General features: G+C 66.4%; 103 protein-coding genes, 2 tRNA genes and 1 CRISPR repeat array (2 of these 106 running past the window's edge). Of the genes, 53 read left to right on the top strand and 52 right to left on the bottom strand.

The window, feature by feature from the left end; all coding sequences use genetic code 11:
- The 12 genes from AC07YZ_RS04515 to polA form a co-directional block, all read right to left on the bottom strand.
- On the bottom strand, nt 1-416 hold the 5' end (the start) of the coding sequence (locus tag AC07YZ_RS04515) for a ZIP family metal transporter (protein WP_226492589.1). Its footprint begins 460 nt before the window's first position; 416 of the gene's 876 nt are visible here — the first part of the coding sequence; its start codon is at nt 414-416; its stop codon lies off the left edge, out of view.
- A 108-nt stretch (nt 417-524) separates the two neighbouring features.
- The gene (locus AC07YZ_RS04520) at nt 525-1424 is read right to left on the bottom strand and encodes a dienelactone hydrolase family protein (RefSeq protein WP_494793864.1); all 900 of its coding nucleotides are present in this window, start codon (nt 1422-1424) and stop codon (nt 525-527) included.
- A 162-nt stretch (nt 1425-1586) separates the two neighbouring features.
- A CRISPR array of direct repeats spans nt 1587-5807; the repeat unit is 36 nt; unit sequence GTTTCAATCCGCGCCCGTCATCACTGACGGGCGAGC.
- A gap of 215 nt (nt 5808-6022) precedes the next feature.
- On the bottom strand, nt 6023-6313 hold the full coding sequence (gene cas2, locus AC07YZ_RS04525) for a CRISPR-associated endonuclease Cas2 (RefSeq protein WP_494793865.1): 291 nt from the start codon (nt 6311-6313) through the stop codon (nt 6023-6025).
- Nucleotides 6314-6327: 14 nt separating this feature from the next.
- The gene (gene cas1c, locus AC07YZ_RS04530) at nt 6328-7374 is read right to left on the bottom strand and encodes a type I-C CRISPR-associated endonuclease Cas1c (protein ID WP_494793866.1); all 1047 of its coding nucleotides are present in this window, start codon (nt 7372-7374) and stop codon (nt 6328-6330) included.
- Nucleotides 7375-7383: 9 nt separating this feature from the next.
- Nucleotides 7384-8043, bottom strand: coding sequence for a CRISPR-associated protein Cas4 (cas4, locus tag AC07YZ_RS04535; protein WP_494793867.1), 660 nt, complete (start codon nt 8041-8043; stop codon nt 7384-7386).
- A complete protein-coding gene (gene cas7c / locus AC07YZ_RS04540; protein ID WP_494793868.1) occupies nt 8040-8987 on the bottom strand; it encodes a type I-C CRISPR-associated protein Cas7/Csd2 in 948 nt (315 codons plus the stop codon). Before cas7c ends, cas4 begins: the two co-directional genes overlap by 4 nt.
- A 23-nt stretch (nt 8988-9010) precedes the next feature.
- Nucleotides 9011-10819, bottom strand: coding sequence for a type I-C CRISPR-associated protein Cas8c/Csd1 (gene cas8c / locus AC07YZ_RS04545; RefSeq protein WP_494793869.1), 1809 nt, complete (start codon nt 10817-10819; stop codon nt 9011-9013).
- Nucleotides 10816-11502: a type I-C CRISPR-associated protein Cas5c gene (gene cas5c / locus AC07YZ_RS04550; RefSeq protein ID WP_494793870.1), complete on the bottom strand. Its 687-nt coding sequence runs from the start codon at nt 11500-11502 to the stop codon at nt 10816-10818. The genes cas8c and cas5c overlap by 4 nt, the downstream gene beginning before the upstream one ends.
- A 24-nt stretch (nt 11503-11526) precedes the next feature.
- Nucleotides 11527-13911: a CRISPR-associated endonuclease Cas3'' gene (locus tag AC07YZ_RS04555; RefSeq protein ID WP_494793871.1), complete on the bottom strand. Its 2385-nt coding sequence runs from the start codon at nt 13909-13911 to the stop codon at nt 11527-11529.
- A gap of 77 nt (nt 13912-13988) precedes the next feature.
- Nucleotides 13989-14984, bottom strand: coding sequence for a helix-turn-helix transcriptional regulator (locus AC07YZ_RS04560; RefSeq protein ID WP_494793872.1), 996 nt, complete (start codon nt 14982-14984; stop codon nt 13989-13991).
- 173 nt (nt 14985-15157) lie between these two features.
- Nucleotides 15158-16261 (bottom strand): PDDEXK nuclease domain-containing protein, encoded by a 1104-nt coding sequence (locus AC07YZ_RS04565; RefSeq protein ID WP_494793873.1) that lies wholly within the window; start codon nt 16259-16261, stop codon nt 15158-15160.
- A gap of 51 nt (nt 16262-16312) precedes the next feature.
- Nucleotides 16313-19144, bottom strand: a complete 2832-nt coding sequence (polA, locus tag AC07YZ_RS04570) for a DNA polymerase I (protein ID WP_494793874.1) — start codon at nt 19142-19144, stop codon at nt 16313-16315.
- Nucleotides 19145-19224: 80 nt separating this feature from the next.
- On the opposite strand from polA, the gene AC07YZ_RS04575 reads away from it, so the two are divergent.
- From AC07YZ_RS04575 to AC07YZ_RS04595, 5 genes are all read left to right on the top strand, one after another.
- Nucleotides 19225-19572, top strand: a complete 348-nt coding sequence (locus AC07YZ_RS04575; RefSeq protein WP_494793875.1) for a hypothetical protein — start codon at nt 19225-19227, stop codon at nt 19570-19572.
- 17 nt (nt 19573-19589) lie between these two features.
- Complete coding sequence (locus tag AC07YZ_RS04580; protein WP_494793876.1) at nt 19590-20600, top strand: homoserine kinase; 1011 nt, start codon at nt 19590-19592, stop codon at nt 20598-20600.
- Between the two features lie 17 nt (nt 20601-20617).
- The gene (locus AC07YZ_RS04585; RefSeq protein ID WP_494793877.1) at nt 20618-21433 is read left to right on the top strand and encodes a BPSS1780 family membrane protein; all 816 of its coding nucleotides are present in this window, start codon (nt 20618-20620) and stop codon (nt 21431-21433) included.
- The gene (locus tag AC07YZ_RS04590) at nt 21430-22179 is read left to right on the top strand and encodes a FecR family protein (RefSeq protein WP_494793878.1); all 750 of its coding nucleotides are present in this window, start codon (nt 21430-21432) and stop codon (nt 22177-22179) included. Before AC07YZ_RS04585 ends, AC07YZ_RS04590 begins: the two co-directional genes overlap by 4 nt.
- 175 nt (nt 22180-22354) lie before the next feature.
- Complete coding sequence (locus AC07YZ_RS04595) at nt 22355-24523, top strand: PhoX family protein (RefSeq protein WP_494793879.1); 2169 nt, start codon at nt 22355-22357, stop codon at nt 24521-24523.
- 30 nt (nt 24524-24553) lie between these two features.
- Here the strand turns inward: AC07YZ_RS04595 and AC07YZ_RS04600 are convergent, their stop codons facing one another.
- On the bottom strand, nt 24554-24691 hold the full coding sequence (locus tag AC07YZ_RS04600; protein ID WP_494793880.1) for a hypothetical protein: 138 nt from the start codon (nt 24689-24691) through the stop codon (nt 24554-24556).
- Nucleotides 24692-24704: 13 nt separating this feature from the next.
- Complete coding sequence (locus AC07YZ_RS04605) at nt 24705-24833, bottom strand: hypothetical protein (RefSeq protein WP_264181844.1); 129 nt, start codon at nt 24831-24833, stop codon at nt 24705-24707.
- A gap of 115 nt (nt 24834-24948) precedes the next feature.
- On the opposite strand from AC07YZ_RS04605, the gene AC07YZ_RS04610 reads away from it, so the two are divergent.
- From AC07YZ_RS04610 to AC07YZ_RS04620, 3 genes are all read left to right on the top strand, one after another.
- Nucleotides 24949-25983, top strand: coding sequence for a M14 family zinc carboxypeptidase (locus AC07YZ_RS04610; RefSeq protein WP_494794034.1), 1035 nt, complete (start codon nt 24949-24951; stop codon nt 25981-25983).
- Nucleotides 25980-26765: an alpha/beta fold hydrolase gene (locus AC07YZ_RS04615; protein ID WP_494793881.1), complete on the top strand. Its 786-nt coding sequence runs from the start codon at nt 25980-25982 to the stop codon at nt 26763-26765. The genes AC07YZ_RS04610 and AC07YZ_RS04615 overlap by 4 nt, the downstream gene beginning before the upstream one ends.
- A gap of 103 nt (nt 26766-26868) precedes the next feature.
- Complete coding sequence (locus AC07YZ_RS04620) at nt 26869-27150, top strand: hypothetical protein (RefSeq protein ID WP_226492579.1); 282 nt, start codon at nt 26869-26871, stop codon at nt 27148-27150.
- On the opposite strand, the gene AC07YZ_RS04625 is transcribed toward AC07YZ_RS04620, so the two are convergent.
- Together AC07YZ_RS04625 and AC07YZ_RS04630 are read right to left on the bottom strand one after the other, a co-directional pair.
- A complete protein-coding gene (locus AC07YZ_RS04625; RefSeq protein WP_494793882.1) occupies nt 27147-27530 on the bottom strand; it encodes a carboxymuconolactone decarboxylase family protein in 384 nt (127 codons plus the stop codon). The genes AC07YZ_RS04620 and AC07YZ_RS04625 overlap by 4 nt on opposite strands.
- Nucleotides 27466-27936: a MerR family transcriptional regulator gene (locus tag AC07YZ_RS04630; protein WP_494793883.1), complete on the bottom strand. Its 471-nt coding sequence runs from the start codon at nt 27934-27936 to the stop codon at nt 27466-27468. The genes AC07YZ_RS04625 and AC07YZ_RS04630 overlap by 65 nt, the downstream gene beginning before the upstream one ends.
- A 133-nt stretch (nt 27937-28069) precedes the next feature.
- Between AC07YZ_RS04630 and AC07YZ_RS04635 the strand changes: the two genes are divergently transcribed.
- Together AC07YZ_RS04635 and AC07YZ_RS04640 are read left to right on the top strand one after the other, a co-directional pair.
- Nucleotides 28070-30280, top strand: coding sequence for an esterase-like activity of phytase family protein (locus AC07YZ_RS04635; RefSeq protein ID WP_494793884.1), 2211 nt, complete (start codon nt 28070-28072; stop codon nt 30278-30280).
- 187 nt (nt 30281-30467) lie between these two features.
- Complete coding sequence (locus tag AC07YZ_RS04640; protein WP_494793885.1) at nt 30468-31448, top strand: porin; 981 nt, start codon at nt 30468-30470, stop codon at nt 31446-31448.
- A gap of 135 nt (nt 31449-31583) precedes the next feature.
- Here AC07YZ_RS04640 and AC07YZ_RS04645 read toward each other — a convergent pair whose 3' ends face one another.
- Complete coding sequence (locus AC07YZ_RS04645; protein ID WP_494793886.1) at nt 31584-34088, bottom strand: UvrD-helicase domain-containing protein; 2505 nt, start codon at nt 34086-34088, stop codon at nt 31584-31586.
- Between the two features lie 245 nt (nt 34089-34333).
- Here AC07YZ_RS04645 and AC07YZ_RS04650 point away from each other — a divergent pair, with 245 nt between their 5' ends.
- Nucleotides 34334-35302 carry a GMP reductase gene (locus AC07YZ_RS04650; RefSeq protein ID WP_494793887.1) on the top strand — a complete coding sequence of 323 codons (969 nt, stop codon included), beginning with the start codon at nt 34334-34336 and terminating at the stop codon, nt 35300-35302.
- Here AC07YZ_RS04650 and AC07YZ_RS04655 read toward each other — a convergent pair.
- Entirely contained in the window at nt 35295-36182 is an 888-nt protein-coding gene (locus AC07YZ_RS04655) for an alpha/beta hydrolase (protein ID WP_494793888.1), read from the bottom strand. The two genes, AC07YZ_RS04650 and AC07YZ_RS04655, sit on opposite strands and share 8 nt — an antisense overlap.
- Before the next feature lie 97 nt (nt 36183-36279).
- Here AC07YZ_RS04655 and AC07YZ_RS04660 point away from each other — a divergent pair, with 97 nt between their 5' ends.
- The 4 genes from AC07YZ_RS04660 (at nt 36280) to AC07YZ_RS04675 (ending at nt 38311) form a co-directional block, all read left to right on the top strand.
- On the top strand, nt 36280-36999 hold the full coding sequence (locus AC07YZ_RS04660) for a GntR family transcriptional regulator (RefSeq protein ID WP_494793889.1): 720 nt from the start codon (nt 36280-36282) through the stop codon (nt 36997-36999).
- A gap of 128 nt (nt 37000-37127) precedes the next feature.
- Entirely contained in the window at nt 37128-38030 is a 903-nt protein-coding gene (locus AC07YZ_RS04665; protein WP_494793890.1) for an NAD(P)-dependent oxidoreductase, read from the top strand.
- Nucleotides 38031-38152: 122 nt separating this feature from the next.
- Nucleotides 38153-38228, top strand: a tRNA-Ala gene (locus AC07YZ_RS04670).
- 7 nt (nt 38229-38235) lie between these two features.
- Nucleotides 38236-38311 (top strand) — tRNA-Lys (locus AC07YZ_RS04675).
- Nucleotides 38312-38381: 70 nt separating this feature from the next.
- On the opposite strand, the gene AC07YZ_RS04680 is transcribed toward AC07YZ_RS04675, so the two are convergent.
- The 3 genes from AC07YZ_RS04680 to AC07YZ_RS04690 all read right to left on the bottom strand — a co-directional run bounded on the left by AC07YZ_RS04680 (nt 38382) and on the right by AC07YZ_RS04690 (nt 41038).
- Complete coding sequence (locus tag AC07YZ_RS04680) at nt 38382-39041, bottom strand: hypothetical protein (RefSeq protein ID WP_494793891.1); 660 nt, start codon at nt 39039-39041, stop codon at nt 38382-38384.
- Nucleotides 39042-39211: 170 nt separating this feature from the next.
- The gene (locus tag AC07YZ_RS04685; protein WP_494793892.1) at nt 39212-40225 is read right to left on the bottom strand and encodes an MlaD family protein; all 1014 of its coding nucleotides are present in this window, start codon (nt 40223-40225) and stop codon (nt 39212-39214) included.
- Nucleotides 40226-40231: 6 nt separating this feature from the next.
- Nucleotides 40232-41038 (bottom strand): MlaE family ABC transporter permease, encoded by an 807-nt coding sequence (locus tag AC07YZ_RS04690; RefSeq protein ID WP_226492567.1) that lies wholly within the window; start codon nt 41036-41038, stop codon nt 40232-40234.
- A gap of 140 nt (nt 41039-41178) precedes the next feature.
- Here AC07YZ_RS04690 and AC07YZ_RS04695 point away from each other — a divergent pair, with 140 nt between their 5' ends.
- Nucleotides 41179-42750, top strand: coding sequence for an acyl-CoA synthetase (locus AC07YZ_RS04695; RefSeq protein WP_494793893.1), 1572 nt, complete (start codon nt 41179-41181; stop codon nt 42748-42750).
- 37 nt (nt 42751-42787) lie between these two features.
- Here the strand turns inward: AC07YZ_RS04695 and AC07YZ_RS04700 are convergent, their stop codons facing one another.
- Nucleotides 42788-43594: a siderophore-interacting protein gene (locus tag AC07YZ_RS04700; RefSeq protein WP_494793894.1), complete on the bottom strand. Its 807-nt coding sequence runs from the start codon at nt 43592-43594 to the stop codon at nt 42788-42790.
- Between the two features lie 119 nt (nt 43595-43713).
- On the opposite strand from AC07YZ_RS04700, the gene AC07YZ_RS04705 reads away from it, so the two are divergent.
- Entirely contained in the window at nt 43714-44163 is a 450-nt protein-coding gene (locus tag AC07YZ_RS04705; RefSeq protein WP_494793895.1) for a MarR family winged helix-turn-helix transcriptional regulator, read from the top strand.
- A 14-nt stretch (nt 44164-44177) separates the two neighbouring features.
- Here the strand turns inward: AC07YZ_RS04705 and queG are convergent, their stop codons facing one another.
- Nucleotides 44178-45284 carry a tRNA epoxyqueuosine(34) reductase QueG gene (gene queG, locus AC07YZ_RS04710; RefSeq protein ID WP_494793896.1) on the bottom strand — a complete coding sequence of 369 codons (1107 nt, stop codon included), beginning with the start codon at nt 45282-45284 and terminating at the stop codon, nt 44178-44180.
- Between queG and tsaE the strand changes: the two genes are divergently transcribed.
- A complete protein-coding gene (gene tsaE, locus AC07YZ_RS04715) occupies nt 45267-45845 on the top strand; it encodes a tRNA (adenosine(37)-N6)-threonylcarbamoyltransferase complex ATPase subunit type 1 TsaE (protein ID WP_494794035.1) in 579 nt (192 codons plus the stop codon). The two genes, queG and tsaE, sit on opposite strands and share 18 nt — an antisense overlap.
- Nucleotides 45846-45906: 61 nt before the next feature.
- Nucleotides 45907-47337, top strand: coding sequence for an N-acetylmuramoyl-L-alanine amidase (locus AC07YZ_RS04720; RefSeq protein ID WP_494793897.1), 1431 nt, complete (start codon nt 45907-45909; stop codon nt 47335-47337).
- 36 nt (nt 47338-47373) lie between these two features.
- Here AC07YZ_RS04720 and AC07YZ_RS04725 read toward each other — a convergent pair whose 3' ends face one another.
- Complete coding sequence (locus AC07YZ_RS04725) at nt 47374-48024, bottom strand: DedA family protein (RefSeq protein WP_226492561.1); 651 nt, start codon at nt 48022-48024, stop codon at nt 47374-47376.
- 184 nt (nt 48025-48208) lie between these two features.
- Here AC07YZ_RS04725 and mutL point away from each other — a divergent pair, with 184 nt between their 5' ends.
- Both mutL and AC07YZ_RS04735 read left to right on the top strand, forming a co-directional pair.
- Nucleotides 48209-50227: a DNA mismatch repair endonuclease MutL gene (mutL, locus tag AC07YZ_RS04730; protein WP_494793898.1), complete on the top strand. Its 2019-nt coding sequence runs from the start codon at nt 48209-48211 to the stop codon at nt 50225-50227.
- Nucleotides 50228-50246: 19 nt separating this feature from the next.
- On the top strand, nt 50247-50924 hold the full coding sequence (locus AC07YZ_RS04735; protein ID WP_226492559.1) for a GNAT family N-acetyltransferase: 678 nt from the start codon (nt 50247-50249) through the stop codon (nt 50922-50924).
- A 1-nt stretch (nt 50925) separates the two neighbouring features.
- Here the strand turns inward: AC07YZ_RS04735 and AC07YZ_RS04740 are convergent, their stop codons facing one another.
- The 3 genes from AC07YZ_RS04740 to AC07YZ_RS04750 are packed head-to-tail and all read right to left on the bottom strand — an operon-like array spanning nt 50926 to nt 54073.
- Nucleotides 50926-52059 (bottom strand): ABC transporter permease, encoded by a 1134-nt coding sequence (locus AC07YZ_RS04740; RefSeq protein WP_494793899.1) that lies wholly within the window; start codon nt 52057-52059, stop codon nt 50926-50928.
- A complete protein-coding gene (locus tag AC07YZ_RS04745) occupies nt 52056-53000 on the bottom strand; it encodes an ABC transporter ATP-binding protein (RefSeq protein ID WP_494793900.1) in 945 nt (314 codons plus the stop codon). Before AC07YZ_RS04745 ends, AC07YZ_RS04740 begins: the two co-directional genes overlap by 4 nt.
- Nucleotides 52997-54073 carry an HlyD family secretion protein gene (locus tag AC07YZ_RS04750; protein WP_494793901.1) on the bottom strand — a complete coding sequence of 359 codons (1077 nt, stop codon included), beginning with the start codon at nt 54071-54073 and terminating at the stop codon, nt 52997-52999. Before AC07YZ_RS04750 ends, AC07YZ_RS04745 begins: the two co-directional genes overlap by 4 nt.
- 98 nt (nt 54074-54171) lie before the next feature.
- Here AC07YZ_RS04750 and AC07YZ_RS04755 point away from each other — a divergent pair, with 98 nt between their 5' ends.
- The 12 genes from AC07YZ_RS04755 (at nt 54172) to AC07YZ_RS04810 (ending at nt 69023) form a co-directional block, all read left to right on the top strand.
- A complete protein-coding gene (locus AC07YZ_RS04755) occupies nt 54172-55014 on the top strand; it encodes an alpha/beta hydrolase (RefSeq protein ID WP_494793902.1) in 843 nt (280 codons plus the stop codon).
- A gap of 132 nt (nt 55015-55146) precedes the next feature.
- Nucleotides 55147-56505, top strand: a complete 1359-nt coding sequence (locus tag AC07YZ_RS04760) for a multidrug effflux MFS transporter (protein ID WP_494793903.1) — start codon at nt 55147-55149, stop codon at nt 56503-56505.
- Nucleotides 56502-57482, top strand: coding sequence for a tRNA (adenosine(37)-N6)-dimethylallyltransferase MiaA (miaA, locus tag AC07YZ_RS04765; protein WP_494793904.1), 981 nt, complete (start codon nt 56502-56504; stop codon nt 57480-57482). Before AC07YZ_RS04760 ends, miaA begins: the two co-directional genes overlap by 4 nt.
- Nucleotides 57483-57676: 194 nt before the next feature.
- Complete coding sequence (locus AC07YZ_RS04770) at nt 57677-58369, top strand: ABC transporter ATP-binding protein (RefSeq protein WP_226492552.1); 693 nt, start codon at nt 57677-57679, stop codon at nt 58367-58369.
- A 413-nt stretch (nt 58370-58782) separates the two neighbouring features.
- Complete coding sequence (locus AC07YZ_RS04775) at nt 58783-59691, top strand: carbohydrate porin (RefSeq protein ID WP_494793905.1); 909 nt, start codon at nt 58783-58785, stop codon at nt 59689-59691.
- A gap of 199 nt (nt 59692-59890) precedes the next feature.
- Nucleotides 59891-60943, top strand: a complete 1053-nt coding sequence (locus AC07YZ_RS04780) for a LacI family DNA-binding transcriptional regulator (RefSeq protein WP_226492550.1) — start codon at nt 59891-59893, stop codon at nt 60941-60943.
- Between the two features lie 231 nt (nt 60944-61174).
- The gene (locus AC07YZ_RS04785) at nt 61175-62176 is read left to right on the top strand and encodes an ABC transporter ATP-binding protein (RefSeq protein WP_494793906.1); all 1002 of its coding nucleotides are present in this window, start codon (nt 61175-61177) and stop codon (nt 62174-62176) included.
- Between the two features lie 74 nt (nt 62177-62250).
- Nucleotides 62251-63552: an ABC transporter substrate-binding protein gene (locus tag AC07YZ_RS04790; RefSeq protein ID WP_494793907.1), complete on the top strand. Its 1302-nt coding sequence runs from the start codon at nt 62251-62253 to the stop codon at nt 63550-63552.
- 141 nt (nt 63553-63693) lie between these two features.
- A complete protein-coding gene (locus AC07YZ_RS04795) occupies nt 63694-64698 on the top strand; it encodes a carbohydrate ABC transporter permease (RefSeq protein ID WP_226492547.1) in 1005 nt (334 codons plus the stop codon).
- Nucleotides 64695-65870: a carbohydrate ABC transporter permease gene (locus AC07YZ_RS04800; protein WP_494793908.1), complete on the top strand. Its 1176-nt coding sequence runs from the start codon at nt 64695-64697 to the stop codon at nt 65868-65870. Before AC07YZ_RS04795 ends, AC07YZ_RS04800 begins: the two co-directional genes overlap by 4 nt.
- 125 nt (nt 65871-65995) lie before the next feature.
- A complete protein-coding gene (locus AC07YZ_RS04805) occupies nt 65996-67351 on the top strand; it encodes a GH1 family beta-glucosidase (protein WP_494793909.1) in 1356 nt (451 codons plus the stop codon).
- A gap of 28 nt (nt 67352-67379) precedes the next feature.
- A complete protein-coding gene (locus AC07YZ_RS04810; protein WP_494793910.1) occupies nt 67380-69023 on the top strand; it encodes an alpha-glucosidase in 1644 nt (547 codons plus the stop codon).
- A gap of 130 nt (nt 69024-69153) precedes the next feature.
- Here AC07YZ_RS04810 and AC07YZ_RS04815 read toward each other — a convergent pair whose 3' ends face one another.
- The 5 genes from AC07YZ_RS04815 to AC07YZ_RS04835 all read right to left on the bottom strand — a co-directional run bounded on the left by AC07YZ_RS04815 (nt 69154) and on the right by AC07YZ_RS04835 (nt 73927).
- Entirely contained in the window at nt 69154-70311 is a 1158-nt protein-coding gene (locus AC07YZ_RS04815; RefSeq protein WP_494794036.1) for an ROK family transcriptional regulator, read from the bottom strand.
- A gap of 128 nt (nt 70312-70439) precedes the next feature.
- A complete protein-coding gene (locus AC07YZ_RS04820; RefSeq protein ID WP_226492543.1) occupies nt 70440-70892 on the bottom strand; it encodes an RbsD/FucU family protein in 453 nt (150 codons plus the stop codon).
- Between the two features lie 9 nt (nt 70893-70901).
- Entirely contained in the window at nt 70902-71708 is an 807-nt protein-coding gene (locus tag AC07YZ_RS04825; protein WP_494793911.1) for an ATP-binding cassette domain-containing protein, read from the bottom strand.
- Entirely contained in the window at nt 71708-72667 is a 960-nt protein-coding gene (locus AC07YZ_RS04830; protein ID WP_494793912.1) for an ABC transporter permease, read from the bottom strand. Before AC07YZ_RS04830 ends, AC07YZ_RS04825 begins: the two co-directional genes overlap by 1 nt.
- A gap of 258 nt (nt 72668-72925) precedes the next feature.
- A complete protein-coding gene (locus AC07YZ_RS04835; RefSeq protein ID WP_226492540.1) occupies nt 72926-73927 on the bottom strand; it encodes a sugar ABC transporter substrate-binding protein in 1002 nt (333 codons plus the stop codon).
- Nucleotides 73928-74071: 144 nt separating this feature from the next.
- On the opposite strand from AC07YZ_RS04835, the gene AC07YZ_RS04840 reads away from it, so the two are divergent.
- From AC07YZ_RS04840 to AC07YZ_RS04875, 8 genes are all read left to right on the top strand, one after another.
- Nucleotides 74072-75085, top strand: coding sequence for a PfkB family carbohydrate kinase (locus AC07YZ_RS04840; RefSeq protein ID WP_494793913.1), 1014 nt, complete (start codon nt 74072-74074; stop codon nt 75083-75085).
- A 111-nt stretch (nt 75086-75196) separates the two neighbouring features.
- Nucleotides 75197-76672 carry a glucose-6-phosphate dehydrogenase gene (zwf, locus tag AC07YZ_RS04845; RefSeq protein ID WP_226492538.1) on the top strand — a complete coding sequence of 492 codons (1476 nt, stop codon included), beginning with the start codon at nt 75197-75199 and terminating at the stop codon, nt 76670-76672.
- Complete coding sequence (gene pgl / locus AC07YZ_RS04850; protein ID WP_494793914.1) at nt 76672-77364, top strand: 6-phosphogluconolactonase; 693 nt, start codon at nt 76672-76674, stop codon at nt 77362-77364. The genes zwf and pgl overlap by 1 nt, the downstream gene beginning before the upstream one ends.
- Nucleotides 77365-77466: 102 nt before the next feature.
- Complete coding sequence (edd, locus tag AC07YZ_RS04855) at nt 77467-79290, top strand: phosphogluconate dehydratase (RefSeq protein ID WP_494793915.1); 1824 nt, start codon at nt 77467-77469, stop codon at nt 79288-79290.
- Nucleotides 79291-79408: 118 nt separating this feature from the next.
- Entirely contained in the window at nt 79409-80047 is a 639-nt protein-coding gene (locus AC07YZ_RS04860) for a bifunctional 4-hydroxy-2-oxoglutarate aldolase/2-dehydro-3-deoxy-phosphogluconate aldolase (RefSeq protein ID WP_494793916.1), read from the top strand.
- A gap of 119 nt (nt 80048-80166) precedes the next feature.
- Nucleotides 80167-81783: a glucose-6-phosphate isomerase gene (gene pgi / locus AC07YZ_RS04865; protein ID WP_494793917.1), complete on the top strand. Its 1617-nt coding sequence runs from the start codon at nt 80167-80169 to the stop codon at nt 81781-81783.
- Nucleotides 81780-82352, top strand: a complete 573-nt coding sequence (locus AC07YZ_RS04870; protein WP_494793918.1) for a DUF4262 domain-containing protein — start codon at nt 81780-81782, stop codon at nt 82350-82352. Before pgi ends, AC07YZ_RS04870 begins: the two co-directional genes overlap by 4 nt.
- A 4-nt stretch (nt 82353-82356) precedes the next feature.
- Nucleotides 82357-82725 (top strand): methylglyoxal synthase, encoded by a 369-nt coding sequence (locus tag AC07YZ_RS04875; protein ID WP_226492532.1) that lies wholly within the window; start codon nt 82357-82359, stop codon nt 82723-82725.
- Nucleotides 82726-82779: 54 nt separating this feature from the next.
- Here the strand turns inward: AC07YZ_RS04875 and AC07YZ_RS04880 are convergent, their stop codons facing one another.
- Genes AC07YZ_RS04880 through AC07YZ_RS04895 form a run of 4 tightly spaced genes read right to left on the bottom strand, consistent with a single transcriptional unit; the run spans nt 82780 to nt 84586 of the window.
- Complete coding sequence (locus AC07YZ_RS04880) at nt 82780-83208, bottom strand: ACT domain-containing protein (protein ID WP_494793919.1); 429 nt, start codon at nt 83206-83208, stop codon at nt 82780-82782.
- Nucleotides 83180-83569 carry a DUF1801 domain-containing protein gene (locus tag AC07YZ_RS04885; protein WP_494793920.1) on the bottom strand — a complete coding sequence of 130 codons (390 nt, stop codon included), beginning with the start codon at nt 83567-83569 and terminating at the stop codon, nt 83180-83182. The genes AC07YZ_RS04880 and AC07YZ_RS04885 overlap by 29 nt, the downstream gene beginning before the upstream one ends.
- Nucleotides 83570-83584: 15 nt before the next feature.
- Complete coding sequence (locus AC07YZ_RS04890) at nt 83585-84142, bottom strand: DUF4256 domain-containing protein (protein WP_494793921.1); 558 nt, start codon at nt 84140-84142, stop codon at nt 83585-83587.
- A 12-nt stretch (nt 84143-84154) separates the two neighbouring features.
- Entirely contained in the window at nt 84155-84586 is a 432-nt protein-coding gene (locus tag AC07YZ_RS04895; RefSeq protein WP_494793922.1) for a GNAT family N-acetyltransferase, read from the bottom strand.
- Between the two features lie 480 nt (nt 84587-85066).
- On the opposite strand from AC07YZ_RS04895, the gene AC07YZ_RS04900 reads away from it, so the two are divergent.
- Nucleotides 85067-88894 (top strand): hypothetical protein, encoded by a 3828-nt coding sequence (locus tag AC07YZ_RS04900; protein ID WP_494793923.1) that lies wholly within the window; start codon nt 85067-85069, stop codon nt 88892-88894.
- 106 nt (nt 88895-89000) lie between these two features.
- Here the strand turns inward: AC07YZ_RS04900 and AC07YZ_RS04905 are convergent, their stop codons facing one another.
- From AC07YZ_RS04905 to AC07YZ_RS04930, 6 genes are all read right to left on the bottom strand, one after another.
- Nucleotides 89001-89654, bottom strand: coding sequence for a VOC family protein (locus AC07YZ_RS04905; RefSeq protein WP_494793924.1), 654 nt, complete (start codon nt 89652-89654; stop codon nt 89001-89003).
- Nucleotides 89655-89669: 15 nt separating this feature from the next.
- The gene (locus AC07YZ_RS04910; protein WP_494793925.1) at nt 89670-90083 is read right to left on the bottom strand and encodes a nuclear transport factor 2 family protein; all 414 of its coding nucleotides are present in this window, start codon (nt 90081-90083) and stop codon (nt 89670-89672) included.
- Between the two features lie 44 nt (nt 90084-90127).
- Nucleotides 90128-90739, bottom strand: a complete 612-nt coding sequence (locus AC07YZ_RS04915; protein ID WP_494793926.1) for a nucleotidyltransferase family protein — start codon at nt 90737-90739, stop codon at nt 90128-90130.
- Nucleotides 90736-91524, bottom strand: coding sequence for a hypothetical protein (locus AC07YZ_RS04920; RefSeq protein WP_494793927.1), 789 nt, complete (start codon nt 91522-91524; stop codon nt 90736-90738). The genes AC07YZ_RS04915 and AC07YZ_RS04920 overlap by 4 nt, the downstream gene beginning before the upstream one ends.
- Nucleotides 91525-91546: 22 nt before the next feature.
- Nucleotides 91547-92905, bottom strand: coding sequence for an MATE family efflux transporter (locus AC07YZ_RS04925; RefSeq protein WP_494793928.1), 1359 nt, complete (start codon nt 92903-92905; stop codon nt 91547-91549).
- 278 nt (nt 92906-93183) lie between these two features.
- Nucleotides 93184-93777: a TetR/AcrR family transcriptional regulator gene (locus AC07YZ_RS04930; RefSeq protein ID WP_494793929.1), complete on the bottom strand. Its 594-nt coding sequence runs from the start codon at nt 93775-93777 to the stop codon at nt 93184-93186.
- A gap of 128 nt (nt 93778-93905) precedes the next feature.
- Here AC07YZ_RS04930 and AC07YZ_RS04935 point away from each other — a divergent pair, with 128 nt between their 5' ends.
- From AC07YZ_RS04935 to AC07YZ_RS04955, 5 genes are all read left to right on the top strand, one after another.
- Complete coding sequence (locus AC07YZ_RS04935; protein ID WP_494793930.1) at nt 93906-94568, top strand: TetR/AcrR family transcriptional regulator; 663 nt, start codon at nt 93906-93908, stop codon at nt 94566-94568.
- Nucleotides 94565-95542 (top strand): Bug family tripartite tricarboxylate transporter substrate binding protein, encoded by a 978-nt coding sequence (locus AC07YZ_RS04940; RefSeq protein WP_494793931.1) that lies wholly within the window; start codon nt 94565-94567, stop codon nt 95540-95542. Before AC07YZ_RS04935 ends, AC07YZ_RS04940 begins: the two co-directional genes overlap by 4 nt.
- Nucleotides 95543-95546: 4 nt before the next feature.
- Nucleotides 95547-97073, top strand: a complete 1527-nt coding sequence (locus AC07YZ_RS04945; protein ID WP_494793932.1) for an amidase — start codon at nt 95547-95549, stop codon at nt 97071-97073.
- 61 nt (nt 97074-97134) lie between these two features.
- Nucleotides 97135-98046: an RNA polymerase sigma factor gene (locus AC07YZ_RS04950; RefSeq protein ID WP_494793933.1), complete on the top strand. Its 912-nt coding sequence runs from the start codon at nt 97135-97137 to the stop codon at nt 98044-98046.
- A 25-nt stretch (nt 98047-98071) separates the two neighbouring features.
- Nucleotides 98072-98479: a nuclear transport factor 2 family protein gene (locus tag AC07YZ_RS04955; protein WP_226492514.1), complete on the top strand. Its 408-nt coding sequence runs from the start codon at nt 98072-98074 to the stop codon at nt 98477-98479.
- A gap of 5 nt (nt 98480-98484) precedes the next feature.
- Here the strand turns inward: AC07YZ_RS04955 and AC07YZ_RS04960 are convergent, their stop codons facing one another.
- The 3 genes from AC07YZ_RS04960 to AC07YZ_RS04970 are packed head-to-tail and all read right to left on the bottom strand — an operon-like array spanning nt 98485 to nt 100398.
- The gene (locus AC07YZ_RS04960) at nt 98485-99189 is read right to left on the bottom strand and encodes an SDR family oxidoreductase (RefSeq protein ID WP_494794037.1); all 705 of its coding nucleotides are present in this window, start codon (nt 99187-99189) and stop codon (nt 98485-98487) included.
- Nucleotides 99190-99191: 2 nt separating this feature from the next.
- Nucleotides 99192-100088, bottom strand: a complete 897-nt coding sequence (phhA, locus tag AC07YZ_RS04965) for a phenylalanine 4-monooxygenase (protein ID WP_494793934.1) — start codon at nt 100086-100088, stop codon at nt 99192-99194.
- 1 nt (nt 100089) lies between these two features.
- Entirely contained in the window at nt 100090-100398 is a 309-nt protein-coding gene (locus AC07YZ_RS04970; protein ID WP_226492512.1) for a 4a-hydroxytetrahydrobiopterin dehydratase, read from the bottom strand.
- 132 nt (nt 100399-100530) lie between these two features.
- On the opposite strand from AC07YZ_RS04970, the gene AC07YZ_RS04975 reads away from it, so the two are divergent.
- Entirely contained in the window at nt 100531-101028 is a 498-nt protein-coding gene (locus AC07YZ_RS04975) for an Lrp/AsnC family transcriptional regulator (RefSeq protein ID WP_226492511.1), read from the top strand.
- A gap of 31 nt (nt 101029-101059) precedes the next feature.
- On the opposite strand, the gene AC07YZ_RS04980 is transcribed toward AC07YZ_RS04975, so the two are convergent.
- From AC07YZ_RS04980 to AC07YZ_RS04990, 3 genes are read right to left on the bottom strand one after another with little or no spacing between them, the layout of a single operon-like run.
- Nucleotides 101060-102037 (bottom strand): Bug family tripartite tricarboxylate transporter substrate binding protein, encoded by a 978-nt coding sequence (locus tag AC07YZ_RS04980; protein ID WP_494793935.1) that lies wholly within the window; start codon nt 102035-102037, stop codon nt 101060-101062.
- Nucleotides 102038-102069: 32 nt separating this feature from the next.
- Nucleotides 102070-103242 (bottom strand): CaiB/BaiF CoA transferase family protein, encoded by a 1173-nt coding sequence (locus AC07YZ_RS04985; protein ID WP_494793936.1) that lies wholly within the window; start codon nt 103240-103242, stop codon nt 102070-102072.
- 41 nt (nt 103243-103283) lie between these two features.
- Nucleotides 103284-104228, bottom strand: coding sequence for a hydroxymethylglutaryl-CoA lyase (locus AC07YZ_RS04990; protein ID WP_494793937.1), 945 nt, complete (start codon nt 104226-104228; stop codon nt 103284-103286).
- A 135-nt stretch (nt 104229-104363) separates the two neighbouring features.
- Between AC07YZ_RS04990 and AC07YZ_RS04995 the strand changes: the two genes are divergently transcribed.
- Nucleotides 104364-105290: a LysR substrate-binding domain-containing protein gene (locus tag AC07YZ_RS04995; protein ID WP_494793938.1), complete on the top strand. Its 927-nt coding sequence runs from the start codon at nt 104364-104366 to the stop codon at nt 105288-105290.
- Between the two features lie 25 nt (nt 105291-105315).
- Here the strand turns inward: AC07YZ_RS04995 and AC07YZ_RS05000 are convergent, their stop codons facing one another.
- The 4 genes from AC07YZ_RS05000 to creB form a co-directional block, all read right to left on the bottom strand.
- Nucleotides 105316-106080: a metal-dependent hydrolase gene (locus AC07YZ_RS05000; protein ID WP_494793939.1), complete on the bottom strand. Its 765-nt coding sequence runs from the start codon at nt 106078-106080 to the stop codon at nt 105316-105318.
- Nucleotides 106081-106096: 16 nt separating this feature from the next.
- Complete coding sequence (gene creD, locus AC07YZ_RS05005) at nt 106097-107479, bottom strand: cell envelope integrity protein CreD (protein WP_494793940.1); 1383 nt, start codon at nt 107477-107479, stop codon at nt 106097-106099.
- 83 nt (nt 107480-107562) lie between these two features.
- Nucleotides 107563-109002, bottom strand: a complete 1440-nt coding sequence (gene creC, locus AC07YZ_RS05010) for a two-component system sensor histidine kinase CreC (RefSeq protein WP_494793941.1) — start codon at nt 109000-109002, stop codon at nt 107563-107565.
- Between the two features lie 80 nt (nt 109003-109082).
- Nucleotides 109083-109778: a two-component system response regulator CreB gene (creB, locus tag AC07YZ_RS05015; protein WP_494793942.1), complete on the bottom strand. Its 696-nt coding sequence runs from the start codon at nt 109776-109778 to the stop codon at nt 109083-109085.
- Between the two features lie 282 nt (nt 109779-110060).
- Between creB and AC07YZ_RS05020 the strand changes: the two genes are divergently transcribed.
- The 4 genes from AC07YZ_RS05020 to AC07YZ_RS05035 form a co-directional block, all read left to right on the top strand.
- Nucleotides 110061-111317: an ABC transporter substrate-binding protein gene (locus tag AC07YZ_RS05020; RefSeq protein ID WP_494794038.1), complete on the top strand. Its 1257-nt coding sequence runs from the start codon at nt 110061-110063 to the stop codon at nt 111315-111317.
- 188 nt (nt 111318-111505) lie between these two features.
- A complete protein-coding gene (locus AC07YZ_RS05025) occupies nt 111506-112366 on the top strand; it encodes a carbohydrate ABC transporter permease (RefSeq protein ID WP_494793943.1) in 861 nt (286 codons plus the stop codon).
- A 7-nt stretch (nt 112367-112373) separates the two neighbouring features.
- The gene (locus tag AC07YZ_RS05030; protein ID WP_226492504.1) at nt 112374-113204 is read left to right on the top strand and encodes a carbohydrate ABC transporter permease; all 831 of its coding nucleotides are present in this window, start codon (nt 112374-112376) and stop codon (nt 113202-113204) included.
- 20 nt (nt 113205-113224) lie between these two features.
- Nucleotides 113225-113498 carry the beginning of an ABC transporter ATP-binding protein gene (locus tag AC07YZ_RS05035; protein ID WP_494793944.1) on the top strand. The gene runs 761 nt beyond the window's last position, so 274 of the gene's 1035 nt are visible here — the first part of the coding sequence; it begins with the start codon at nt 113225-113227; its stop codon lies off the right edge, out of view.

Raw genomic sequence — 113498 nt, forward strand, 5'->3', positions numbered from 1 at the left:
TGGTGGTGATGCTGGCGGCCGGCGTGCGCCGCCGCACCGGCAGGAGAGTGGTCGTGGTCGTGGTCGTGGTCGTGCTGCGCATGGCCCGGCGCGGCGCCGTGCCCGGAACCCTCACCGAGGTCGTGGTGGTGCTCATGGTGGTGCTCGTGGCCGTGGTGCCAGAGTTCGGCCTTGTCGAGCAGGAAAAAGAACACCAGGCCCGCCAGCAGCGTGGCAAACAGCTCCTGGGCGCTGGCCTGGCTCTCGAACGCCTCGGGCAGCAGGTGCATGAAAGCGGTGGCCATGAGCGCGCCCGCGGCCAGACTGAGCATGTGCTGGGTGTAGCGCGCCAGCATGGAAAAGCCCAGAAAGGCCGCCAGCCAGACACTGCCCACACCCGCGGCCACGGTTCCGATCAGGATCGCTATCAGGATCATCTTGTTCTGCTCAGCTCACAAAAACGGTGCGCCGCGCGAGCCTGCGGGGCGCACCCATAGAAAAAGGGCCGCTGGTCAGCGGCCCTCGTCATCTTCTCACGCCGGGTTTCAGGCCACGCCGTGCTGCTTGAACCAGGCCGTGGCGCGCTTCCAGCCGTCTTCGGCCGGCTCCTTGCGGAAACTCGGCCGGTAGTCGGCGTGGAACGCGTGGGGCGCGTCCGGGTACACCACAAAAGTCGAGGCCTTGGCCGCCGCGTTCCCCGCTGCCAGTGCGGCCTTCATCTTATCAATCGTGTCAAGGGGAATGCCCGTGTCGGCCCCGCCGTACAGCCCCAGCACCGGGCCGTGCAGCCCAGCGGCCACGTCCACCGGGTGTTTCGGGCTCAGCTCGCTGGCCTGCCCCACCAGCCGGCCGTACCAGGCCACACCGGCCTTGACCTCCGGGTTGTGCGCCGCATAGAGCCAGACATGGCGCCCGCCCCAGCAGAAGCCGGTGACACCCAGTTTGCGGGTGTCGCCGCCGTTGGCCGCCGCCCATTTCACCGCCGCGTCCAGATCGCCCATCACCTGTGCGTCGGGCACCTTGGACACCACCTCGGCGATCAGCTTGTTGATCTCGCCGTAGCTCTGCGCGTCACCCTGGCGCACGAACAGCTCGGGCGCGATCGCCAGATACCCCGCCTGGGCAAAGCGCCGCGCCGTGTCGGCAATGTATTCGTGCACACCAAAAATCTCGGACAGCACCAGCACCACCGGCAAGCCCGTCTTGCCCGCGGGCGCCGCCCGGTAGGCCGGCATCTTGAAGCCGTTCACATCGATCGTCACCTCACCCGCCGTCAGGCCGTCGGCGGGCGTTTTCACCGCCGTCTGCGCCATGATGGGCAGGGCCGCAGCGGCGTAGCCCACGCCCAGGGCGGCCTTGAGGGCCGTGCGCCGCGTGGCGCCAAGTTCGGTGGACTGGCCCGGCAGCAAGGCCTGGAGGTCCTGGGTCTGGTTGTCGTTGAGCATCGCGCATCTCCTTGGGTTGTTGGGGAATGGGTCGGAGTCTGACATTGGGACGAAGTTCTTGCTCCGCCCAAGCACAAATCCCAATACCCGCGCGGAACCATTGCCTGCGGCAGGAATGCCGGGTCCGGCGAGCCAACAACTGGCGTGATCCTTGACAGTTCCGTTTCAATCCGCGCCTGTCATTGATGACGGATGAGCCCGGAAAACCTCACAAGTTCACGATCTCCGCCCATGTTTCAATCCGCACCCGTCATCACTGACGGGCGAGCCAGCAGCAAGTTGTCCACCGCCACGGCGGCACCGGGTTTCAATCCGCACCCGCCATCGCTGACGGGCGAGCAGGGTTCGCCTGGCACTACAAGCAATACGCGCGCGTTTCAATCCGCGCCCGTCATCACTGACGGGCGAGCCGGGTCTGCTCACTGCTGCCGACAAAGCGGACATCGTTTCAATCCGCGCCCGTCATCACTGACGGGCGAGCACCCCGCGCAACACATCCCGCTGACCGAGCACAAGTTTCAATCCGCGCCCGTCATCACTGACGGGCGAGCGATCGCGCTGGGAGATGCGGTGATGGTCTACGAAGTTTCAATCCGCGCCCGTCATCACTGACGGGCGAGCCGCCCACCTTCTTGGTGTCGGCCGCGACCTTGGGTTTCAATCCGCGCCCGTCATCACTGACGGGCGAGCCCCTGGTCGCGGGCGAGGTCACCTATGAGAGCTTGGTTTCAATCCGCGCCCGTCATCACTGACGGGCGAGCCGGCGAGGCCAGCGTCAAGGGATTGCTGGCCGATGTTTCAATCCGCGCCCGTCATCACTGACGGGCGAGCCCACCGCGAATTCAGCGGTGTCCAGGAACAGGGCGTTTCAATCCGCGCCCGTCATCACTGACGGGCGAGCTCGGCACCGGCGCCCACGGTCATGGCGCACGCGAGGTTTCAATCCGCGCCCGTCATCACTGACGGGCGAGCGGGCTTTTTTCATTGGTGTCGTCCTCTGGTGGGTCGTTTCAATCCGCGCCCGTCATCACTGACGGGCGAGCGCTGCGGCTGCTGCGCTTACTTCAGCACGCGGATGTTTCAATCCGCGCCCGTCATCACTGACGGGCGAGCACGACGGCGTGCCACTGGCGTACCGCACCGCGTCCGTTTCAATCCGCGCCCGTCATCACTGACGGGCGAGCGTCGGTATTCATGCGGCCTCTGGGGTGTTTGTCTCGTTTCAATCCGCGCCCGTCATCACTGACGGGCGAGCGCCGCTTCGTCGATCTGTGGCCAGGACAGATCCAGGTTTCAATCCGCGCCCGTCATCACTGACGGGCGAGCGCGCGTCTCAGCGGCGGTGTTCGACGACCCGCAGGGTTTCAATCCGCGCCCGTCATCACTGACGGGCGAGCAAGCCGGGCAACAACCCTACACATCGTGTCACCTGTTTCAATCCGCGCCCGTCATCACTGACGGGCGAGCCGTCGGCCCGGCGGTCGCCTTCGGAGCTGCTGTCGTTTCAATCCGCGCCCGTCATCACTGACGGGCGAGCGCGCTTGACGATCTGTTCCTGCTCGCCCACGTCGCGGTTTCAATCCGCGCCCGTCATCACTGACGGGCGAGCGTGGCTCAAGCACCTGCCCCTGCAGATCACCTTCGTTTCAATCCGCGCCCGTCATCACTGACGGGCGAGCTGTCGGCCATGCTCGGTGTCATCGCATTCGTGAGGTTTCAATCCGCGCCCGTCATCACTGACGGGCGAGCCGGGTTTCTTGGCATCGGGTGAGGTCACGGGATGGTTTCAATCCGCGCCCGTCATCACTGACGGGCGAGCCGCGATCCTGTTGCTCAAAGGCGTAGACCGCACGGTTTCAATCCGCGCCCGTCATCACTGACGGGCGAGCCTGCAGAGCGCGAGAAGCTACGCAGGCTGCGCGATGTTTCAATCCGCGCCCGTCATCACTGACGGGCGAGCCTCCAGCGGCTCATCTTGCAGGGCCTTGATCCAGGTTTCAATCCGCGCCCGTCATCACTGACGGGCGAGCAGCCCGCGCCCGTGGTGCCCACGCCGCTGGGACGGTTTCAATCCGCGCCCGTCATCACTGACGGGCGAGCTGGCTTAACGTGGATGGAGGCGGACTTGTAGTCCTTGTTTCAATCCGCGCCCGTCATCACTGACGGGCGAGCTTCGTCGCCCCACCAGCCGTCGCCGCAATCGACGATGTTTCAATCCGCGCCCGTCATCACTGACGGGCGAGCGCGCTTGACGACGAGGGTGATGGCGATGGTTGGCTGTTTCAATCCGCGCCCGTCATCACTGACGGGCGAGCGTGATGGTGTCGATTCGCATGGTTTTACCTTGATGTTTCAATCCGCGCCCGTCATCACTGACGGGCGAGCTCGATCAGCTCGACGCAAAGGTGATCGATAAGGACGTTTCAATCCGCGCCCGTCATCACTGACGGGCGAGCTCGGCAAAGGTTCGCTTGCTGCCGTCCTCATCCAGGTTTCAATCCGCGCCCGTCATCACTGACGGGCGAGCGGTCGAATGCCACCAGCTTGAACGCGCCGTCGGCGTTTCAATCCGCGCCCGTCATCACTGACGGGCGAGCGTACGCGATCATGCAGACCAACATCACCCAGGTGTTTCAATCCGCGCCCGTCATCACTGACGGGCGAGCCCAAGCAGGGCAAAGCCTGACAACACATCCCCGGGTTTCAATCCGCGCCCGTCATCACTGACGGGCGAGCAATCCTGGCCGATAACGGCTCCCCGTTGTCCGACCTGTTTCAATCCGCGCCCGTCATCACTGACGGGCGAGCGCGACGACCTGCGCCTGGGCGATTGGCTGTGCAGTGTTTCAATCCGCGCCCGTCATCACTGACGGGCGAGCGCCGTAGCCGCCGATACGAACGCGTTCCTGGGTGCGGTTTCAATCCGCGCCCGTCATCACTGACGGGCGAGCGCGTCACGTCAATGGAGCCGTCCTGCGCTTCGCGGTTTCAATCCGCGCCCGTCATCACTGACGGGCGAGCGGCGAGTTCAGCGGCTTCATGGGAACTGGCTCCAAGTTTCAATCCGCGCCCGTCATCACTGACGGGCGAGCCCTGCACCTCACTGACCTGCTCTTCCTCGTACAGCTCGTTTCAATCCGCGCCCGTCATCACTGACGGGCGAGCGGTGGTGGGCCAGAAGCACATGCTCAGGTCGGGGTTTCAATCCGCGCCCGTCATCACTGACGGGCGAGCCGCGGCCAGCGCCGCGGGCGAGTTCATCCGCGTGCTGTTTCAATCCGCGCCCGTCATCACTGACGGGCGAGCGGCCCCCGCCCGCAAGCCGCCCACGCCGGTGCTCGTTTCAATCCGCGCCCGTCATCACTGACGGGCGAGCCGCCGCGCCCCTGCTGCACTTCGTCTTTGCCGGCATGTTTCAATCCGCGCCCGTCATCACTGACGGGCGAGCCAGCGCGGCGCAGATCTCTGGCGGGGCTTACTGGCAGTTTCAATCCGCGCCCGTCATCACTGACGGGCGAGCCCCGTAACCGTCTTGCTGTGTGCCGCGCAGGGTGTCGTTTCAATCCGCGCCCGTCATCACTGACGGGCGAGCCCACCGTAACGCCAACCCTTGCAGCCTTGGTGCCCTGGTTTCAATCCGCGCCCGTCATCACTGACGGGCGAGCCTGGTGCAGCAGGTGGCGGCGGCCGGTTTCACCGCGGTTTCAATCCGCGCCCGTCATCACTGACGGGCGAGCCGTGCCGGAGAGCCAGAGGGCGGCGTTCTGCGGGCTGTTTCAATCCGCGCCCGTCATCACTGACGGGCGAGCCCATCGCGAGATGCCACTCCCCCCACTGCTTGAACAGGTTTCAATCCGCGCCCGTCATCACTGACGGGCGAGCCCGGCGGCGAGCTGGGTGAAGTCGACTGTGGCCAGGTTTCAATCCGCGCCCGTCATCACTGACGGGCGAGCCATAGAGCCACTGCACGTTGCGCTTGACCTCAGCAAGTTTCAATCCGCGCCCGTCATCACTGACGGGCGAGCCGCAGGGCGCTGCGGAGTTCGAGGCCGCGCTGAGCGTTTCAATCCGCGCCCGTCATCACTGACGGGCGAGCCGCCGGGCTGGGCTGCATGCGGTCAAGCATGTCCCGGTTTCAATCCGCGCCCGTCATCACTGACGGGCGAGCCGTCGGCGGCATCGAAGAGCTGACGCTGTCGATCGAAGTTTCAATCCGCGCCCGTCATCACTGACGGGCGAGCCGTTGGCGAGTGGGCTCGGCTTCGTCGGTGAGCCAGTTTCAATCCGCGCCCGTCATCACTGACGGGCGAGCCGGCGTGCGGCTTTGGTGCCTGCGCCGTCACGCCGGTTTCAATCCGCGCCCGTCATCACTGACGGGCGAGCCCCTTCGTTCCCAACGACTTGTTTTCTCACCACCATTCCCCCAAGTTGCGCGAACCTGGAAAAGAACGAACGGTTGGATGTGTTCCCTGCTGCGTGCAACGGATGAATTTCCATGCAAGTCAATGGATTGCGAAGGGCGCGAACCTTCAGAGGGCCGTTTCCGGCACTCTGGGTTCGCGTTGCAATCTTAAGCCCCGGTCGGCGCCGGAAGCACCTCACAAGACCAACGGACCATCAAAGTCCACGGCCTTGAACTGGCCATGCTCTCGCACCTCGGCGCCGCGCGTCTCTGGCAACCGATACAGACGAAGGCAGTCCTGCTCGGGATTGATTTCAGACAACAGCCGCCGCTCAAGCTCCTCAAAACCGGCAAGATCCACGCGGCATTCGAACACAGACTTCTGCACCCGCTGGCCGGTGCTCTCGCAGACCTTTGCAACCCGCCTCAGCCTGCGTCTGCCCGCTGTGGTTTCAGTATTCACGTCGTAGCAGACGATGATCAGCACGGCACCCTCCATCCCTACCGCACAAGAAACGGCAGGTACCCACAGACCTGTCCGTTTGCATCTGCCTCCGCGCGTATGGCACGCGCCATCAAACGCGCTTGCACCAGCGGCACCAAACCCAGTGGCAAGGCTTGCGCCAACACCGGATGCTGAACGCTTTCCTGCTTGCGCTCCTGAAACGCCACCACCACCGCTTTTCGCGCATCGATCGTCAGGGACACACCACCGCCTTCACGCGCCAGGAAGTCATCCGCACAAATCTGCCCACGGTTCACCAACGACAGCGCCAAGCGATCCGCGAAGGGCCTGAACTCTTCCATCAGATCCAGCGCCAACGCCGCCCGACCAGGACGCAGCACATGCAAGAACCCCACCTGCGGGTCCAACCCCACCGCCTCCAGTGCGCTGCGGCAATCGTTCATCCACATGGCGTACAAGAACGACAGCAGAGCGTTCATCCGGTCGCGCGGTGGTCGGCGTGTCCGCCCGTCCATAGAAAACTCCGCCCGCAAATCCGCCTTGACCAGCATCGGCTGCCGTTCGAAGTACTGTCTGGCGGCCTCCCCTTCCAGCCCACGAAGCACGTCAAGATCTTTCGCCCCCGGCAGTGCCCGCAGGGTGGCCGCCAGGTCCTGCGCTCCACGTGTCAGCGCGGCCGCATCACTTTCGGCCTTGGCGTCTCGGGCGCCCCGCTGCAGGACTTGGCGCGAATTGCGGACCTTGCCGGCCACGCAAGCACGCGCAAAGTCCAGCGTGAACGCCTCGTTCATCGACTGCGTGTGCTGAGCGCGGCGCAGCAACACATTGCCCGACGTAGCGCCCTCCAGCCGCGCTTTGAATCGCCCGTTCTCATCCAGCAAAACCAGGGCCACCGCCTCCTCGGCCAAGCGATGCATGAGCGGCAAAGACAAGCCCACTCGCCCGAAGCACACGACCGCCTGCAAATGATGCAAGGGCACCCGCAGCCGGGTTTCGTCCTCCACCTGCACGCGCAAGGTGTCGTTGTCCAGGCGCAGATAGCTGTCCTGCGTGTTGACGTAAAGGGTATTGAGCAGGTGCATGGTGTTTGACTATTCCTGTGTGCCCACGTCGGCGTCCGGGTCGTAAAGCGCCCGCGTGGCCCGTTGCAAGACGGTGGCCTGGCCAGCCTCGGGTTGGCACCTATCCCGAAGCGAACAACCACGGCAACGCTGCGTGGCCTGCGCGCCTGTCAATGGAGGAGGCAGTTTTTGCGACTGCAGCATGCCACGCACCGCATCGGCCACTTGCATCACCTGATCGCGCAGGTCTTGATGGATAGGCACCACGCGCCGACGTTTGGAACTGGCGTAATAGATCGCCCCTTCCGGCACGGCGCGACCGAACATCGCCTCCAGGCACAGCGCCTGAGCGGCCAACTGCAAGTCATCGCAAGCCGCAATGTCTGCGGCCTTGTGGCGGCTGCCGTGCTTGTATTCCACCGGGTAGGGTTGCCCTGCCCGGTCGAACTCCACCACATCGGCCTTGCCGATCAGGCCCAGGCCGTCGTGCCACAGCGGCAAGGCATGCTCAACCCGCACCCCCTTGGCCGTTTCCACACCCGGCTGGTCCACCCGCTTGTGGACCGCTTGCCCGCGCAGGGTGTGAACGTTGTCGTCAAAAGCCTGCTCCAGGTGGATCAGGCCGCACTGGCGCGGGCAGTACGCCCAGTGCTGGATGGCGGACAACGCAATGGCGTCGTCGTTGTTCAAACCTTGCGCAACAACGTGACACCAGAGGGCATGGCCGACTCGTCAACAGCAACGTCGTAGTCTGTGAAGCTGCGCGGAACATCGACCTTCTTCGTGGCCTTGATGCGCTCGAACAATGTGTGCGCATGCGCGTTGCCCAACTCGCTATCGTGCTTGAAAACGTAGAGCCCACGTGTGGACATCTCGCCGCGCGCCGCAGAGCGGTCGTGCTCGAACATGTTTTCCAGCGCCTGCCACAACAGTTCGAGATCGTCCTCGCCAAAGCCAGTTTGTTTGGCCAGGAATGAAGAGACAAATCCATGGGCCATGTAGAGCCCGTATGGCACCGTGTGCTTGCGGCCCATGGTGCGGTTGTCGCCCTGCTGCTTCTCGGCCTCGGCCTCGGTGGCCACGGCCATGCGGGTGATGGAATGCTCCAAAGCAACGATGGGGTCAATGGAGCGAGCAAAGGTCAGTTGCACCGGTCCGCGTACCTGCCCTGCGTTGGTCTTGGTGGACATCACCGCACCGAAGGTACGCACGTCGAAGAAGTTCTGGCACATCCACCTGCGAGCCAGATCCACGTCACCCTCGCTTCCCTTGCGTTTTTCCTTACCGCCCTTCTTGGCCTTCTTGTCTTCACCATCAGCGCCCTCCGCTGCATCCTCGGCTGGAGCATCCAGCTTGAGTGCCGAATAAGCCCGCTGGTGCTGCAGGTTCAAGATGGCCTTTTCCCGCACATAGATCTCGCACCGCTTCTCCCCGGCTTCAGGAGCCGTCTCCGTCTGATCGCGCGTGAGCGCAACAAAGTTGCGCACCTTGCGCTTGAGCGCCACGTCCGTCATCAGACCGTGGCCGGTTTCAGCGTCCAAGCGCGGCAGATTGCCTGCATCGGGGTCACCATTGGGATTGCCATCTTTCACATCGAACAGCAGCACGAAGTCGTAGCGATTGGTCAAGTTCATTTCAGTTTCCTCCTGGGGTGGTTTCAGTTTGTGGTTTCGATGGGGGAAGCGCTTTCGACCTGGGTCGAGTCACGCTTGGTAAAGAAGTCTTGGCGCTGGTGGTAGTAGCCGATGGCAAAACGCCCCTGGTCTTGCAGGTTCATGTGCACAGGGAAATCGGTAACGCCCGATAGGATTTCGGCCAACAGCTTTTCGAGGTTCACAACCCGCCCCTTGCTCGGCATCTTGGCAAGGTGGTGGTTTTTCAACCGCATTAACGTCGTGAAAACAGCCACGGGTGTACTGGAGGCAGCGCCGTAATAGCGCTCCCGAATGGTTGCATTCAAACCAGGACTGGCCTCTTCCTGGATTTTTTCCAGCGTGGCAAACAGGCGTCCCAAGCGGTACGCCGTCGATGGATTTTCAGTATCGAGCATGGGTTGAATCTCCCTGGGTTGTGAATCAGAAGTGGCGGTTGAGCGGTTGAGGCAGGCCTTGATGGCCGCCGCACGCATGTAGGTGATCTGCTGTTCTGCGCGGCAGCGTTGGACTGCGGCGTTGAGCCAGGTCGTGGGGTACGGCGCGCCGGTGAAGATGCTGCGAATCAGATCGCCGCCCAAGCTGGGTGGGATGTTGTCGGCCTTGCCTTGCAGGGCTACGGCGGCGAGTAGACGGAACAGGCTTGGGAACTCCGGGTCGTTCGGGCCGCGCACCAGAGAAAGGTCATCGAACCACGCTGCGATGCGCTCAGCGATGACATGCACAGGCGCCGCATGCCAGAACCGAATGGAGATGCGCGCCGCATTGGGTGCCAGCCCCAACACATAGAAAGCGTTCTCACCTCTAGCCCCTGAAAAGCCTCCGCTGTGGATCGCCTCAAGCACTGCTTTGACCTGGAGGGTGTGGGCGTCCGGGTTATCGCCGCCGCCGAGCAAAGCGGCCAACTCGTGCTCCAGGGTGTCCGATTTCTGAGCCCAGAAGACGGTGGAGGCATCGCCTACCTGAACACGTTGCACCGAGTCGCGCGCCAGCAAGGCATTGAGTGCCGTGGTGTAAGCAAAAGCCGCCGCCTGACTGACAGGAGCATTCGCGCCTTGGCTCTTGCCGTAGGAGTTGAACGCATCCAGATTGAACGAAACAATGTTGGCCCCCGATGTCTGTGCACCCCACACACCTTTGATGGCTGTGTGAAGTCGTTCCACAGGGGCGGTTTCGCCTGTAATCAAGCACATGGCATTCAAGCCGTCACCTTCTTCAGGTGCTTCACCGTCTGGTGTGTCAACGGCCAAATGAGGTGCAACGCCCGGTCTTTGACACACCAGCGCCGTGTCATCGATCAGCCGGAACGTCAACACAGGATTCGACGCAGCAATCTCGGCATGGGCCGCAAACCGCGCTACCTGCTCGGCCGGGTTCGTGTCGAGAAAGGCCAAAACACCACGCACCCCGGCATCGCTCTGGACAAGCTCGGGGAGTGTTGATATGCGGTCGCGAAATGCCTGCTGCATTTTTATCAGGCGAGACAGATACTCGGTCTGGCCTTGCTTCGCTTGGGCCGCCTCTAGCTTCTTTGCATCTGGTACGGCCAACACATATTCAGCGTTGTCCCACAGCAAGTTGGCAGCGATACCTGAAGCCCGTTTGACAGAAATTGGCACCAGATAGCTCGTGCCAATTTTCTTTTTCCCAGACACCTGGCGCGCGTCGATGATCGCGTGAAGCTGACCACTTTCGTCCACTTCGAGAATGAAGCCAATTTCCTTTTGCTCCAGTCCAAACGCTGGCAGTCGGCGGTCGGGATCAGCATCAGCCTGGCGACGAAGGTAATAGTCGTAGAGGGCTTGCAGGATCATCCTCGTACCTCCACGCGGCTCAGATCAAGAACGCCCTTTTTCACTTGCGCGCGGAAAAATCGGGGCTGGGGGGTGGGGCCAACGGCGAAATCCATGTCGTAAAGCATCCAGCCCAGATCGGGCGACCAGTCGTCCAGGGCACTCGGCTCTTCCGGCCCAACGCACCAGCCACCGCTGCCATCGCTCACCAAATCAACAGGCCGAAATGCAGCGGCAAATTCGCGGCACCCCAGATAGGGCTGATTCACGCACTGCCCCGCCTCTGCACGGCGGTTGAACATGGCGATGTACTTGTTGGGGTTGGCGCGAGCATCCTCGCCCAGCATTTCCATTTCGGCGTGCAGCCGGTAGGCCACATCGCGTAAAAGCAGACTGGCTCGCTGCTGGCGCTCATCTTCAATGTAGAGCGCCAGTTCACCATGCCCTTCGTTCATGGCGGCCAACGCGTTGCGAGAAGAAGCGACCGCACCCACCTCATTGCGCCGCACGCTGGTCCAGCGCACCGGCCGGAGCACTTCAATGCGGGTGATACGCCATCGGATAGAAGGCTTCCACAAAATAGCCTCGAACACCGCCCGCGCAGCGGACGGTGTGATCAGGTCGTAGGACACCCGCTCAACCTTCATTTCAGGCCGAGTGAAACAGGCGTAGTCGCCTCGCACTTCAAGGCAAAACGGTTTCATTCAAACTCCCTTTCCATCAATCAATTACGAACTGACATAGTTTGCAGGGTCGCCCGGTGCCGAATCGACCTTCGCGCCCATCACAGGGTCATAAAACCCATCCCAGCCCTCGCGCTGTACATACAGGCCAGGACAGGAAGCCACTTCCACGATGTCGCCCATGTCCACCAAGCGCCGTACCTGGTGCTGGTAGATCGTGACGCCGTAACGCTGCAACTTGCGCATCAACCAGCGGGCAGGCCCATCCCGCTCCAACACGCCGATCAACGCATTCACATCGTCGCGCGCGCTGGGACTGCAGTAGCGAACCAGCACCGTAGCGCCGTCCTCTTGATCGATGAGCTTGAACGCATCGGCAGCGGACCGAAACTGAACGGGGAGGCTCATCGCGTTCAGGTCGGGCTCCAGCTTGAGCAGGTCGCAAATCCGCGCTTTGTCTGTTGATGGTGCGTCGTGGTACAGGCGCTTGAAGTAAAGGTCTATGAGGGGCAACGCAAATGGATCCTCTGGAGAGCCTCTCCACACCGCCTTGCAGGTATCGCGCGCCAATGTGAGCAAACCTGGAGGCGCCTTCGTCGGCGGTACAAAGACGTGTACCGCCCCGGGCTCAGGCAATTTGCCTTCGCGGTTGCATCGTCCTGCCGCCTGCGCAATGGAGTCCAGCCCGGCCAAGGCCCGGTACACCACGGGAAAGTCCAGATCCACGCCGGCCTCTACCAGTTGGGTGGAGATCACATGAACGGGCGCCGCACCCCGCCCGGCAGCGAGCACATCGCGCCGCTCTTTCAGCGCACTTTTGATCTCGGCAATGGCGTCACTGCGGTGTTGTGCGCACATGAGTGCTGACAAATGCCAGCACCGCGCACCATCAGTGCGGTCCTTGATCAAACGGTACAACTCAGCTGCATCAGCGCGCCGACTGACGATGGTCAGCGCCGCATCGTGTTGAGCAATTTCGTCTGAGAGTTCTGGCCAACTGCGCGGGGTTTCCAGGCTTGGGGGCAGGTGCACACGAACACGCTCCAGCACGCGGTACAAGGCCGGCACATCGTCAATGATTTCTGTCACCGTACCGAGGGCGCGTCTCAAGCCCCGCTGCGGATCGACACTGGGCGGTGTGTTGAGGGCCGGCTGTGTGGCGGTACACAGCAGCACAGTCACACCAAAGTCCTGCACGAGGTAGCGCAATACATCCACCACGGGCTGCAAGAACTCAACCGGCAGCAGCTGCGCTTCGTCCAGCACGATCACGCTGTCGATCAGGCTGTGCAGCTTTCGACAACGCGAAGTCTTGCGGGCAAAAAGGCTCTCGAACAACTGGACGTTGGTGGTGACTATCAGCGGCGCGTCCCAGTTCTCGCAGGCCAAGCGCGAGCGCGTGGTCTCGTCTTCAGGGTTGGACTCCGCATTGCTGTGGTGCTCGATCACAGCATCCTCACCCAATGCCTTGAAGACCTGACGGAACACGTCGGCGGTCTGTTCAATGATGCTGGTGTAGGGAATGGCGTAGATGACCCGCTGCTTGCCGTGGTGCACCGCGTGCTCCAGCGCAAACGCCAGGCTCGACAGCGTTTTGCCACCACCGGTGGGTACCGTGAGGCTGAAGACGCCCGGCGGCAAACCGGCCTTGGATCGGCATTGCGTCAGTACTTCGGATCGGATTCGGTTGACCGCTGTTTTGGGTTCGCCAAAGGAACCCAGGTAGACGCTCAATTCACTCAACAGCGGACGAAGATCGCTTTCACCTTTGCGCGCCTCGGTCTTGCGACCGTCCATGTAAGCCTCGGTGTCCAGGAAGTCTGCGTCCACCAACGAGGAAAACACCATCCTCACCCACAAGGCGAAGCGACCAGGTGTCAGATTCTTATGCTCATTGGTGATGGCCAGGCCGTTGAGGTCGATGCCGGGCAGCGTTGCATGAAGAATGTCGTTGGCTTGCGGGCGCTCCAAGGCCTCAGACAATTCGCGCTGGGCGTCTTCACCCTCCAAACGGGCTGCAAGACCTGGCCCGTTGCCACCTTCCCAGTTGTCGAGTCCGGCGTGGTGGCCCGCGATCACATATTGGAGCAGCCGCCCGATGATCTTTCCTTGGGCGCCATGGTTCTGCTCAAGGTGCTGAACGGCCCAAAGTGCCCCAGCGGCCGAGTGGGTCTTGTCTCGGTCCGCGATGCGCTCAATGTGTGCATTCACGACACCCGCTTGTCGGATGTAGGCCTGAAAACCGGGCCTGCGCTTGCCCAGGTCGTGCCACAGGCCTGCCAGTCGAACCACGGCTTTGACCGAGTCGGGTGCGAAGCCCGCAGCCAGATTGCCCACGGACCGCAGATGTTCATCAAGCCCATGCGGGGCCTTCCCACTGCCGTCTGGTGGCGAGTGTGCCCAGTCCACGCTGGATGTTTCCGTGATCATGCGCGCCCCTATTTTTGGTGCTTTTTCAGCATTTTGTTACATGAGAGTGGGGATTCTGAACGCACCCCTGTCTCAATTCATGAGACTACCCCCCACCTCACCAAGCCTTCCCGCATTTTTTCCAACACCCGCTGCCGCAAACCCGCTGGCCCCAGCACGTCCACCTCAGGCGTGTGCCGCAAAACATCCATCACCAGTTCGCGATCATCGCTGTAGGGAATCTGCAGCACCCAGTGGCCTTGCGCGTCCCAGTGGCCTTTCTGCTCTGGGTGCCATTGCTCGGCAGCGACCCAACGGGCTCGCTCGGATGTGAACCGCAGGGTGGCCCATTGCACGTCCTTGCCGCTGAAGATGCCGTAGCCCTTGCCCAGGACTTCGTCCAATTCTTCGGTGGCAACGTCTGTGGCGGGCTCGGTCAGCAGCTCGGGCTGGCTGATGGCGTCCAGGCTGAAGCTGCGCAGCTCGTTGCGTTTGTGGCACCAGGCGTCGAGCAGCCAGTTGCTGCGGTAGTAGACAAGGCGTTGGGGCGACACGGTGCGTTCGCTGTGCTCGCCCGTTCCCCGCGCCTGGTATTGCATGGCGAGGCGGCGGCGCTGGCTGAGGGCTTGGCCCACGGTTTCAAAGCTCTGTGGGGGCATTTGGCGTTGCCCCAGGCCGATGACGCGGATGCGCTCGGTCAGTTGATGTTCGGCTGCGGTGTCCAGGCCTGATTGGCGCAGTATCTTCTTGAGCCGTTGTTCCAGGGGCTGCAGGTGGCGCCGCATCAGGTCACCGGGCTGAATCTCCCTTAGCAAATGGTCCAGCGTGAGCAGCGCCAGCACTTCTGAGGGCTTGAACCACAGGCCAGCCATTTCTTCTGGCGCATCTTCTGCATGGTCAGGTGCGCGCCACTGGTAGCACTGGCTGTCGCGGTCCCAATGGATGGGGTGGCCCAGTTCGTCGCGCAGCCATGCCAAGTCACGCATGAGCGTGGCGCGCGAGGCCCGGGTTTCTGAAATCAGTTCAGCGAGCGTGATGCGCCGGCGGGCGCGCAGCAGCTTCGTAACGTGGTGAAGCCGGTCCGTCTTGTTCATGCATCTTCCTCCCTGTGCGGTGGTGGCCTGATGGCCACTCTTTGTTGCCCGCGTTGATGTTGTGATCAGCTTCGCTCAGTGCGCCTTGTCCCGTTTCGGCACCGAGTTCATTGGAGTACCTTCGCCCTTCGGGCTGCGGTGCGCGCTTGCTTGGGAACGGCCCGGCGCTGCGCTCATGCCGCTCCAGCATCGGGCTGGTGCAGCACCACCTGGGCGTTTTCGATCAGTGCCCGGTCACGGGTCAGCTCGGCTTGCAGTTCGGCCACGGTGGGCAGCCAGGGCTGGTAACGGCTGGCAAAGATTTGTTCGCTGCCGGCCAGCAGCGAGTAGCGGGCCACGGCCTCATTACGCTCCGAACACAAGATGAGACCGATGGTGGGGTTGTCGCCCTCCTGGCGAATCTGCTGGTCGAACACGCGCACATACATGTCGAGCTGGCCCACGTCCTGGTGGCTGAGCTTGCCCACTTTGAGTTCGATGAGCACAAAGCATTTGAGGATGTAGTTGTAGAAGACGAGATCAACAAAGGCGTCTTCGTCTTCGATGCGCAGGTGGCGCTGGCGGGCGACGAAGGCGAAGCCTTTGCCGAGTTCCAGCAGGAACTTCTGCAGTTGGTCGAGCAGGCCTTGTTCCACGTCTTTTTCGTACCAGCTGGCCTGGGGTCGACCGTCGAGAAATTCGAGGATGTAGGGGTCGCGGATGAAGTCGCGCGGGTGGGGCGGTGCGTTCTGTTCGATCAGGGTCGCGGCTTCGCTTTTCACAGCTGCCTGGTCTTGGCTGGAGAGCAGGCGTTGGTAATACAGGGTGCTGATCTGGCGGTCCAGCGCGGCCACGCTCCAGGTCTGGCTGACGGCTTCGCGCGCGTACCACTGGCGGGCTGCGGGGTCGGCCACGCGCATGAGCAAGCGAAAGTGTGACCAGCCCAATTCGCTACATGGCGTGTAGCAAATCTCTTCCTGCGTGTAGGTCAGGAAGAACTGCCGGAAATTGCGCAAATTGGGGGCCGAGAATCCTCTGCCGAACTCCTGACCCAGCCTGTCCGCCAGCAGCTGCAGCGTATTGGCTCCGTAGGCGGCACGGTCTTCACCCCCTTGCTCGTGCTCCACGATCAGTTTGCCGACCTGCCAATAGGCCTGCACCATGGTCTGGTTGATGCTGCGTTTGGCTTGTCGGCGTGCCTGCTGGAGCACGTCTTGAATTTGGGCATACAGCGCGTCGGCCGAGTTGTCCACTGGAGCGGCCGCGCGAGGTGTCAAAGTGCTGCCGGGCTTTTTCATGGCAAGGTTCCGCGTTCAAACTTCAAATGACTAGCACAGGCGACAACCGGTTCAGTGCGCCTTGTCCCAGTTCGGCCCCACCCCCACCTCGGCCAGCAGCGGCACCTTGAGTTCGGCCACGCTGGCCATGAGGTTTGGAATCTCGGTACGCAGCCAGTCCACCTCACTCTCGGGCACTTCGAACACCAGTTCGTCGTGCACCTGCATGATCATCCGGGTAGCCCGTTGCTGTTTGTCCAGCGCCTTCTGCACCGCGACCATGGCCAGCTTGATCAGGTCGGCCGCCGTGCCTTGCATGGGCGCGTTGATGGCCTGACGTTCCAGCGCGGCTTGCTTCGCGCCCTTGGCGTTCTGGATGTCGGGCAGCACCAGCTTGCGGCCGAACACGGTTTCCACATAGCCCTGGGCCTTGGCCAAGGCGCGGGTCTCGTCCATGTATTGCTTGACGCCGGCAAAGCGCGCGAAGTAGCGGTCGATGTAGGTCTTGGCGGCCGCGTTCTCGATACCCAGTGCCTTGGCCAGACCAAAGGTCCCCATGCCGTAGATGAGGCCGAAGTTGATGACCTTGGCGTAGCGGCGCTGCTCGCTGCTGACCTGCTCGGGCTCCAGGCCAAACACCTCGGCGGCGGTGGCGCGGTGCACGTCCACGCCTTCGTGGAAGGCTTTGAGCAGGGCCGCGTCGCCGCTGATGTGGGCCATGATGCGGAGCTCAATCTGCGAGTAGTCGGCGCTGGCGATGACGCTGCCGGTGGGGGCCACGAAGGCTTCGCGCACGCGCCGGCCTTCGGGTGTGCGGATGGGGATGTTCTGCAGGTTGGGGTCGTTGCTGGAGAGGCGCCCGGTCACGGCCACGGCCTGCGCGTAGTGGGTGTGCACGCGGCCGGTGCGCGGCAGGGTGAGCAGGGTGAGCTTGTCGGTGTAGGTGCCCTTGAGTTTGGAGAGGCCGCGGTGCTCCAGGATCTTGGCGGGCAGCGGGTAGTCTTCGGCGAGCTTTTCCAAGACCTCTTCGTCGGTGCTGCGCGCGCCGGTGGCGGTTTTCTTGATGACGGGCAGGCCGAGCTTGTCGAAGAAGATTTCGCCGAGCTGTTTGGGGCTGCTCAGGTTGAAGGGCTGGCCGGCAATCTCGTAGGCCTCTTGCTCCAGGGCGTGGATGCGCTGGCCGAGTTCGTGGCTCTGTTTGGCGAGCGTGGGGGCGTCGATCAGCACGCCGTTGCGCTCGATGCGGTAGAGCGCTTCGCTGCTGGCGATCTCCAGCTCGTAGATGAAGCGCAGCTTGGCGTCGGCTTCGAGCTGGGGCCAGAGTGCACGGTGCACGTCCAGCGTCTGGTCAGAGTCTTCGCAAGAATATTCGGCGGCCTTGGCCACGTCGACCTGCGCAAACGGGATCTGGTGCGCGCCCTTGCCGCAGATGTCTTCGTAGTTGATGCCGCTGCGGCCCAGGTGGCGCTCGGCCAGGCTGGCCAGGCCGTGCGGCTTGTGCACTTCGAGCACGTAACTCTGCAGCATGGTGTCGTGCGCATAGCCCTGCACTTCGATGCCGTGGTTGGCAAACACGTGGCGGTCGTATTTGATGTGTTGGCCAAGCTTGTGTTTGGCGGGGTTTTCCAGCCAGGGCTTGAGTTTGGCCAGCACCTCGTCGAACGGGAGCTGTTCGGGCGCGTCGGGGCCGGCGTGTTTGAGCGGGATGTAGGCGGCTTCGCCCGGTTTCACGCTGAAGCTGATGCCGACGATTTCGGCGCGCATTTCGTCGAGCGAGGTGGTTTCGGTGTCCACAGCCACGAGCTCGGCGGCCTCGACCCTGGCGAGCCAGGTGTTGAAGAGCTCCCAGGTGAGGATGGTGTCGTAGGCAAGATGGCTGTTGGAAGGCGTGGCGGACGCTTCGCTGGCCTCGGTGGGTTCGGCTTCGCTGAAGAGGTCGTTGGTGGGCGCGCCCCTCACCCCGGCCCTCTCCCCAGAGGGGCGAGGGGGTGAAGACGGGGACTCGCCGCCGCCCAGCGCCTTGGCCAGGCCCTTGAAGCCGTAGGTTTCGTAGAAGGCCTTGAGAGGCTCGGTCTGCGGCTGGCCGATGCGGATGGCTTCGAGCGCGGGCAGGTTGGGCACCCAGCCGTTGAGGTCGCAATCGGTCTTGATGGTCAGCAGCTGGCGGCCGGTGGGCAGCCAGTCCAAAGCCTTGCGCAGCTTCTCACCCACAGCCCCCTTGATCTGGTCGGCCTGTGCCATCAGGGCGTCCACCGAGCCGTATTCCTGCAGCAGCTTCACGGCGGTCTTGGGACCCACGCCCTGCACGCCGGGCACGTTGTCGACCTGGTCGCCCACGAGCATCTGGTAGTCCAGCATCAGGCGGGCGGGCACGCCGAATTCGGCCTCCACGCCGGCCAGGTCGCGCACCTTGCCGCTCATGGTGTCGATGATGGTGATGCGTTCGTTCACCAGCTGGGCCAGGTCCTTGTCGCCGCTGGAGATGATCACGTTCATGCCCTGCTGCGCCGCTGTCACGGCCAGGGTGCCGATCACGTCGTCGGCTTCCACGCCCGGCACGTCCAGCACCGGCCAGCCTGTGAGGCGCACCACCTCGTGGATGGGGGCGATCTGGGAGCGCAAATCGTCCGGCATCGGGCTGCGCTGGGCCTTGTACTCGGGGTAGATGGCGTCGCGGAAGGTCGGGCCTTTGGCGTCGAACACGCAGGCACCGTACGCGGCGGGGTGGTCCTTGAGCAGCTTCTGCATCATGTTGATCAGGATGCGGATGGCACCGGTCTTCTGCACCGTGCCGTCGGGCAAGGTGGTGCTCATGGCATCGCCGCCAGCAAAGAACGCGCGGTAGAGGTAGCTGGAACCGTCGACCAGCAGCAGGGTGGGGGTGGGCGTTTTTTCGTCAGACATGGCGCGATTGTGGGGGAATCCGTGCGTCAACCCATGCCGACGGCGGGGGCCGGCGGGGCAATGCCTGCCTACAATGGGGCATGTGCCAACACCCTACCCCCCTCATCCGCCAGTCGCTGCTGGCGCTGGCCATCCTGGCGTGCCTGCCGGCGATGGCCCAGACACCCCCACCCACCACCGAGCCCGCCGCCGAGGCCCCGGCGCCGGCTTTCAGTGAGCGCATCGAGCGCATCACCCACGAAGACGACCACTCCCGCATCGACGAGTTGCGCGTGGGCGGCCAGACCCGCCACATCGCCGTGCAGCCCAAGAACGGCGCGCCCGCCTACGAAATCGTGCCCGCCCAGGGCGCCGCGGACCTGGGCGAAGGTGCCGGCAAGACCACGGGTGCGTCTGGCCGCAGCCGCTGGCGCATCCTGAACTTCTGATCGCCCGCCGCACCTTCATGGCCGTTTACACCGAAGTCGCGTTTGGCGAAGCCGCCGCCCTGCTGCACCGCCTGAGCCTGGGTGATCTCACCGAGCTGCGTGGCATCCAGGGGGGCATTGAAAACACCAACTATTTCGCCACCACGGTGCGCGACGGCGTGGCGCACGAGTACGTGCTGACCGTGTTCGAGCGCCTGAGTTTCGAGCAGTTGCCCTACTACCTGCACCTCATGAAGCACCTGGCGGGCCAGGGCATTCCGGTGCCCGAGCCCGCGGCTGACGAGCGCGGCGAAATTCTGCACAGCGTGCAGGGCAAACCCGCCGCCGTGGTGAACAAGCTGCGGGGCCACAGCGAGCTCGCACCCACCGAGGCGCATTGCCGCGCCGTGGGCGACATGCTCGCGCGCATGCACCTGGCCGGGCGCGGCTTCGGCATGAGCCAGCCCAACCTGCGCGGCCTGCCCTGGTGGAACGAGACGGTGCCGGTGGTGCTGCCGCACCTGAGCGAGAGCCAGAGCGTGCTGATCCGCACCGAGCTGGCCTACCAGAACCACGTGGCCGCGGGCTCGGCCTACACGGCCCTGCCGCGTGGCCCGGTGCACGCCGACCTGTTCCGCGACAACGTGATGTTCGACGACGGCGAGCTCACCGGCTTCTTCGACTTCTATTTCGCCGGCAACGACAGCTTCCTGTTCGATCTGGCGGTCTGCCTGAACGACTGGTGCATCCAGCATGCGGCGGACGAGCGCGATGGCCAGCACGACGCGGCGCGCGCCCGGGCCATGATCGCGGCCTACCAGGCGGTGCGGCCCCTGAGCATGGCCGAGCGCCAGCTCCTGCCAGCCATGCTGCGCGCGGGCGCCCTGCGCTTCTGGCTTTCGCGCCTGTGGGACTGGCACCTGCCCCGCGACGCGAGCATGCTGAAACCGCACGACCCGACCCATTTCGAGCGCGTGCTGCGCGAGCGGGTGCGCCACGCCCAGGCCCTGTCGGCCTCGCTGCTTGAAGACGCCTGCGTGGCCGCCTGACCCCACCCAACCCCTGCATGAAACTCCACCTCGTCCCCGCCCTCACCGGCATCACATGGGTGAAACTGGGGGTGAAAACCTTCTTTCGCCAGCCCCTGGCCCTCTCGGGCCTGTTTTTCATGTTCATGGCCGTGGTGTCGGTGGTTTCGCTGGTGCCGGTGATCGGCTCGGCCATTTCGCTGCTGCTGGTGCCCGCGGCCACGCTGGGGCTGATGGCGGCCAGCCGCGAAGCCCATGAGGGCCGCTTTCCCATGCCCACCACGCTGATCACCGCGTTTCGCTCGGGCCCGGTGCGCGCCCAGCACATGCTGGTGCTCGGCGCCATGTACGCCGGCGCGCTGATGCTGGTGCTGGGTGCGGCGGCCCTGCTGGGCGGGGCGGGCGGCGGCGCCGAGGTGGCGCTCAACGAGGCCGAGGTCACGCCCGAGATGGTCCGCTCGACCCTGTTCAGCGGCGGCCTGTGGCTGGCGATGGTGGTCTACGTGCCGGTGATGATGGCCTTCTGGCATGCGCCGGCGCTGGTGCACTGGCACGGCGTGAGCCCGGTCAAGAGCCTGTTCTTCAGCGCCGCCGCGTGCTGGGCCAACAAGGGCGCCATGCTGGTCTACGGCCTGAGCTGGGTGGGCGTGTTCATGCTGATGGGGCTGGTGATCAGCCTGCTGGGCGCCATGCTCGGCGGCACTCAGGCGATGAGCATCATCCTCTACCCCTCGGTGCTGTTCATGGCCTCGATGTTCCACGCCTCGATCTATTTCACCTTCCGCGACAGCTTCCTCGCGGACGACGACGAAGCCCTGGCCCCACCCAACCCCGCCACCGGAGACGACGCATGACCCACCCCCACAGCCTGTCTGGCCGCCTGGAATCCGAAGTGCTGTGGACGCAGCGGCGCGACACCCTCAAGGCCGCCGCCGCGTGGGTGGCCCTGGGCGGCCTGCCCGGGGCGATGGCCCAGCAGCGCAGCAACGTGGTGGAGTTCGTGGGCGACGTGCTGCTCAACGGCCGGCGCATGGTGCAACAGCAGACCATCCAGACCGGCGACGACATCGTCACCGGCCCGGCCTCGCGGCTGGTGTTCGTGATCGGCAACGCCGCGTTTCATGTGCGGCAGAACACGCGCATGTCGGTCCAACGCGGCAGCACGCTGAACACCGTGAGCCTGCTGCGCCTGCTCACCGGCGCGGTGGTCAGCGCGTTCGGGCGCGGCGCGCGCCGCTCCATCGTCATGCCCACGCTCACCGCGGGCATCCGAGGCACCGGGGTGTACGCCGAGGTCTTTCCCGACCAGCGCAGCTATTTCTGCAACTGCTACGGCACGGTGGAGATGAACGCCCGCGGCGAAAACGCGCTCTCGCAGGCGAGCTACCACCAGTCGTTCTGGGGCGAGGTCGAGCCGAAGAACGGCCGCTTCCTCACGCCCGCGAACGCCATCAACCACACCGACGAAGAAGTCGAGTTCCTGGCCCAGCTGGTGGGTCAGCAGACAGCCTGGCAGATCGAAGGCAAGAAGGGCGTGAAAGACGGCATGGGCTACATGGAACAGCGCCCGCCGCAGGACCACCCGGCCATGCCCAGGTAAAGGCAGACTCCGCCCGGGCTCGGCCCCGGGCTTGGCACAGGGCCGCGGTCGCCGGGCCACGGGTGCAGGAAACGCGCTGATCTGTGGCGCCGTCTTCAAACCGTCACACAGTCATCACACCTGTGTCACGCAAGCTCTCCAACATGGCGTTTTTCAACCACGCCCTGAGGCAAGCATGCGCGAACACACCCCACACAACAACACGCAAACGGACTTCAACGAAGAGGACTCCAACACCTCGTCCAACCCGCACTTCGAGCAGGTGCTCGACACCCGCCTGAGCCGCCGCAGCCTGTTCAAAGGCGCAGGCATGGCCGGTGTGGCTCTGGGTGCGACCGCCATGACCGGCTGCGCCACCACCGGCAGCAGCGCCACCTCGGTGGACCGCCTGGGCTTCAAGCCCGTGGCCAAGAGCCTGGCCGACGCGGTCATCGTGCCCGAGGGCTATACCGCCCAGGTCATCTACGCGCTGGGCGACCCGCTCACCGCCAGCACCCCCGCCTTCAAGAACGACGGCACCGACGCCGACTTCGAGCACCGCGCCGGCGACCACCACGACGGGATGGAGTGGTTCAGCCTGGACGCTTCGGGCAAGCCTTCGAACAGCTTCAACAGCCGTGGCCTCCTGGCCATGAACCACGAGGCCACCACCGACGAAAAGCTGTCGTCCTTCTTCATCCACGCCAACGGCGGCACCGCCACCCTGCCCCGCCCCGCCGCCGAGGTGGACAAGGAACTGGCCATCCACGGCCTGTCGTTCGTCGAAGTGCGGGCCGACGGCAAGCGCTGGGCCTACCAGCCGGGCTCGGCCTTCAACCGCCGTGTCACCACCATGACGCCGGGCGCCATCCACGGCCCGGCGCGCGGCAGCGAGCACCTGGTCACGAAATACAGCGCCGACGCCACCCAGTGCCGCGGCACGCTCAACAACTGCGGCACCGGCAAGACGCCCTGGGGCACCTTTGTTTCGGGTGAAGAAAACTGGTACGGCTACTTCTTCCGCGACGCGAAAGACGACGACGCCCGCAAGAAAGACAAGCAGGTCCAGGCGCTCAAGCGCTACGGCCGCAAGGCCGGTGAAGCCAGCCGCCACGGCTGGGAAACCGCCGGCAGCGATGACCGCTTCGTGCGCTGGAACAACAGTGCCCTGGCCGCCAGCGCCAAAGCCGACTACCGCAACGAGATGAACACCTTCGGATATGTGGTCGAGATGGACGCCTACGACACCCAGGCCCCCATGCGCAAGCGCACCGGCCTGGGCCGTTTCGCCCACGAGAGCGTGGCCTTCGCCAAGCCGGTGGCCGGCCAGCCGATCGTGGCCTACATGGGCGACGACGCACGCGGTGAATACATCTACAAGTTCGTGTCCGACGCCAAGTGGGATCCGAAGGACGCCAGCCCGGCCAACCGCCTGGCCGCCGGCGACAAGTACCTCGACAAGGGCACGCTGTTTGCCGCACGCTTCAAGGGCGACGGCAGCGGCGAGTGGCTGGAACTCTCGATGAACAACCCGGTGATCGCCGGCAGCTCCTACTTCGAGTTCAAGTCCGACGCCGACGTGGCCGTCTTCACCCGCCTGGCGGCCGACGCCGTGGGCGCGACCAAGATGGACCGCCCGGAATGGAACGGCGTGCACCCGCGCACCGGCGAGGTCTATTTCACCCTCACCAACAACAGCAACCGCAGCCCCGAAGGCACCAACGCGGTGAACCCGCGTTCCTACAAGGACATGAAGGGCAGCAAGGAGCAGAAGGGCAACGTGCACGGCCACATCGTGCGCCTGGCCGACGCCTCGTCCGCTGGCTCGGCCTTCAAGTGGGACATCTACGTGTTCGGCGCCGAGGCCGACGCGGACAAGTCCAGCGTGAACCTCTCCAGCCTGACCGACGAGAACGACATGTCCTCGCCCGACGGCCTGGTGTTCAGCCCGGCCACCGGCATCTGCTGGATCCAGACCGACGACGGCGCCTACACCGACAAGACCAACTGCATGATGCTCGCGGCCATCCCCGGCAAGGTGGGCGACGGCGGCGCGCGCACGGTCAAGCACGGCGACAAGGACGTCACCACCTACGTGGGCAAGACCCCCACGCCCACCACGCTGGCACGCTTCCTGGTCGGCCCCAAGGGCTGCGAGATCACCGGCTGGTGCGAAACGCCCGATGGCCGCGCGGTGTTCATCAACATCCAGCACCCGGGCGAAAGCACCAAGATGGCCGACGTGAACGACCCGGCCAAGTACCAGAGCCAGTGGCCCGCCAACGCCGGCTACGGCGCCGGCAAGCGCCCGCGCTCGGCCACCATCGCCATCACCAAGAACGACGGCGGCCTGATCGGCAGCTGATGTTTCCCCGAGGGGCCCGCCCCTCGCGCCTCAGGGCGCGGGGCCGGGCCCTTGTTCATAGGGCGAGCCCAGGCCCGCGCGCCAGGCCCGGTAGCGCGAACGGTGCAGCGCGAACAGCTCCACCAGCCCCCAGGCCACGCCGCAGGCGATCATGCAGAACGACAGCACGAAACGCTGTGCCTCAGTCTTCCGGGGTGACCACGCATTCATCACAGGAGAACCCTTCCATGCCGAACAGGCCGAAGGCGTGCCAGCCCTCGTCAAACAGTTGATCGAGCAGTCGCTGAAGACCGAGCAGTTTCCAGACCATGAAAAACCCCTCGTCAAGCCAGGATGCCTGTCAAGATAAGCCGTCCGTGTGACCGTTTCGCGTCAGCGCGCGGCACGCCCTGAACACCCATGTGAAAACCACCTCTTTCAACACCATGCCCCACGGCGCTCTGCCCGAACTGATCGCGCTGGAGAAGATCGTCGGGCAGGGCGCGCCCCATCTGCAGGCGCGGGTGGTGTGCGAGGTGTCGGTGGCAGCGGGCCACCGTTTTCCCGTCTACGCCATCGGCCTGGGCACCACCGACCCGCAGGCCCCCGCGGTCGGGTTCTTTGGCGGCGTGCACGGCCTCGAACGGATCGGCGCGCAGGTGGTGATCGCGTTTCTGCAGAACGTCGTCATGCGGCTGCGCTGGGACCAGACCCTGCACCGGCAGCTGGAGCAGGTCCGGCTGGTCTTCATGCCCATCGTCAACCCCGGCGGGATGTGGTCGGCCACGCGGGCCAACCCGCGCGGCGTGGACCTGATGCGCAACGCCCCGGTGGAAGCGCGGGAGAAGGTGCCCTACCTGCTCGGGGGGCAGCGCCTGAGCGCAGGCCTGCCCTGGTACCGCGGGCGGCCCGGTGAGCCGATGGAAGCGGAGAGCCAGGCGCTGTGCGACGTGGTTCAACACGAGCTGCTGGCCCGCCCGTTCAGCATCGCGCTGGACTGCCACTCGGGCTTCGGCGTGAGCGACCGCCTGTGGTTCCCCTTTGCCCACACGCGCGAGCCGATTCCGCACCTGGCGGAGCTGCACGCGCTCAAGGACATTTTTCTGCAAGCACACAGCCACCACCGCTACATCATCGAACCCCAGAGCGCGCAGTACCTGGCCCACGGCGACCTCTGGGACCACCTCTACCTGCAGGCCCGCGCCGAGCACCCGGAACACACCTTTCTGCCGCTCACGCTGGAAATGGGCTCGTGGTTGTGGATCAAGAAGAACCCGCGCCAGCTGTTTTCGCGCAAGGGCATCTTCAACCCCCTGATCGACCACCGCCAGCAGCGCGTGCTGCGCCGCCACCTCTCGCTGCTGGACTTCCTCACGCGGGCGGCCTGCAGCCATGCGCACTGGACCCCGGGCGCGGACACCCGCGATCAACGCCACGCCGAAGCCCTGGCGCATTGGTACGGCGCACGGCACACCCCATGACCACCTGGATCTTCCTGCGCGGCCTCACGCGCGAAGCGGCGCATTGGGGCGGTTTCCCGGCCGTGTTCCAGCGGGCCATGCCCGCGGCCCGCATCCTCACCCCGGACCTGCCCGGCAACGGCCAGCGCCACCGCGAAGCCAGTCCGGCCTCGGTCGCGGGCATGGTGGCCGCGTGCCGCGCGGAAGTCGCCCGCCAAGGCATCGCCACACCGGTCCACCTGCTGGCCATGTCGCTGGGCGCCATGGTGGCGATCGAATGGGCACGCGTGGCGCCGGCCGAGGTGGCCGCCTGCGTGTTGATCAACACCAGCGTGCGCCCCTTCAGCCCGTTCTACCAGCGCCTGCGGTCCCACAACCACACCACCCTGCTGCGCCTGGCGCTCGCCCCCGGTTCACCCCAAGACGCCGAACAGGCGATCCTGCGCATGACCAGCAACCACGTGCAAGCCCATGACCCAGTGATCCGGGACTGGGCGGCCGCGCGCGCGCAGCGCCCGGTGTCCGCGGCCAATGCCCTGCGCCAGCTGGTGGCGGCCGCGCGCTTCACCGCGCCCGCGGTGGCCCCCATCCCGCAAGTGCTGCTGCTGGCCAGCCAGCACGACCGCCTGGTGGACAGCCGCTGCTCGCAGGCGCTGGCCAACGCCTGGCATTGCCCGCTGGCGATGCACCCGACCGCAGGGCACGACCTGCCACTGGACGACCCTGGCTGGGTGGCCGATCAGGTCCGGCGGTGGACGGGAAATGCGCAGCAGTGTCATGAACAGGTCATCGTTTCGTCATGAAATCCCGGACCCCGGCCGCTATGCTCTTTGCATGGTGGCTGGCGCGAGGCTTTGCGTCATGCACACATTCGTTTCACAAACCGTTGAGAGAGAGCGAGGTCCCATGATTGCCCTGAAAAAAGCCCGCAAGCTGATCGAGAACCACGCCGGCAAGCCGAAGGCGGAGATCCTGTCCCGGCTGGTGCTGGCGCTGGAGTCGGAAGTGCCGTTCCAGCTGTCGGACCTGTACCGGCTGGACTACGACGAATTCCATCTCGCCATGGAGATCATGGCCGAGTGGCGCCTGGACCGTTACTACACCAGCAAGGCCGTCCTGCTGGACCTGTCGATGCAGGTCAGCCAACAAAAGGCACAGACCCCGGAAGCGATACCCCAGGCCGCCTAAGCCCCTGCGGAAAACACCTCCTTGGCGGCCGCGAGTCCGTTCAAGGCCGCCGGGAACCCTGCATAGACCGCCATCTGCATGATGGTTTCGACAACTTCCGTGCGGGTCACCCCCACGTTGAGCGCACCTTGGATATGCACTTTGAGCTGCGGGGTCGCATTCCCCAATGCGGTCAGCGCAGCGACGACCGCAATTTCCCGGCTCTTCAGGTCGAGGCCCGGTCGGGAGTAGATGTCTCCAAAAGGAAATTCGATCAGGTAGCGGGCAAAGTCGGGAGCGATGCCGTCGAGGCTTTCCAGCACACGGTCACCGGCCTCACCGTCGATTTCCCGCAGCTTTTCGAGTCCGCGTTCGTAGCGGTTTTGGGTGTTCATCAACATCGTCAACACGTCCTTCATCAGAGAGTGAACCCGACGCCAGGGACTTCTCGAACGAGCGGTAGTGCTCGATCTTTGCTTGCAAAGCTTGCGCAGATTGACGCATCGCCTCGATGCCTGAAAGAACATCGGTCAAGTGTGCTTCCAGCATCCGGCGGCGATCCGGCACCGTCGAGTCCCCAACGCCACGTAGTTTTGCGAACGCCTGCATCTTGCCGATGGGCATCTTCGTCGTCCGCAACCGCAGCAGGAATTCGATCCAGGCCATATCCGTAGCCGCGTAGCGTCGTTGCCCACCGGCGGCACGGGCGACAGGCGCAATCAAGCCGATACGCTCGTAATACCGCAGGGTGTGGGCCGTCAGGCCCGTTCGCTTGGCTGCTTCGTCAATGCTCAGAGGGGATTCCATGGGGTGATCCTAGAAGTTGGAGTGCACTCCAAGTCAACCACTTTATCGCCATGGCTTGTGACGTCTTCGGGTCACGGCCATGACACATGTAAAACCTAGGCTGACGAGGTTCTTTCCTCGCTCACCACTTTCCATGAACACCCTTCGCCTCTACACCCTGACCGCGGCGCTGGCCGCTTCCTTCGCCTTCACCTCATTGGCCCAGGCAGCGCCGGCGGCTCCGTCGGCCGGTCGCTTTGCCATGGTCCACCACCTGCCGGTGGACGGCGTGGCCGAGATCGTGGCCGCCACGCCCGACGGCATGACCCTGGTCTACACCAGCGCCGATGCGGGCGTGCTCGGCCTGATCGACATCACGAAACCCGAACAGCCGGTGCTGTTGCCGCGCGTGAACGTGCGGCTGATGGGCGTGGGTGAACCGACCTCGGTGGCGATCTCGCCCGACGGCCGCTTCGCCGTGGTCGCGGTGCGCCTGGGTGACGACGTGGCCAACGCCCGGCGCGGCCTGGTGCGCGTGTACGACATCCGCCAGCCCGCCGCCGTGAAACACGTGAAGGACATCGCCGTGGGCATCGGCCCCGATTCGCTGGCGCTCACCGGCCAGGGCCGCACGCTGCGCGCCGTGGTGGCGATCGAAGACGAAGAAACCGATGCCGAGGGCGACGCCACGCTGGACGGTCAGCGCCCCGGCCGCATCGACGTGGTCGGTCTGCAGGACCTGTATGGCGGAGAGAGCAGCGGCGTGCAGTCGATCGAACTCGTGCAGGCGCTGCAGGCCACGACCGGCGCTGTCTACCCGAACGACCCGCAGCCCGAGTTCGTGTCCATCGACGCGCGCACCCAACAAGCGGTGGTGTCCTTGCAGGAGAACAACGCGGTTGCCCTCATCGATCTGAGCCATCCGACACGTGCGCGCCTGGAGCGCATGTTCTCCACCGGCACCGTGACCCGCAACGGCAACGCCGACCTGAAGAAGGACAAGGAAGTCGCCTTCAAGGACAGCTTCACCGCGCGCCGTGAGGCCGACGCGGTGACCTGGGTGGCGCCGGGTGTGTTCGCCACGGCCAACGAAGGCGACGGCAAGAAAGACAAGAACGGCGTGCTGCCTGGCGCACGCGGCTTCACGCTCATGAACACCCGCGGCGAGGTGGTCTACGAAACCGGTGAACGCACCGAGCTGCATGCCCTCGTGCGCGGCCACTACCCCGATGGGCGCTCGGCGTCCAAGGGCGTGGAAGTGGAAGCTGTGGCGGCCGGCCGATTCGGCAGCAAGCCCTACCTGCTGGTGGGTTCGGAGCGCGGCGCCTTTGTCGAGGTCTACCGCGTGGACGATCTCAAGCAGCCGCAGTTCGTGCAACTGCTGCCCACCGGCATGTCGCCCGAGGGCCTGACCACGGTGACGCAGCGCCGCGACGGCCAGCAGCTGTTCGTGACGGCCAACGAAGGGGACGGCTCGCTCAACATCTACCGCTTCAACAGCCAGGCCAGCGAACCCCAACTGGAAGCCCGGGACGCGGGCATGCCCTGGGGCGCGCTCTCGGGCCTGAGCACCGACGGCACACACCTCTACGCCGTGCCCGACAACGCCTTCGGCCAGTCGCGCATTTTCCGCATCGACCCGACGGATGCGGCGCAGGGGCGTTTGACCCTGGACCAGGTGACCCTGCTCACCGAGGCCGACGGCAACGCACTGAAGGTCGACCCCGAAGGCATCGCCAAGGTGGCCGACGGCTTCTGGATCGCCTCGGAGGGCAAGACCGTCGCCGACAACGAGCTCATCAAGGTGAACATGGCCGGCGTGGTGCAGCAACGCATGAAGCTGCCCGCCAGCGTGCAGGCCAAGTTCGCCAGCCCCAAGACCAGCACCGGCTACGAGGGCGTGACCGCCAGCGCCGACGGCCAGACGCTCTACATGGCCGTGCAACGCGGCTTCGACCTCACCAAACCCCAGGCCGCCATCGTCAAGCTGCACCTGCCCACCAACACTTGGACCACGGCGCTCTACCCGCTGGAGCAGCACAGCAAGAACGCGAAGAAATACTGGACGGGCCTGTCCGAAATCCAGCTCACGGAAGACGGCCGCCTGCTGCTGCTCGAACGCGACAAGGGCGGTGGCGAAGGCCAGGCCATCCACGCCGAGGTCAAACGCATCTACAGCGTGAAAGCCGCCGACGTGACCGAAGGCGCCACCCTCACCAAGACCCTGGTGCGCGACCTGCGCAAGGACTTCAGCTACCTGCAGGAAAAGGCCGAAGGCATGGTGGTTTTCAACGGCGATCTGTGGGTCGTCAACGACAACGACGGCGCGGGCTGGACGCGCTGGGTCAACGCCGGCAAGCCCTGAAACATGCTTGTTGCCGCATTGCAACAACGAAAACAAATCCGGCGGGTGTCACAGAGCTTTTGTGGTCGTTTGGTGAAATAGATGCACATGCGAATGTGCAAAGAAAGGAAATTTCTGTATCAAGACACAAGCATGCGGCAATAATATTGGTGGCTATTCTCATTCTCACCCCTTAAAGGATATTTTCATGAAAAAGAGCCTCATCGCTCTGGCCGTGCTGGCCGCTTCGGGCGCCGCCATGGCGCAGTCGTCCGTCACCGTCTACGGTCGCGTGGACCTGTCGGTCGGCAACATCAAGGAACTGGGCGCCGGTAGCGAGACCAAGATGTTCAACGGCGGCAGCGGTGGCTTGACCACGCCCCGCCTGGGCTTTCGCGGCGTCGAAGACCTCGGTGGCGGCCTGAAGGCCCACTTCAAGCTCGAACAGCGCATCGACGCCGAAACCGGCGCCCTGCAAAGCCCGTCCTTCAAGGGCGAGTCCAGCATGGGTCTGATGGGTGGCTTCGGCAAGCTGACCCTGGGTCGCACCTACAGCGTGTACGACGATGCACGCGCCCTGTCCAACAGCAACTCGGTGTTCGACTCGGCGTTCACGCCGTCGGGCAACGGCGTGTTCAAGTCGGGTGGTGACTACTCGAGCCGCTTCAACAACCAGATGCGCTACGACATGCCCAGCATGGGTGGCGTCTACGGTGGCCTGTCCTACGCCTTCGAACAGAACGCTGGCGCAGACGACACCATGACCGCCGTCCTGGTCGGTTACAAGAATGGCCCGATGAACTTCGCCCTGGGTCACCAGAACGAAAAAGGCAAGTCGGACAAGTACCTGCAACTGGCCGCCGCCTACGACCTGGGCGTGGCCAAGCTGTCCGCCGGCTACAACACCCGCAGCGGCACCGACGCCACGGGCGACGACGATGAGCTGAGCGTGGGTGTGGACGTGCCCGTTGGCGCCATCAACCTGTCGGCCGGTTTCGCCACCAGCAAGACCAAGGTTGGCGGCTTCACCTCGTCCAAGGCCTCGGGCTTTGGCCTGGGTGCCACCTACACGCTGTCCAAGCGCTCGAAGCTGTACGCCGGCTACCGCACCCATGAGGTGGAAAACGGCGCTGGCGTGAAGACCGCCGACACGCGACTCTTCGCCGTGGGCGTGCGCCACGACTTCTGATGTGACCGAAACGGCGTGCCTCGCGCACGCCGTGGATGCTCCCCGGTTGCGCGGAGACACCCGTCAATCAGAGACCGCGTGATTTTTTACAGCCGCGACGGCTTGGCCCGTCGCGGCTTTTTTTGTGCGCGAAGCTCAGTCGTCCACCGGCGTGAGCTTGGCCACCGACAGCGCCAGCCACTTCACGCCGTGCCGCGAGAAATTCACCTGGGCCCGCGCTTCGGCGCCCGCGCCTTCCAGCGCCAGCACCTTGCCTTCGCCAAACTTGTTGTGGAACACCTTCATGCCGGCCCTGATGTCGGTGCCGCGGTCGGGCTCGGGGTTGCTCTTGCCCCCCAGGCCTTTGGGGTCGCTGCCCGAGGCCCAGCCGGGTGACCACGCGGGCTGCAGCACGGGTGCGCCGGCACCGCGCGTGCCGTAACCACCGCGACCGCCCTGCCAACCACCACCGCCCGATCCCGCGCCAGCACCGCTCCAGGCCGGCTGCTGCGGCGTGAGCCACTTCAGGCAGCTCTCGGGAAGCTCTTCAAAGAAGCGGCTCTTGAGGTTGTAACGCGTCTGGCCGTGCAACATGCGCGTCTGCGAATGGCTGAGGTACAGGCGCTTGCGCGCGCGCGTGATCGCCACGTACATCAGGCGACGTTCTTCTTCCAGCCCGTCGCGGTCGCTCATGGAGTTCTCGTGCGGGAACAGCCCCTCTTCCATGCCGGTGATGAACACACAGTCGAACTCCAGGCCCTTGGCCGCGTGCACCGTCATGAGCTGCACCGCGTCCTGCCCGGCCTGGGCCTGGTTGTCGCCGGATTCGAGCGCGGCGTGTGTGAGGAAGGCCGCGAGCGGGCTCATGGTTTCGCCGGTGTCGGCGTCGGGGGCGGGAAGACCCTCACCTCCTCCCTCTCCCGCCAGCGGGAGAGGGGGCGATTCACTCCCTCTCCCGCTAGCGGGAGAGGGTTGGGGTGAGGGCTCCCCCGGCTCCAGCCCCTGGCTCACCGGGCTCTGCGTCAGTGGCCGCCCCTGCGCATCCACCGTGCGCGCCACCGCGTCGCGGCCAAAGCCCTCGATGCCGACAAAGCTCTTGGCGGCGCTCACCAGTTCCTCCAGGTTTTCCACCCGGTCCTGCCCTTCGCGCTCGGCGCGGTAGTGCTCCACCAGGCCGCTGTGGTCCAGCACCAGCTCGATGATCTCGGACAGCGTCATGCCCACCGAGCGCTCGCGCAGCACATCGAGCTTGGCCACGAAGCCGCCGATGGCCGCGCCGGCCCGGCCCGTCACGGCGCTCACCGCGTCGTGCAGAGAACAGCCGCTGGTGCGCGCCACGTCTTGCAGCTGCTCGATGCTGCGCGCCCCGATGCCGCGCGGCGGGAAGTTCACCACGCGCAGGAAGCTGGTGTCGTCGTTCGCGTTTTCCAGCAGGCGCAGGTAGGCCAGCGCGTGCTTGATTTCGGCGCGCTCGAAGAAGCGCAGCCCGCCGTACACGCGGTAGGGCATGCCGGCGTTGAACAGCGCGGTTTCCACCACGCGGCTCTGCGCGTTGCTGCGGTAGAGCACGGCCATTTCGCTCTTGGGCACGTCCTCGCGCGCGAGCTGCTTCATCTCGTCCACGATCCACTGCGCCTCGGCGAAATCGCTGGTGGCCTCGAACACGCGCACCGGCTCGCCCGCGCCCGCGTCGGTGCGCAGGTTCTTGCCCAGGCGGTTGCTGTTGTGGCTGATGAGCTGGTTGGCTGAGTCCAGGATGTTGCTGACGCTGCGGTAGTTCTGCTCCAGCTTGATCTGGTGCTGCACCCGGAACTCACGCACGAAGTCGGCCATGTTGCCCACGCGCGCGCCACGGAAGGCGTAGATGCTCTGGTCGTCGTCGCCGACCGCGAACACCGCGTTGCCCGAAGGCGTGAGGCCTTCGAGCGGTGGCGTGCTGAACATCTTGATCCAGGCGTACTGCAGGCGGTTGGTGTCCTGGAACTCGTCGATCAGGATGTGGCGGAAACGGCGCTGGTAGTGTTCGCGCACCGGGTCGTTGTCGCGCAGCACTTCGTAGCTGCGCAGCATCAGCTCGCCAAAATCCACCACGCCTTCGCGCTGGCACTGCTCTTCGTACAGCGCGTACAGCCCCACCTTCTTGCGCGTCTCTTCGTCGCGCGCGACCACGTCCATCGGCCGCTGGCCGTCTTCCTTGCAGCCGCTGATGAAGTACTGCAGCTGTTTCGGTGGATAACGCTCGTCGTCCACGTTGAACTGCTTGCACAGCCGCTTGATGGCCGAGAGCTGGTCTTGCGTGTCGAGGATCTGGAAGGTCTGCGGCAGGTTCGCCAGCTTGTGGTGCGCGCGCAGGAAGCGGTTGCACAGGCCGTGGAAAGTGCCGATCCACATGCCGCGCACGTTGATGGGCAGCATGCTGGAGAGCCGCGTCATCATCTCCTTGGCGGCCTTGTTGGTGAAGGTCACGGCCAGCACACCGCCGGGCGTCACCTGGCCGGTCTGCAGCAGCCAGGCGATGCGCGTGGTGAGCACGCGCGTCTTGCCCGAGCCGGCGCCGGCGAGGATGAGCGCATGCTCGGCCGGCAAGGTGACGGCCGCACCCTGTTCGGCATTGAGGCCCGTGAGCAGCGGGGAGGAGGCAACGGGTTCTTCAAACAGCATGGTTCGATTGTAGGAAGCCACGGCGCCGCGCCGGGTCCATACGTCCGGCCGTATGACCTCTATAAGCCCCCGGCCCGGCCGGCACCCTGTTCGACCCGCACGGGAACGCCTAGAATCAATCACCGGGCCCAAGATTCTTGCGCCCGGTTTCTTTTTGGCCGGATGGCTTCCCGCCGAACCGAAAGCCGGACCCAAGCCAAGCGCTCTCCCTGTTCATCCACAACAGTTTTCTGGAGCCTGGTTTTATGGAGATATTCGACTACGACAACATCCTGCTGCTGCCGCGCAAGTGCCGCGTGGACAGCCGTTCGGAGTGCGACGCCGGCGTGGAGCTGGGCGGGCTCCGGTTCCGCCTGCCGGTGGTGCCGGCCAACATGAAGACGGTGGTGGACGAGAGCATCAGCCTCTGGATGGCGCAGAACGGCTACTTCTACGTGATGCACCGCTTCGATCTGGACAACGTGCGGTTCGTGCGCGACATGCGCACCGCGGGCGTCTACGCCTCGATCTCGCTGGGTGTGAAGGCCGCCGACCGCGCGACCGTGGACACGCTGGCCGCCGAGGGGCTGGTGCCGGAGTACATCACCATCGACATCGCGCACGGCCACGCCGACAGCGTGCGTGACATGATCCGCCACATCAAGGACAAGCTGCCCGCCAGCTTCGTGATCGCCGGCAACGTGGCCACGCCCGAGGCGGTGATCGACCTGGAAAACTGGGGCGCGGACGCCACCAAGGTGGGCGTGGGCCCGGGCAAGGTCTGCATCACCAAGCTCAAGACCGGTTTTGGCACCGGCGGCTGGCAGCTCAGCGCGCTCAAGTGGTGCTCTCGCGTGGCCACCAAACCCATCATCGCCGACGGCGGCATCCGCAGCCACGGCGACATCGCCAAGAGCGTGCGCTTCGGGGCCTCCATGGTCATGATCGGCTCGCTGTTCGCCGGGCACGAAGAGTCGCCCGGAAAAACGGTCGAGGTCGACGGCGAGCTCTACAAGGAGTACTACGGCTCGGCCAGCGACTTCAACAAGGGCGAGTACCGGCACGTCGAAGGCAAGCGCATCCTGGAGCCGATCAAGGGCAAGCTGGCCGACACGCTGATTGAGATGGAACAGGACGTGCAGAGCTCGATCAGCTATTCGGGTGGCACCAAGCTGATGGACATCCGCAAGGTGAACTACGTGATCCTGGGCGGAGACAACGCCAATATCATGTAGCGCACAGCAGCTCCAGCGCCAGTTGGTTCAGCCGGTGCCCGGGCTGTACCAGCGCTTCGAGCACGCTGAAGTGGTTCAGCCCCGGCAGGGTTTCGCACACCGGCACCACGTCGTTGCCCCAGGCCTCCTGGATCATCCGGTTGTGGCGCAGGAACTCGCTGCTTTCGTCGCCGCCGGTCACGGTGTACAGCAGGCCCCGGCCTTCGCGCACGGGGGGTGCCGGCAGCAGCGCCGGACTGACTTTTTTCACCTGCGCCGGGGTCAGCCGCAGCGAGTCGCGCAGGAACGGGGTGTGGCGCAGCGGCTCCAGGTCGTACAGCCCCGAAATGGACAGCGCGTTTTTCACCAGCGCGTCGGGCAGGTCGGCCCCCACATCCCGCCAGCGGCAAGCCAGCAGCAGGGCCGCCAGTTGCCCGCCGGCCGAATGGCCCGCCACCGTGATGCGGTGCGGGTCACCGCCATGCACGGCGATGTTGCGGTACACCCAGGCCAGCAGGCCGACCATCTGCAGCGCGATGTCGGGTATGCCCACCGCCGGGCACAGCGCGTAGTTCGGCACCACCACGCAGGCGCCTTGCTTCACGAAAGCCGGGGCGAGAAACGAGTGGTCGGCCTTGTCCAGGCTGCGCCAGTACCCCCCGTGGATGAACACCAGCACCGGCGCGGGTGGCGCGTTGTGCGGGCGCGGCGCGGGAAACAGGTCGAGCGTCTCGCCAGCGCCGTGGCCGTAGGCCACATCCAGCATGCCGTCGAGCTGCTGGCGCGCCGCCTGCGATTCGCTGGCCCAGCGCTCGAAATGCCGGGCGTGTTCGGGCACCAGCGCCCGGTTGTTGTACTGGCTGTCGAGCCAGGCGGGATCGGGTTGGGCGGGTGCTTTCATGTTGGCGGATTGTGTCATGCAGGGGTGTGTTGTGACAGGGTCGCCCGTTTATGGTATTCTGAATACAGAGTACAGAATTCATCAAAAATACCATCCCATGACAGCCCAGCTGCTCCAGCTTGAAACCACCCCGGATCTGGCCGATCAGGTGTACCGCGCGCTGCTCGACGCCATCAGCGAAGGCTCGCTCGCGCCTGGGCAGCGCATCACCCAGGAAGAACTGGCCGAGCAATTGGCGGTGTCGCGCCAGCCGGTCATGCAGGCCCTGCGCCTGCTGAAAAAAGACGGTTTTGTGCAGGACGCGCCGGTCGCCAGCGGGCCGGGCGGCCGCAGCCGTGGTCTGCAGGTGGCCCCGCTGGATGCGCAGTGGATCGCCCATGTCTACGAAGTGCGCGGCGCGCTGGATGCGCTGGCGGTCCGGCTGGCGGCGGCCCGGCGCACCCGCATCGACCCCGCCCTGCTTGCGCAGGGGCGCGACGCGGTGCGCTCCGGCGACATCAAGGCCATGATCGACGCCGACCTGGCCTTTCACCGCGCGCTGTACCAGGCCTCGCAAAACCCGTTGATCGAACAGAGCGCCCTGCTGCACTGGCACCACATCCGCCGCGCCATGGGCGAGGCCCTGCAATCGTCGAGCCTGCGCGCATCGGTGTGGGACGAACACGAGGCCATGGCGCAGGCGGTGGCCTCCGGCGACGCCGAGCGCGCCGAAACCCTGATGCGCCAACACAGCGGTCAGGCCAGCACCCATCTGGAAGCACAGATGGACGCCCACACCGGCGCCGCCGTGGCACCCGACAACTCCGTGGTTCGATGAACCACTTGGTGCGGGTTCCGGGCCTGGCCTGGAACCCGCTTTTTTTGCCCTGACGGCGCTGCCGCACCGGCAGCGCCACCTACAATTTTTCCCGGGGGCCCGATGCCCCCGTTCACCCTTTTTCTTCCGTGACCCCAGACACCCCAACCCCCTCCCCTGTTCAGAACATCGCCGTGCTCGGCATCGGCATGATGGGCTGGCCCATCGCCCGCCGGCTGTGCGAGGCCGGTTACCAGGTGAGCGCCTGGAACCGCTCGCCCGCCAAGGCCGAACGCCTGCGGCCCTTTGGCGCCCAGGTCTGCGACACACCGGCGCAGGCCGTGGCGCAGGCCGATCTGGTGATCACCCTGCTCGAAGACGGCAAGGTGGTCGAAGACGTGCTGTTCCGGCAGGGCACCACAGATGGACTGCGCCCCGGCACGCTGGTGGTGGACATGTCGTCGATCCAGCCGCGCCAGGCGCGCGACCACGCGGCCCGGCTCGCCGCCATTGGTGTGCAGCATCTGGACGCACCGGTGTCCGGCGGTACGGTGGGCGCCGAACAGGCCACGCTGGCCATCATGGCGGGCGGCAAACCGGCGGACTTCGAGCGTGCCCGACCCGTCTTCGAGCACCTGGGACGCCCCACCCACGTGGGGCCGCACGGCTCGGGCCAGCTCGCCAAACTCGCCAACCAGATGATCGTGGGCATCACCATCGGCGCGGTGGCCGAAGCGCTGCTGCTGTGTGAGAAAGGCGGCGCCGACATGGCCAAGGTCCGGCAGGCCATCACCGGTGGTTTTGCCGACAGCCGCATCCTGCAGGTGCACGGCCAGCGCATGGTCGAACGCGATTTCGCCAAACGCGGCGCCATCTCGGTGCAACTGAAGGACATGCGCAACGCGATGACCACGGCGCGCGAGATCGGCTTTGAAGCCCCGATCACCGCGCTGTTCGAACAGCTGTTCGCCCAGGCCGCCGACCACGGTCTGGCCGACCTGGACCACTCGGCCCTGTTCGTGGAGCTCGCCAGCCGCAACGGCATGGCGTGATCGCTCGGCCGGCCAGCCGGCCAACGACGGTGGCGCCGTTCGCATCGCCTCAAAAATGGCGAGCCATGCCACCTTGCTCCGGCCGGAAGCCCCGCAAAGGGCTGCTACAATCTGCGGCTTCTGGGGACGTAGCTCAGCTGGGAGAGCGTCGCGTTCGCAATGCGAAGGTCGGGAGTTCGATCCTCCTCGTCTCCACCATCGCCCAGGGGGTATAGCTCAGTTGGTAGAGCAGCTGACTCTTAATCAGTAGGTCGTAGGTTCGAATCCTACTGCCCCCACCAACATGCAGGAAGCCGGACAGGTGTCACCATCTGCCCGGCTTTTTCATGGGCGGCGCTGGACGCGCCCGCGTCACTTCGCCGGCGCGGGCACCGTGGCGGCACCGGTCTCCAGCACCAGCTCGATGCGCCGCTGAATCCGCGCCGCCTCGTCCGCCGCACCACCGGCCTGTGCGCGCTGCTGCTGCACCTTCAGCCAGGCCAGCAAGGGCCTGCGCCAACCCTGTGCCGAGGCCGTGTCCACCGCCTGGGCGATCACGCCGGGTGTGGCCACGCCCCGTTTGAACAGCACACCGGCGGCCACCAGGCGCGACAAGGGTTCTTCGATTGAGGCCAGCGCAGCATCGGGCGCGTTGACCACCTGCGCCACCGCCTGATGGGCCGGGGGCAGCAGGCGCACGTCGGCCGCCGTGGCACCGCCCGCCAGGTAACGCGCATAGGCCTGTTCGGCCGGTGCGGCATCGGCGGCCAGCGCGTCAAACCCGGTGCAAGGCTCGAACTCGAGCGCCGCCACACGCGTGGCACAGCGCAACAGCTCGATGCGCGCCAGCAGGTCGGCCCGCCCCGTGCGCGCGAGCTCGCTGCGCGCACGCGCGAACTCCGCCGCTTCCACCCGGTTGTTGCCCCCGAGCCAGGCGTTGGCAGCACGCTCGCTGCTGCCCTTGGCATTCATCTGCCAGTCGGGCGCGGGCGGGTTGTTGCCGCAGGCCGCCAGCGCCAGCCCCAGGACCACAACGGCCCAGCGAGCGATCCGTTGCCATGGAGATGCGGCAAGGGCGCCATCCGGCGCGAAGTGCCCGAACCCGGGAACACCGTGGAACCGGCTCCGCCGGGCCACAGGTGTTGCCCCCTTGAGGGGGGATGCGGCTACGCGCAGCGAGCAAGCAACGGGGGTGTGCATCGTCATGGCAGCTTGATCTCCGTCTCGCGGGCAAACGGCCATTTCCGGTTGATGTCGTTCATCAGCGCGTCCACCTTGCGCAAACTGGCGTCCACCTCGCTGCGCAGCGCGCCCAGATCGGTCGTCGCCTCTTTGGTGTTGCTGGCAATGCCCTGGGCCTCCACCAGCAGGGCGTCCACCTTTGTCAGGCTGCCACGGGCATCGGTGAGCAGGCCGTTGAGCTGCTGCACGGTGGCGCGTGCGTCGTTGACCAGACCACCCTGCCCGCCGGGCCCGCCGCCCTGGCCAAAGACCTGCCGGTCGGCATTGGCCACCAGGCTGTCGAGCCGCTGGACCAAGGTATCGGAGCGCGCCAGCAGCGCGTTGGCGCGGTCGATGGCGAGCAGAAGCTTCTTGGCGTCGGCCTCGTTGCCCAGCAACACGCCCAGGGCGCCCTGCGGGCCCTTGAGCTGCTCGGTCACACTCTGCACGTTGGTCAGGCTCTGCGCCAGCGCCGCGTCGGACTGGGTCAACGCGGTCAGGTTGTCCAGCAGTTCGCGAACGGAGGCGGTGAGCTTGGGGATTTCGGCCGCCGCGTCGCCGCGCAGCACCTGGCGCACCGCACCGTCTTCCAGCGGGGGGTCTTCCAGCATGCCGCTGTAGGCCCGGATGCGGGTACCGCCCACCAGGCTGCGTTCCATGGTGAAGATGCTGGAGGTGCGCAGCCAGCGCGCGTCCTTGCTCGGCACATCGACAAGGAAGTGCACGTTGCCATCGTCGGCGAGTTCGATGCGCGAGATGCGGCCGATCGCGAAGCCCGCGAAGGTCATGTCCATGCCGACCACCACCCCCTCGGAGTCGTCGGACACCAGCACCAGCCGCTGCGTGCGCTCGAACATGCCGCGCGCGTACATCACATACAGCGCCGAGCCCACCACCAACGCCAGCATGAGCAACAACAGGATGACCGCCTTGAGCTCCAGGTTCTTCACCGGCGGCGGCTGGTCGGGGGGGGGAGGCGTGGGTGTCGGGTTCATGGGGTGTCAATAGTAGTTGCCGACCAGCGAGGCCACTTCGATGAGCACGACCACCGAGAGCAGCCGCGCGAACTCGGTGATGTCGCTGCGGTAGCCGTAGCCACCGTCACGATCGCGGGCGGCGCTGCCGGCCATGGGCACGACGGCCACGGCCAGGCTGAAGAAGAAGGTCTTGAGGCAGAAGATCAGCGTCACGGCGGGCGAGAACACGCTGCCCACACTGCGCGCGTACGCGGGCAGCGCCCAGTGGGAAAAGCCGTACACGTTCAGGTAGGTCAGCACGATGGCGATCACACAGCTCAGCGCGGCCAGCAGCAACACCGAAAACAGGCTGGCCAGGGCGCGCGGCAGCAGCTCGGTGCGCAGCAACTCCTGGTGATCGCGCACCACGCCTTCGCGCAGCTGGCGCGACAGGGTGCGCCGCACGGCCTGCGCGCCGGGCATGGCGTAGCGCACCGCCACGAACATCGCGGCGTACAGGGGAATGAGTTCGAGCACCAGGGTGCGCACCAGCACCTCCAGCGCGTACTGCGACAGGCCATAGCTGTAGGCGGTGGCCACCACGATGCGGATCAGCACCAGGCTGATGAGCGCCGAGAGCACCAGAAACCAGGTCAGCAGTGGCGCGGTGGCGAGGTAGATATTGCGCAGCACGGCCAGGCGCTGCGCCCCGGCCTGATAGCTCGACGGCAGGAGCGCGAGCACCATGATCTGCGCCCCCAGCAACAGCACATGCCACCAGGTCAGCACCGAAGCGACCAGTTGCCGACCCCAGCGGTACAAGGCGTTTTGCGTGGATGAGGCGGGATTCATGGCTGGGATGATAGTCCCCGCACCTGTGCGACAGGCAGCGCTGGGGGTGGTGTAAACGCCCATGGCAAAAAGCGTTCACTGGTTTTCAATCGGGCATCTTGCCCCGCTTGGCGGGCCTCGCTGTAACAGGAGTTTTCCGCATGTCGTCCCTTGCCTTGCCCATCGCCCCGGTGGTTCGCCGCCAGACCATCGCCGACGCCCTGCACCGCACCGCCGCCCGCCTGCCCGGCAAGACCGCCGTCGTCTGCGGCAGCACGCAATGGACCTACGCCGAATTCGACGCCCTGGTCACCCGCCTGGCCGCCGGCCTGCACCGCATCGGCGTGGGCGAAGGCGACAAGGTCGCGGTGCTGGCGCGCAACTCGCACGGTTTTGCCGCGCTGCGTTTTGCGCTGGCGCGGCGCGGTGCCGTGCTGGTGCCCATCAACTTCATGCTCAAGGCCGAAGAGGTGGCCTTCATCCTGCGCCACGCGGGCGCCCGCACCCTGGCCACCGACAGCGGCCTGGCCGGCCTGGCGCGCGAGGCCTCGGCGCTGGAGACGCAGGTGCAACAGTTCATCTGGCTGCCCAGCGAAGACCCCACCGAGCCGGCCGCGGGCATGCACCGCTTCGACGAACTGGCCGCCTGCACCGACCCGCTGCCCGCCGTGGGCGTGCAGAGCCAGGACCTGGCGCAGATCGTCTACACCAGCGGCACCGAGTCCATGCCCAAAGGTGCCATGCTCACGCACGACGCGGTGCTGTGGCAGTACGTCAGCTGCGTCATCAACGCCGAGATCGCCGAGGCCGACCGCGCCCTGCACGCCCTGCCGCTGTACCACTGCGCGCAGCTGGACGTGTTCTTCGGCCCGGCCATCTACATCGGCAGCAGCAACGTCATCACCAGCAAGCCCACGCCCGACAACCTGCTCGCGCTGCTGGAGCAGCACCGGATCACCAGCTTCTTCGCACCGCCCACGGTATGGATCGCGCTGCTGCGCTCGCCCCTGTTCGACGCGGCCAAGCTCAAACACCTGGCCAAGGGTTACTACGGCGCGTCCATCATGCCGGTCGAAGTGTTGAAGGAACTGGCCACACGCCTGCCGGCCGTGCGGTTGTGGAACCTCTACGGTCAGACCGAGATCGCGCCGCTGGCCACCATGCTCGGCCCGGACGACCAGTTGCGCAAACCCGGCTCCTGCGGCAAGGCGGTGCTCAACGTGGAGACCCGCGTCGTCAACGACGCCATGCAGGACGTGGCCGTGGGCGAGGTCGGCGAGATCGTGCACCGCTCGCCCCACCTGATGCTCGGTTATTTCAACGACCCCGAGCGCACGGCGGCCAGCTTCGAGGGTGACTGGTTCCACAGCGGCGACCTCGCCATGATCGACAGCGAAGGCTTCATCACCGTCGTGGACCGCAAGAAGGACATGATCAAGACCGGCGGCGAAAACGTGGCCAGCCGCGAGGTGGAAGAGATGATCTACCGCCTGTCCGCGGTGAGCGAGGTGGCGGTGATCGGCCTGCCCGATCCGAAGTGGGTCGAGGCGGTGACGGCGGTGATCGTGGTCAAGGCCGGTCAGGCGCTGACCGAAGACGAGGTCGTGGCGCATTGCAACGCACACATGGCCAGCTTCAAATGCCCGAAGCGCGTCGTGTTCACCGAGAGCCTGCCGAAGAACCCAAGTGGCAAGTTGCTCAAACGCGAGCTGCGCCAACGCCACGCAGCCTGAGAACAACAAGCTGGACGGGCCGCTGTCGTCTCCAGAATCACAGGTTCTCGTGGTGGGCCGAGGCCCCGCGTTTCCAGTAGGCCGCGGCGCGCAGGCGCTCCTTGGCCAGCCCATGCTGCTCCACCAGCACGCGGCGTGTTGCGGCCATCTCGGTCGCTTCCCCGGCGGCCCAGGCATAGCCCTCGCCAGCGGGCAGGCGCAGCTCGCCCACCGCCGCGGCCAGTCCGCCATCGACACCCTCGGTGAGCCAGCGCAGCTGTAGGGCCGCCGAGGTTTGCAGCTCGCGGCGATCGGCGGGGTCGGCCGTCTCGGCGATCACGATGGCCCGACTGCCCGCCGGCAGTGCCTCCAGCCGCCGGGCGATGGCGGGCAAGGCGGTTTCGTCGCCCACCAGCAGGTGCCAGTCGAAACCCAACGGCACCACGAAAGAACCGCGCGGCCCCCCCACACCGGCCTGCTGGCCCACCCGCGCCTGCGCGGCCCACGAGGCGGCATGGCCTTCGCCATGCAAGGCGAATTCGATGTCGAGCACCCCCGCCAGCGGATCGAAGTGGCGGGGCGTGTAGTCGCGCATGACCGGACGCGCAACGTCCGGCGGCAGCACCGGGCCGTCGGGGCCGAGTTCGGGCAACACCAGCGGGCCATCCGGATCGGCGGGCAGCATGAGCTTGACGTGGTCGTCGAACGAGGCGCTGTGGAAATCGCGCAGATCGTCACCGGCAAAGCGCACGCGCACCAGGTGCGGGCTGAGCCTGCGGACCTGCTGCACCTGCGCACGGCGCACTTTCAGGGGATGGCGCAGGCGCTGAACGGCCAGGGAATGGGTGGTGTGGTCTGTGGTCATGAGGGTATGGAACAGGCTATGGCACCCGCCTCGCAAGGCCGAGAGGTCCTGGTGTACAGTCGATTCATTGGTTGATAGATACAACCATTCTGGATTAATTGGATGATACTGTCAACCATATGAACCCCGCCAAACCCTCTCCCGCAAAGTCCGAGGTACTGGAGCGCCTGCACAGTCTGGTGACCTTTTTTCACCGCCACATGCACGAGGCGGTGCGCGACGACGGCGACGGGCTGGCACTCATGGAAGCGCGCGCGCTGAACTTCCTGGCGCGCCACGAAGGCAGCAGCCAGCGCGAGCTGGTGCTCCACTCCGGGCGCGACAAGGCCCAGATCGCCCGCATCGTCAAGACGCTGCACGAACGCGGCCTGCTGGAAAGTGCACCCGACCCGCAAGATGGTCGCTGCCAGCGGCTGCGGCTCACCCCCGAGGGCCACACCATGCACCGCCGGATGCAGCAACACCGCATGCGGTTTGAACAGGCGCTCACGCGCGGCTTCGATGCCGCCGAACTCGCCGCCTTGCAGGCTCAGCTCGAACGCATGCAGGCCAACGTCGAAAAGCCCTGAGCGAGGGGGCGGCCTCAGAAGGCGTCGCCGCCGCTGGCCTGGCGCAGCGCCCAGGCCACGTGTTCGCGCACCAGCGCGCTGGCGTCCGCGGCCTTCGATTGCAGCGCGGCGCGCAGGGCCTGCCGGGTGCTGGCATCGGGGTCCGCCCGCAGCGCATTGCCCATCGCCACCGCGATGTTGCGCAACCAGCGCTCGTGCCCGATGCGCCGGATCGGGCTGCCTTCGGTGCGGCACAGGAACTCGTCTTCTGTCCAGGCAAACAGCTCGATCAGCGTCGCCCCACTCAGGCCCTCGCGTTCGTCGAAGTCGGGCAGCGGGCTGCGCTGCGCGAACTTGTTCCACGGACAGACCAACTGGCAGTCGTCGCAGCCGTAGATGCGGTTGCCCATCAGCGGGCGCAGGTCTTCGGGGATGGCGCCGGCGTGTTCGATCGTCAGGTAAGAAATGCAGCGGCGCGCGTCCAGCCGGTGCGGGCCGAGAATGGCCTGGGTCGGACACACCTCGATGCAGGCGCTGCAGCTGCCGCAGTGCGGGCTCACGGGCTCGCTCGGCGGCAGGGCAATGTCCAGATAGATCTCACCCAGGAAAAACATGGACCCCGCTTCGCGGCTGAGCACCAGCGTGTGTTTGCCACGCCAGCCCTGGCCGCTGCGGCCGGCCAGTTCGGCTTCGAGCACCGGGGCCGAGTCGGTGAACACGCGGTGGCCCAGCGGCCCCACGGCCTGGGCGATGCGCTCGGCCAGTTTCTGTAGACGGTTTCGCAACACCTTGTGGTAGTCCCGCCCCCGCGCGTAGACCGACACCACCGCTTCGCCGGGTCGCTGCAGCCGGGCCAGTTCCCGGCTCGGCCAGTCGTCGGGCGTGTCGCGCGGCAGGTAGTCCATGCGCGCAGTGACCACGCTCACCGTGCCCGGCACCAGCTCGGCCGGGCGTGCGCGCTTGAGGCCGTGGCTGGCCATGTAACCCATGTCGCCGTGAAACCCGGCGGCCAGCCAGGCCTTCAAACCGGACTCGGCCGCAGAAAGATCGACACCAGCGACCCCAATTTGGGAAAATGCGAGCTCCCGGCCCCAGGCCTGTATCTGTGAGACGAGTTGAGCAGCATCAAAACCGGACTTCATGTTGCACCCATTGTAGGAACGGGCGCGGATGCGGGCGCCCCGCGCTGGCACGGACACTGGGCCCATGAAGACGACACCCGGGCCTTTGCCCTGCGCCTGGCCGAGTGCCCCGCCATCGCCCACGCCACGCTCACCCTGCACGGCGACCTGGGCGCGGGCAAGACCACCTTCGTGCGCCACCTGCTGCGCGCCCTGGGCGTGAACGGGCGCATCAAGAGCCCGACCTACGCGGTGGTGGAACCGCACAGCAGCACCAGCTGCGCGTTCATGCCCGAGGGCGAGGTGCTGCACATCTGGCACTTCGATTTCTACCGCTTCAGCGATCCCCGCGAGTGGGAAGACGCGGGGTTTCGCGAACTTTTCGCCAGCCCCGGCCTCAAGCTCGTGGAATGGCCCGAGCGCGCGGCCGACACACTGCCCAGCATTGATGCCGACATCCACATCGAGCCAGAACCCATGAGCCCCGACACCCGCGCCGACGACGCGGACGACGCACGCCGCGTCACGTTCACCGCCTTCACCCCCGCGGGCCGCCATCTGCTGGCCGCGCTGCAGGCATGAGCGCCGCCCGGCCGCTCCGAAGGCGCTCAGCCCCGCAGTGCGCAGCACGGAGGGTCGTCCAGTGAGCACCGCGCCCGACCACCCCAACCGCCGCTGGCTGCTGCAGGCCGGTTCGCTGGTGTTGCTGCTGGGCACGCAGCACATCGCGCGCGGCGCCAGCGTGCTCGCGGTTCGCATCTGGCCCGCGGAAGACTACACGCGCGTGACCATCGAGTCCGACGGCGCGCTCAAGGCCCGCCAGACCACGGTGAGCCACCCGCCGCGCCTGTCGGTCGACATCGAAGGCATCGACCTGGTGGAGGGTCTGCGCGAGCTGGTCGGCAAGCTCAAGTCCGACGACCCCAACATCGCGGGCATTCGCGTCTCGCAGAGCGGTGCGAACCTCGTGCGCCTGACGGTCGATCTGAAACAGGCCATCAAACCCCAGGTGTTCCAGCTGGAACCGGTGGCGGCCTACCGGCACCGGCTGGTGCTCGACCTGTACCCGGTGGTCACCCGCGATCCCCTGGAAGAACTCATCAGCCAGCGCATGAAAGAGCTGGACGAGGCCAGCGCGCGCGCCGCCCAACTGCTGGGGCTGGGAATGGAACCCGACCCACCCACGGGCGGTGACGGTGACGGCTCCGCCGCCGATCCGCTGGGCGAGCTGATCGCGCAACACGAACGCGCGGCGGTCGATTCCCCCGTGACGGCCCGGCCACCGGCCACCGGTCCGCGGCCCAAGCCCGCGCCCTCCGAACGCGCCACGGCCAGCAAACCCGACGCCACCGAGCGCCTGATCATCGTGGCGCTCGACCCCGGCCACGGCGGCGAAGACCCTGGCGCCATCGGCCCTGGCGGCACGCGCGAAAAAGACGTGGTGCTGCGGGTCGCCCAGCGCCTGCGCGACCGCATCAACGCCACCCGCGTCAACGGCAACCCCATGCGCGCCTACCTCACCCGCGACGCCGACTTCTTCGTGCCGTTGCACGTGCGGGTGCAAAAGGCCCAGCGGGTCCAGGCCGACCTGTTCATCAGCATCCACGCCGACGCCTTCATGACGCCCCAGCCCCAGGGCGCGAGCGTGTTTGCGCTCAGCACCAAAGGCGCCAGCAGCGCCGCCGCGCGCTGGATGGCCAACAAGGAAAACGCCGCCGACCTGGTGGGCGGCATCAACGTCAAGGCCGCGGACGCCACGGTGCAGCGTGCCCTGCTCGACATGAGCACCACGGCGCAGATCAAGGACAGCCTCAAACTGGGCAGCGCCATGCTGGGCGAGGTGGGCCGGGTGGGCAAGTTGCACAAGCCCCATGTGGAACAGGCCGGGTTCGCGGTGCTCAAGGCGCCCAACATCCCCAGCGTGCTGGTGGAGACCGCCTTCATCAGCAACCCGCAGGAAGAGCAGCGCCTGCGCAGCGAGCGCTACCAGAGCGATCTGGCCGACGCCCTGCTCAAGGGCATCGTCAAATATTTCGGCGCCAATCCGCCGCTGGCGAAAACCCGGCAGATTTGAATGACCCACCCCTGCGCCGCCTGCGGCTCGGGTGGGCTATACCTCTGCCTTTTCAGCCCGGGCCGCACGCCAGCCACCAAAGATCGCGATCAGCCCCGGCACGAAGATCAGCGCCCAGATGATCTTGGACAGGTTGGCCTGCACCCAGGCCAGGTTGCCGAAGAAGTAACCGGCGGCGGTCAGGCCGATCACCCAGATTGAGCCGCCGACCACGTTGTAGGCGGTGAACTTGCTGCGCGTCATCTCGGCCACGCCCGCCACGAAGGGGGCGAAGGTGCGGATGAAGGGCATGAAGCGCGCCAGGATGATGGTCACGCCGCCGTAGCGCTCGTAGAACGCGTGTGCCTGGTTGAAGGCATTCTTGTTGAAGAAGCGCGAGTTCTCCCACTGGAACACCTTCGGGCCAAAGTAGCGCCCGATGCTGTAGTTGGTCTGGTCGCCCAGGATGGCCGCCGCCAGCATCAGGCCGGCGGCCAGCGGGTAGTCGATCAGGCCCGCGCCGCAGAGCGCGCCCACGATGAACAGCAGCGAGTCGCCCGGCAGAAAGGGCATGACCACCAGCCCCGTCTCCACGAAGATGATGAGAAACAGCAGCGCGTAGACCCAGGCGCCGTAGGCTTGCACGAAGGCCTGCAGGTGCTGGTCCACGTGCAGGATGAAGTCGATCAAGAACGTGACAAGTTCCATAAATGTGAGTGCGATGGTGGACGGATCGGCGCGAGGAGCCGGAAAGGAGAGGCCCCTGCCAGCCCACACCGTGGAACCGCCCTTCGACGGGCTCTGGACGGGCACGGGTGTGATCCCCCTCGGGGGAAGCCGCGCAACGGCGCAGGGGGAAACCCGCATTATCCCCGCGGCCTACAATTTGCCGGTGAACGCCGCCCACCCCCCCTCCACCCGCCGCCCAATCCTCGAACTGCCCGACGAACTGGTCAGCCAGATCGCGGCCGGCGAGGTGGTCGAACGCCCCGCCTCGGTGGTGCGCGAGCTGGTGGACAACGCGCTGGACGCGGGCGCCACCCAGATCACCGTGCGCCTGCAGGCCGGCGGCGTGCGGCTCATCAGCGTGGAAGACAACGGCTGGGGCATCCACCGCACCGAGCTGCCCACCGCGCTCAAGCGCCACGCCACCAGCAAGATCGCCAGCCTCTCCGACCTGGAATCCGTGGGCACCATGGGTTTCCGCGGCGAGGCGCTGGCCGCCATCTGCTCCATCGCCGAAGTCTCGGTGCTCACGCGGGTGGACAGTGGCGACGAACCGCACGGCTGGCTGCTCGACGGCCGCAGCGGCGAGCTGCAACCCACCGCGCGCAACCCCGGTACCACGGTAGAGGTGCGCGAGCTCTTTTTTGCCACGCCGGCGCGGCGCAAGTTCCTGAAGACCGACGCCACCGAGCTCGCCCACTGCATCGAGGCGGTGCGCCGCCACGCGCTGGCGCGGCCCGAAGTGGGTTTTGCGATCTGGCACGACGGCAAGCTGGTGGCGCAGTGGCGCGCCGTGGCGGCCGACCTTGCCGGTGGCGGCATGCTGGACGCGTTGCGCCAGCGCCTGGCCGACGTGCTGGGCGAAGACTTCATTCAACAGGCGGTGGCGGTCAACTGGCCGGCCGACGCCGTGCCCGGCGAAACGGCCCTGGCCGATGGCGTGCAGCGCCTTCGCGTCTGGGGCTTTGCCGGCGTGCCCGACGCGGCGCGCTCGCGCAGCGACTGGCAATACGCCTACGTGAACGGCCGTTTCGTGCGCGACAAGGTGATCGGCCACGCCGCGCGCAGCGCCTACGAAGACGTGCTGCACGGCCACCGCCAGCCGGTCTACGCTCTCTGCGTGAGCCTGGACCCGACGCGGGTGGACGTGAACGTGCACCCAACCAAGATCGAGGTGCGCTTCCGCGACAGCCGCGAGGTGCACCAGGCCGTGCGCCACGCGGTGGAGGCCGCGCTGGCCGCGCCGCGTTCGGCCGCGGCTGTGGCGGCGCAAACCACGCTCATGCCCGGCGAGACACCTTCCGATGCGGCTTCGACGATGCCGCCCGGTGCGGCCTGGAGCGCGCCCGAGCGCCTGCCATCCACCTGGGGCACGGCGCAAAACGCCTTGCTGTTCCAGCGCTACACACCGCCCGACACCATCGGCCAGCGGGTGAGCGATCTCGGGGCTTTGTGGGGCGGTGCTTCCGAAGGGGCAACGACCGCCTCGGCCCGAACGGAGGGATGGGCGACCTCCCCGGATGCCACGCTGGCCAACACGGCTTCCGTTCGGGCCGAGGCGGGCGTTGCCCTCGCGACAGCCCGCCCCCTGCCCGAAGGCGACTGGCCGCTGGGCCGCGCCATCGCGCAGCTGCAGGGCGTCTACATCCTGGCCGAAAACGCGCAAGGCCTGGTGGTGGTGGACATGCACGCCGCGCACGAGCGCATCGTCTACGAACGCCTCAAGCAGCAGATGGACAACGAGCAACTGGCCAGCCAGCCACTGCTGATCCCGGCCACCTTCGCCGCCACGCCCGAAGAAGTGGCCACCGCCGAAGACAGCGGCGTGGTGCTGGCCATGCTGGGGCTGGAAGTGGTGCCGTTTTCGCCAAAGACGCTCGCGGTGCGCGCCGTGCCCACCACGCTGGCCCAGGGCGACCCGGTGGAGCTCGCGCGCAGCGTGCTCGCCGAGCTGAGCCAGCACGACGCCTCCACCGTGGTGCAACGCGCGCGCAATCAGCTGCTGGCCACCATGGCCTGCCACGGCGCGGTGCGCGCCAACCGCCGCCTGACCATCGACGAAATGAACGCGCTCCTGCGCCAGATGGAAGTCACCGAGCGCTCCGACCAGTGCAACCACGGCCGCCCGACCTGGCGCCAGGTCGGCATGAAAGAGTTGGACGCGTTGTTCCTGCGCGGACGCTGACCCAGGGGAGTCGACCACCATGGTGCACCTGCTCGACAACATCTTCTGGCACAGCCTGACCGGCCCGCAGGCCTGCTGGGCCGTCGGCTCGGGCGGCGCGCGCCGATACGCTGCGGGCTTCTCACCCATCGTCGGCTTCGCCAACCCGGCGCAGCCCGATCTGGATGCCCTGGCGCCGCACTGCGGCCCCGACGAACATTTCTACTGCGACGGCTGGTCGGGCCCGGCGCCCGCGGGCTGGGTGGTGGAGGCCGAGGCCACCATGCACAAAATGATCTGGGCCGGCGAAACCCCGGTGCGGGACGAAGCCCCCGAGGCACGGCCCATCGGTCCGGAGCACCTGGACCAGGTGCTGGCCCTGGCCGAGCTCACCCGACCCGGGCCGTTCGGCCCGCGCACCATCGAGCTCGGCGAATACTTCGGCCTGTTCGACGGTGAGCGGCTCATGGCCATGGCCGGGGAACGTTGTCAGGCCGAAACGCTGCGCGAGGTCAGTGGTGTCTGCACCCACCCGGACTTTCAGGGCCGCGGACTGGCGCGGCGGCTGATGCTCAAACTGATCGCGCGCCAGCTCGCACGCGGAGAAACCCCGTTCCTGCACGTGATGAGCGCCAACACCGGCGCCCTGGGCCTGTACCAGCGCATGGGTTTTCGCACCCACCGCGAATCGGTGGTGCGCGTCATTGCGCTGGCCTGAGTCAGTCCAGGGTCTGGCGGTAGCGTTTGAGCGCCACGGCGCCGGCCACCGCCAGAAACAGCAGCATGGGCCAGAGATCGGCCCAGAGCTGCGGCGCCTGGTTACCCTTGAGCATGATGCCGCGCACGATGCGCAGGAAGTGCGTCAGCGGCAGGCCCTCGCCCAGCCATTGCGCCCAGACCGGCATGCCGCGGAACGGAAACATGAAACCCGAGAGCAGCATCGAGGGCAGAAAGAAAAAGAAGGTCATCTGCATCGCCTGCAGCTGGTTGCGCGCGATGGTCGAAAACGTGAAGCCCACCGCCAGATTCGCCACCATGAAGACGCCGATCATCGCCATGAGCAACGCGAAGCTGCCCACCATCGGCACCTCGAACAGCAGCCAGGCCGCGCCCAGGATCACGCACAGCTGCACATAGCCGATCACCACGTAGGGCAGGATCTTGCCCACCATCACCTCCAGCGGCCGCACCGGCGTGGCGAGCAGGTTTTCCATCGTGCCGCGCTCGCGTTCGCGCGTCATGGCCAGGCTGGTCAGCATCACCATGGTCATGGTGAGGATGGTGCCGATCAGACCGGGCACGATGTTGTAGCGCGACAGGCCTTCGGGGTTGTAGCGCCGGTGGATTCGCAGTTCAAACGGCGCCGCGCCCTTCTGCAACGACTGCAGCGGGCCGGTGAGATCGTGGCGCAGGGCCAGGTTCGTCATCTCACCGAGCGCGGCAATCGCGTTGCCCGAGGCCGAGGGGTCGGTGGCATCCACCGACACCAGCACCGCCGGGCGTTCGCCGCGCACCACGTCGCGCGAGAAGTCGGGCGGGATCACCACCATGAACTGCACCTCGCCCGCCGCCAGCAGGGCATCGGCCTCGGCTTCGCTGGTGCCCTGGTGCACCAGCTTGAAATAGCCGGTGTTCTGCAGCGAGGCCACCAGGCTGCGCGCCAGCGGGCCGGCGTCGGCCGCCACCACCGCCGTGGGCAGGCCCTTGGGGTCGGTGTTGATGGCGTAACCGAACAGCACCAGCTGCATCACCGGCACACCCACCGCCATGGCGAAGGTGAGCCGATCGCGCAGCATCTGCTGGAACTCCTTGATGAACACGGCCCAGGTGCGCGCGGGCGAAAACCATTTCATGTGCGCCCCGCCTGGCTGTGGCCGAAGTTGTCCTGCGCCTGGTCGATCAGGCTGATGAACACGTCTTCCAGATTGGCGCGTGTTTCGTGCAACACCAAGCCGCCCTCAGCCTGCAGGGCCCCGAGCGACTGCGCCAGCAGCGCGGCGTCGCGCCCGGCCACGTGCAACGTGGTGCCAAAGGCGACGACGTTCTGCACCCCGGGCAATCCGCGCAAGCGTTCGCTCAAGGCCGGGTCGGCAGCGCCTTCGAGCGCCCAGACGCTCAGGCCCGCCGCGTCGACGATCTCGCGCTCGCTGCCACGCGCGAGCACCTTGCCGTAGGCGATGTAGACCAGGTCGTGGCAGCGCGCGGCCTCGTCCATGTAGTGGGTGGACACCAGCACCGTGATGCCCTGCGCGGCCAGCTGGTGGATCTGGTCCCAGAAGTCGCGTCGGGCCTTGGGATCCACGCCGGCCGTGGGTTCGTCGAGCAGCAGCAGGCGCGGTTCGTGGATCAGGCAGGCGGCCAGCGCCAGGCGCTGTTTCCAGCCGCCCGAGAGCGTGCCGGCAAGCTGGCGCTGGCGGCCCTGCAGGCCCAGCCGCTCCAGCGCCAGGTCCACCGCCGCGCGGCGGGTGGGCAGCTCGAACAAACGGGTCACGAAGTCCAGGTTTTCGCGGATCGAGAGGTCGTCGTAGAGGCCGAACTTCTGCGTCATGTAGCCCACCTGGCGCTTGATGGCGGCGGCCTCGCGGCGGAAGTCCAGCCCCAGGCACAGGCCCTCGCCCGCGTCGGGGCGCAGCAGGCCGCAGAGCATGCGGATGGTGGTGGTCTTGCCGCTGCCGTTGGGCCCGAGGAAACCGCAGATGCGGCCCTGCCCCACCTGCAGAGTCACGTCGTCCACCACGGCGCGACCGCCGTAGCGCTTGGTCAGGCCACGCACGTCGATGGCGAGGGCGTTCACTGGGGCTCCTGCGCCAACCGGGTCACGTCCAGCGGCTGACCCGGGTGCAAGCGGTTGGCGTCGGTCGGGCGAGGCGCCGCTTCCACCAGAAACACCAGCCGGGCGCGCTGGGCGTTGGAGTAGATCACCGGCGGCGTGAATTCCGGGCCGCTGGCGATGCGGATGATGCGCGCCGGAATCGGCTCGCCACAACCGTCGCAGCGCAGGCCCACCCACTGGCCGGTGGCGAGCGCGCCGACCTCGGTCTCGGGCACGTAGAACCGGGCCTTCACACCGTCCAGCGGCAGCAGCGACAGCACCGGCTGCCCCGGCGCCACGGTTTCGCCGACCCTGAAAAAAACCTCGGCCACCAGGGCATCGGCGGGTGCGGGCTGCTGCTTCTGCGCCAGCCGCCAGTCGCTCTGGCGCAGCACCTGGCGTGCGGCTTCGGCCTGGGCCTGGGCGGCATTGGTTTCATCGCTGCGCGCCGGCAGGGCCGCCACGCGCAGGGCGGCCTGCAGCTCGGCGACCCGGGCGCTCGCCTGGTCGAGCGCGGCCTTGGCCGCGTCCAGACTGGCCTGCGACACAAAACCCTTGGCCACCAGATCGCGCTGGCGCGCCCAGGCGGTCTGCGCCAGCCCGGCCTGCGCCCGGGCATGCGCCAGCTGGGCACGGGTCACCGCCACTTCGTCGCTGCGCCGGCCTTTGGTGGTGTTGGCGGCCTGGGCCAGGGTGCCGGCCAGGCGCGCCTGGGCTTCGGCCTGCGCCGCCTGTTCGGCCTGCGCGTCGAGCGCGAACAAGGCGTCGCCCTGCCGGACCCGGTCCCCCGCCCGCACGGCCAGCGTATCGAGCCGCCCACCCAACGGGGACGACACATGCACATAGTCGCCTTCGACGTAGCCCGACCAGCCCGCGGGCGGCGCCTCGCCGCAGGCCAGCAGCCCAGCGACCACGGTCAGCACCGTGGCCAGACGGGTGGCGCGCCGTCCATCGGGCGGCGGTTGTAGCCCCGCGGCGATGGCGTGTCCATCCTCGAACACGGTGGCCACCGGGGTTTCTCGGCGGAAGGGATGGGTGAACACGCTGTCGGTCATGGGCGGGTCGTCCGGTGGGAGCCTGGCGGGGCGGGAGCTCCGCCGGCCGGGTTCATTCTGCCTTGAACTTTTCGCGGTGGGTCGCATCATTCCTTGCGATGAAACGTTTCCTGATCCTCCTGCTGGTCACGGTCGCTCTGCTCACCGGCTGCGCCACGCTCGACCAGCGGCAGCGGGCCTGGATCTTCCAGCCTTCCGACCTCAGCTGGTCGCGCGGCACCGAAGCCGCCGAGGGCATGGACGATGTCTGGATTCATTTCCCCTCGCAGGAAACCGGCCAGCCGGTGAAGCTGCACGGCCTGTGGCTGGCGCATGACAACTTCAGCACCCGGCCGGACGCCCCGGTGCTGCTCTACCTGCACGGGGCTCGGTTCAACGTGACCGGCTCGGCCTTCCGGGCGCGCCGCATGCAGGAGCTGGGGTTTTCGGTGCTCGCCATCGACTACCGCGGCTTCGGCAAGAGCTCGCCGGGGTTACCCTCGGAAACCACAGCCTACGAAGACGCGCGCGCCGCCTGGGACTGGCTGGGCCATCACCACCCGGACCGGCCGCGTTACATCTTCGGCCACTCGCTGGGCGGCGCCATCGCCATCGAGCTCGCGGCCCAGGTGAAAAACGAAGCGGGCACCCTGGTCGAAGGCAGTTTCACCTCGATCCCGGACGTGGTCAGCACCTTCAAGTGGGGCTGGCTGCCGGTGGGGCCGCTCATCACGCAACGCTTTGAAGCGGTCAAGCGCGTGCCCATCATCGGCTCGCCGCTGCTGGTGGTGCACGGCGGAGCCGACCGGCTGATCCAGCCCGTGCTGGGGCGACGCCTGTTTGAAGCGGCCACCGGTCGCAAGGCCTTCGTGCTGGTGGAGGGCGGCTCGCACCACAACACCAACTCGGTGGGCCAGCCGCAGTACCGGGCGGCGCTGAGCGAGCTGTTCGGCCTGAAATAGAACACCCCCCGCGCCGCTTCGCGTCACCCCCCAAGGGGCGGCACTGGCCGTCTGGCAGAGCCAGCCCGGCGGTGCCCTGGGTGGCGCTCCGGCGACCCGTCGGCCCGGTGCGCTTCTGCTACCCTCGACCGGATGTCCGCCAAGCCCTCCTCCATGTCGCCCGGCCTGATCGTGCTGGTGCTTGCGCTGCTGCTGGGTCTGCAGCCCATCACCACCGATCTGTACCTGCCCGCCTTGCCCGCGCTGACCGACGGCTTTGGCGCCTCGATGTCGCAGGCGCAGCTCACGCTGACCTCGCTGCTGCTCGCTTTCGGTCTGTCGCAACTGGTGTGGGGCCCGCTGTCGGACCGCTTCGGGCGCCGCCCCATCCTGCTGCTGGGCACAAGCCTTTTCGTGGTCGCGTCGATCGGCAGCACGTTTTCGCCGTCGATGGAACAGCTCATCGTCTGGCGCATCGTGCAGGGCATCGCCATGGGCGCGGGGGTCATGTGTGCGCGAGCCATCGTGCGCGACCTGTACGCCCCGGTCGAAGGCGCGCGGATGATGTCCAAGGGGCTGACCGGGCTGGGCGTGATCGCCTGCGGCAGCGCGCCACTGGGCGGCCTGCTGTCCGAGCAGTTCGGCTGGCGCGTGGCCCTGATGGCGCTGGCCGTGTTCGGCGCCATCACGTTGGCCCTGCTGGCGTGGCGCTTCGAGGAAACCCTGCGGCAGAAAAACCCGCGTGCGCTGGAGCCCGCCACCCTGCTGCGCACCTGGGGGCAGATCGCACGCCATCCCACCTTCTGGGCCTTTGCCCTGCTGGCCACCACCACCTACGGCGGGCTGTTCACCTTTCTGGCGGCGTCCTCATTCGTCTTCATCAAGGTGCTGGGCCTGAGCAAGACGGTCTACGGCCTGCTGATGTTCACCATGTCGCTGAGTTACATCGTGGGTACATTGGCCTGCCGCCGCCTGCTGCCGCGTTTCGGCGTGCGCCGCACGGTGGCGATCGCCGGGTTCTTCACGCTTACGGGTGGCACGCTCATGGGCGTGATCGGCCTGCTGGGGGTGCAGAGCCTGTGGGCCATCATCCTGCCGTTCTACCTGTTCATGTTGGGCCACGGCGTGCACCAGCCCTGCGGCCAGAGCGGTGCGGTGAGCCCGTTTCCGCAGGCGGCCGGCGCGGCTTCGGCGCTCAGCGGTTTTCTGATGATGGTGGCCGCCTTTTTCATGGGTGGCTGGCTGGGCAAGAGCCTGGCCGCCACCGGGGATGGTGCGGGCACGGTGCTGCCACTGACCAACGGCGTGTGGTTCTGGAGCGTGCTGGTGGCCACCACGGCTTGGACGCTGGTCCAGCGCCATGGTGAGGAAGCCCCCCCTGCGCCGCTTCGCGTCTTCCCCCCCCAGGGGGGGGACCACACCAGTGGCCCGGCAAAGCCGGTTCCACGGTGTGTGCTGGAAGCTGGCCAACAGCAGCCCGATTCGACTGAACCCTCTCGTGCCAACCCATGAGCGGACCACCATCGCTGGTCAGTTGCATCGCCATCGCCGGCCCAACGGCCAGTGGTAAGAGCGCGGCTTCGCTGGCCATCGCGCAGCGCTGGCCGGTGGAGATCATCAGCGTCGATTCGGCGCTGGTGTACCGCGGCATGGACATCGGCACCGCCAAGCCCACGCCGGCCGAGCTGGCCCAGGTGCCGCACCACCTGATCGACATCCGCGACCCGCTGGAGACCTACAGCGCGGCCGATTTCGTGGCCGATGCCACGCGGCTGATCGACGGCATCGCCGCGCGCGGCCGCACGCCGCTGCTGGTGGGCGGCACCATGCTGTATTTCAAGGCGCTCACGCAGGGCCTGGACGACATGCCCCGCGCCGACGCCGCGGTGCGCGCGCGCATCGAAGCCCGCGCCCACGCACTCGGCTGGCCCGCGCTGCACGCCGAACTGGCGCGGGTGGACCCGGTGACGGCCGCGCGCCTGTTCCCCAACGACTCGCAGCGCATCCAGCGTGCGCTCGAGGTGTTCGAAATCTCCGGCCAGCCCCTGTCGGCGCTGCAGACCGGTGGCACGGCGCACAGCAGCCCGCTGGCCCCCCACGCCCTGCTCTCGCTCGAACCCCTGGACCGCGCCTGGCTGCACGCGCGCATCGCGCAGCGCTTCGACGCCATGCTCGCCGCCGGCTTTCTGGACGAGGTGCGGCGGCTGCGCGCGCGCGGCGACCTGCACACCGGGCTGCCATCCATGCGCTGCGTGGGCTACCGCCAGGCCTGGGACGCGCTGGACGCGGCGGGTGATGCGCTGGACGACGCCGGCCTCGCCGAACTGCGCGACCGCGGCATCTTCGCCACCCGCCAGCTCGCCAAGCGCCAGCTCACCTGGCTGCGCTCCATGCCCGAGCGCCAGATCATCGCCTGCGATACGCCCGACGCCCTGGCGCGCGTGTTGCAATCGGTGCAGGGCCTGCTGGGGCCACCCACCCAAGCCTGAACCGCATCACACCATGCTGCGCCGCCTGATCAACCGCCTGCCGCCGGCCCTGCGCTGCCATTGCACGGTGGGCCATCTGGTCTGGCTGGTGGTGCTGGTGGTGGTGTTCCTGCTCTGGGGGCATGGGGCATGAGCGGCGCCCGGCCGTTCCGAAGGCGCTCAGCCCCGCAGTGCGCAGCACGGAGGGTAGTCCAGTGAGCTCGCACCGCAGCCCGGAGGGCGAAGGTCCTCCAGCGAACCCGGCGAGCCTGCTGGTGCAGAACCTGCACAAACGCTACGGCGACACCCCGGTGTTCAGCCACGTCAACCTGCGCGTGGAGCCGGGCGAATTCATTGCCATCGTGGGCGAGTCGGGCGTGGGCAAGTCCAGCCTGCTCAACTGCCTGGCCGCGCTGGACGACTGGAGCGAAGGCACGATCACACACAACGGTGTCGATCTCGGCACGCTCAGCGAAACCCAGCGCGCCCACTGGCGGCGCGAACACCTGGGCTTCGTGTTCCAGGCCTTTCACGTGCTGCCGCACTTGGACGTGGCGCAAAACGTGGGCCTGCCCCTGCTGCTGCTCAAGCGCCCCGACCCGGCACGCGTGGCGCAGATGCTCGAAGCGGTGGGCCTGGGCGGCCTGGGTGAGCGCCTGCCGGCCCAGCTCTCGGGCGGCCAGTTGCAGCGCGTGGCGATCGCCCGCGCGCTGGTGCACCGCCCCAGCCTGCTGCTGGCGGACGAACCCACCGGCAACCTGGACCCGGGCACCGCCACGCAGGTCATGGCCGTGCTGCAGCAACAAGCCGCGGAAAGCGGCGCGGCACTGGTCCTCGTGACGCACTCGGAAGCCGCGGCGGCGCGGGCGCAGCGCGTGCTGCGGCTGACGGCCTCGGGCTGTCGCTGACGCCGCGGCCCGGGTGAGCGCCGGGCGCCGACCGCGCCCACCCGACCACGGCAGACCGCCCGCCCCCGCAGCCGCGCCATGGCCCCGGCGAGGCGGCAAGACCCCTCGTTCAGCGGCGCATCACCCCCTCGAAAACGCTTACCACAAGCCGCCAAGCAGTGGTATTTCCATACCGGAAAACCCCTCCCTAACTCAATGCAAACCTTTGCAATATTCGGGCTTTCCATACCTGTGGTAGCAGGACAAATTTGTTGGTTACGTTACGGTTACGTACCGGGTTTCGAGGGTTTACACCAAATGCAACCGTTTGCCCGAATGATCGAATACGGCCACCTTTTCCGACTGTTGCGTTTTGTTTCACATGCGCCAACGACAGGAAAAGGCCTTCATCCATAAAACCCCCGGAGCAACACATGTCTCACGTTTTCAAACTGGCTGCCCTGGCCGCCCTCTGTGCCACCGCCGCTGCCGCCCACGCTGACGTCGGTTTCGACGCCAACCTGGAACTCGACACCACCTACACCAACGCGGTCGACGCACCCGCCACCAACGCCCGTGAGAGCGACCTGTCCATGGGTGGCCGGGTCGAGGTCAATGTCGGCGCCAAAGCCACCAACGGCGACGCCTTCGTGCAGGCCCGCGCCTCTCTGCTGCTGAAGAAAGACGGCGACACCGGCACCGACGACATGTGGGTCAAGTTCGGCAACGCCGGCATGGACATCAAGATGGGCCGCTTCGAAGCCATGGACCTGTTCCCTCTGGGCAAGGACGTCGTGGTTGAAAACAGTGGCTACGGCGGCTACCACGCCAACAAGCTGCGCGGCCGTTTTGGCAGCGACACCGCGCACGGCGCGCTGGGCGTCAACGCCGGCCCCGCCCGCATTGAAGTGGGCCTGGTCTACAGCAAGGACACCGACGCGGTTCGCGGCGTGCGTCCCGCGGTGAGCTACACCACGGGCCCCATCACCCTGCGCGCCGGCGTGGAGTCGGTCAAGGTCGTCGGCGGCGGCGACAGCACCAACGGTGTCGGCCTGTCCATGGGCTACGCGCTGGACAAGGACAGCAGCCTGAACCTGAACTTCGCCAAGATGGAAGACGACAAGTCCTTCGGCGTCAACGCCACCTTCGGCCCGGCCGGCGTGGGCATGATCATGGACAAGGGTGCCAACTCGGCCAAGAACACCACCTTCTACGCAGCCTATTCCCTGCCGCTGTTCGGCGTCAAGGGCGCCACCATCACCCCGGCCGTCAGCTTCGCCAAGGGCGGCACCGGCACCGACAACCAGTTCGCTGCCCGCGTGCGCATCAACTACGCGTTCTGATCCACGCGTTTCGCGGGCGAGGGGCCAGGCCCAGCCCGCACCGTTTTCTTCAAGGCAATCAGTTTCGCCCGGCGCTTCCAAGCCCGGGCGTTTTTTTTGGGACGAACGCGGTACCGGGGTATCCGCTGCGCGACCGATGCACGGCCTAATGGGGTGAAATAATGAAACGATGTCACGCACCCCTCCATCCCTTCCCCCGATGCCCCCCACCACCGACACCACCCCCGCTGCCCTCACACCGCCAGACAAAGGGCGCCGACGCGTGCAGATGATCGACATCGCGCGCATGGCGGGTGTTTCCACCTCCACCGTCTCGCGCGCACTCAGCGGCAGCTCGCTCATTCCCGAGGCCACGCGCAACCGCATCACCGAACTGGCACGTTCGCTCCACTACCGCGTCAACGTGGGCGCGGCCAATCTGCGCAAGGGCGACGTGCAGACCATCGGTGTCGTGCTGCTGAGCGACAGCACGCAGATGATCTCGGACCCTTTCGTGCTGGGCATCCTGGGCTCGTTGACCGACACGGTGAACGACCTCGGCATGAATCTTCTGCTGACCCGCCTGCAGGAAAACCGCGAGGACCAGATGCGCTCGATGGTGGAGTCGGGCCAGGTCAACGGCCTGGTGGTGATCGGCCAGCTCTCCCTGCACGACCACCTCAATGAGCTGGTGCAGCAGGGCATCCCCATGGCGGTGTGGGGCGCCAGCCTGGGAGACGCCCTGTACCCAGTGGTGGGCGGCGACAACCTGCGGGGAGGCTACCTCGCCACGCGCCACCTGATCGAGAAGGGCTGCCGCCGCATCGCCTTCTTCGGCGACACCAACCACCCGGAGGCAAGCCTGCGCTTTCAAGGCTACGAGCGGGCCCTGCAAGAGGCCGGCCTCGAAGCCGATCCCCGCCTACGGCAGCACTACCTGTTTGGCGACGCGCGCATCCGGGAAACCATCGAAGGCTGGCTCAACCAGCATCTGGACTTTGACGCGATCTTTGCCTGCAGCGACGTGACGGCCATATCGCTCATGGGTGCCTTGCGCGAGCGTGGCATTCCGGTCCCCGGGCAGGTGCGCGTGGTCGGTTACGATGACATCCTGCTGTCCATGCACGTCCACCCCACGCTCACCACGGTGCGCCAGCCCATCGAACAGGCCGGCCGGGCACTGGTCGCGCTGCTGTTCGAGTCCATCGCCGGCGCCCCCCGCCGCAACATCGTCCTGCCCACCGAGCTGATCGTCCGCGACAGCAGCCTTTAGCAGGGTCTGACCGGGCCTGCACCCGGTTTTCCAGAAGAATGCGGCAACGGGGCGCGCGAGGCGTTGACCCTTACCTTGCGCCGACCTCATGCGACCGCCCGAGCGACCGCACCAATATTCTTCTAAGGGTAATTACCAGCATGCAATCGTTTGCATTGGTGCTTTAATTCATTCTCTCCAGAGGCCACATTCACCACCAACCATCAGGTTCCCGCGACCCATCACACGTCCATGAGCCAATCCAATCTGCGCTTGCGCAACATCCAGAAAAGCTACGGGAAGGTCCAGGTCATTCACGGCGTGGATCTGGACATCGAGCCAGGCGAATTCGTGGTGTTCGTCGGCCCTTCGGGCTGCGGCAAGACCACGCTGCTGCGCATGATCGCGGGCCTCGAAGACATCACCGGGGGCACCCTCTCCATCGCCGGTCAGACCGTGAACGATCTGCCGCCCAGCGAGCGTGGCGTAGCCATGGTGTTCCAGAGCTACGCGCTCTACCCGCACAAGACGGTCTACGACAACATGGCCTTTGGCCTGAAGATCGCCAAGGTGCCCAAGTCCGAAATCGACCGCCGGGTCCGTGAGGCCTCGGAGATTCTGCAGATCACCGAGTACCTGGAGCGGCTGCCCAAGGCCCTGTCGGGCGGGCAGCGCCAGCGCGTGGCGATCGGCCGCGCCATCGTGCGCGATCCCAAGGTGTTCCTGTTCGACGAGCCGCTGTCCAACCTGGACGCGGCCCTGCGCACCAAGATGCGCGTGGAGCTGGCCACCCTGCACCGTCGCCTGGGCGCGACCATGGTCTACGTCACTCACGATCAGATCGAGGCCATGACGCTGGCCGACAAGATCGTGGTGCTCAACAAGGGCCGCATCGAACAGGTGGGCGCGCCGCTGGAGCTCTACCACCGCCCCGCCACGCGCTTCGTGGCCAGTTTCATCGGCTCGCCCCAGATGAACTTCATGGAAGGCGCATACGCGCAGCAGTTCGGCGCCCAGACCGTGGGCGTGCGACCCGAGCACCTGCGCATCGACGCAGCGGGCCCGCTGGAGGGCACCCTGCGCCACGCCGAGCAGTTGGGCAACGAAACCTTTGCCTATGTGGACGCCGGTCCGCTGGGCGATCTGACAGCGCGCATCGACGGCTCCATTACCGTGGAGCCGGGCGAGCGCCTGAGGCTGGGTTACCAGCCGGAGCACCTGTACCGCTTCGATGCGGCGGGGCTGCGCATTTGACGGACCCCATCCCGGGGATATCCAACCCATGGCGCCGCGGATGGTCCGCGATGCCGACAGAGGAGCAACACAAGATGTTCAAGACAAGCACCATCGCCGGGGCCGCCGCCCTGGCCCTGACCTCCCTGAGTGGCGCGGCCATGGCCGCCGACTACAAGGGGCCCGATCTGAAGGGTGAGGTGGTCACCATCACCTGCCCCTGGACCGGCGCCGAAGAAGGCATGTTCAAGAAGGTCATCGCCAACTTCGAGAAGGCCACCGGCGCCACGGTGAAGCACTCGTGCTCGCAGAGCTCCGAGCAGCAGATCGTGATCGACATCAAGGCCGGTTCACCGTCCAACATCTCCGTGTTCCCGCAGCCCGGCCTGGCCGCCAACATGGCCGCCGTCGGTGGCTTGACACCGCTGGGCAACAAGGCACGCGACTGGGTCAAGGCCAACTACGCCGCCGGCAGCTCCTGGGCCGACCTGGGCACCTACAAGAACAAGGCCGGCAAGGACGAGTTCTACGGCTTCTTCTACAACGTGAACGTCAAGAGCCTGGTCTGGTACATCCCGGAGAACTTCAAGGAAAAGGGCTACAAGGTGCCCAAGTCCATGGAGGAGCTGCAGGAGCTGACCAAGAAGATCGCCGCCGATGGCGGCAAGCCCTGGTGCATCGGCCTGGGCAGCGACGCCGCCACCGGCTGGCCCGCCACCGACTGGGTGGAAGACATGATGCTGCGCACCCAGAGCCCGCAGGTCTATGACGAGTGGACCAGCAACAAGATGAAGTTCAACGACAAGCGCGTGGTTGAAGCGATCGAGGCCTACGGCTGGTTCGCCCGCAACGACGCCTACGTGGACGGCGGCGCCAAGGCCGTGGCCACCGTGAGCTTCAAGGACAGCCCCAAAGGCCTGTTCGGCACGCCGCCCAAGTGCTACATGCACCGCCAGGCCAGCTTCATCCCCGCCTTCTTCCCCGACGGCAAGGCCGAAGACGCCGACTTCTTCTACTTCCCGTCCTACGCCGGCAAGAAGCTGGGCAACCCGGTCCTGGGCGGCGGCACGATCATGACGATCACCAAGGACAGCAAGGGCGCCAGGGCCTTCATGGAATACCTGCAGCACCCGCAGGCACACGAGATCTGGATGGCCGAAGGCGGCTTCCTGACCCCGCACAAGGGCGCGGACCTGGGCAAGTACAAGACCAAGGCGCTGCGCAAGCAGGGTGAGATCCTGCAGGGCGCGACCACCTTCCGCTTTGACGGTTCCGACCTGATGCCCGGCGCCGTGGGTGCCGGCAGCTTCTGGAAGGGCATGGTCGACTACTCGGGTGGCAAGTCGGCCCAGGCGGTGGCGGACGACATCCAGAAGTCCTGGGAAACACTCAAGTAACCCCCCTGCGCCGCTTCGCGTCTTCCCCCCTGAAGGGGGGACGCTCCCAGTGGCCTGGCAAAGCCAGTTCCACGGGAGCCCTGGAAGGCGAAGTGGCGCGCGTGCCGCCCCGTCTGTTTGTTTGCCGTTCTGTTGACCACCATGACTGATTCAATCTTCCAGACATTCTTGGCCGTGGTGGTCAGCGTCGGTTTCTGTCTGCTGTATTTCGCAGGCAGCAACTTCCTGCTGGACCGCATCGTGGCCCTGCCCTTTGCCACGCGCAACCGGCGCGAGGCGATCCGCTCGAACGTGCAGCCCTGGCTGTTCCTGGCGCCGGCCCTGCTGCTGCTGGGCGTGTACCTGGTCTATCCGCTGTTCGAGACTTTCCGCCTGAGCTTCTTCGACACCGTGGGCCAGACCTTCGTGGGCCTGGCCAACTACGTCTGGGTGTTCAAGGACGACAACTTCCTCATCACCATCCGCAACAACTTCATGTGGCTGCTGGTGGTGCCCGCGGTGTCCACCGCGCTGGGCCTGGTGGTGGCCGTGCTGGCCGACCGTGTGTGGTGGGGCCATGTGGCCAAGACGCTGGTGTTCATGCCCATGGCGATCAGCTTCGTCGGCGCCAGCGTGATCTGGAAATTCGTGTTCGACTTCCGCGGGCCCGACGCCGAACAGATCGGCCTGCTCAACGCCATCGTCACCGGCATGGGGTTTCAGCCCCAGGCCTGGGTCACGCTGCCGTTCTGGAACAACTTCTTCCTCATGGCCATCCTGATCTGGATCCAGACCGGCTTCGCCATGGTGATCCTTTCGGCCGCGCTGCGCGGCGTGCCCAACGACACCCTCGAAGCCGCGCGCATCGACGGCGCCAGCGAGCTGCAGATCTTCTTTGAAATCATGGTGCCGCAGGTCATGTCCACCATCCTCGTGGTCTGGACCACCATCACCATCACCGTGCTCAAGGTGTTCGACATCGTCATGGCCATGACCGGCGGCCAGTGGGACACCAGCGTGCTGGCCAACCTGATGTACGACTGGATGTTCCGCGGCGGCGGCGACTACGGGCGCAGCTCCACCCTGGCCATGGTGCTCATGCTGGCCGTGATCCCGGTGATGGCCTTCAACATCCGCCGCTTCCGCGCCGAGGAGGCCCAACGATGAAACCCCGCCGCATCAACCTGGCCTCGCTGGCCGCCCATGCCCTGCTGCTGGTGATCGTGGTGGCCTGGGTGCTGCCGACCTTCGGTCTGCTGGTCTCCAGCTTCCGCGACCGCGAGCAGATCGTGGGCAGTGGCTGGTGGACCGCCCTGTCCACCCAGACCCGGCCCGACATGCGCCGCACCGGCGGCGCCCAGAGCGTGGTGCCCGAGGGCGACCACTTCGTCATCGCCGGGCGCCTGTTCCCCGAAGGCGCATCGGTCAAGCTCAGCCGCTTTTCGCTCAAGTCGTCCAACCCGGGCGAGTTCCGCGTCGGCAAGACGGTCGAGCTGGCCGATGCCCAGGTGTTCGACGACGAAGACGGTCGGCCCGACGGCACGCTCAGCGTGGCCGCCGACGGCAGCTACCGGCTGGTGCTGAACCAGGCCTACGAGAGCGACCGCGGCGTGCGCATCTTCTTCGTGGCCGAAAAACCACCCTCCTTCTCGACCACCAACTACCAGAAGGTGGTGGCCTCCGAAGGCGTCGGCGATGCCTTCCTCAACACCTTCAAGGTCACCATTCCCGCGACCTTCATCCCCATCCTGATCGCCGCCTTCGCCGCCTACGCCTTCAGCTGGATGGAGTTCCCCGGCCGGCGCTGGCTGTTCGTGGTGGTGGTGGGCTTGCTGGTGGTGCCCTTGCAGATGTCGCTGATCCCGCTGCTGCGGCTGTACAACGACCTCGGTGAAACGCTGGGCATGCCCTCCAAGTCGTACCTGGGCATCTGGCTGGCGCACTCGGCCTTCGGCCTGCCGCTGGCCATCTACCTGCTGCGCAACTACATCGCCTCGCTGCCGCGCGACATCATCGAGAGCGCGCGCATGGACGGCGCCACGCACTTCCAGATCTTCACCAGCATCGTGCTGCCGTTGTCCATCCCCGCGCTGGCGAGCTTTGCGATCTTCCAGTTCCTCTGGGTCTGGAACGACTTCCTGATCGCCCTCGTGTTCCTGGGCAAGGCCCCTGACCAGGTGGTGCTGACGATCCGGCTCAACGACCTGCTCGGTTCGCGCGGCGAGAGCTGGGAAATCCTCACCGCCAGCGCCTTCGTCTCCATCGCCGTGCCGGTGCTGGTGTTCTTCTCGCTGCAGCGTTTCTTTGTGCGGGGACTGCTCTCTGGCTCGGTGAAGTAGCGCCCCCCTGCGCCGCTTCGCGGCTTCCCCCCAGGGGGACCACGCCCTTGGACCGGCAAAGCCGGATCTTCGGCGTGTGCTTGAAAGAGACACCTCACTCCGACAACCCTTTCTTCCTATCACCGATGACCGACGGACCGACTTTTCCCGCCGCTTTTGAATGGGGCTGCGCCACCGCCGCTTTCCAGATCGAGGGGGGTGCCCACGAGGGTGGCAAGCTGCCCAGCATCTGGGACGACTTCTGCGCGCAACCCGGCCGCATCAAGGACGGCAGCGACGGCCTCGTGGCCTGCGACCATTACCACCGCTACCCCGAAGACGTCGCGCTGATGGCCCGGCTGGGCTTTCGGCACTACCGCTTCTCCATCGCCTGGACGCGCGTGATGGACGTGCAAGGACGCCCCAACCCGGCGGGCCTGGACTTCTACCGGCGCCTGCTCGACGAGCTGCACCGGCACGGCATCACCCCCAACGCCACCCTGTTCCACTGGGACCTGCCCTCGCACCTCGAAGGCGGCTGGCTCAACCGCGACACGGCATACCGCTTCGCCGACTACGCCGCCCTGATCGCGCGCGAGCTGGGCGACCGCCTGCCGCGCGTGGCCACGCTCAACGAACCCTGGTGCAGCGCCTTTCTCGGCCACGATCAGGGCGTGTTCGCCCCCGGAGGGCAAGACCGCGAGGCCTCGCTGGTCGCGGCCCACCACCTCGTGCTGGCCCACGGCCTGGGGGTGCAGGCCTGGCGCGCGGTGCGTGCGGACACCGCGCTGGGCATCGTGCTCAACCCCGAGCTGAGCGACCCGGCCAGCGACGCCGCCGAGGACGTGGCGGCCGCGCGCATGGCCGAACTCGAACGCAACGAGGTGTTCCTCAACCCCCTGTTCGGCCGCGAGTGGCCCGCCGAGATGCTGGCCCAGATCGGCACGCGTGCCCACGAGCGCCGGCCACAAGACCTGGCCATCTGCGCGCAGCCGCTGGACTTCATCGGCCTGAACTACTACACCCGCTCGGTGGCGCGCGCGCCCGCCAGCGCGAGCGAAACCCGCCGGGGTTATGCCCTCGTGCCGCCCACCGGGGCCGAGCTGCCCCTGACCGACATCGGCTGGGAAATCTACCCCTCGGGTCTGGGCCGCGTGGTGCGCAACCTCAGCCGTCAGTGGCCCCTGCCGCCGATCTGGATCACGGAAAACGGCGCCGCCGACAACACCGGCGTGAGCCACGGCGAATGCCGCGACGAGATGCGCGTGCGCTACCTGCAGGCCCACCTGGCCGAGCTGGCCAGCCTGATCGAAGCGGGCTTCGACATCCGCGGCTACTACGTCTGGAGCCTGCTCGACAACTTCGAGTGGGCACAGGGCTACAGCCAGCGTTTCGGCATCGTGCACGTGGACTACGCCACGCAGACCCGCACCCTCAAACACAGCGCCCGCTGGCTGCAGACCGTCATGCAGCGCAGCGCGAGCGCGGCCCCCGACCTCTGAAACCCCTCACAACCCGTTCATCCGACCCATGAACCCTCAGAACCTTTCCCGAAACAACCCCTGGTGGCGCGGCGGCGTGATCTACCAGATCTACCCGCGCAGCTTCCAGGACAGCAACGGCGACGGCATCGGTGACCTGGCCGGCATCACCCAACGCCTGGACCACATCGCCGCGCTCGGCGCCGACGCGGTCTGGCTCTCGCCCTTCTTCAAGAGCCCCATGAAGGACTTCGGCTACGACGTCAGCGACTACTGCGACGTGGACCCGATGTTCGGCACCCTGGGCGACTTCAAGGCCCTGCTGGCCCGCGCCCACGCGCTGGGCCTCAAGGTCATGATCGACCAGGTGCTCTCGCACTGCTCCGACCAGCACCCCTGGTTCGTCGAGAGCCGATCCAGCCGCGACAACCCCAAGGCCGACTGGTTCGTCTGGGCCGATGCGCGCCACGACGGCACGCCGCCCAACAACTGGCTCTCCATCTTCGGCGGCAGCGCCTGGCAGTGGGACACGCGCCGGCGCCAGTACTACCTGCACAACTTCCTCACCAGCCAGCCCGATCTGAACTTCCACAACCCCGAGGTGCAGGACGCGCTGCTCGCCACGGTGAAGTTCTGGCTGGAGCTCGGCGTGGACGGCTACCGCCTCGACGCCATCAACTTCTGCTTCCACGACGCGGCCCTGCGCGACAACCCGGGGCGCGGCGTGCCGCTGGTGGAAGACCCGTCTGCCCCGTCGTCCAACCCCTACTCGTGGCAGCACCACCGGTACGACAAGAGCCAGCCCGAAGCGCTCGGTTTCCTGCGCCGCCTGCGCACCCTGGTCGATCAGTACGACGACACCACCATGGTCGGCGAGATCGGCGACGAGGCCGGTCTGACCATGGTGGCCGACTACACCGGCGGCAGCGACAAGCTGCACATGGCCTACTGCTTCACCTTGCTCGGTGCCTCGCACAGCGCCCCCTTCCTGCACGACGTGATCGACCAGTTCCAGCGCGTGGCGGGCGACGGCTGGCCCTGCTGGGCGCTGTCCAACCACGACGTGGCGCGGGTGAGCACGCGCTGGGGCGGCGAGCACCCCGACCCGCGCCTGCTGCGCCTGGCCGCGGCGTTCCAGCTGAGCCTGCGCGGCACGGTCTGCCTGTACCAGGGCGAAGAGCTGGGCCTGCCCGAAGCCAGTGTCGCTTTTGAAGACCTGCAGGACCCCTACGGCATCACCATGTGGCCCGAGCTCAAGGGCCGCGACGGCTGCAGAACCCCCATGCCCTGGGCCGCCGAGGCGCCCCACGCCGGTTTCTCCGAAAGTGAACGCTGCTGGCTGCCGGTGCCGCCGGAGCACCGGCCCTTCGCGGTGGACCGCCAGCGGGGCGACGCCGGTTCGCTGCTGAGCTATTTCACGCAGCTGCTCCATTGGCGCCGCGATCAGCCGGCACTGTGGCAGGGCGAGATGGACCTGCTGCCCGCGGGCGAACAGGTGCTGGCCTTCGTGCGCACCGCTGCCTCGCAGCGCGTGCTCTGCGCCTTCAACTTCAGCGACGCCCCGGCCTCGCTCGCACTGCCCGCGGCGTGGTCAAACGCCCGTGTGCTCGAAGGCAGCGGTCTGGGTGGCGCTCGCATCGACGGCGATACCCTGGTGTTCGAACCCTGGGGCGGGCTGTTCCTAGAGAGCTGAATGAAAACACCCCCGCAGCGCTTCGCGCTACCCCCTCAAGGGGGCGATACCAGTGGCCCGGCAAAGCCGGTTCCACGGTATCTCTGAGGGAGTCGCCTCACTCCGGAAAGGCTCAAGGGGTCGGCGGCCGTCAGACCTTCAGGAACACATCGCGGTCCGGCGCGAAGCAGGCGTGCAGCGGCAGCAGCGCGCCGCCGAGCGCGCGCGCGTCCGAGCCGATGCTGCCCAGTTCCAGCCGCGGCATCTGCTGCAGACCCTCCCAGTTGTAGGCCTTGAGCGCCTCGGTGGTCTGCTGCAGCAGCCCTTGCAGCAACGGTGCGGCGGTGGAACCGTCCATCACCACCGCGTCCAGGTCCAGAAAGGCGGTGCCCGACACGATGCAGTGCGCCAGCGCGAGCGCGGCGCGGGCGATCCACTCGCGGGTGTAAGGCAGCCAGGGCGCCTGCATGGCGCGCGCGTCGTAGGCGGCCATGGGGTCGAGCGCGTGTTCGCGAAAGCGCTGTTCCAGGTCCCACAGTGAAGCCTGGCTGATCAGTTGCGCGGGCAGTTCCTTCATGTGGGGCGTCGCCACCTGCAACGGCAGGGAAGCCACCGCGGCGGCGTTGCCGTGGGTGCCGCGGTGCAGGTGCGAGTTGATCACCAGCCCGCCGCCCACGAAGGTGTCCATGAACAGGTAGAGGTAGCTGTGCAGGTCGCGCCCGCGCCCCTGCAGCAGCTCGGCCACGCAGGCGGCGGCGGTGTCTTTGGCGTAGCTCACCGGCAGCTCGGTGAGGCGCTGCACCTCGGCGGCCAGGTCGATCTGGTTCCAGGCCTGCGACTGCGCTTCGGTCAGGCCCAGCATGCGGTGCCAGCCACCGAGCTGGAACGGCGCGGCCACGCCCACGCCCACCACACGGCTGCGCAGCGCGCCCAGCCCGTCGAGCAGGCGGTTCAGGTTTTCGCCGATGGCGGGCAGCAGGGTTTCGCTGTCGGGAAAGGGGTAGTCCAGCACCAGGCGCTCACGCACATGGCCGGTGAAGTCGACCAGCAGCCAGTCGGCGCTGCGCCGCCCGATCTTGATGCCCACGGCAAAAGCGCCGTCGGGGTTCAGGCCGATCGGCACCGAGGGCTGGCCCACGCGCCCGCGCACCGGCGCTTCGCGGGTGAGCAACTGGTCTTCGTCGAGCCGGGTGGTGATCAGGCCGATGGTCTGGGCCGTGAGGCCGGTGAGCCGCGCCAGATCGGCTTTGGGCAGGCTGCCGTGCACGCGCAGGGCCTGCAGCACCACGCGGTCGTTGAACTGGCGCATGCCCACCTGGTTGGAGCCACGCGGGCGCAGCCGGGGGTTGTCGGCGGGTTCCGGGCTGGGTTCGGCGGCAGGCCCGTCGGCGGATTCGGTCGGGTTTTGATCGGTCACAGCCGCCGAGTTTGACATGCCTACACCCGCAGGCTGTTGCCGAGAACGCCCTTGCGCAGGATGAAATTGCCCCAGGGCTCCAGCTCACCGGTGACGACGATGGCATAGGCCTTTTTCACGCGCTCGTAAAACGCGTAACGCTCCACCGCCTCGGCCTGATCGTCCCGCAGGCCCTCGGCGGCCAACACCGCCAACGTCTCGCGCTGCAAGGCCGAGCGGTAACCGGGCTCGGTCCCGCCGACCTGCATGTAGGCCACCGGGTGCGGCACGTCCTGCGCCAGCGGCAGCACGCTGGCCACGGCCTGCACCGTGCGCACCATGCCGATGCCCGGCAGGCGCAGCACCGGCTTGCCCGCACCCAGGCTCATGGCGGTGAAGTTGGCGTCGGCCAGCACCACCGCGTCGTCGTGGCCCATCTCGGCCAGCAGCTTGAGCAGGTCCGGGCTGAGCAGAGGATCAATGCCTTTGAGCATTTTGGTCTTTCAGTGCGCCAACGCTTGCGCAGGCAAATCGTCGACCGACTTGGCGCCCGTCATCACGGCCACGGTGTCGCTCATGCTGATGTGTTTCGGGTCGACCACCGCGGCGCGTTTGCCCAGGCGGGCGATGTGGATGCGGTCGGCGATCTCGAACACGTGCGGCATGTTGTGGCTGATCAGAATGACCGGCAGGCCCTTGTCGCGCACGCGGCGGATCAGTTCGAGCACCATGTTGCCCTCCTTCACGCCCAGCGCGGCGGTGGGCTCGTCCATGATCACCACGTGCTGCGCGAAGGCCGCGGCGCGCGCCACGGCCACACACTGACGCTGGCCGCCCGAGAGCGTTTCCACCGCCTGCGTCATGGAGCGGATGCCGACCTTCAGGTCGTTCATGCGCGCGATGCTTTCTTCCAGCATCCGCTTCTTGTCGATCATCTGCAGCACGCTGCCGAGGAAGCCGGGGCGGCGGATTTCGCGGCCGAGGAACAGGTTCTCGGCGATCGTCATGGCCGGGGCCACGGCGAGGTCCTGGTACACCGTTTCGATGCCGGCGCGGCGCGCGTCGATCGGGCTCTTGAAGTGGGCGCGGGTGCCGTCCAGGTAGATCTCGCCTTCGTCGGGAATCGTCGCGCCGGCCAGGCATTTGATCAGCGAGGACTTGCCGGCGCCGTTGTCGCCGATCACGGCCAGGATCTCCCCGGCGCGCAGTTCGAAGTCGGCACCGTCGAGCGCGGTGACCTGGCCGTAGCGCTTGACCAGACCCTTGGCCTGGATCACGAGCGGGCTTTGAGCATTGGGTGCGGTAGACATCAGCGAGCTCCTTTGCGGGACATTTGATCGGTGAGCACCGCCAGAATCACCAGCACGCCGGTGACCAGGATCTGGTAGACCGAGGACACGCCCATGAGCGTGAGGCCGTTGCGGAACACGCCCACGATCAGCGCGCCCACCAGGGTGCCGAGGACGATGCCGCGGCCGCCGAACAGGCTGGTGCCGCCCAGCACCACGGCGGTGATGGCGTCAAGGTTTTCGGTCTGCCCGGCGTTCGGGTCGCCGGCGCCGATGCGCGCCACGGAGAGCAGCGAGGCGATGCCGTAGAACACGCCGGCCAGCACGTACACGCCCAGCAGCACCTTGTCGGTGGAAATGCCGGTCAGGCGCGTGGCCTCGGGGCTGTTGCCCACGGCGTAGATGTGGCGGCCCGGCGCGGTTTCGCGCAGGAACAGCCAGGTCAGCAGGTACAGCGCGAGCATCAGCACCACGCCGTAGAGGATGTTGGTCTGGCCGATGCGGAACGAGTTGCCCAGCCAGGTCATGCCTTCGGACACTTCGGTGACGGTCTGCGAACCGGAGTACAGCTGGGTGATGGCAAACGCGATGTTCAGCGTGCCCAGCGTGACGATGAAGGGTGGCAGCTTGGCCTTGGTGACCAGCAGGCCATTGACCACGCCGAACAGCGCCGTGGCGCCAATGCCCAGCGTGATCGCGACCGGGGCGGAGAGGCCGAAGTCGGCGCCCATCTTGGTCATGACGATGCTGCCCAGCGCCATGATCATGCCGCACGAGAGGTCGATGCCGGCGGTCAGGATGATGAGGGTCTGGCCGATGGCGATGGTGCCCACCACCATGACCTGCTGCAGGATCAGCGAGAAGTTCTGCAGCGACAGGAAACGGTCGCTCTGGGTCGCGAAGAACCCGCAGGCGACCACCAGGGCAATGAAAGGCCCGAGCGTGCCCATGGGCGGAAGTTTGGCTTTGAGGGAATTCATGGCGGTGGCCCGTCCGATCAGAAGAAATGTGGTTGCAGCAACACCCCGTTCAGGCCGGGGCGGTGCTCACGGAGTGCCCGTCTGACGCGGGCTCTCAGTCAAAGGAACAGCGAAGGCACGTAGCGCCAAGCGAAGCGAGGCGCCCCCTCACCCAAGGGCACCAAGGGTCCGGCTCCGCCGGCCCAAGGTGCCGTCCCCCCTCCAAGCCGAAGGCGCCAGGGAGGGGGGAAGCCGCAAAGCGGCGCAGGGGGGAGTTCCTTATTTATTACCCCAGCACAGGTCCATACCCGTCTTGACGTCCTTGCTGTCCACGCCAGCCACGGCCTTGCCTGCGATCAGGGTCACGCCGGTGTCGGTGTAGCCGCTGACCTTCTTGCCGGACTTGGCGTATTCCACACCCGCGGCCACGCCCATGGCGGCCATCTTCAGCGGGTACTGCTGGCTGGTGGCGGCGATCACGCCCGCGCCCACGTCTTTCACACCCGCGCAGCCGCCGTCCACCGAGACGATGACCACGTCTTTTTCCTTGCCAGCGGCCTTGAGCGCCTTGTAGGCACCGGCGGCGGCGGGTTCGTTGATGGTGTAGACCAGGTTGATGCCGGGGTTCTTCTGCAGGCAGTTTTCCATGCCGGTCTGGCCCTTGGCGGCGTCACCGAAGCTGTCGGCCATGCAGGCCACGCCGGCGGCGGCGCCACCGAGGTTGTTGCTCTTGGCGTCCGGAGCGGTCAGGCCAAACCCCTTCAGGAAGCCGTTGTGACGCTGGGCGCCCACCGGGTGGCCGGGGAACAGGTCGAGCGTGGCGATGACGGCCTTCTTGCCGCCCATGGCCGCCTTGGCGTACTGGCCGATCAGCACGCCGGCCTTGTAGTTGTCGGTGGCGAACAGCGCGTCCACGGCGGTGGCCGGGTCGGTCGGGCTGTCCAGCGCGATCACCATCACGCCCTGGGCCTGCGCCTTCTTGATGGCGGGGATGATGGCCTTGGCGTCGCTGGGGGTGATCAGGATGGTCTTGGCGCCGGCGGCGATCATGTTCTCCATCGCGGTCACCTGGCCGGCGTTGTCACCGTCGGTCTTGCCCGCGGCCGACAGCAGCTTGGCGCCGAGCTTGGTGGCTTCGGCGGTGGCGCCTTCCTTCATCTTCACGAAGAAGGGGTTGGACTCGGTCTTGGTGATCAGGCCGATCACGGGTTCGGCGGCGCAAGCCGTGCCGACGACCAGGGCCAGAGCGGTGAAGGCGAAGGCGGGAACGAGTTTTTTCACAGGTGTCTCCTCGAAGGGATGGATGATGGGCAGATGAACGAGACGCAAACCCCGGCAGCCGTCCCCTTGGGGTTTACACGGTGGGCGCTGCGGAGTGACTGAACTATATTTCGCTTCAGGTTAATAAATCAACTGGATTTAGTTATGGTTTTCCCTAGGCAACATCAAGCTTTACACGTCGCCACCGCTGGCGAGGCCCTGATCGATCTGATCGAGGAATCCGACGGCCGGCTGCGCCCCTGCGCCGGGGGCGCGGTCTACAACCTCTCGCGGGCGCTGGGCCTGCAGGGCGTCGGCACGCTCTACCTCAACCCGCTCTCTGGCGACCGTTTCGGCCGCCTGCTGGCCGAGGGCATCCACCAGGCCGGCGTGGTGCTGGCGCAGGAAACGCCCGCGCACGAACCCACCTCGCTGGCGGTGGTGGGCCTGGACGAACAGGGCAAGGCCAGCTACAGCTTCTACCGCGACGGCGTGGCCGACCGCCAGGTCAACGCGGCCGACATGAGCCGCCAGTGCGCGGCCGAAACACAGCTCAAGCTGGTGGCCACCGGCTGCCTGGCTCTGGTGGCCGACGACAGCGCCAAATACCTGCCCTGGCTCCAGGCCCAGCGCGCCGCGGGCCGCTTCGTGGCGGTGGACGCCAACCTGCGCCCGGCCATCGTGCCGGACATGGCGGCCTACCAGGCCAGCGTCATGGCCGCGCTCGGCCAGGCCCACCTGGTCAAGGTGAGCGACGACGATCTGGTCACGCTGGGCTTCACCGCGGCCGACCCGCTGCAGGCGGCCCACGAGCTGCTGCGGGCCACGCCCGCCACCTGGCTGGCCCTCACGCTGGGGCCCCGAGGCGCCGTGCTGCTGCACCGCGACGGCCACGGCTGGCAGGCCGCCGAGCCGCAGCCGGTGCGGGTGGCCGACACCGTGGGCGCCGGTGACTGCTTCCTCGCCGGCCTGCTGGCCGCCCTGCTCGAACGCCCGGTGGTGCAGGCCGCCAGCCAGGCCGACCAGATCGCGCTCGACGCCGAAGACGTGCGCCACATCCTGGGCCGGGCGGTGGCCAGCGCCAGCCTGTGCGTGATGCAGACCGGCTGCGTGCCGCCCAGCCTGGCCGAGGTGGTGGCGCGCGTGGCCGCCGTGCCGCCGGTGTTCGAGGCGCTTTGAACCCCAGGCCGCCCGCGCATCGGAACCCGCGAAAAACCCAATCACAACCGGTAACCCGCATGTAACTTGATTACATTAAAATCAAGCCATTCACGTAACTAAATTAGAGACATGAGCACCTCCACGCCCTCCCCCGCCGCGGCTTCCCCTCTCGATCTGGTGATCTTTGGCGGGGTGGGCGACCTCTCCGTGCGCAAGCTGCTGCCCGCGCTGTACATGGCGCACCTGCACAACAACCTGCCCCCGTCCACGCGCATCCACGCGCTGGGCCGCCAGCCCTGGGACCGCGCCGCCTTCGTCGAATTCATCCAGGAAAAGGTGCCCGGCTTCATCGAGGCCAAGGCCTACAACATGGCCTCGTGGCAGGGTTTTCTGGAGCGGCTGGACTACGTCGCCCTCGACGCCACGCAGGCGCCCGACTACGCCGCGCTCGGCGCCGCCCTGCAGCCCGGCTCGGACCGCGTGTATTACCTGGCCACCGCGCCCAGCCTGTTCGTGGGCATCTGCGCCAACCTGGCCGGCGCCAACCTCATCGACGCGAACTCGCGCGTGGTGCTGGAAAAACCGCTGGGCCACGACCTGGCCTCGGCGCGGCAGATCAACGACGACGTGGGCCAGTACTTCCAGGAACAGCAGATCTTCCGCATCGACCACTACCTGGGCAAGGAGACGGTGCAGAACCTGATGGTGCTGCGCTTTGGCAACACCATCTTCGAACCGCTCTGGCGCAGCCCCTACATCAAGAGCGTGCAGATCACCGTGGCCGAGAGTGTGGGCGTGGGCAGCCGCGCCGGCTTCTACGACGGCACCGGCGCCATGCGCGACATGGTGCAGAACCACCTGCTGCAGCTGCTGTGCATCGTCGCCATGGAACCGCCGGTGTCGCTCGACCCGGACGCCGTGCGCGACGAAAAGCTCAAGGTGCTGCGCTCGCTGCGCCCCATGACCATGGCCGACGTGGCCAAAGACACCGTGCGCGGCCAGTACGTCGCGGGCGCGGCCAACGGCGACGCCGCCGTGGGCTACCTGCAGGAAGCCAACATCCCGCACCACAGCAGCACCGAAACCTTCGTGGCCCTCAAGGCCCACATCAACAACTGGCGCTGGGCCAACGTGCCGATCTTCCTGCGCACCGGCAAGCGCATGGCGGCGCGCCAGTCCGAGATCGTGATCGAGTTCGCCGACCTGCCCTTCACCATCTTCCAGGACTCGCCGCGCCAGTCGGTCAACCGCCTGATGATCCGCCTGCAGCCGGAAGAACACATCCAGCTGCAGATGATGGCCAAGGAGCCCGGCAGCGGCATGAAGCTGCGCCCGGTGAGCCTGAACCTCGACCTCGAAACCGCCTTCTCCGAACGCCGCGCCGAGGCCTACGAGCGCCTGCTGATCGACGTCATCAAAGGCCGCCTCACGCACTTCATGCGCCGCGACGAACTCGAAGCCGCCTGGACCTGGGTCGAACCCATCATCAACGGCTGGCAGCAGCTCAACGAAAAACCCAAGGCCTACACCGCGGGCAGCTGGGGCCCGGCGGCGTCTTCCGCCTTGATGGCGCGCGAGGGAAGCTCCTGGGTCGAGGAGTCCTGATGGCGGTGACCGAACACCCCAACGCCACCCCCGCCGCCCTGGCCGCGCACATCGCCAATGCCCTGCGCAGCGCCATCGCCGAGCGTGGCCAGGCCAGCCTGGCCGTCTCGGGCGGCAAGTCGCCCATCGCCCTCTTCGAAGCCCTGCGTGGGCAAGACCTGGACTGGGCCAAGCTCAGCGTGATTCTGGTGGACGAGCGCGTCGTCCCGCGCGACCACGCCGACAGCAACACCGCCCTGGTGGCCCGCCACCTGCTGCAGGGTGCGGCGGCCGCGGCCCGCTTCGTGCCCTTCTTCCGCGAGCTGCCCGCGGTGCTCAGCGAACAGGTGCTGGACAGACTGGCGCAGGACGCCAACGAACGCATCGCCCACCTGCCCTGGCCGCTGGACCTGGCCGTGCTCGGCATGGGCGAAGACGCGCACACCGCCTCGCTCTTTCCCGGCGCCCCGGGCTGTGCCCACGCGCTGGAATCCACCGAGCGGCTGGCCTGGGTCACGCCCGCCACCGCGCCCCACGCGCGCCTCACGCTCACCCTGCAAAGCCTGCTCGCCGCGCGCGAGCTGGTGCTGTCCATCGCCGGCGAGAGCAAGCTCGCCGTCTACCGCCGCGCCGCCCAACAGGCCGACGCGGCACTTCCAGTCTCGCTGGTGATCAACCAGACACAGACCCCCATCAGCGTCTGGATGGCATGACCACCCCCGTCGCTGGCTCGCTGCGCGAAGCCGCAACACCTGCGGCCTGGCAAAGCCAGCTCCGCGGTATTTCTGAACAGAACCCCTGAAGGAAGGCCCACGATGTCACAGATTCACCCCACCATCGCCCACGTGACCGAGCGCATCGCCCAGCGCAGCGCCGGCACCCGCGCCACCTACCTCGCCAGCATGGCCGCGCAGCGCAAGGCCGGCACCCAGCGCAGCGGCATGGGCTGCGCCAACATGGCGCACACCACGGCCGCCCTGCCCGCCAACGACAAGCTCAAGATCCACGCCGAGCGCGCGCCCCACGTCGGCATCGTCACCGCCTACAACGACATGCTCTCGGCCCACCAGCCCTACGAGCACTACCCCGAGCAGCTGCGCCAGCACGCGCACGCCCTGGGCGTGACCGCGCAGGTGGCCGGTGGCGTGCCCGCCATGTGCGACGGCGTCACGCAGGGCGCCGCCGGCATGGAGCTTTCGCTGTTCTCGCGCGACGTGATCGCGCTGGCCACCTCGGTGGCGCTGTCGCACAACGTGTTCGACGCCGCGCTCTTCCTCGGCATCTGCGACAAGATCGTGCCCGGCCTGTTCATGGGCGCGGCGCAGTTCGGCCACCTGAGCGCGGTCTTCGTGCCCGCCGGCCCCATGACCTCGGGCCTCTCGAACGACGCCAAGGCCAAGGTGCGCCAGCAGTACGCGCAGGGCCTGGTGGGCCGCGAGGCGCTGTTGGAGAGCGAGGCCCAGGCCTACCACAGCCCCGGCACCTGCACCTTCTACGGCACCGCCAACAGCAACCAGATGCTCATGGAGATCATGGGCCTGCATCTGCCCGGCGCTTCGTTCGTGAACCCCGGCACACCGCTGCGCGATGCCCTCACCCAGGCCGCGATGCAGCGCGCCGTGGTCAACACCGGTCGCACCGGCGAGCCCGCGATCTGCCTGGCCGACATCCTGAGCGTCAACGCCGTCGTCAACGGCATCATCGGCCTGCTCGCCACCGGCGGCTCGACCAACCACACCATCCACCTCGTGGCCATGGCGCGCGCGGCCGGCGTGCTGATCGACTGGGACGACTTCGCCGAACTCTCGGCCGTGGTGCCGCTGCTGGCGCGTGTGTACCCCAACGGCAGCGCCGACGTGAACCACTTCCACGCCGCCGGCGGCATGGGCTTCCTCATGCACGAACTGCTGGCCAACGGCCTGCTGCACGCCAACGTCATGACCGTGATGGGCGCGGGCCTCACGGCCTACGTCAACGAGCCCTGGCTGGACAACGGCGCCCTCGCCTGGCGCCCGGTGCCCACCACGAGCGGCGACACCAGCGTGCTGCGCCCGGTGGCCGACCCGTTCAGCGCCGACGGCGGCCTGCGCCTGCTGAAGGGCAACCTGGGCCGCAGCGTCGTCAAGGTCTCGGCGGTGAAACCCGAGCACCGCGTGGTGCGCGCCCAGGCCGTGGTGGTGAGCGACCAGCAGGACCTGCTGGCCCTGTTCAACGCCGGGAAGATCAACAAGGACCTGATCGCCGTGGTGCGCTACCAAGGCCCGCGCGCCAACGGCATGCCCGAGCTGCACAAGCTCACGCCGCCGCTGGCCGTGCTGCAGGACCAGGGCTTCAAGGTGGCGCTGGTGACCGACGGCCGCATGAGCGGCGCATCGGGCAAGGTGCCCGCCGCCATCCACCTCAGCCCCGAAGCCCTGGCCGACGGCCCAATCGCCCGCGTGATGGACGGCGACTGGATCACGCTGGACTGCGAGCGCGGCGTGCTCGAGCTGGAAGTGGACGCCGCCACCCTGGCCGCCCGCAACATCAGCCACCCCGACCTGAGCCACAACGCCCACGGCACCGGCCGCGAGCTGTTTGGATTGTTCCGCGCGCATGCGAGCACGCCCGAGTGCGGCGCGTCACCACTGTTCACTTGACCCCCCGCGCCGCCTGCGGCGTCACCCCCCGAGGGGCATCAGCAGCGGCCCGGCAAAGCCGGTTCCGCGCTGATCCCGACAGGCTCCCCCTCTTTTTCCTGTTGCACGAAAGACTGCCATGACCACCACCTGCTTCTCCCGCCCCGCCTTCACCTCCCGCGTCGTGCCCGTCATCGTGCTCAGCGACCCGGCCCACGCCGTGCCGCTGGCCCACGCCCTGCTCGAAGGCGGCATCGACGTGATGGAGATCACCCTGCGTTCCGACGCCGCGCTCGCCAGCATCGAAGCCGTGGCCAAGGCTGTGCCGCAGATGCACACCGGCGCCGGCACGGTGACCCGCGTGGCCGAGGTGCAGCGCGTGATCGACGCGGGCGCCAGCTTCGCGCTCTCGCCCGGCTGCACCGACGCGCTGGTCGAAGCCGTCAAGGCCGCCAGGCTGCCCTTCATCCCCGGCGTGATGACGCCCGGCGAAGTGATGCACCGCCGCGAACAGGGCTTCAGCCTCATGAAGCTGTTCCCCGCGCAGCAGGCCGGCGGCCTGGGCATGCTCAAGGCGCTGGGCGCGCCCATCCCCGACGTGATGTTCTGCCCCACCGGCGGCGTGAGCCCCGAGAACCTGAAAGACTTTTTGAAGCTGCCCAACGTGGCCATGGCCGGCGGCTCCTGGCTCACGCCGGCCGACGCGCTGAAGGCCGGTGACTGGAAGAAGATCACGCAGCTGGCCAAGGAAGCCACCGCCTTGGCCGCCAGCGCCTGACGGCACAATCACCACCCAGCTACCGCTCGGGCTGAGCCTGTCGAAGCCCTCGTACCGACACACCGCGCCAGCCCTTCGACAGGCTCAGGGCGAACGGAGAGAAACAAGGCCGCCGCCCCATGTCTACCCCGCAGACCTCACCCACCTCCCTCCCCGCCTGGCAACAGCTCGCCGACCTCGCCGCCGCGCCCCAACCCCACCTGCGCGATCGCCTCGCCGAGCCCGGCCGCGAACAGATGCAGGCTGCCGCCACCGGCACCGGCATCCAGATCGACTTCAGCCGCCAGGCGCTGGACGGCGCCGTCTGGGCCGCGCTGATGGACCTGGCCCAGCAGGCCGGCGTGGAAGCCCAACGCGACGCCATGTTCCGCGGCGACGTGATCAACACCAGCGAACAGCGCGCCGTGCTGCACACAGCCCTGCGCGGCACGCCCGGCGCCACCGGCAACGATGCGCCCTGGGGCGACGCCATCCAGCAGCTGGTGCAGAACGAACTGAACCGTGTCTGTGCCTTCGCCGACCGCGTACGCTCGGGTGAAGTGAAAGGCAGCACCGGCCTGGCCATCACCGACGTGGTGAACATCGGCATCGGCGGCTCCGACCTCGGCCCGCGCATGGCGGCCGACGCGCTGGCCCCGTGGTGCAGCGGCGGCCACCACGCCGAAGCCGCGGGCCTGCGCGTGCACTTCGTCAGCAACCCCGACGCCTGGGCGCTGCACAGCACGCTGCGCGACCTGAACCCGCTCACCACGCTCATCATCGTGGCCAGCAAGACCTTCACCACCCAGGAAACCATGACCAACGCCGCCTCCGCGCGGCGCTGGCTTGACGACGCCGGCATCACCGGTACTGCGCAGAGCCCGCACCTCGTCGCCATCACCGCCGCGCCGCAGAAATCCGGCGCCGCCGGCTACCCCACCGAACACACCTTCACCTTCTGGGACTGGGTCGGTGGCCGCTACTCCATCTGGTCCGCGCTCGGCCTGCCGCTGGCGCTGGCCATCGGGTCGAAAGCCTTCCGCGAATTCCTGGCCGGCGGCCAGGCCATGGACGCGCACTTCCGCAGCGCGCCGCTGGCGCAGAACCTGCCCGTCGTCCTGGCCATGGCCGGCGTGTGGAACCGCAACTTCCTGCAGTGCCCCACCCAGCTGCTCTCCACCTACCCCAGCCGCCTGGTGCGCTTCGCGCCCTTCGTGCAGCAGATGGACATGGAAAGCAACGGCAAACGCACCCGCAAAGACGGCCAACCCTGCGACACCGACACCGGCCCCATCCTCTGGGGCGGCCTGGGCATCGACGGGCAACACGCCTACTTCCAGCTGCTGCACCAGGGCACGCACCGTGTGCCGGTCGAATTCATCGGCGTGCAGAGCGAAGACACGCCCCTGCCCCTAGCCGCCGAACACCACCGCGTGGTCAACCTCAACCTGCGCGCCCAGGCCCAGGCCCTGGCCGTGGGCCGCAGCGAGGTCGACACCCTGCAAGCCCTCATGGCCGAAGGCCAGAGCGCCGAGCAGGCCCAGGCCTTCGTGAGCCAACGCGCCTTCAAAGGCGACGTGCCCAGCAGCACCGTCTGGCTCGACGCGCTCACCCCGCACAGTCTCGGCGCGCTGATCGCGCTGTACGAACACAAGGTGTTCACCCAGGCCGCCATCTGGGGCATCAACGCCTACGACCAGTGGGGCGTGGAACTGGGCAAGACCATGGCCAAGGCCATGGAAAGGGCGATGCAGTGAACACATATGCAACGCCTACCCGCCCCTATACCGACTTTGAACTGACGCTGGTCAAGGAAATCGAGACCCATGGGTTTCGGGTCAACAGCGTGCTTACCGACCACAAAACCAAAGAGCCCCAGTTTTCATACTCCATCGGAATTCAGAAGACATGCGGGGCGCCTGATCTGATCGTGTTCGGCCTACGCCCCAGACTGGCTCACCATCTTATTTGGGAGTATTTCGAGCGTGTCAAGCAGGGCGAGTCGCTGCCACCCCACAAGCGCCACTGGGGACTGTTGGACGGATATGGCGTTTTCCTACAACCTGCAAGGCGCAAAAGCTACGAAAAGCACATGCTGTCCTGCAACTGGTTTTATGGGGCCGGCAATTACGAAGCGAGTCAACTGATCTATCCACATCCCAAAGGGCAATGGCCTTGGTCGGAAGATGCAACGCCGCGCTTCTGTTGGGAGCAGCCGCTCATCTGTCCTGTTCCCTTGGGGCAAAGACGAGAAGCCGTTCGCAGGCGAAAGCCGCTCGACAACCAACGCCTGTACTCAATCCGAGATGACTCGCCCTCCCAGTAAAACCATGAACATCGCCCTCGTCGCCCACGACAAAAAGAAGAACGACATGGTGGCCCTGGCCACCGAATTCGCGCCGCTGCTGCGGCAACACACCCTCATGGCCACCGGTACCACCGGCTCTCGCCTGCAAGCGGAAGCCGGCCTCAACGTGGAATGCCTGCTCAGCGGCCCGCTCGGTGGCGACCTGCAGATCGGCGCGCGGCTCGCGATGGGCGAGGTGGATTGCGTGATCTTCCTGCGCGACCCCATGACCGCCCAACCCCACGAACCCGACATCAACGCGCTGGTGCGCGCCTGTGACGTGCACAACGTGCCGTGTGCGACGAACGTGTCGACGGCGAGACTGCTGCTGGACGATCTGGCGCGACGTTGAGCCGGCGGTAGCTTGACGGCGCAAGCTCTCGATCAAAGCGTCAGTTGAAAAGCGTCAGTTGACCGGCGGCTCGGCGCCTGGGCTGCTGCGCCGCTGAAGCCGCTGCAAAGCGGCCAGCGCTTCACCCCCCGACTCGACGGGCACAAAGAGGTGGTCGTGAAACGCCGCGGCCACGACGTTGCAGCTGATGTGGGCCTGGGCCAACGCGGTGGCGACCGCCGCCGTGAGGCCCACGGCCTGGAGATCGGAATGCACCGTGAGCGTGATCCACGCGGCGCGGAACAAGACGGGCAGCCCCGCCTTTCGGGCCCGCTGTTCCTCCACGATGAGCGTGAGGCCTTCGGCTTCCCGAAACGTGGCCAACGGCTCCAGTGAGCGGGTATCCGTGTCCGGCGACACGGAAGCGAACACATAGACCCCCTCGTTCAGCGTGGGCTGCATGGTTTGAAGAAGCTCAGCGAGATTCGAGACGGGGTTGCTCATGGCGGGCGAGTTTAGAGGCCTCCGTGGCCAGACGAACGGCGGTTTCCTGGAGAAGCGGCGTGCCCTCTTTCAGCTCCAGGGTGGCCATCTGGTACTTGCCCCCGGGCCTCAGGCGGGGCTCGATATGCCGCAAGCGCTGACCTTCCCAGAAGCCGAACAACACGCGGGTGGGTTCCGCCCGAATCAGCAGCACCGGGCCATGGGCGAAGTAGACGAGGTGCCCCCACTTCAGCCGCTCTTCCAGCTCGGGTGCGGCGCTGCGAACCACAGAGCGCAAGGCCTGCGCGTAGCTTTGTTGCCACCCACTCAGACAGGCCATGTACCCATCGGGGTTCGTCGCAGACGTCAGGACCATCTTCATCTTGTTGCCCAATCCTCACACCCGAAGCCAACCCCGGAAGCCCCTGGCCGCGTAGTACGACTGCACGCCGTTGTGATAGACGAACACCCGGCCATAGCGCCGGTCACCGAAGAGGGCGCCCCCGAGCGCCCGGACCTCGGGCGGCGTCTGTAGCCAGCTGGACGTCTTCAAATCAAACTCACCGAGCTGCTGCAGCGCCCGGTACTGTTCTTCGGTCAGCAGCTCAACGCCCATCTCGGCCGCCATTTCGGCCGCGCTGCTCTCGGGCTTGTTCTCCTTGCGGGCCGCCCGCGCCTCGCCGTCGAAACAGGTGCTTCTGCGCCCCGCCGGGCTTTCCGGGGAGCAGTCACAAAAGACGAAGTGCCCGGAATCGTTGGCATCCCCCATGACGTCCGGTTCACCCCCCGTGGCCTCCATCGCTTGCAGCGCCCTCAGCGCAGCGGGATGGCGTTCGAGCCTGGCAAGCACGTCTGACCATGCCGTCCCGGCATGCCGGTGCATGTGCCGCTCGAAGCGGGTCTTGAGCACTTGGAGCAATGCTTCGCGTTCGGTGGTTTTCATCTTCTCGGCCATGGCAGCCCCCCTCTAGGTTTCGTTGACATACCCCTGCACCAACGCCCCGGCCTGGTTTTCAAAGATGGCCATGGCGGTACTCATGCGCTTGAAACCCAGCTTCTTGTAGAACGACTCCTTGCCGGGCACCGCGTAGAGGATGATCTTCTTGTGCCCTCTGGACAACTCCACCAGCCTGGCAACGATCTGTTTTCCAAGGCCCAGGCCCTGATGGCTGGGCAGCAGCGCGATGTCGCAGATGTATGAGCAGTCCACACCGTCGGCCAGCGCCCGCCCGACCCCGACCAGCTTTCCGTCGTCGTAGACGAAACACCTGAACATGCTGTTCGTGAACGCGGTCTTCAGCCCGGCCGGGTTCTTGTTTCCCAGCGGCGCAGCGGCGTAAAGGGCGGAAAGTTCATTCCAGTCGAGACCATCGATCGAGTAAGACCAAACCAGCGGCACGTTGTGCTCCTCCTGTGAAAGTGGACCGTTTGAGATGAGAGAGGCGACCCGGCTGGACGGGGCACGTCGCCCATGCTACCGGGTCCGCGCGCTGATGCCGCAACACGCTTTCATGGCCATCGACAACACCGTGCGCGACGAATGTGGCGACGGCGCGGGAGGTATTGGATGATGTGGCGCGGTGCTGGCCCAGCAAGCGTTGAGCTCGTCGGTCAACCAACTGCGCTCACGAGTGGTGAGCTGAATTCGGCCACGAATGCAAGTCCAACATATCCACCATGTCGGATGATGGGTTCTACTCGCCGTCAATTGCCGCCACTATCCTCTGTCTACGGGGCCTGGTATCGGATTAAGCCGCTCATCCCAACAACAGCCCTCGATTGACTCGTCTCCCGGACCGCCCGCACACCCCGTTCTACCCTCCGGTGGGAATCCACCCTGCTTTGATGTCCAACACTTGGTTGCTGCTCCTAACCCGACATGATCTTCTTTGAACTTGAAGCCACCGATATCTCATCCCTCAATGATGGCGACTTGCGGGAGCTTGTAGCCCGTCTGTGCGAGGCGGAACTAATCCAGCAGGGTGTTCAGCCATCAAGCGTCACATGGGGCGGAGCCCAAGAAGCCGTAGATGGAGGGCTGGATGTGAGCGTGAAGGGCGCTGTCGGGATATCCAATCCGAACTTCGTACCCAGAGAGAACTCGGGGTTCCAAGTCAAGAAGCACTCGGTGGGTAAGTCAGCGTGCCGGAACGAGATGGAAAAAGACGGAAAACCCAAGGCAATCATTGAAACCCTAGCGTCACGAAAAGGAGCCTACATCATCGTCAGTGGAAGGGACGACTGCTCCGAAAAGATGCTGTCCGAGCGCTTGATCGGCATGAAGGAAGCGGTCAATGCCATGCAGGGGAAGGACAACCTGCACTTGGACTTCTACGGTCGTGACCGTCTGTCAGCTTGGCTGAGGCGACACCCCAGCGTCGCTCTTTGGGTCCGCTCGCGCTTGGGAAAACCCTTGGCAGGCTGGAAACCCTATGGTCGATGGGCGGCGACGCCTCCCAACCAAGATGACGAGTTCCTCGTCGACGACCACCCTTGCGTCATCGACGCAAATTCCAGTTTGAAGGATCCAAACCCCGTCTCGGAAGGGATCCGACTGACGCGGGACCGGTTGAGAAAACCAGGAAGCACCGTACGAGTTACCGGACTTTCGGGGGTCGGCAAGACCCGATTCGCACAGGCTCTTTTCGAGGCCAAAGTGGGACTCGACGCACTACCAGCAAGCGACGTGATCTACGCCGATCTCGGCAACGACCTCACCCCCACGGCGTCGGAGCTGGTCACGTATCTGATCGCCAATGATTTCGCCACCTATCTGGTCTTGGACAACTGCCCGCCGGACGTGCATCGAAGCCTGCAAAAACAAGTCGCAGCGAGCAGCGCGAAGTTGCGCCTCCTTACCATCGAATACGACATCTCCGAAGACAAACCCGAAGAAACCGAAGTCATCCACCTTGAACCAACCAGCGAAGAAACCGTTTCCAAGCTGGCCCAAAAGCGATTCCCGGACCTGGGTCGCGTCAATGCAGACAGAATTGCTGAATTCGCCGGCGGTAACGCTCGTGTTGCGCTGGCACTAGCAAGTCGGGTGAAGGCTGATGAGACGCTTTCCAATTTTTCAGATGAGGACCTTTTCCGAAGGCTCTTTTCCCAACGAAAAGGGGATTCGCCGGAACTGCTGCGAAGCGCTGAGGCATTGGCGCTTGTCTATTCCTTCAATGTTTCCCGATCGAATAACTGTGATGAGCTAGGCATCTTGGGAATCATCGCTGGCCTGGACCGGCAAACGCTACATCGAGACCAAGCGGAACTGCTTCGACGCCAACTGGAACAGCAACGCGGGAACTGGCGAGCAATCCTCCCACATGCATTGGCCAACCGGTTAGCGAAGCGCGCACTCCAGAGCATCCCGCTTGAAGATATCAACGCAGAACTTTTCAAGTACGAAAACCTTCGCTTGTTCCAATCATGCGCCCACCGTTTGGGCTATCTGCACGACTTTGACCGAGCGCGAGAACTGGCCCTCAGTTGGGTTCAGCCGGGTGCGCCTCTGGGCAATATTGCCGCCTGCAGTGAAAAGTATCTCGTGGCGCTGAGCTACGTCGCGCCGGTCTTCCCTGATGTAGTACTTCGTTCGATAGAACAGGCGTCATCTCACCCGGGATTTGCTTCTCGAGAGAACGGAAATTTCACTCGATTCGTCCGGCTTTTGTACCACCTCGCCTACGAGGACGAGACTTTCGATCGCGCGGCGGAGGTGCTGCTGAAGTTCGCCGAGACCGAGAAAGTAGGCGAGAACAACAACAGCATCGTCAGACAGATGCAGCAACTATTCTCGCTTCATCTTTCCGGAACCGAAGCCACACCTAAGCGGCGGCAGGCATTTGCCCAGAAGCTGCTCAATTCCCACAATCCAATACACCGGGAAATCGCCACGGAACTTCTACGCTCCGCCTTTGAGTCGCGTCATTGGACTTCATTTGGAACGTTTCATTTCGGGGCGCGCAAGAGAGGTTCGGGATGGCATCCCAAGACCCATGACGAGAAAATTGCGTGGTACGTTGGTTTCATGCAGTTGCTACAGCCTGCCCTGGGATCGACCCAGCCGCAGGATAAGGACTGGGCGAAGTCGGTGCTGGCAAGCCAATTCCGTACACTATGGTCTTTTGCCGGATGCTTCGACACTCTCGAACAGATCATTCGCGATCATGGGCGAGCGGGGAATTGGCCAGAGATGTGGATTTCCATCAAAAAAACCATTCATTTCGACGGTGACCGGCATACTCCAGAGTTGCTTGCTCGGCTTATGACCATCGAGAAGCTGACCGCGCCGTCAGATATCTACTCCGAGATTGAAGCCTATGCAATGGTCGACGTATGGGACCATATCGAGCTACGCGGCAAGAATTTTCAAGACAAGGCAAACGAGATCAGCGAAAAGGTTCGAAAGCTTGGGGAGCTTGCAGCGTCTGAGCCGGAGTATCTTCATCGCTTAGGAGTCAAGCTTTGGGAGACGAGCGCCCAGCCCCTGTTGTGGTTTGGGAAGGGGCTGGCCGCAGGAGCCGTAGACAGGCTTTCGATGTTTGACAATCTCGTCCAGTCATTTCTTAGACATCGATCGGATCGGACCAATCCCCTCCTGTTGGAGGGTTTCATCAGCGGTGTACACGATTTGGCCCCCCGCCAAGCACGCCAAATTCTGAAACGCGCGTTGGGCATTCCCGAACTAAAGCCTCATGCGGTCCACCTTCTGCAAGCTGTTCCGATGACTCATTGGGCCCTAAGGAGGCTTCTGGAGCTTGCACAGGGAGGTGAGCTTGAGGCATGGCGCTTCCAACAACTCCGCTACTGCCAGGAACACGAGGAAATTTCGGATAGCAAATTGACGCCCCTCCTCTCGGCAATCAACGCACTGGACAAGGGTTACCTCTCTACTATCGAGATGCTTTCCATGCGCCTGTTTGAGAAAAAACGCCAAGAATACACACCGAGTGAGGAACTTCGTGCAGTTGCGAGAAAGGCCATTCGTGAACTTGTCTCGGCGCACCGGGATGAGTTGAGGCAAGTTCAGCTGCATGGAATTGATTATGTCCTAGAGGAGGCTTTCAACACTTCAGCGCCTGAGAGCGAAATCAGGGAGATCATTAATCTACTCTGCGAGGGCATAGGGACATACCGTCTCTATGCCTTTGAATTAAACGATGTTATTACAGCACTGATCAAGAAATATCCAAACCTGCTCCTCGACACCATATTCAATGGAAGCAAAAGTGAGCAATCCGTCTTCACGTTGTTATTTAAAGATCACGCCTTGGACCAAAAAGAACCGACACTGAATGATGCCCCGCTGGAACAGATCATGGCATGGTGTGGGAACGATCAAAATCGCATCACAAAGGTCGCCAAGGCGGCATATGCCTATTGCACAATAGATCCAAAAAAATTTCCAAACGAAAATCCCGAACGCATAGTTATTAGCGATCTCATTAAATCCCTTCTGAAGGCCACAACCGACAAGCAAACAATGGTTGAAATCATATTCAATAGAATACAACCCAGCAGCTGGTCCGGACCGCTTTCAAAAATTTTGGAGATGCGATCTAATGCCTTCGCGGAGTTGCTCGAATACCCTGACTCTGAAATACAAGTGCTTGTAAAAATCAAGCTAGCCATCCTTGAAAATCGAATTCGCACGGAGCATGCATCCGAGGCCGAAAGACACAATGAACGCGAGCAGCGTTTCGAGTGACTGACCGCTGATTGGCATCAATTCAGACATAAACTGCTCAATTTCTCGAAGACAATTGCTTTCCGCTGGGTGTCGACTGTGGTCCGTCAGCCCAGCAATGGCACCTTCATCTGAGTCCATCCGGTATTACCAAAATCTTCGTCACCGAGTCATCCGCGCCGATCAACTTCATGGTCGCGCCAAACGCTCGGCCATCGCCCTGCTCCAGCGCCAACCCTGACGCATCTGCAGCCGCGACCAACGCGGCGCTGGGCACCACATCCGCCGGGAACCGCAGCGCTACATCGGCGACGTGGCTCCAACCACCATCCTGCTGCGATCGCCCCCGCCGCTCCGCAGGCCACTCGCTCGGAGCCGTACTGCCCGGAAAACTGAACAGCATGGGCTGCATCGGGTCGTCGCTGTAGGTGGCCACTTGAATGGCCATGCCCGCTGGCAAGTACGGCGGCCGGTAGTCCCAGGTGGGCACGCCCGCGCTGGCGAGGTCGCCATGGAGCGCGATGCCGAACGGGCAGGTGCCCAGCGCGCGCCACTGGCTGCGCTCCCACAGGCGGGTGCGCTCAATGGCCGGGCTGCGGGTTTCGGCTTCGCTGGTGAGCCAGAGCAGCTCCAGGTACAGGTTGTCGAACGCAAAGCACACGTTGGCCGTGCCCTGGCCGGGGTGCGTGCGGCGGTAGGTTTCTTGCAGGCCCAGGCGTTGCAGGGCGTCGATCTCGGGCCCGCCGGGCTCGATGAACATGAAGAGGTGGTCGATGGTCATTGCGCTTTCATGCCTTCACCTCGGAGCGTTTGGGTCACGAAGCACCGATTCGATGAGCTGGGTGTCGGCGTACTCCGTCAGCTCACACATTTTTCCCTCACGCATGCGGATGACCCAGCAGTAAGCGTTCTCGTACTTCTGCCCGCGCACGGTGGTGTTGTGGCCCGTGGCCTGGACCACGACCAAGTCTCCCTCTGCGATGAAGTTGCTCGCCGCAATGACGCTGGCGCCGCCGAGTTGCTGCCCGAGAGGGCGCAACAGGTCTTTCATGACCGATTCCTTGCCCATGTAGGTCTTCGACCAGGGCGTTGTCCCGATGATGGTCCACCGCACATCGTCGGCGAGCGCCTCGACGAAGGGGCGTCCATTCCCCTTTGCGGTCTCTGCGAACACTGCGGTCAGGACGGCCTTGTTTTCCTCTGGTTTCATGGGTACCTCCATAGGGTTCTGAACGGCGGAGCAAGGTGATCCGCTCACAGGACTGAGCGCGACCTGCCCTCTTCTTCCGCCGCCACGACGCTCAGCCACGGCCAGCGCGCCTGGTAGCTGCGCGCTTTGTCGCGAAACATGGCGGGCTGTGCGAAGCGCGGGTTCATGCGCAGGATGCCGCGTTGCAGTTCGTCCAGCCCGTTGGGCGCGTAGAGGGCGCGGCTGTGGGTGTCTATGCCCACGCAGGTGCAGGCGATGAGGTAGCGGTCGATGCCGTCGGTGGCGCGGGTGAGCTGGGGGTAGTCGGCCTGGAAGCGGCTGCGGTACCAGAGGTGCACGCGCGCCTGGTTCTTCACTTCCACGGCCACGCGCAGGTCGGCGGTGAGCGCCTGCACGGCGCGGATCACGCGGTCTTCGGCTTCCCACGAGAGGTCGGTGTCGTCGAAGTAGAAAACGTCGTAGTCCTTCACGCCCCAGTCGGGCGCCCGGCCGGTCTGCCGGTTCCACACGGCCTGAAACAGGCAGCCGGCGGTCAGGTGGCACTGGGGCAGGCGCAGGCTGTCCAGCCGCTGCAGCAGTTCGGCGTTGACGGGGTTGCTGAGCGCTTGCGCGATGAAGGAGGCGGGGGTCAGTTCGGTGGCCTGGGGCGGGTTCATGCGGCCCCGGGGGTGCCGCGCGACAGCAAGGCCTTGGCGGCTTCGATGCGCAGGGCCAGCGCCACGGTGGGGTCGTTCATCACGTCGCGCAGGAAGCTTTGTGGGTCCTGGTACGGGCCGGCCAGCGCGGCGTGGGCTGGGCCGCCCTGTGCCGGCGGGGCAGCGGGCTCGCCGGGCGCTGACGCTGCCGGGGCCTGCTGGGGCGCTGCGGGCTGCAGTTGGGCCAGGGCCGCCTCAAACGCGTCTGGCGGTGTGCTGGCGAGGCGGCTCAGGAGTTCGGCCTGGGCGTCGTTGCCGGGCTGGAAGTCGAGCGACGGGGCGTCGCCAAACACGGCGGCCAGGTCGGGCGCGACGAAGGCGGACCATTGGCCGGTGGTGGCCTGCAGCGCGGGAACCCAGGCGGCGGGTTGCACGGCCGGGGGCACCGGCGCATCCGGGGCGGGCAGCATCCGCAGCCGCCCGGGTTTCACGCCAGCCAGGTAGCGCTGGCGCAGGCCTTGCAGGAAGGCGGCGGCCTCTGCCGCCGGCACGGGCTGGGCCAGCGAGAACCAGAGCTCAAAGGCGTCCACGCCGTTGACGGCGATGGCCGGCGCGGGCAGGGCCAGCTCGGCCTGCACACCGCGCCAGACGGGCGAGAGGGTGGCCCAGTCAGCCGGGTAGCCGAGCGACAGCACCATGGCGCGCACGCGGCCGTCGCTGTCGGCCAGGCGCAGGGGCGCGGTGTCGTCCACCCCGGCGCCGGGGGGCAGGTACAGGCGCTGGTACTCGGTGTGCAGTCGGGTCATGCGGGCATGTTACCTGCCGGCATCAGCGCCCCCAACTCCCCAGGCGGATCGCGATGGCGAGGGTGGAGCCGTAGACGACCAGGCTGAGCGCGACAACGGCAAAGAGGCCGGTTGCGGGGGTCTGGAACGTGCGCACGCAGAGCCAGCCACCGACCACCAGGATCACGAGTCGGCCCATGCTGCCGGTGAGCGGCCAGAACATGCGGCCTGCGCCCTGCGAGGCAAAGAACAACGCCAGGCCCAGCCCGAAGAAGGCGTAGCAACCGCCCACGATGTTCAGATACGTGGCGCCCACCGCCAGCACTTCGGCATCGCTGGTGAAGAGGCCCATCCACAGCGCCGGTGCGATGGCCGTGGCCAGGCCAATCGCGCCGGTGATCACGGCCACCAGCGCGCCGCCGGCCCAGGCCACGCGCACCGCGCGCACCGTCTGGCCCGCGCCCATGTTGGTCGCCACCATCGCGGTCAGGGCGGTGCCGAAGCCAAAGGCGATCGGCACCAGGATGTATTCGAGCCGCGCCGCCACGCCGTAGCCCGCGAGCGCGGCCGTGCCGTAGCTGCCCACGAAGGCCGTGGTCACCGCGATGGAGGCGTTGCTGATCACCGGGCTCAAGGACGCGGGCAGGCCCACGCGCAGAATGTCGCGCAGCAGCGGCAGGTGCAGGCGCCAGCGCGAAGCCCGCAGCTGCACGGCGCCGTCGCGGCGCCACAGGTGGGCCGCCATCACCAGCGTGGCCACGGCGTTCACGGCCAGCGTGCTGGCGGCAGCGCCGGCCATGCCCAGACCGGCCACAGGCCCCCAACCGAACACCAGCAGCGGGCACAGCACCAGGTGCAGCAGCGCGGTGCCCAGCAGCATCACCGAGGGCAGCACCATGTTGCCCGCGCCGCGCACCACGGCGGCCAGCACGTTGGTGGACCAGATGAGCAGCGCACCGCTGAACAGCACGTTCGAGTACACGAGCGCGGCTTCGAGCGCCGCGCCGCGCCCTCCCATGGCGCCAAAGATGCCGCGCCCGAAACCGAGCATGACCAGCATGAACAGCGCGGCCAGCAAGGCGCCGAGGAGCAGCGCCTGCTGCGCCAGGCGGTTGGCGTCTTCGCTGCGCCCGGCGCCCAGGGCTCGCGCCACGGCGGCGGTGGTGGCGCCACCGATGCCGCCGGCCGACATCTGCAGCATCAGCATCGACAGCGGAAACACCAGTGCGATGCCGGCGAGCGCGTCCGGGCCCAGGCGGCCGAGGATGTAGCCGTCGTAGCCGATCACGATGGTCATCGCGAACAGGCCCATCACATTGGGCGTGGCCAGGCGGAGCAGCGTGGGCAGCAGCGGCGCGTGCAGCATCTGCTGCACACGGGTCTGGGCGATGGCGGCGCTCATGGAGTACCTCCGTGCGGTGCACTGCGGTGCGAGCTGGCTTGGGAACGGCCCGGCGCGGCGCTCATGCTTCCGTGCCCCGCAGGTAGGTGCCCGGCTCGGCCGGCAGGCCGCGGCTGGCGCCGGTGATCAGGACGGTGGCGTTGTGAGGTTTCATGGTGTGTCGGCTCCTGGGTGGGCGAAAAAAGCAGGACGGTTCATCGATGGACTCATGACGATCGTCATATTCAAATCCGAACCGAAAGAAATGCCCTGGTGGGCACGTGATGGACGGGCATGCTTCAGGCCGCCGGTGGGGGGGCGTCGTAACGCGCCAGCAAGGCACTGCGGTTGGCGGCCAGCAGGGCCTGGCCTTCGGCGTTGTCGCCCAGGGCCCGCGCGAGCTGCAGCGCGCCCACCATCTGGCTGGCGATGGCGGCGGCGCTGTCGGGCGCGGCGTCGGCGGGCAGGGTTTGCGCGACCAGCGCGACCAGGCTGCGCACGCGCTGCACGGCCGCGGCGCGCACCTCGGCCGACTGGCGCGGCATCTCCGAAACCAGCGCCGCGACCGCACAGCCGTTTTCGGTGCCGCTCAGGTGGCGGTCCGAGAGGTAGCTTTCAATGAGCGCGCGGAACGGGCTGGCGCCGCGCGCCGCGCGCAAGGCGTTGCCCTGGCCCAGGCGGTCCACGCCTTGCTGCCCGGCGTGGGCCAGGGCCTCGACGAGCAACGCATCGCGGGAGGCAAAGTGGGCGTAGAACCCGCCGTGGGTCAGGCCCGCCTCTTTCATGATGTCGGCCACGCCAACCCCGGCGAAGCCGGCACGCCGGATCGCCCGCGCCGCGGTGTCGACGATGCGTTCGTGGGTCAGGGCCTTGCGGCTGGGTGCGGTTGGCATGCCGGCATTTTAGCCATAAATATGATGACCATCATATTTACTACCCGCAATCGCCCTGGGGTTTTCATGCCGACCACGGTGGGGAAACCCCAATACACATTACACCTGTAATGCATATTCTTGAATCCATGAACCTCCAGCCCTCCCCCACCCGGCCACCCGGCGCCAGCCGCCACGCTGAGCGCAGCGAAGCCACGCGCGCGCAGCTGATACGGGCGGCGATCCAGGTGGTGCGCGACAAGGGTTACCAGGGCGCTTCGGTGTTTGAAGTGGCCAAGGCCGCCGGCCTCACGCCGGGCGCTTTCCAGCACCACTTCGGCACCAAGGCGGTGCTGATGATGCGGGTGGTGGACGAGCTGGTGGCGGCCAGCGACTACAACGCGCCCGGGTGGCCCGCGGCCGATCTGCCCCTGGCCGAGCGCGCCCGCCAGACGCTGCAACTGCTGTGGCAGCGCATCTACGAGCCCGAGCGTTTTCTGGTGGCGTGGCAGGTCTACATGGGCTGCGGCGCCGACCCCGAGATCACGCGCTACATCGCCGGCCTGCGCCAGACGCAGCAGGACCAGCTGCGCCAGCGTTTCCTGACCGTGTTTCCCGAGCTGTCGGCCTCGCCCGACACCCCGGCCCTGATCGATCTCGTGATGTCCACCCTGCGCGGCATGGGCCTGGTGCGCCTGTTCGGCCCGGCCGATGCGGCCATGGCCGCCCAGCTGGACCAGCTGGCCGCCCTGCTGGTGCAGCGCTGCGAGAGCCTTGCCCCACCACCCACCCCCCGAAGGAAAGCCCCATGAAGCTGATCACGTTCACACGGCGCACCGCGCGCCTGGCCGCCGGCCTGCTCGCCCTGCCCCTGATGGCGCACGCCGCCTACCCCGAAAAGATCATCACCCTGGTGGTGCCCTACCCGCCCGGCGGCGCCACCGACACCATCGCCCGCAAGCTCATGGAGCCGCTGGGCAAGCGCCTGGGGCAGAACGTGATCGTGGAAAACCGCCCGGGCGCGGGCACCGCCATCGGCGCCACCCTGGTGGCCAAGGCGCCGGCCGACGGCTACACGCTGCTGATCTCGTCGAACACCACGTTCACGGTGAACGCGGCCATCAAGCGCCAGCTGCCCTACGACCCGCAGAAGGGCTTCGAGTCCATCGGCACCATCGGCAGCTCGCCGCTGGTACTGCTGGCCAACCCCAAGGTGGCGGCCAGCAACCTGCCCGAGCTGCTGGCCCTGGCCAAACGCGAGCCCAGCGGGATGAACTTCGGCTCTTTCGGCAACGGCACCACCGCCCACCTGGCCGGCGAGATGCTCAAGGTGATGGCCGGGGCCAACCTGGTGCACATCGCCTACAAAGGCAGCGCCCCGGCCATGACGGACCTGATCGGCGGGCAGATCCCGCTGAGCTTCGACACCAACGTGGCCGCCATGCCGCAGATGGCGGCGGGCAAGGTGAAGGCGTTGGCCGTCACGTCCAAGAAGCGCTCGCCGCAGATGCCCAACGTGCCCACCATCGCCGAGGCTGGTTTCCCCGACTACGAAATGGTGCCGTGGATCGCCATCGTCGCGCCGCGTGGCCTGCCCAACCCCGTGCGTGCCGCCCTCGCCAAAGCGCTGGCCGACACGGTGAAAGACCCGGCCACCCGCGCCGAGCTGGAGAAGATCGGCGTGGAGGTGGCCTACGAGCCGGGCAGCGCCTACGACGCGCGCGTGGCGCGCGAACTGCCGTTGCTGCGCGCCTACGTGCACAAGGCCAATATTCCGCTGGAGTGAACGCATGTCCCTCGTTCAACTGAGCGCGGTCGAGCTGCGCCGGCGCATCGGCAGCAAGGAGATTTCACCGGTCGAGCTGCTCGAAGCCTGCATCGCGCGCATCGAAGCGGTGAACCCGGCGGTGAACGCGATCTGCGCCACCGACTACGCGCGCGCCCGCGCCACCGCCCGAGCCGCCGAGGCGCAGGTGCTGCGCGGCGAACCGCTGGGCCCGCTGCACGGCCTGCCCCTGGGCGTGAAAGACCTGCAGGACACCGCCGGCCTGCTCACCACCAGCGGCAACGTGGGGCGGCGCGGCAACGTGCCGCAGCACGACAACGCGCTGGTGGCGCGGCTGCGCGCGGCGGGCGCCATCGTCACCGCCAAGACCAACGTGCCCGACATGGGCGCCGGCGCCAACACGCGCAACCCGGTCTGGGGCGCCACCGGCAACCCCTTCAACCCGCTGCTCAACGCCGGCGGTTCGTCGGGCGGATCGGCCGCCGCCCTGGCCACCGACATGCTGCCCCTGTGCACCGGCTCCGACACCGGTGGCTCGCTGCGCATCCCGGCCGCGCTGTGCGGCGTGGTCGGCCTGCGGCCCTCGCCCGGCGTGGTGGCCAACGACGCGCGCCCGCTGGGCTGGTCAGTCATCTCGGTGCTTGGCCCCATGGGGCGCACGGTGGCCGACACCGCGCTCATGCTCTCGGCCAGCGTGGGCCGCCACCCCATGGACCCGCTCAGCGTGTCCGGTGTCTGCCAGGGCTGGCCACTGCTGGCCGCGGACTTGGCCGGCCTGCGCATCGGCACGGTGGAAGACTTCGGCGCCTGCGCGGTGGAGCCCGGCATCCGCCGCACGTTCCGCCAGCGGGTGGCTGCGCTGGCGCGCCACGTCCGCTCCTGCGAACCCGTGGAATTGAACCTGCCCGACGGCCACCGGTGTTTTGACGTCATGCGCGCCGAAAGCTTCGTGGCGGCCTTCGCCGACACCTACCGCAACGACCCGGCATCGCTCGGCCCCAACGTGCGCGCCAACGTGGAGATGGCCCACGCCATCACGCTGGGCGACCGCGCCTGGGCGCACCTGGAGCAGACGCGCATTGCACGGCGCTTTGAACGCGCGTTTGAACAGGTGGACCTGATCGTGGCGCCGGTCACGCCCGTCTCACCCTTCCCCTGGAGCGAGCTGTACGCCGAGCGCATCGACGGCCAGGCCATGCGCAACTACTACGAGTGGCTGGGCCTGACCTACCTCGTCACCCTGGCCACCAACCCCGCGCTGTCGCTGCCCTGCGGCGTGGACGAACACGGCATGCCCTTCGGCCTGCAGCTCATCGCCCCGCTGCGCGCCGACGACCGCCTGCTCGCCATGGCCAGCGCCATCGAAGCCGCCTTCGCCACACAGCCCGAGCTGTGCCGCCCCCGCCCGGCCGAAGCGGTGCTGGCCCAGGCGCAGCCGGCGCTGAAAAGCCTGGTGACGCATCCGCCGCTGTTCGGCGGCGCAGCGGCCCTATCTACCGAGGGTCGTGCCGAGGGTCGCACTGCGGTTTGAAAGTGTTTCGATTTCCTCGGGGAACTGTCACGGTGGGGTCGGCCATCCCGTCTAATCAGGCATGGAACACGAAACACCATCGGCCCAACCCCTTCCCCAGGACAACGCCAGCAGCGCCACGCACACCACCGACGAGCGTCTGGTGGAACTCGCGCTGACCGGTGACGTTGCGTCGCTGGACACCTTGCTGCGCCGCCACCAGGCCTGGCTGTACAACGTGGCGCTGCGCATGCTCCAGCAGCCACAAGACGCCGAAGAAGCCACGCAAGAGAGCTTGCTGAAGATCGTCACCCACCTGTCCACTTTTCGGGGCGACAGCGCCTTCAGCACCTGGGCGTACCGCATCGCCTTCAATCTCCTTCTGGACCGCAAGCGCAGCCACCCGGAGATTGCGGTACAGGGTTTTGACTGTTATGCCGACTACCTAGCGCATGCCTCGGACGAAGACCTGGGCGCCGAGCATGGTTCCGCCCCCGAGCGGCATTTGCTGGTGGAAGAAGCCAAGCTCAGTTGCATGATGGGCATGCTGTTGTGCCTGGACCGCCAACAGCGTCTGGTGTTCGTGCTGGGCGAGGTGTTCGAGGTGAACGACACCGTGGGCAGCCAGGTGCTGGACATCAGCAAAGACAACTTTCGCCAGTTGCTGTCCCGTGCGCGCAAGGACTTGAGCGCTTTCATGCAAGACCGCTGCGGCCTGGTGAATCCGCGCAACCCCTGCCGCTGCGCGCGCAAGACCCGGGCCTTCGTGCGCGACGGCGTGGTGGACCCGAAGCAGCTGGTGTTCGCCAGAACGCACTACATCCGCATCAAAGACATTTCCATCCAGGGCCGCAACGCGTTTGACCGCCTGGTGGGCGACACCAACACCGCCCTGTACCGCGATCACCCGTTCGTCGAGGCGCCCGATCTGGTCGCGGGCTTGCGCCAGACGCTGGCGAGCGGCGGCTTTCAATCGCTGCTTCACATCAACTGACCGACCACCCACAAGGAACCGCACCATGCCCGTGCCCCCATTCAACGACCCCGTACAACAGGAGATCTGGGCCACGCTGCGCGCCCTCAACGACGCCTGGACCCAGGGCGACCCGGATGACCTTGCTCGCTATTTCCACCGCAACATGGTCGCCATCACGGCCACCGAGCGCGAGCGCATCAACGGCGGCGCGGCCTGCGTGGCGGGCTGGAAGGGCTTCGCCACGTCCACCCGCATCCACCACTGGACGGAAATCGACCCCGTCATCCACGTGTATGGCGACTCGGCCGTCGTCGCGTACGACTTCGACATGTCCTTCGACATGAACGGCCAGACGGTTCAGATGGGCGGGCGCGACATGTTCTTTTTCGTGAAAGAAGGCGGGCAGTGGTGGGCGGTGGCCGACCAGTACTCCGCCTACCCGGCGAACTGAGCGGATCAGACCAGCCCGGTGACCGGAATCGACGCGCCGTGCACGGCGCGCGCGGCGTCGGAGGCCAGGAACACCATCACGTCGGCCAGCGCCTGCGGCGTCACCCACTGCGTGGGGTCGGCCTCGGGCATGGCGGTGCGGTTTTCCGGGGTGTCGATGATGGAGGGCAGCACGCAGTTGACGTTGATGCCCCGGCCCTTGAGCTCGGCCGACATGGACTCCGTCATGCGCATCAGCGCGCTCTTGGACGCCGCGTAGGCCCCCATCTGCGCGCCGCCGCGCTGCGCGCCCATGGCGCCCACGGTGACGATGCGCCCGCCGCCCGCGGCCACCATGCGCGGCACCACGGCCGCGCTGATGGGCAGCAGCGCGCGCAGGTTGATGTCGAGCAGGAAGTCCAGCGTCTGGGCGCTGGTGGTGTGCACCGCTTCGCCCATGCGGAAGCCGCCGGCGAGGTGGCACAACACGTCCACGCCGCCGAATTGCCCGGCCACCTGCTGCACCGCCGCCTCCACCTGGAGCTTGTCCAGCAGGTTGAGCGGCACGCACAGCTGGTCGGCGCTGTCGGGCCCGTAGACGCGGCGCAGGGCGTCGGCGTTCAGGTCGAACAGGGCCAGCCGGTAGCCCCGCACCCCGAAGGCGTGGGCCACGGCCTGCCCGAGGTTGCCGGCCGCGCCGGTGACGATCACGCTCTGGGGGGCTTTGTTCATATTCATACAGCGGTTCCTTGTTTTCTGGCGCGGTGGTAGCTGCCGTCGCCGCGGCTGAACACCTGGTCGGTGGGCAGCACGTCGCCGGGTTGCAGCTCAGGGGCTCGCGTGGCGCGCTCGTACAGCGGCGCGAAGTCGATGCGGGTGAATTCGAGCAGTTCGTCCAGGTCGCGGATCACGAAATAGGTTTCCTGGAAATCGTCGATGCGGTAGTTGGTGCGCATCACGCGCTCCAGGTCGAAGCGGATGCGGTTGGGCGAGGGGCTGTCCAGGCAGAACTGCGACTCGGTGTACGACGAGGCGATGCCCGAGCCGTAGAGGCGCAGGCCGTCGCCCTGCTGCAGCAGGCCGAATTCCACCGTGTACCAGTACACCCGCGCGAGCTGGCTCAGGTTGCCCAGTTTCTGTGCACGCAGGCCGCCCTGGCCGTAGGCCTGGATGAAGTCGGCGATGGCCGGGTTCATGAGCATGGGCACGTGGCCGAACACGTCGTGAAACACGTCGGGCTCTTCCAGGTAGTCCAGCTCGTGCGGCTTGCGGATGAAGTTGCCCGCGGGGAAGCGGCGGTTGGCCAGGTGGTCAAAGAACACGTCGTCGGGCACCAGGCCGGGCACGGCCACCACCTGCCAGCCGGTGCGCGGCATCAGCACCTCGCTCAGATGGCGGAAGTCGGGGATCTCGTCGGCGCCGATGGGCAGGTCGCGCATGCCCTGCACGAACTCGTCGCAGGCGCGCCCGGGCAGCAGTTGGGTCTGGCGCTCGTACAGGGTCTTCCAGGTGGCGTGGTCGGCGGGGGTGTAGTGCTCCCAGCCTTGCGAGATGGTCCAGTCGGCGTTCTCGGGGCGGCCGGCGTCACCGGCGGCCAGACCGTGTTTGGGTGCAGCGGTGTCGGTCAGCATCTCAGCCTCCGTTGCGCGTGAACGCGGCGTAGGCGCCGTCGGCGGCCTTGGCCCAGGTGATGTCGCGCTCCGACAGCCCGTTGGCGTCGTGCGTGGTGAGGGTGATGTCGACGCGGTTGTAGACGTTGAACCACTCGGGGTGGTGGTCCAGCCGCTCCGACACCAGGGCCATCTGCGCCATGAAGCCGAAGGCCTCGGCGAAGTTGGAAAAGCGCAAGCTGCGCGAGATCGCGCCGCGCTCGGCGTTCAATGCCCAGCCGGGCAGATGGGCCATCTGCTCGCGGGCGGTTTGTGCATCCAGGGGGGTCATGGGCGGTCTCCTTCGTTGTGTTGGGCAAGGCTCGATCGTGGCCCTGCAAACAGCTGTGCAGTTTGCGCCGCATCGAAGACAATTTGCTCTCATATCGGGCCACGGATGGCCTCCCATTGAAGAAACCCTTGCATGAACAACGACTTGACCGAAGATTCCTTGCATCCCTCAGCGCTCGACCGGCTGGACCGCCGCATCCTGTCGGCCCTGCAGCAGAACGGGCGCATGAGCAACCAGGAACTGGCGCAGGCGGTGCACCTCTCGCCCGCGCAGAGCAACCGGCGCCACAAGCGGCTGGAGAGCGCGGGCTACATCCAGCGCTACGAGGCGCGGCTGGACGCGCACCGGCTCGGCCTGGGCGTGACCGCCTTCGTGCACGTGTCGATGGAGCGCGGGCAACACAAGGAGGTGCTGAAATTCCAGCGCACCGTGGGCAAGATGCCCGAGGTGCTGGAGTGTTACGCCGTGACGGGCGATTTCGACTACGTCTGCAAGATCGTGGCGCGCGACCTCAAGGGCCTGTCCGACTTCCTGCTCGGCACCCTGGCGCAGCTGCCGGGCGTGAGCAGCGTGCGCTCCAGCATCTGCCTGAACGAGCTCAAGTGCACGAGCGCGCTGCCGCTGGATTGAGCGGCGCCGGCAGGGGCTGCTGAAGCGGTGCTCAGTCCAGCTTCACGTTGGCCTTGGCCACCAGCTTGGCAAAGCGCTCCTGTTCTGTCTTCAGGAACCTGACCGCTTCACCCGGGCTGCCGGGGTGGATGAAGTTGTCCTGCTTGGCCATGGCGGCTTTGACTTCGGGGTCGTTGAAGGCGGCCACCACGGCCTTGTGCAGGCGGTCCACCTGGGCTGCGGGCAGGCCCTTGGGTCCTATCATGGCGAACCAGCCTTCCACGTCCACCTCGGGAAAGCCCTGCTCGCCGATGGTGGGCACGTCCGGCAGCGTGGCCACGCGGCTCTTGCCCATGATGCCGATGGCGCGCAGGCGCCCACCGGCCAGATGGCCCTGCACCGCCGGCACCGCCGCCACGCCAAAGTCCACCTGTCCGCCGATCATGTCGGTGAGCATCGGACCCATGCCTTTGTAGGGAATGTGCTGGATCTGGGCACCGGCCGCGTCGACGAACATCTCACCCGCCAGGTGGATGATGGTGCCGTTGCCCGACGAGGCCATGTTGAACTGGCCCGGCTTCGATTTCAGCATGGCCTGCAATTCCTTCGCGTTCTTCACCGGCAGCTTGGCCGGGTTCACCACCAGCACGAAGGGCGAACCACCGACCACGCTGATGGGCGTGATGTCGTTCAGGCTGTCGTAGGGAATGGTCTTGAACACGCTGGGGTTGACGGCGTGGTTGTTCGAGATGAAGGCCACGGTGTTGCCGTCGGGCGCTGCCTTGACCAGCGCCGAGGTGCCGGTGATGCCGCCCGCGCCTGGCAAGTTTTCAATCACCACGGCCTGACCGCTCAGCGCCTTGGACAAGGCGTTCTGCGCCGAGCGCACGATGGTGTCCACCCCGGAGCCGGCGCCCACGGGAAGGATCACGCGCAGCGCCGCGCTGGTCTGCGCCCCGGCCGGGGCCGAGCCCAAAAGGCACGAAGCGGCCACGGCGATGAGGGTGCGGCGGTTGAAGGTCTGGGTCATGGTTGTCTCCTGGTTCTGGGTAAAAAACGGGGTCAAACGGAAGCGGGAACAGGGGCGGGGGCGAGACGGGCCAGCACTTCGTCGGTGTGTTCGCCGATCGCGGGCAGCGGGCTGCGCACGCCGGGGCGGCGCCCGCCCATCAGCAGCGGCAGCAGCACGACCTGGGTGGTCTCGCCGTCTTCGGTGCCCATGGGCACCAAGCCGCCACTGGCGATCAGGTGTTCGTCGTGCACCAGCTGGTCGGGGCGGACCACCTTGGCATACGGCAGGCCGGCGGCCTGCAGCCGGGCGCACAGGGTTTCCAGGTCCAGGTGCTGCAGGGTCTCGCCCAGCTTTTGCAGCAACGCGGGGCGCACGGCGACACGCTGTTCGTTCGTGGCCAGGGCTGGGTCGTTGGCGAGGTCGGGCCGCTCGATCACCTGGCACAGCGTGGCGAACTGCTTGTCGCTCACCGCGCCAACGAACAACTGCTCACCGTTCGCCACGGTGAAGGTGTCGTACACGCTCCAGGCGGAAATGCGCGAGGGAAACGGCGGCGGCACCTCGCCCGTCATCTGGAACTGCTGCATGTGCTGCGAGGCCAGCAGGCAGCAGTTTTCAAACAGGGCGCTCTGGATTTCCTGGCCTTTGCCGGTGCCGCCCACGCGGTCGCGTTCGCGCAGCGCGGCCAGCACGCCGATGGCGCCGAACATGCCGCCCATGATGTCGTTCACCGACGAGCCCGCGCGCAGCGGGCGCCCCACCGGACCGGTCATGTAGGTCAGGCCGGCCATGTTCTGCACCACCTCGTCCAGCGCCAGGCGGCTCTCGTAGGGGCCGGGCAGAAAGCCCTTGTGCGACACGTAGATGAGCTGAGGGAACTGCTCGCGCAGCGCCTGGCTGCCCAGACCCAGCTTGTCCATCAGGCCGGGGCGGAAGTTCTCCAGCAGCACATCGCACTGGCCGATCAGTTCCTTGGCGGTGGCCAGGCCTTCGCCGGTCTGGATGTCGAGCACCACGCTCTTCTTGTTGCGGTTGAAACTGCGGAAAAAGCCGACGCCCAGGCCCGGCAGGGTGCGGGTCTTGTCGCCGCCGGGCGGCTCGACCTTGATGACCTCGGCGCCCAGGTCGGCCAGGATCATGCCGCAGGTGGGGCCCATGACCATGTGGGTGAACTCGACGACGCGCACGCCTTCGAGGGGGAGTCCGGTGGATTCGATTGGCATGGGGGTGTGCTCGGATCGGCGAAAGAGAAAGGGAAATACCGTCAGTGGGCGGCTGCGGCTGTGGCAGCCGACGCCGTCTTAGGCAGGCCGGCGCGCCAGAGCGCACCGTGCGTCGGCTCGCCCGGCAGCCAGCCCACCACCTTGGCGCGCAGCGCCAGCAGCTTTTCAATGTGAATGCCGGTGCGCACGCCACAGGCCTGCAGCATGAAAGCCAGGTCTTCGCTGGCCGCGTTGCCGCTGGCGCCGGGGGCGTGCGGGCAACCGCCGATGCCGGCGAGCGAGGCGTCGAAGCGGGTCACGCCCACCTCGAGCGCCGCGTACACATTGGCCAGCGCCAGGCCGCGCGTGTCGTGGAAATGGCCGCAGCAGAAGCGGTCGCCCGCGATCTTCAGCGCCTGCTCGAACAGCGTGCGCACCGAATGCGGGTCGGCGTAGCCCACGGTGTCGGCCAAGCTCACGCGGTCGGCGCCCGCGTCGAGCAGAGCCTGCATCAGGCGCAGCACTTCGCTGGTTTGCACTTCGCCCTGGATCGTGCAGCCGAAGGCCGTGCCCACACCGCCTTCGATGAGCGTCTGGCTGCCCGCGGCATCGCGCGCGGCGCGGATGCGCTTCATCTCGTCCACCACCTCGTCGGGTGTCTTGCGCAGGTTGGCCAGGCTGTGCGCATGGCTTGCCGAGAGCGGCAGGATCATCAGATGGGCACCGCCCTCGATGGCGCGTTCGGCACCCTTGAGATTGGGCACCAGCACACTGGCCTTCAGGCCTGGCAGCGTCCTGACGTAGGCCAGCACCTCGGCCGTGTCGGCCAGTTGGGGCAGCAGCCTGGGCGGCACGAAGGAGCCCACCTCGATCTCGCGCAGGCCAGCGGCGAAGGCGTCGGCGATCCACTCGCATTTGTGCGCAGTGGACACCAGGGTCTGGATGCTTTGCAGACCATCGCGCAGGCCGACTTCGCGGATCACGGCTTGGGCGGGCAACAGGCTCATGGGTGGGGTTCCAGGTTCGAGGGGAGTTGTGGGTCGGGCCTGGCTCGCAGTTTATGAATTCCATATAGAACATCAAGTGAATCATTGGAACCATTAAGATTCCAATTTGGAACTTTATGCAAGGGTATTCCCCCGATGAGAGACCTGGACTTCAAAACCCTGCGGCTGCTGGTGGCCGTGTGCGACAACGGCAACATGAAAGACGCTGCGGCGCAGGAGCACATCGAGCCCTCGGCCATCAGCAAACGCATCGCCCAGCTGGAAGACACCCTCGGCACGCCGGTGCTGGTGCGTGGGCGGCGCGGCGCCGTGCCCACGCCAGCAGGCCGCGCGCTGCTGGAACACGCGCGCACCCTGCTCTTCACCCTGGACCGCATCGAGGCCGACATGGCCGCCTTCAAGGGCGGCATCAAGGGGCAGGTGCGCGTGGTAGCCAGCGCATCGGCCATCGCCGAGTCGCTGCTCGACGACCTCACGGCCTTCATGCGCGCGCCCGAGCACCAGGACATCAAGGTGGATATCGAGGAGCGCTTCTCCAGAGACATCGTCACCATGGTGCGCGAGGGCGTGGCGTCGCTCGGCGTGTGCTGGGGCAACATCGATTTCGGCGGCCTGGAGCACCGGCCCTACCGACGCGACGAGCTGACCCTGGCCGTGCCGCTGGACCACCCACTGGCCGGGCGGGCGTCGGTCACCTTCGAAGAAACGCTGGACTACGAACACGTGGGCCTGCCGCCCTCGGCCGCGGTCAACACCATGCTGCACCGCGCCGCGGCCCGGGCCGGGTGCACCATGAACTACCGGGTGGTGGTGTCCAACTTCGACGCCGCGTTCCGCGTGGTCGGTGCCGGGCTGGGCATCAGCGTGGTGCCCCGCCAGGTGAGCCAGATCTATGTGTCGGCCGGCCAGGTGCGCATCGTGAAGCTGCGCAACGACTGGGCGCATCGCGAGTTCGCCGTCTGCTTCCGCCGCCAGGGCGACCTCACGCCCGCCGCCGAACGGCTGGTGGAGTTCCTGAGCCAGCAGGCACAGGACGCGCTGCAGGCCTCCGCGCAAGCTTGATCCTTGGACAGGACGGCGCGCGCCATCAGGACTGGGCCACCGCGCCGGTCGCCTCGCACCGTTGCCCGTGGCGGTGCAAGTGCAGCGCGGTGGCGAATGCCCGCATGGCCTCGGCCCTGAGCTGGCGCTGGGCGCGAGGGCCATCGCGCGTGGGAGCCGGGGCGGCTGCCGCACCGGCGCCGCCCCACCGCGCGCCGGGCGCCGGGGAACGAACCGTCCCGCCCGGCTCCGCCGCGCCAGGCAGGCGGCGCGCGCCAGCGGGCACGCGCGCGCGCCTGGCCCAGCGCCAGAGGCGGCGCAGCAGCATGCCGGCATTGGCCAGCGCCAGCAGCGGCCCGCCGATCCACAGCAGCTCAAGCTGAAAGCGCAGCGCACCGAACAGGCCCACGCCGCGCATCGGAATCGGCCGCCAGCCCAGGCAGTGGCGCGCGCCGTCCAGCGGCCACCACCAGGCGTTGCAGATGCCCCGGTCGATCAGGCCGTCGAGCAGCGGGTGCGACAGCGTGCACAGCGCGAGAAAGGCCGCCGCGCCGAGCCGCCGGCCTCGCCCGGGCCCCGCCCACAGGGCGCCAAAGGCCCCCAGGGCCAGGGCGAAACCGAGGGAGTGCATGAACCCTCGATGCCCGTAGGGGCCGCTGTACCGGTCGAGCCCGAGCGTGACGAGGGCAAAGTCGGCGTCGGGCAACACGGCGCAGAAAGCGCCCGCCAGCGTGAGCCGCCAGCCGACGGTGCGCGGGCCGATCGCCACCGCCAGCGCGATGGCCGGGGCGAAGTGGAGGTAGGTGGCCATGGCCGCTCTGCCCCGCTCAGACCACGGGTTCCGGTGCGGGCCTCTGCGGTGAACGCGGTGGCTCGGTCGGCTTGGGCTCGCTGCCCATCACGTTGTACCAGTCGAGCTTGCGGGTGGCGACCATGATGGCGGCGAGCACGCCGAAGAGCAGCAGCGAGCCCATCATGAGCGCGTTGTCTTCGGAGATCAGGATGCCGTAGAGCACGCCGTACAGCGCCACCAGCATGCCGCTCATGCCCAGGCTGGACCGCCAGCCGCCTAGCACGTGGCGCAGGTAGTGGCCCATCAGCGCGATGCAGGCGAGGCTGGCGAGCAGGTAGGCGCCGACGAAGTCGAGGTGCTCCGACAAGGAGAGCAGCAGCAGGAAGAAAAGCACCAGAGCGGCACCGATCATCAGGTACTGCATGGGGTGGATGCGCCAGCGTTTGACCATCTCCAGCACGAAGAAGGCGGCGAATGTCAGCACGATGAACATCATGGCGTACTTGGTGGCGCGCTCGGTGAGGCGGTACACGTCCACCGGGTTCTCGAGCGAGACCGAGAAGCTGTCAACACCGGCGCGCTCTTTGCCGGCCAAGAGGAACTGCTGCTGCGCCTGGGTGGAGAGCGACGGCACGCTCCAGCTGGCTTCGAAGCCTTGGGGAGACACCGTGCGGCTGCGCGGCAGGAAGTCGCCGACGAAGCTCGGGTGCGGCCAGGGCGAGACCAGGGTCACCTTGTTGTCATCGGCCAGTGGCACGAAGCCGATGCGGCCGGTGCCCGCCAGGTCCATGCCGAGCGTGAAGTCCAGCGTGGTGCCGGGTTGCAGCCAGGTGGCGTCCACCGGGGCGGCCAGTGGCAAGGGCAGTTGCTCAGCGGCCGGGGACGCGGCGATGGCCAGGGGCTTGCCCCCCAGGGTGAGCTCGGGCCGGCCCAGCAGGCCGCGCAGGTCGCTCACGCCCAGCGTCAGCCAGGGTTGCCCGAGCGTGATCTGGCCGCCGCTCTCGCGCGGCTCCACACCGCTCCAGACGAAGCGCCCGGTGCTGTCGTGCCGGCTGTTGTAGACGGTGACGGGGAAGATGCCGCGCCAGCGCGTCTCGGTGTCGAGGCGGCTGCGTGTGTCCATGGTGGTCGGGAACACGGTCGCCACACGGGTTTCCTTGACGGTCTCCTCGCGCTTCGTGTTCTTCTCGACGTCGACGATCAGGGTGCGGGTGTAGGTCTCGGTGTAGGGCACGTGCAGCACCGGCCCGGTCAGCGTCTGGCTGCCCGAGTGGGCGCGCGCCACTTCCTCGGTGGCGGCGCGCCGGTTCGTGCTGCGCTCCTGGATCACGTCGCGCACCATCATCAGGGGAATGGACAGCAGGAGCATCAGAAAACCGATGACCAGAGTCTTGCTCAGCAGGGGATATTTGTTCACTTCTCACTCCGTTGTTGGGGACGGAGCGATTCTTGAAAACGGGTGTGCGGCGCTCGCGCGACCTGTGTGAAGCGGGTGTGAAATCAGGCCGGCAGGCGCCAGGTGGCCAGGCAACCGCGTGGCCCTTCCACGTTGTCCACGCGGACCTCGCCGCCGTGCAGATCGCTCACCTCTTTCACCAGGCACAGGCCCAGGCCGGAGCTCTTTTCCTGGGCCTCGCCGCGCGGCAGTGAGTAGAAGCGCTCGAAGATCTTGCCGACCGCGTAGTCGGGCACGCCCGGCCCCTCGTCGCGCACCGACCATTCCACGCCGCCGCCGGCCTGCGCCAGGCGCAGTGTGAGCGCACCGCCCGGGGGCGAGAAGTCGATGGCGTTGTCCAGCAGGTTCTGCAGCGCCTGCGCGATCAGGAAGCGGTTGCCCTGCACCACCATGCCATCGCCCAGTTGGTCCACCACGCGAAGCCCTTTGCGCCGGGTGCGGGGCTCGGCCGTGTGCAGCAGCTCGCGCGTGAGGGCGGAGAGGTCCACGCTTTCCACGTCGCGCAACTGGCGCATCTGCTCCACGTCGGCCAGGCCGAGCAGCTTGTCGATCAGTTGCTGCAGGCGCTCGGTCTGGCGCTGGATGTTGGCGGCGAAGCGTTCGCGCTCGGCCTCGGGCAGCGGCTCCTGCAGCAGTTCGGCCGCGCCGCGGATGGCCGCCAGCGGGCTCTTGAGCTCGTGCGTGAGGGTGTGCACATAGTTTTCGACGTAGGCCTTGTCTTCGAGCTTGAGGCGCATGCGCTCGACCGCCTGGGCCAGGTCGCTGAACTCGGTGTTGCCGGAGAGGCGCCCCATGCGCGGCAACTCGGCGCGCTCGCCGCGCGCCACCGCGTTGGCGTAGCCGCGCAGACGCGAAAGCGAGCTGGCCATCCACCAGGTGAACAACAGGCCGACCAACAGCGAGATGCCGAGCAGGCCCCAGGACCAGTTCAGGATGCGGTCGCGGCTGCGCTGGATGTAGGGCTCCAGCGTCTGGTTGGGCCGCGAGACGGTGAGCACGCCGATGATCCGTGCGCCATCTCGGATGGGCGCGGCCACGTGCATCACCGTGCGGTCGGCGTCGTAGGCGCTCTCCCCGCTGGAGCGCGCGCCGTATTCGCCACGCAGGGTTTTGTACACGTCGTTCCAGCGCGAATGGTCCTTGCCCAGGTCTTGCCCACGGCTGTCGAACACAACGATGCCGCGCGCGTCGGTGACGGTGATGCGGGTGTGAATGCGGTCCTTCTGGAAACCCCAGATCGAGGCATTGGGCTTGAGCGCGGGCAGCGCGCTCATGGCCTGCGCGAAGCCGCCGCTGGCGATCACCCCGGCTTTCATGTCGGGCGCGGCGAGCTGCGCAAATCCGTAGGCCGCGTCCACCAGGCTGTCCTCCATGGCAAGGCGCGTGCCCGGTTTCACCTCTTCGAGAAAGATGCGCAGCACCACGAACAGCGCCAGGCCCAGGACCAGGAAGAAGCCGAGCAGGAGTCGAAGGCCGATGCGCATGTCAGTCCCGCCCGGCCGTTCCGAAGGGCCTGAGCGCCCCCTTGGGGGGCAGCGAACGCAGTGAGCGTGGGGGCCTCATATCAAACCTGAAGCGAATAGCCCATGTTGCGGTGGGTCTGGATCAGCTCGGCCGCCACGCCGCGCTCGCGCAGCTTGGCGCGCAGCAGTTTCACGTGCGCGTCCACCGTGCGCTCCGACGAGTCGGGCGCGTCGCCCCACACCAGGTCCATGAGCTCGCGGCGAGAGAAGATGCGCTGCGGGCGCCTGATCAGCGTGGCCAGCAGCAGGTACTCGTACCGGGTGAGCGCGAGCGGTTGACCGTCGCATCGGATGCGTTGACTGGCTTCGTCCAGTTGCAAGTGAGCCCCCCCGCCCGGCGCCGCAACCACCTGCGCGTCCCCTGCGGGGCGCCCCGCACTGCGCCGCAGAATCGCGCGCACGCGGGCGCAGACCTCGCGCGGTGAAAAGGGTTTGCTCACGTAATCGTCGGCACCGAGTTCCAGGCCTAGGATGCGGTCGATTTCTTCACTGCGCGCGGTCAGGAAAACGATGGGCAGCTCGCTGGTCTTGCGGATCGCGCGGCAGACGTCGAAACCATTGCCGTCGGGCACGCCCACGTCGAGGATGGCGAGGTCGGGTGGCTCGCTGTGCAGGGCCTGCAGCGCCTCGCTGACCAGGCGCGCATGGCGCACCTCGAACCCGTCGCCGCGCAACACGTAGAGCAGCGTGTCGGCAATCGCCTGTTCGTCTTCCAGCAAAAGGATGCGCTTGCGCATGGGGATCACCGTGGGTTTCGGGGGTGCCGGCGATCTTACCCGTGGGGTATGCGATGGCCCAGGACACAAACTTTGCGCCACTTCATAGGGTAAATCCCATGCTTTGAATGCAAGAGAGTACATACCTTGCCCCTTTCCGTACAAATCGTGCGCGGCACGGTGGTGAGAATTCCCCCACGGTCCAGAGATGGCCGTCGAACGAGCACCCACCATCCTCCAAGGAGACAAACTGTGAAATTCCGCCTCGCTTCCGTCCTCACCGCCGCGCTGCTGAGCGCCGGCATGGCGCACGCCGCCACCGAACTCGTGATCGCGACCGTGAACAACGGCCACATGATCGAGATGCAGAAACTCGGCAAACACTTCGAAGCCGCCAACCCCGACATCAAGCTCAAGTGGGTCACGCTGGAAGAAGGCGTGCTGCGCCAGCGCGTCACCACCGACATCGCCACCAAGGGCGGCCAGTTCGACGTGATGACCATCGGCATGTACGAAACCCCGATCTGGGGCAAGAAGGGCTGGCTGCAGGAACTCAAGACCGACGCCGCCTACGACGTGGACGACCTGCTGCCCGCCATGCGCAACGGCCTGTCGGTGAACGGCAAGCTCTACGCCGCCCCGTTCTACGGCGAAAGCTCCATGCTGATGTACCGCAAGGACCTGGCCGACAAGGCCGGCGTGACCGTGCCCGAGCGCCCCACCTGGACCCAGATCGCCGATCTGGCCAAGAAGATCCACAACCCCAAGGACGGCGTGTACGGCATCTGCCTGCGCGGCAAGCCGGGCTGGGGCGACAACATGGCTTTCCTGTCCACGCTGGTGAACACCTTCGGCGGCCAGTGGTTCGACATGAGCTGGAAGCCACAGCTGGAAAGCAAGCCCTGGAAAGACGCGATCACCTTCTACGTGGACCTGCTGAAGAACTACGGCCCGCCCGGCTCCAGCGCCAACAGCTTCAATGAGATCCTGGCGCTGACCAACTCGGGCAAGTGCGGCATGTGGATCGACGCCACCATCGCCGCCTCGTTCGTGAGCGACCCCAAGCAGTCCAAGGTGGCCGACCAGATGGCGTTTGCCCAGGCGCCCACGCAAGTGACGCCCAAGGGCGCGAACTGGCTCTGGGCCTGGTCGCTGGCCATCCCGGCCGGCTCGCAGAAGGTGGACGCGGCGCAGAAGTTCATCAGCTGGGCCACCTCCAAGGACTACATCAACCTGGTGGGCAAGACCAACGGCTGGGGCACCGTGCCCACCGGCACGCGCAAGAGCACCTACGCGAACGCGGACTTCCTGAAGGCCGCGCGGTTTGCACCGGCGGAAAAACTCGCCATCGACACCGCGAACCCGAACGATTCGACCCTGCCCAAGAGCCCGTACGTGGGCGTGCAGTTCGCCGCCATCCCGGAGTTCCAGGCCATCGGCATCGCCGTGGGCCAGCAGATGAGCGCCGCCCTGGCCGGCAAGACCACGGTGGACGCCGCGCTCAAGGCCGGCCAGGTGGCGGCCGAGCGGGAGATGAAGAAGGCGGGTTATTACAAGTAAGAGGCGCCCCAGACGGCGCTTGGCTCCCTCCCCCGCTGGGGGAGGGCTGGGGTGGGGGCTCGCGGGCAGGTGTGCTGTCTGCGAACACCCTGGCACCGAACCGGCCCCCACCCCCACCCTCCCCCAGCGGGGGAGGGAGTTCTGAAGCCAATCGCCTTCCGTTCTTTTGTTTTCTCCAAGGCCTCCCCATGAACCGCCTGCTCCCCCGACTGCTGCTCACGCCCGCCGTGGCCACGCTCTTCCTCTGGATGATCGTGCCGCTGGTGATGACGATCTATTTCAGCGTCATCCGCTACAACCTGATGCAGCCCGACCAGACCGGTTTCATCGGCCTGGAGAACTTCGAATACTTCGTCACCGACCCGTCCTTCGGCACGGCGGTGATGAACACCCTGCTGCTGCTCGGCAGCGTGATCCTGATCACCGTGGTCTTCGGCATCGCCATTGCCCTGCTGATCAACGAGCCGTTTGCCGGCCGCGGCCTGGTGCGCGTGCTGCTCATCTCGCCGTTCTTCGTCATGCCCACGGTCAACGCGCTGATGTGGAAGAACATGATGATGAACCCCATCTACGGCGTGCTGGCCCAGGTGTGGGCTTTCTTTGGCGCCACGCCGGTGGACTGGCTGACCGACCACCCGCTGTTCTCCATCATCGTGATGGTGTCGTGGCAGTGGCTGCCCTTTGCCACGCTGATCTTCATGACTTCGCTGCAGAGCATGAACCGCGAGCAACTCGAAGCCGCGCGCATGGACGGCGCCACCTACTGGCAGCAGCTGGGCTACCTCTACATCCCGCACCTGGGCCGCTCGGTCGCCGTGGTGGTGATGATCGAGATGATCTTTCTGCTCAGCGTGTTCGCCGAGATCTACACCACCACCGGCGGTGGCCCGGGCGACGCCAGCACCAACGTGGCCTTCCTGATCTTCAAGCAGGCGCTGCTCAATTTCGACGCCGGCGTGGCCTCGGCCGGGGCGCTGTTCGCTGTTCTGCTGGCGAACATCGCGGCGATCTTTCTGATCCGCATGGTCGGAAAAAACCTGGACAAGTGAGATCAACATGGCACGCCAATCCACCTACACCCCCGCCTACGCGCTGCGCACTGTCGGCGCCTGGGCCGTGGCCCTGCTGCTGTTTTTCCCGCTCGGCTGGCTGCTGCTGACCGCGTTCAAGACCGAGCTGCAGGCCATCGCCATCCCGCCCGAGCTGTTCTTCACGCCCACGCTGGAGAACTTCCACGAGGTGCAGGAACGCAGCGATTACCTGCACTACGCCTGGAACTCGGTCGTCACCAGCGTGGTGTCCACCGTGCTCGGTCTGGCCATCGCCGCGCCCGCGGCCTACGCCATGGCCTTCTTCAAGGGCAAGCGCGACAAGGACATCCTGATGTGGATGCTCTCCACCAAGATGATGCCGGCCGTGGGCGCGCTGGTGCCCATCTACGTGCTGGCGCAAAAGAGCCACCTGCTCGACACCCAGCTCGCGCTGATCATCGTGTTCACGCTGTCGAACCTGCCCATCATGGTGTGGATGCTGTATTCGGCCTTCAAGGAGATTCCGAACGAGATCCTGGAGGCCGCGCGCATGGACGGCGCCACGCTCTGGCAGGAGGCCACCAAGGTGCTGCTGCCGCTGTCGCTCGGCGGCTTCGCGTCCACCGGCCTGCTGTGCCTGGTGCTCTCGTGGAACGAAGCGTTCTGGAGCCTGAACCTGAGCTCGGCCCAGGCCGGCACGCTGGCCACGCTCATCGCCAGCTACTCCAGCCCCGAAGGCCTGTTCTGGGCCAAGCTCTCCGCCGCCTCGCTGATGGCCATCGCGCCCATCGTGATCTTCGGCTGGTTCAGCCAAAAGCAGTTGGTCCAAGGCCTCACCTTCGGCGCCGTCAAGTAAACATCTTCAGGACAAGAACCATGGCCTACCTGCAACTCAAAGGCATCGAAAAATTCTTCGGTGAACACCGCGCCATCAAGGGCATCGATCTGGACATCCAGCAAGGCGAGTTCGTCGTCTTCGTCGGGCCTTCGGGCTGCGGCAAATCCACGCTGCTGCGGCTGATCGCCGGGCTGGAGCACATCGACGGCGGCACGCTCAGCCTCGAAGGCCGCGACATCACGCACCTGCCGTCGAGCAAGCGCGACCTCGCGATGGTGTTCCAGAGCTACGCGCTCTACCCGCACATGAGCG

It is taken from the genome of Hydrogenophaga sp. GW101-3F08, from assembly GCF_059424585.1.

Excerpts from the sequence above, each read along its gene's own strand:
- AC07YZ_RS04520 (WP_494793864.1), bottom strand. The coding sequence starts at position 1,424 with ATGCTCAACGACAACCAGACCCAGGACCTCCAGGCCTTGCTGCCGGGC.
- cas1c (WP_494793866.1), bottom strand. The coding sequence starts at position 7,374 with ATGCACCTGCTCAATACCCTTTACGTCAACACGCAGGACAGCTATCTG.
- cas7c (WP_494793868.1), bottom strand. The coding sequence starts at position 8,987 with ATGAACTTGACCAATCGCTACGACTTCGTGCTGCTGTTCGATGTGAAA.
- cas8c (WP_494793869.1), bottom strand. The coding sequence starts at position 10,819 with ATGATCCTGCAAGCCCTCTACGACTATTACCTTCGTCGCCAGGCTGAT.
- cas5c (WP_494793870.1), bottom strand. The coding sequence starts at position 11,502 with ATGAAACCGTTTTGCCTTGAAGTGCGAGGCGACTACGCCTGTTTCACT.
- AC07YZ_RS04555 (WP_494793871.1), bottom strand. The coding sequence starts at position 13,911 with ATGATCACGGAAACATCCAGCGTGGACTGGGCACACTCGCCACCAGAC.
- AC07YZ_RS04560 (WP_494793872.1), bottom strand. The coding sequence starts at position 14,984 with ATGAACAAGACGGACCGGCTTCACCACGTTACGAAGCTGCTGCGCGCC.
- AC07YZ_RS04565 (WP_494793873.1), bottom strand. The coding sequence starts at position 16,261 with ATGAAAAAGCCCGGCAGCACTTTGACACCTCGCGCGGCCGCTCCAGTG.
- polA (WP_494793874.1), bottom strand. The coding sequence starts at position 19,144 with ATGTCTGACGAAAAAACGCCCACCCCCACCCTGCTGCTGGTCGACGGT.
- AC07YZ_RS04575 (WP_494793875.1), top strand. The coding sequence starts at position 19,225 with ATGTGCCAACACCCTACCCCCCTCATCCGCCAGTCGCTGCTGGCGCTG.
- AC07YZ_RS04580 (WP_494793876.1), top strand. The coding sequence starts at position 19,590 with ATGGCCGTTTACACCGAAGTCGCGTTTGGCGAAGCCGCCGCCCTGCTG.
- AC07YZ_RS04585 (WP_494793877.1), top strand. The coding sequence starts at position 20,618 with ATGAAACTCCACCTCGTCCCCGCCCTCACCGGCATCACATGGGTGAAA.
- AC07YZ_RS04590 (WP_494793878.1), top strand. The coding sequence starts at position 21,430 with ATGACCCACCCCCACAGCCTGTCTGGCCGCCTGGAATCCGAAGTGCTG.
- AC07YZ_RS04595 (WP_494793879.1), top strand. The coding sequence starts at position 22,355 with ATGCGCGAACACACCCCACACAACAACACGCAAACGGACTTCAACGAA.
- AC07YZ_RS04605 (WP_264181844.1), bottom strand. The coding sequence starts at position 24,833 with ATGGTCTGGAAACTGCTCGGTCTTCAGCGACTGCTCGATCAACTGTTT.
- AC07YZ_RS04610 (WP_494794034.1), top strand. The coding sequence starts at position 24,949 with ATGCCCCACGGCGCTCTGCCCGAACTGATCGCGCTGGAGAAGATCGTC.
- AC07YZ_RS04615 (WP_494793881.1), top strand. The coding sequence starts at position 25,980 with ATGACCACCTGGATCTTCCTGCGCGGCCTCACGCGCGAAGCGGCGCAT.
- AC07YZ_RS04620 (WP_226492579.1), top strand. The coding sequence starts at position 26,869 with ATGATTGCCCTGAAAAAAGCCCGCAAGCTGATCGAGAACCACGCCGGC.
- AC07YZ_RS04625 (WP_494793882.1), bottom strand. The coding sequence starts at position 27,530 with ATGTTGATGAACACCCAAAACCGCTACGAACGCGGACTCGAAAAGCTG.
- AC07YZ_RS04630 (WP_494793883.1), bottom strand. The coding sequence starts at position 27,936 with ATGGAATCCCCTCTGAGCATTGACGAAGCAGCCAAGCGAACGGGCCTG.
- AC07YZ_RS04635 (WP_494793884.1), top strand. The coding sequence starts at position 28,070 with ATGAACACCCTTCGCCTCTACACCCTGACCGCGGCGCTGGCCGCTTCC.
- AC07YZ_RS04640 (WP_494793885.1), top strand. The coding sequence starts at position 30,468 with ATGAAAAAGAGCCTCATCGCTCTGGCCGTGCTGGCCGCTTCGGGCGCC.
- AC07YZ_RS04645 (WP_494793886.1), bottom strand. The coding sequence starts at position 34,088 with ATGCTGTTTGAAGAACCCGTTGCCTCCTCCCCGCTGCTCACGGGCCTC.
- AC07YZ_RS04650 (WP_494793887.1), top strand. The coding sequence starts at position 34,334 with ATGGAGATATTCGACTACGACAACATCCTGCTGCTGCCGCGCAAGTGC.
- AC07YZ_RS04655 (WP_494793888.1), bottom strand. The coding sequence starts at position 36,182 with ATGAAAGCACCCGCCCAACCCGATCCCGCCTGGCTCGACAGCCAGTAC.
- AC07YZ_RS04660 (WP_494793889.1), top strand. The coding sequence starts at position 36,280 with ATGACAGCCCAGCTGCTCCAGCTTGAAACCACCCCGGATCTGGCCGAT.
- AC07YZ_RS04685 (WP_494793892.1), bottom strand. The coding sequence starts at position 40,225 with ATGAACCCGACACCCACGCCTCCCCCCCCCGACCAGCCGCCGCCGGTG.
- AC07YZ_RS04690 (WP_226492567.1), bottom strand. The coding sequence starts at position 41,038 with ATGAATCCCGCCTCATCCACGCAAAACGCCTTGTACCGCTGGGGTCGG.
- AC07YZ_RS04695 (WP_494793893.1), top strand. The coding sequence starts at position 41,179 with ATGTCGTCCCTTGCCTTGCCCATCGCCCCGGTGGTTCGCCGCCAGACC.
- AC07YZ_RS04700 (WP_494793894.1), bottom strand. The coding sequence starts at position 43,594 with ATGACCACAGACCACACCACCCATTCCCTGGCCGTTCAGCGCCTGCGC.
- AC07YZ_RS04705 (WP_494793895.1), top strand. The coding sequence starts at position 43,714 with ATGAACCCCGCCAAACCCTCTCCCGCAAAGTCCGAGGTACTGGAGCGC.
- queG (WP_494793896.1), bottom strand. The coding sequence starts at position 45,284 with ATGAAGTCCGGTTTTGATGCTGCTCAACTCGTCTCACAGATACAGGCC.
- AC07YZ_RS04725 (WP_226492561.1), bottom strand. The coding sequence starts at position 48,024 with ATGGAACTTGTCACGTTCTTGATCGACTTCATCCTGCACGTGGACCAG.
- AC07YZ_RS04735 (WP_226492559.1), top strand. The coding sequence starts at position 50,247 with ATGGTGCACCTGCTCGACAACATCTTCTGGCACAGCCTGACCGGCCCG.
- AC07YZ_RS04740 (WP_494793899.1), bottom strand. The coding sequence starts at position 52,059 with ATGAAATGGTTTTCGCCCGCGCGCACCTGGGCCGTGTTCATCAAGGAG.
- AC07YZ_RS04750 (WP_494793901.1), bottom strand. The coding sequence starts at position 54,073 with ATGACCGACAGCGTGTTCACCCATCCCTTCCGCCGAGAAACCCCGGTG.
- AC07YZ_RS04755 (WP_494793902.1), top strand. The coding sequence starts at position 54,172 with ATGAAACGTTTCCTGATCCTCCTGCTGGTCACGGTCGCTCTGCTCACC.
- AC07YZ_RS04760 (WP_494793903.1), top strand. The coding sequence starts at position 55,147 with ATGTCCGCCAAGCCCTCCTCCATGTCGCCCGGCCTGATCGTGCTGGTG.
- miaA (WP_494793904.1), top strand. The coding sequence starts at position 56,502 with ATGAGCGGACCACCATCGCTGGTCAGTTGCATCGCCATCGCCGGCCCA.
- AC07YZ_RS04775 (WP_494793905.1), top strand. The coding sequence starts at position 58,783 with ATGTCTCACGTTTTCAAACTGGCTGCCCTGGCCGCCCTCTGTGCCACC.
- AC07YZ_RS04780 (WP_226492550.1), top strand. The coding sequence starts at position 59,891 with ATGCCCCCCACCACCGACACCACCCCCGCTGCCCTCACACCGCCAGAC.
- AC07YZ_RS04785 (WP_494793906.1), top strand. The coding sequence starts at position 61,175 with ATGAGCCAATCCAATCTGCGCTTGCGCAACATCCAGAAAAGCTACGGG.
- AC07YZ_RS04790 (WP_494793907.1), top strand. The coding sequence starts at position 62,251 with ATGTTCAAGACAAGCACCATCGCCGGGGCCGCCGCCCTGGCCCTGACC.
- AC07YZ_RS04795 (WP_226492547.1), top strand. The coding sequence starts at position 63,694 with ATGACTGATTCAATCTTCCAGACATTCTTGGCCGTGGTGGTCAGCGTC.
- AC07YZ_RS04800 (WP_494793908.1), top strand. The coding sequence starts at position 64,695 with ATGAAACCCCGCCGCATCAACCTGGCCTCGCTGGCCGCCCATGCCCTG.
- AC07YZ_RS04805 (WP_494793909.1), top strand. The coding sequence starts at position 65,996 with ATGACCGACGGACCGACTTTTCCCGCCGCTTTTGAATGGGGCTGCGCC.
- AC07YZ_RS04810 (WP_494793910.1), top strand. The coding sequence starts at position 67,380 with ATGAACCCTCAGAACCTTTCCCGAAACAACCCCTGGTGGCGCGGCGGC.
- AC07YZ_RS04815 (WP_494794036.1), bottom strand. The coding sequence starts at position 70,311 with ATGCGCCAGTTCAACGACCGCGTGGTGCTGCAGGCCCTGCGCGTGCAC.
- AC07YZ_RS04820 (WP_226492543.1), bottom strand. The coding sequence starts at position 70,892 with ATGCTCAAAGGCATTGATCCTCTGCTCAGCCCGGACCTGCTCAAGCTG.
- AC07YZ_RS04825 (WP_494793911.1), bottom strand. The coding sequence starts at position 71,708 with ATGTCTACCGCACCCAATGCTCAAAGCCCGCTCGTGATCCAGGCCAAG.
- AC07YZ_RS04830 (WP_494793912.1), bottom strand. The coding sequence starts at position 72,667 with ATGAATTCCCTCAAAGCCAAACTTCCGCCCATGGGCACGCTCGGGCCT.
- AC07YZ_RS04840 (WP_494793913.1), top strand. The coding sequence starts at position 74,072 with ATGGTTTTCCCTAGGCAACATCAAGCTTTACACGTCGCCACCGCTGGC.
- zwf (WP_226492538.1), top strand. The coding sequence starts at position 75,197 with ATGAGCACCTCCACGCCCTCCCCCGCCGCGGCTTCCCCTCTCGATCTG.
- pgl (WP_494793914.1), top strand. The coding sequence starts at position 76,672 with ATGGCGGTGACCGAACACCCCAACGCCACCCCCGCCGCCCTGGCCGCG.
- edd (WP_494793915.1), top strand. The coding sequence starts at position 77,467 with ATGTCACAGATTCACCCCACCATCGCCCACGTGACCGAGCGCATCGCC.
- AC07YZ_RS04860 (WP_494793916.1), top strand. The coding sequence starts at position 79,409 with ATGACCACCACCTGCTTCTCCCGCCCCGCCTTCACCTCCCGCGTCGTG.
- pgi (WP_494793917.1), top strand. The coding sequence starts at position 80,167 with ATGTCTACCCCGCAGACCTCACCCACCTCCCTCCCCGCCTGGCAACAG.
- AC07YZ_RS04875 (WP_226492532.1), top strand. The coding sequence starts at position 82,357 with ATGAACATCGCCCTCGTCGCCCACGACAAAAAGAAGAACGACATGGTG.
- AC07YZ_RS04880 (WP_494793919.1), bottom strand. The coding sequence starts at position 83,208 with ATGAGCAACCCCGTCTCGAATCTCGCTGAGCTTCTTCAAACCATGCAG.
- AC07YZ_RS04885 (WP_494793920.1), bottom strand. The coding sequence starts at position 83,569 with ATGAAGATGGTCCTGACGTCTGCGACGAACCCCGATGGGTACATGGCC.
- AC07YZ_RS04890 (WP_494793921.1), bottom strand. The coding sequence starts at position 84,142 with ATGGCCGAGAAGATGAAAACCACCGAACGCGAAGCATTGCTCCAAGTG.
- AC07YZ_RS04900 (WP_494793923.1), top strand. The coding sequence starts at position 85,067 with ATGATCTTCTTTGAACTTGAAGCCACCGATATCTCATCCCTCAATGAT.
- AC07YZ_RS04905 (WP_494793924.1), bottom strand. The coding sequence starts at position 89,654 with ATGACCATCGACCACCTCTTCATGTTCATCGAGCCCGGCGGGCCCGAG.
- AC07YZ_RS04910 (WP_494793925.1), bottom strand. The coding sequence starts at position 90,083 with ATGAAACCAGAGGAAAACAAGGCCGTCCTGACCGCAGTGTTCGCAGAG.
- AC07YZ_RS04915 (WP_494793926.1), bottom strand. The coding sequence starts at position 90,739 with ATGAACCCGCCCCAGGCCACCGAACTGACCCCCGCCTCCTTCATCGCG.
- AC07YZ_RS04920 (WP_494793927.1), bottom strand. The coding sequence starts at position 91,524 with ATGACCCGACTGCACACCGAGTACCAGCGCCTGTACCTGCCCCCCGGC.
- AC07YZ_RS04925 (WP_494793928.1), bottom strand. The coding sequence starts at position 92,905 with ATGAGCGCCGCCATCGCCCAGACCCGTGTGCAGCAGATGCTGCACGCG.
- AC07YZ_RS04930 (WP_494793929.1), bottom strand. The coding sequence starts at position 93,777 with ATGCCAACCGCACCCAGCCGCAAGGCCCTGACCCACGAACGCATCGTC.
- AC07YZ_RS04935 (WP_494793930.1), top strand. The coding sequence starts at position 93,906 with ATGAACCTCCAGCCCTCCCCCACCCGGCCACCCGGCGCCAGCCGCCAC.
- AC07YZ_RS04940 (WP_494793931.1), top strand. The coding sequence starts at position 94,565 with ATGAAGCTGATCACGTTCACACGGCGCACCGCGCGCCTGGCCGCCGGC.
- AC07YZ_RS04945 (WP_494793932.1), top strand. The coding sequence starts at position 95,547 with ATGTCCCTCGTTCAACTGAGCGCGGTCGAGCTGCGCCGGCGCATCGGC.
- AC07YZ_RS04950 (WP_494793933.1), top strand. The coding sequence starts at position 97,135 with ATGGAACACGAAACACCATCGGCCCAACCCCTTCCCCAGGACAACGCC.
- AC07YZ_RS04955 (WP_226492514.1), top strand. The coding sequence starts at position 98,072 with ATGCCCGTGCCCCCATTCAACGACCCCGTACAACAGGAGATCTGGGCC.
- AC07YZ_RS04960 (WP_494794037.1), bottom strand. The coding sequence starts at position 99,189 with ATGAACAAAGCCCCCCAGAGCGTGATCGTCACCGGCGCGGCCGGCAAC.
- phhA (WP_494793934.1), bottom strand. The coding sequence starts at position 100,088 with ATGCTGACCGACACCGCTGCACCCAAACACGGTCTGGCCGCCGGTGAC.
- AC07YZ_RS04970 (WP_226492512.1), bottom strand. The coding sequence starts at position 100,398 with ATGACCCCCCTGGATGCACAAACCGCCCGCGAGCAGATGGCCCATCTG.
- AC07YZ_RS04975 (WP_226492511.1), top strand. The coding sequence starts at position 100,531 with ATGAACAACGACTTGACCGAAGATTCCTTGCATCCCTCAGCGCTCGAC.
- AC07YZ_RS04980 (WP_494793935.1), bottom strand. The coding sequence starts at position 102,037 with ATGACCCAGACCTTCAACCGCCGCACCCTCATCGCCGTGGCCGCTTCG.
- AC07YZ_RS04985 (WP_494793936.1), bottom strand. The coding sequence starts at position 103,242 with ATGCCAATCGAATCCACCGGACTCCCCCTCGAAGGCGTGCGCGTCGTC.
- AC07YZ_RS04990 (WP_494793937.1), bottom strand. The coding sequence starts at position 104,228 with ATGAGCCTGTTGCCCGCCCAAGCCGTGATCCGCGAAGTCGGCCTGCGC.
- AC07YZ_RS04995 (WP_494793938.1), top strand. The coding sequence starts at position 104,364 with ATGAGAGACCTGGACTTCAAAACCCTGCGGCTGCTGGTGGCCGTGTGC.
- AC07YZ_RS05000 (WP_494793939.1), bottom strand. The coding sequence starts at position 106,080 with ATGGCCACCTACCTCCACTTCGCCCCGGCCATCGCGCTGGCGGTGGCG.
- creC (WP_494793941.1), bottom strand. The coding sequence starts at position 109,002 with ATGCGCATCGGCCTTCGACTCCTGCTCGGCTTCTTCCTGGTCCTGGGC.
- creB (WP_494793942.1), bottom strand. The coding sequence starts at position 109,778 with ATGCGCAAGCGCATCCTTTTGCTGGAAGACGAACAGGCGATTGCCGAC.
- AC07YZ_RS05020 (WP_494794038.1), top strand. The coding sequence starts at position 110,061 with ATGGCGCACGCCGCCACCGAACTCGTGATCGCGACCGTGAACAACGGC.
- AC07YZ_RS05025 (WP_494793943.1), top strand. The coding sequence starts at position 111,506 with ATGAACCGCCTGCTCCCCCGACTGCTGCTCACGCCCGCCGTGGCCACG.
- AC07YZ_RS05030 (WP_226492504.1), top strand. The coding sequence starts at position 112,374 with ATGGCACGCCAATCCACCTACACCCCCGCCTACGCGCTGCGCACTGTC.